Source organism: Candidatus Kapaibacterium sp. (assembly GCA_023957315.1).
GTDB lineage: Bacteria > Bacteroidota > Ignavibacteria > Kapaibacteriales > UBA2268 > PGYU01.
On the sequence record JAMLHE010000006.1, the window covers coordinates 57,672 to 173,014 of the forward strand.

Below are 115,343 nucleotides of genomic sequence, written 5' to 3' on the forward strand. Positions count from 1 at the left end.
TCGGGGAAGTTCCATTTTTCAGCTATCCATGCACCGATTTCCGCATGAGTCGAACCAAGGATTAAGTCTTCTGCTTCAAGGTGAGAAATTTGGGCATGAAGATGTATTTGACCCATTTTCAAAAAATCTGCTTTGAAATACTCGATAATAACTAAGAATCCAATGTCGTGCATCAAACCTGCGATGAATGCTTCACCGGTGATTTTATAGCCAAGCTTTCTGGATAATAATTTCGAGGCTGCACCACAATAAACCGAATAATTCCAAAATTGCTTAGCATCAAACATGTTTGCAGTGATTTTGGAGAAGAATCTCTTAATAATCAAACTGAGTACGATTTCTTTTAGTGTGTTTAGTCCCATTATAACAATTGCCAAATCAATGGTTGAAATTGCTCTTGAATATCCGTAAAAAGGGGAGTTTGCTATTCTCAAAACCCTTGCCGTCAATGCTTGGTCTTTTTCGATTAACTCTGCCAAATGTGCCGCACTTGTGTTCGGATTATCTATTGCAGCGAGTACTTCAGAAATCACAATCGGAATAGTTGGCAAATCTCTGATTGATTCGAGCTTTTTCTTAACTCTATTAAGCATAATCGAACTCAATCAATTTTTCTTTCAATTCTTTGATTATTTGGCTGTGAATCTGACAAACCCGGCTTTCAGAAATATTCAGCACCTTTCCGATTTCTTTAAAAGTTAAATTTTCAAAATAATACAATGTTAGTACAATCCTTTTGTTTTCTTTAAGTGATTTGATATATAATTGAATGTAATTCGAGCGCTCTTCTTCTTCAATCAATTCATAAAAAGCCGTATCAGTATCTGCAACCTCCTCAATGTCGTTTCTGTCATCGTCGTCATCATTGAATTGCAAATTCCCGTTCTCGATAGCATTCAATGTTGCTTTCGAATCAGCTGCCGCCTGTAAATAGGACTTATACTTTTCGGGCGTTATATTCAACATGCTGATTATTTCATTGGTTGTAGCTTCTCTGCCTTCGCGACTTTTAATCTTATCATTCGCTTTTACCAAATCTTGTGCCTTTTTCCGAGTGGTTCTTGTGAGCCAATCCAACTTACGGAGTTCATCTTGAATAATACCCTTGATTCTTTTTATAGCATATGATTCAAACTTCACACCACGATTGGGGTCGAATCTTTCGATTGCGTTATTTAAACCTAATATCCCAAAATTCATGAAATCTTGGTCTTCCAAAATTGTATTTGAAGGCAGTGGCATGTTGGCGATTGCGTATTTAATCAGCCAAATATAATGCGAAATCAACCTACTCTTTTCATGATGGTTCCTTTCACTAAAATAAGCCAACCAAATCTCGTTGGGATTCGTTCTTATTTCAGCCATTGCAAATCCCAAATTGGTTATCACAACTTGAAATTGGAGCTATCAATATTACATGAAATTTCAGCATTATTTTTCAAACTCAGAGTTAAGCAATTCTTCCAAATAATCGTTAGTCTCTTTGTCTATATTGCCTTTTTCGGCATCATCAATGCTTGCGTTTTCATTATTGCCGTTGCTTTTGCCGCCGACAATTTGCTCGAGCGATTCATTATTGTCAGGGATTTGCGTTTGTTTCTTGTCCTTATCGTTGAAATTTTGCTGTTCTAACTTATGAGCAATCCGTTTAGTTAATAATTCCTTTTCGATTGCTTCCAATTCTTCAAGTTCTTTGGCTTGTCGTTCTTGTTCTTCTTTTTCAATTTTCAATTTTTCAATTTGAATTTTTTCTTCCAATTCTCGCCGTTTAACATCGGATTTCATGAAATAGTATCCCATCATAAGCAGTCCACCGCCTAGATAGATTGTTGCAAACACAAAAAACATATTAAGCAAGGAACTCAGCAGGGTTGCCGAGACCCACAGATAAAAATAAACAAAAGCAATAATGCTTATTACAAATGCAATTTGCAATAAAACACTATAAGGATATGAAACCAAAGCATTAATCCTGCTTTGATGTAACTTCGTCCTTTTTTTCTTTTTAGCATCGGCTTCTTTGGCTTTTTGTAGGCGGATTTTCTCTTCCTTTGCCAAAGCATTTCTTCTTTTCTTTTCTTCTGCCGTCAATTTCTCTTTAGCCATTTTTCTCCCTTTAAGTGATATTAACGGTTAAATCGTTCTTTATTGCTGAAATTATCCTTTTGAGTGCGTTCGTAACATCATGATTTGGGTTAATCTGACACAGTAGTTCTTGCTTTTGGATTGACAATCTTACCATTCGGTCATAGGGTACAAATCCAAGTGCATCAATTTCCAATCCCAAAAATTTCAAAGTGGCTGCATTTAGTTTGGTCGTCATTTCGTCGGCGTCTTCAAAGTCAATCACGTTATTAACCAATAGTCTCATCTTTGAAACCGGGATATAATTAAGCAAAATCTTGATTAACCCGTATGCATCCAATAATGATGTCGGTTCGTCGGTAATCACAAATATGGTTAAATTTGCAATTTCGCAGCTTTCAATGACTCTTTGGGAAGCGCCGGCTGGAGAATCCAATATTATGAAATCGAAATCATGTTCTAACAGAATATATTTATACACATCAAGCAGTGGGAATTCATCAGTTGAATTGTTCAATCCACCGGCTGGCATATCAGCAAGAAGGAAAAGATTTGGACTGACTTGGAAAATCGCATCCGAAACCTTGACTTTTTTCCGATACACTTGGGTTAATCTTACAGGTGGCTCAACTCCCATTATCAAATGTTGATTGGGGAATTGTGAATCGGCATCGAAAATCAATACTTTTGCACCGGATTCGGCTAATAAATATGCTAAATTGGAAGAGATGAAGCTCTTGCCCACGCCACCTTTGCCGGAGCATATTGATATGGCTAAGGGTGTTTTTTCTCGTGAATGCAAAAAGCTATCGGTATAAATGTTGTTCATAGATTAATCCGGTAAAATTAGTTTTGTCAGTAATAATTTATCTGCCGGTTCTATGTCGTCAGGGATTTGTTGCCCTGTAGTAATATATGATATTGGGAGCATGTTTTCGCTAAGTACCGAATACAATGTCCCTAAATTATCGCTTTCGTCAATTTTTGTTATTATCAAACTATTTGGCGATAGTTTCCCAAATGCTTCTAAAGCAGATTCGTAAAATTTTGAAGAATGATTGCCTGCTAAAACTAAGTAAATTTGGGTGAACTTTCCGGCATCAATCAAGTCTTTCAGACTTTCAATGTGTGATTTTTCCTTGAAATTTTTACCTGCTGTATCAACTAATATTATATCTCGCTTGCTCTCTTGTATTATTAATTCTCGTAAATCGGATGCTGTATAAACAGTTTTGTAATGAATCGAAGCAATGGAAGCTAATGTCTCTAATTGTTCCGCTCCGCCAACTTTATAAGTGTCGGTAGAAATAATCATCACATCTGCCTTATGAATCAATTTAGCAATGAGTGCCAATTTTATCAAAGTTGAGGTTTTTCCTGAGCCTGTTGGACCTAAGAAAATACACGATTGGCTAATATTGGACTTATTCAATGCAGGTTGAACAATAATGCCCGACGATATAATTTTTCGTGCTTCAATCAATGCTTCATTTACGTCATTGTAACTTTTGTATTCATTTAATGCTGCCAAAATTGCTTTACTCGTAGTCTCGCTAAAATCACTTTTGAGCAATTTATGATAAAATTCATTTATCACGTTATCATTTGATACAAGCTTTTCGACTTTGATGTTGTCGTTTAATTTAGCCAACATTTCTTTGATTTCATCGAACTGGCGGTTGTACGAATCTTTTGATTTGTCATTTAGTGCGCTCGAACGGAACAAATTTGCACTTGGACTCGAATCTGTTGCTTTGGCGATTCCTTTGATGCTCGTTGCATTGGGTTTATTAGGCTCGGTTTTAATCGAACTTTGGTCTAATGCAGCAACAATTTCAACGAATTCTTTACCCGAAACAGGGTCCTGAATCACTCTACTGGAAAGAATAATAGCATCGTCGCCCAAATCGGCTACAATCTTATTCTTTCCTTCTTTCAAATTCTCTGCAACAAATTTTTTAATTTTCATATATCGTGCTCTATAATCAATAAAAGTACTATAAAAAAACTATGCCAAATAATGCTTTTCTCTATTTTCAAATACTTAAATCGAAGACTTAAGAAATACCAAATTATTAACAAATTATTCAATCTCAATTAATTTTCGTAATTTTGGACTTAGTAAATTTTCGCTTTACAAAATAATAAAAATGGATTTACAAATCAAATTTGAAGAAAAGATTTTCGAGAACAAAAGACGGGCACCCGACGAGTTCAAGATAATCGCAAATACACTCAGACAGGATATTATAAAAAGTTTGCTTTTAGCGGGCTCCGGACATAGCGGCGGACCTCTCGGGATAGCAGATTTGATGTCAGTTTTGTATTTTGGTGGATATATAAACTATAATCCAACCGAACCCGAATGGAAAGATAGAGATAGATTTGTCTTGAGTGCGGGGCATATGGCTCCCATACTCTACGCAGTATTAGCACGTGCAGGGTATTTTCCTGCAGCAGAACTCGCAACTTTGCGTAAATTCGGTAGCCGATTGCAGGGGCATCCCGGATTGGATGTCAAACTTCCTGGAGTTGAAACTTCGTCGGGTTCCTTGGGGCAAGGTGTTTCGATTGCCGTAGGAATGGCGATGAGCCATAAACTTGTTGACAAAGACTCCAAGGAAGTGTATTCAATCACCGGTGATGGTGAACTCCAAGAAGGCATTTGCTGGGAAGCCGCAATGACAGCCGGAACATATGGATTGGACAATTTCTGCTGGATTGTTGACAATAATGATTGCCAAATTGACGGAAGAGTCAAAAATGTTATGAGTATTTATCCGATTAAGGAGAAATTCGAAGCATTTGGTTTCACCGTTTTTGAAATTGATGGTCATAATATCGTCGAGATTATCCAAACCTTAGATAAATTCACTCGCTATCATGCTTTGCGCAAAGGAAAACCTGTTTGTATCATCGCTAAAACTTATATGGGTAATGGCGTTTCGTTCATGCACGATAATTATAAATGGCACGGCAATCCGCCTAACAAGGAACAGGCTGCTAAAGCATTGGAGGAACTTTCTAAATGATGACTCGGATTATTCATGTTTTCGTTTTGCTTGGTTTTCTGCTCCTCGCTTCTTGCGAAAAGGCGGAACTTGAACGCGAAACACCTGAAAACATTGATACTCTCAGCGTTATTGAGAACAAAATTGATTCAAATTACGGGACTGAATTTATAGTCTCAGCAATTGATACCAATGCTCTATCGCCGAAAGAGAAAGAATACCTGAGAAAGCAAGATGAAAAGAAAAATAGAGTAATCTCATACGAAAACAATATTCATCAAGATAAACTATCTGAATTCATACCAAAATCAATATCGGGATACGAAAAACTACCCGGCAGTTCCGGTAGAATGGTTGATAATGATGGTTATGTGGTAACTACTACAAAAGGTGAATACGTTTCGGGGAAAAAAACTATTAACATTGATATTTTCGATTACGGACGTAAGCCAAGGATTCTGAATGTGGAAATATATGACAATCCTCCTACCGATTTGGAAGTGCCCGCGAACAAGGTAGAACATCGTGGAGCCAAAGGTTTTAGGTATTACGACCCAAATATGAAATTTATGCGAATAGAAGTGCTGCTAAAAAAATCGTTATTTGATAATAATGAGATTTAATAATCCTGACGTAGAGCGAGAGCAAGCATTGAGCTATTTGGACTTGATTAATTTTGAAAATTTGATTAAACTTGGAAATTAGAATATAAATATGAAAACTTACGAAAAGAAAGGCGACAAGGCTACCAGAAACGGTTTCGGCGAAGCATTGGCAGAACTTGCGATACAATGCCGGAACTTGTTGTGATTGGCGCCGATGTGACCGGCTCCGTTTTGACTTCCTTTTTCAAGAAACATCCCGATAGATTTTTTTCAGTTGGAGTAGCAGAGCAAAACGCTACTACAGTTGCTGTCGGAATGGCATTGAGCGGTAAAGTTGCAGTGTTTTCGAGCTATAGTGCATTTGCAGCCTTCCGAAATGCAGACCAACTTAGAGTTTCAGTTTGCTACAACGAAGCCAATGTGAAAATCGGCGGCGCTCATTCCGGGATAACAGTTGGTCCCGATGGTGCAACTCACCAATCTCTCGAAGAAATTGCGTTTCTGAGAGCATTGCCAAATTTAACTTTAGTTTCGCCTTGCGATTACCTCGAAGCCAAAAAAGCCACAAAAGCTATTTGCGAAATGGTCGGACCTGCTTTTTTAAGATTCGGAAGACCTGCTGTGCCAATGTTTACTAACGATGACACTCCATTTATACTCGGCAAAGCTAATATTTTGCATGAAGGAAATGATGTTGCTATTATAGCATGTGGTCTGCTTGTTTGGGAATCGCTTTTAGCAGCAGAAAAATTGCAAGAAATTCATGGAATCAATGCGCGCGTCATTAATATGCACACTATCAAACCAATTGATGTTCAAGCTATTGTTGATGCAGCACGTGAATGTGCTTGTATCGTCACTGCCGAAGAACACCAAGTTCATGGCGGATTAGGTGGAGCAGTCGCCGAAGTTACGGCTAAGAATTTACCGGTTCCAATAGAATTAGTTGGCATGAAAGATTCATTCGGTGGAAGCGGAGAGCCATTTGAATTAGCCGAAAAGTACGGAATGACATGGAAAGAAATCTATGCTTCGGCATTAGTTGCCATCGAACGAAAGAACGGAACATACAACAAAATTCGACAAGTGAAAGATGTAGCTACATATCACGAAGGTCTTTGATTGAGCTTTAAAATATGAAAGACATTGATAAAGATAGCGAAAAGCCCAAAAAATTTCGCAAACGAAAAGTAATTCAAGAAATTGAACAAAATCCTCCAATTCAGAGCGAATTAATCAAAATTGATGAGCCAATTATAATCCAAATTGCTGAATTAGCTGACCAACACGGCTATGAAATTTACATCGTCGGTGGTTATGTCAGAGATTTGCTTTTGGGCAGAGAAAGGAAAGATTTTGACTTTTCAATTGTTGGCGATTCGATTGAATTTGCAAATCTCGTGGCTAATACTTTCAATACAAAAGCTGTTATTTACGAAAGATTCAGAACTGCACTTGTCCCCATCAATAGTTTCAATTGCGAATTTGTAGGCACTCGCAAGGAAATTTACGAAGCTTCGTCGCGTAATCCGATAGTTACGATTGGGACTCTGGAAGACGACCTCAAAAGGCGAGATTTCACAGTTAACGCATTAGCAATTTCTTTGAATAAATCGGATTTCGGCAATCTGATTGACTTATTTGGCGGGATTGATGATTTGCGAAATAAAATATTACGAACTCCGCTGGACCCCGAAACTACTTATACTGATGACCCTTTGCGAATGATGCGAGCAGCACGATTTGCGTCACAGCTCGATTTTGAACTTGACCCGAATTCTCTCAATACGATTCAATCTATGTCTGAACGAATTTCAATAATCTCACAGGAACGAATTAGCGACGAATTTCTTAAAATAATAGCTTCTGATGCTCCAAGCAAGGGTCTTGGGATACTGTTCAACACAGGTTTGATGAAAATAATTTTCCCGGAAATGTATGAAACTGCAGGTGTGGACATAGTTGAAAAAACCACGAAATCTTACGCACATAAAGATGTTTTTTGGCATTCATTAAAGGTTTTAGATAATATTTCCAAAAATACAGACAATCTTTGGCTCAGATTTGTGGCTTTAGTTCACGATATTGCAAAACCGCGTACTAAGAAATTTATCGAAGGAACAGGTTGGTCATTTCATGGGCACGAGGAAATCGGGGCGCGTATGATGCCCAAAATATTTCGCAAAATGAAGTTGCCATTGGAACCACTCGATTACGTCCAGAAGCTGATACGTTTGCATCAGCGACCAATGGTGTTGGTTGATTCACAAGTTACTGATTCTGCGGTTCGCCGACTCGCAGCACACGCAGGAGCTGATTTGGAAGACTTGTTCACTCTTGTGAGAGCAGATATTACGACCAAAAACCCGAATCTATCTGAAAAATACAAACGCAATTATGAAAATGTCTTCAACAAGGTCATTGAAGTTCAAGAAAAAGACCGCCTGAGGGAATTCCAATCACCCGTTCGCGGCGAAATGATTATGGAATTATGCGAATTGCAACCTTCAAAACCAGTCGGCATAATCAAATCGAAAATTGAAGATGCTATTCTTGATGGTTTGATTCCCAACGAATACGAAGCTGCATTGCAATTTTTAATCGAAAATAAAGATTCATGGTTAGATGAAATTCGTGCTTCTAATCCTCATCTGTTTCGCCTTCCCTGATAATACGGGATTTAACCCTGCATAAAGTCTGGAATTTGCAGTAATTACAAACCATTGCACTTGTCGGCTCTACCGGAAATTTGAATTCAGCAATATTGTGAGTTATTTCGATAGCTTTTTCGGTTGACGCATCCAACAATTCCTTGAAATTTTTATCAGTCAAATAGCTCAAAAACTTGTCTTTTCCTGAATCCGGCAAATTCAGCCTGTAATAAAGCGCCCCGTCTGTTTGTGCTTTAATGCCGTAGAATTCGTTTAATAATTGCTCTGCAGCCTTGGTATAAAGCGGAGTTTGGAAATTATTGAAATTTTTGACGCCACCAATTTTATGGTCAGATTTGATTGTAGTTTTATAGTCCGCAATCCGAAAATCGAAGGAATTTGTTTCTTCATCCATATGCAGTTCGATTCGGTCTATCTTTCCGCGAATTTTCATAGAGCCGTTCTCAGCTTTTAGCTCAATTGGCGGAGTTCCATCGTTCATGCCAAATCCCATTTCGAATAAAATAGGTTTGAACTTACCATATTCCTCGCCCTTGCCTAATTCATTGTCTAACCAAGTTTCTAATATTCCCTTTTTGCTAATTCCATTTTTATTCATTCCCAAAAGTTGGTCGCGTTCAAATTTGAACATATCGGGGCTAATCGCAAATTTTTGCAATGACATTTCAGCTATTTCAAACAAGATTTTCAAATAATTTTCACGATGTTCTACTTCTAAATGAACCGGCTTCAATTCCGGCAAATTTTCAAATTTCGGATTTGGAATTACCCAACTTCCGGTGGAATTTTTGTCTTGTTGGATGGTGACATAGAAATAGTAAAGAACACTGTGCATCAGCGAGCCGAGCTCTAATGGTGTCAGCGCAGGTTCTTTTTGTTCAATCTTATCAACTCGGAGCATCTTTGCTACATAATATTGATACGGGCATTTGACGTATTGCTCGATTTCACTTGCCGAAAATACGTTCTTTTGCAAAGCTTTGTCATCTTGCAAAGTTGATAAATCATTTGTATCCGCAAGCCAATCTTTTATTTCCGACATTGTGAAATTTTGCAGATACTCAAGGTTTGATTTAGTCTTGTTGCTGATTGTAATGTCATTGTTCAATTCAAAAGAATCGTCCAGATTTTTACTATTTTCATACAAATCGTTATCATTGACAATGTATTCGATGGGTTTTCGGACGATTGATAAAATATCGCTGTTATTGTCAGTTTCGTTGATATTTTCCGGTCGAATGGGATGCAAACCTGTGATTTTGCTCAAATATGTCAAGAACGGCGATTTGACCACATCGCCGCCTTCATCCTTGCAAATGTAGGATATGAAAATCTTTTTTTGAGCAGAATCCAAAAGATGATGAGCATTAGTCAAAAATTGGTAAAATTGAATCCGTTCTGAGTTTTCGTGTCTGATTTCGCTATCCGGCAGTTTTTTGCCCAATAATGCTTCCGATTTGTATGGCAGCGGAAATTCGCCATCATTAACTCCGCAAAGTATTGCAATTTTGTAGTCCAAACCTCTGATTTGTTCGATTGAAGTGATGGTAACGCCATAATTCATTTTGTCGAGAATTTGATATTTTTCAGACTTAACGGCAGTTTTTAATCTTTCTATTAGCTCTTTCAAACTATAAACTTGCTTAGGATTTCGCTCATTCATTACGAAAAACATCTCATCGAGAAGTGCCATGAACTTATTCAAGGCTTTACCATTTTTTTCAGCTTGCTCTTTGATGGTGATGTAATCAAAATAGTCCCGCTTGTCCTTATCGGGCAATATAGTGTTGAAAGTAGATGAAATATTTTCCTGAATCGCAAATCTTTTAATAATATCATTTTTGATTAATCTGACAAAATCATTTATAGAAAATTTGTCCTTGCCGATTTTGAATATTTCAGTCAAAATTTTTATATCATCTAAAGCCGCTTTATAATGTTTGAGTTTGGTTTCGATGTCTCGCTTTTCGTGATAATCTTCATATTTATCCTTGACCGATTCGAAGAATTTTATGGCTTTTTCTAACCTGAAGACCCATTGCTTGGCACCGCCGAATTTCAATCCTCCTCTAATTCTTAATTCCGAAGCAGCATAAAACAAACTCGTTGTATCCGGTTTGCGAGTGCTTACGCCATCAAAAAATGAAATGTTTAGCAATCTATTATTCAGCATTTTAAATACATCATCCTTTTCAAAGCCGTTTGAAATAACGGATAAAACGTTGAAAATAGCGTTTACAACTGACGAATTTGACAGTTCAAATCTATCGGTGACGTGCGCCGGAATGCCTTGGAGGAAAAATCCTTCGCGGAAATTATGTGCATATTTTGATGGATTGCGACTGACGATACAAATATCGGTCGGCTTTGCTCTGTGGATTAGAATCAAATATTTCACGAGTTTCAAAATGTATTCGACTTCGTCTTCGATTGTTTCAAATTCGAGTATTGCCAGATTATTATTCAATTTCGTGTATGGACTTGTGTTGTCAATCTCGAACAAGTATTTTCTCAAAAAATCGCTCGGTTTCAAGTCCTGATAAGATTGCTTCAATTCTTTGTCGAAACTTAAAATTGAATAACCTGCTTGAGATAATCTTTCGGTCACTTCGCTCAAATTTCCAAATAAAGGTCCGTTTTTCTCCGAAAAATCTAAATGAATAGCTGTAGCAATTTTGCTTTTGCCAAAATGTGAAATAAATTCTACCTCGGGAGTCTTGAAATCGCTGAATCCCCAAATCAATAGATTAGATGCTTCGCGATGCGAATTTTCAGGGAAAATGTTATCCATCAGTACGTCTGAGAAATTGTCATTTCTGACGTATTCTTCGGTAAAGTCTTTGTTCAATTTGTTCAGAACTTCAGCCATATCAAACAAATTCGGCGAAATCAATTCCTGATATTTTTTATAAATTTCGTAAATATCATTGAGCCGGACGTGGTCAGTGATTTCCTTTGCTTTTTTCGAATCATTTTCTACTTCAAGCAAATCAATTTCAATGTCTTCGACTTTGATGCCATCTTCCTTGATTCCATAAATTATTCCTCCCAGCCTCTCAACAAGAGCATGTTTGATTCTTGCATTTGGTTTGTAGAAGCTCAAATTTGATTTGGCAATTGCATCTTCAAATAGAGTATTTCGGTATGCTTCGGAAACTATGAAATATGGCTTGTCCTTGTAGTAATTTTTAAAACAGTGCGAAGCAAAAGATTGCAAATTATAGACCATCGGCATTTCGCAGGGTTTGCCATGGACGGAGTAATACTTTTTGACGATTTCGCGTTTGAATTTGAAAACGAGCTTTCCTGTAGGGACAATTATTATCATCGAATTCAAACTATCTTCGGCAATATGTTTGTCAATCAAAGTATTTATGTCGTAAAGTTTCGACTGAATATCGAATCCCGAATTATATAATATATATGCCATAGAAAAATCTCATTTTGTCAAAGTTTAAAAATAAATAAAAAAGCCGCACAATATGTCGTTTGTACGGCTTGGAATAAAATATTTTTAGAGATTATAAAGATGGACCGGCTGAAATTAAGCTTTGACCGTGTTCATTGTCGGTGAAATTCTCAAAATTCTTGATGAATTTTTCGGCTAATGAGATAGCAGCAGCGTCCCAATCTTCTGCAACACTCCAGAAGTTACGTGGATTGAAAATCTCGGGATTAACATCGTGCAAAGATTTCGGGATTTGAAGATTGAAAATCGGCAGAGTTTCAAATTCGGAATCTTCGATTGAACCGTCAAGAATTGCATTAATAATAGCACGCGTCGATGGCAAATCAATTCTACGTCCGATTCCGTATGGTCCACCGACCCAGCCTGTGTTCACCAAATATGCTTTCGAACCGTGAATTTCCATTTTGCGAGTCAATTCATTGGCATATAAAGTGGGGTGGAGCATCAGGAAAGCATTACCGAAACATGATGAGAATGATGGCGTTGGTACAGTCACGCCGCGCTCTGTTCCGGCTAATTTAGCTGTATATCCGCTCAAAAAGTGATATTCAGTTTGTTCTTTTGTTAATTTCGATACCGGAGGCAATATCCCGAAAGCGTCTGCTGTCAAAAATATTACAACATTCGGGTGAGTGCCCCGCGAAACTGGTTTCACTATGTTTTCGATATGATGCAAAGGATATGATACGCGAGTGTTCTCGGTTTTGGAAGTATCGCTGAAATCTATCACACCTGTTTCGGCATCAAATACTACGTTTTCGAGAAGTGCATCGCGTTTGATAGCATGATAAATATCGGGTTCTTTTGTTGGGTCAAGGTCTATACATTTTGCATAGCATCCACCTTCGAAATTGAACACTCCGTCATCATCCCATCCATGTTCGTCGTCACCGATTAGTAATCTGTGTGGGTCGGTTGAAAGTGTAGTCTTTCCGGTGCCCGATAATCCAAAAAAGATTGCTGTATCATTTGCTTTGCCCATATTTGCCGAACAATGCATTGAAGCAATGCCCTTTAGCGGTAAATAATAGTTCATAATCGAAAAAATGCCTTTTTTCATTTCGCCACCATACCATGTGCCGCCAATTACTGCCATTTTCTCAGCTAAGTTAAAAGCTGCAAAAACTTCACTGTTCAAGCCCTGTTCTTGCCACAAAGGATTTGATGTTTTCGATGCATTCAAGACCACGAAATCAGGCACGAAATCAACAAGTTCAGCTTCAGTTGGACGAATAAACATATTCGTGACGAAATGCGCCTGCCATGCTACTTCCATAATGAAACGAACGCATAGTCTTGTGTCGGCATTTGCACCGGCGAAACAATCCACTACATATAGATTTTTATTTGATAATTGAGTAGTAGAAAGCTCTTTCAAGTGGTTCCAAATTTCCGGAGTAATGGGTTTGTTGTCAGAACTCTTCCTTCCGGGATTTGCCCACCAAACATTCTTTTCGGAGCTTGGCTCTTTGACTATATATTTGTCTTTAGGAGACCGTCCGGTAAATATCCCTGTATCAACAGCAACCGCACCAAGGTTGGTGACATATCCTCTCTCGAATCCTTCAAGTTGCGGATTCGATTCATGATGATAGAGTTCATCATAACTTAAGTTATAAAATATCTGATTTATATCAGTAATTCCATAATTTTCCAATTTAAGGTTCTTTGTTTGAAACTTTTCTACCTGCATTACGAATTATCTTATAGTAGTGAAACATTTTATTTTAATTTATTTCTATCAGAAGAATAATTCGTATGTGCCGCTTAAATATTGTTTGCATAAATTAAAATTAAAATTTAGTGAAATCATGCACTTAAACCGGCATTTGGAATTGACTTTATCAAGAAATAAAGTATATTTGTAACGAAAAAATGAAAAAATATTTAAGACATATTGAGCTTCTCTTTTGGGTGTCAGCAATCATTTGGCTTTCGTTTGTCGAAATCAAGACTGTGCATTTTACTTTTTGTCCTCTGAGCAATGCCGGGTTGGATTTTTGCCCGGGTTGCGGTTTGGGGCAATCGGTATCGCTGGTTTTGTCGGGCAATGTTGTACAATCTTTCGAAGCACACCCACTTGGAATGTTCGCACTAATAATAATTTTACACAGAATTTACGTACTGATTTCTAATTATATCAAATTTAAGGAGTTACACCATGAATCATCAATTAATCCAAATGTTTCCGGACGTTGAGTTCGAGGAATTACGAATTTTGGAAAGATATACGGCAGATTTGAGTGAGCAGCAATTGATGCTATTCGCACAAATTTACCGAAATAAACGCCAATCATCACAAAATATACTAATTTTTTGTATCGTAGGGTTCTTGGGTTTTGCCGGATTGCAAAGATTTTTTATCAAACAAATCGGTATGGGAATTTTGTATTTCTTAACTTTTGGACTGTGCTTGATTGGTACTCTTGTAGATACCATCAATTACAAGCAATTGACTCTTGAACACAACTCGAAAATGATGCAAGAAACGATGGCTTTAATTCGATTATAATATACTAGAATTTTCGATTTTCGATAGCGTTTATTAGCCAATTAAGCATTTTTGTGTAATCATTTTCTTCGAGTTTTTTCAGTTCGGAGTAAGCGTTTTCGAAATATTCACGAATCTGCTCTGTGGCTATCTCATATGTTCCGGTGCGTCTGAACATTTCATCCATTTGTGGTATGAATTGCTCAGGCAATCCGTTATTTTGGTAAAAATCATCAATTAATTTAACATCCGATTCCTCGACAGCATTTTCCTTTGCCGCTAAAATCAAGTAAGTCTTTTTACCTTCGTTTATATCTTTGCCTATTTTTTTGCCTAATTTTTTCTCTTCTGCTACCATATCCAATAAATCATCTTGAATCTGGAAAGCCAAACCTGCACTATGAGCAATATTGTTCAGTATCGCTATTTGCTCGTCATTTGCATAGCCAATATGTGCTCCAATCAAGCAAGCGGTTTCAATCAAACGCGAGGTTTTTTTGTCAATCATATTTAAATATTCAGGCATAGTGACATCTTTTCTGTCGTTGAATTCCATGTCTAAGACTTGACCTTCACAAACTTCGATTAGTTCGTTTGTGAATAAATCCAAGATTTGCTCACTTCGGCTATGCTCTGAAGCTTTAGGAAGCAATTTATAAGCATAACCCACCATTACATCTCCGGTCAGTATCGCCACGTCACTATTCCATTTCATATGCACAGTTTGGCGACCCCTTCTGAGTGGAGAACCATCCATAATATCGTCGTGAACGAGTGTGAAATTGTGCAAAATTTCGATTGCGGCTCCGCATTTAGTTGCTTCATATGGATTGGCGCCGACGACTCCGGCACAAATCATTGCAAGTACAGGTCGAATCCTTTTGCCGCCTTCTTGCATAATATATCGAAATGGTTCGTATAAATTATTGGGTTGCCCAAACGGTAATGATTCTTGAATATTTTTTTCAACTTCATTTAAAAATTTGTCAAATTCTATCTTGAAATCCATCTTTTCACCATTCTTAATTATTTAGTATATAATACTTTCCGGGTAATTGTCTGATATGCCCGTTAAATTCTAACTCGAGTAGCAAAACGAGCAACATTGAGATGTCGAGTTCGCTTTTTTGGAGCAATGCATCTATATGAAGCGGCTCATATGAGAGCAAACTATAAAGCAATTCAGCACTCTTGTTTGAAAATACAGGTGCTTTTTTGACTGCTTCAAATTCCACTTTGTCGAAACCTAAGTCCTGCAAGATTTGCTGTGGCGATAAAGCTATTTTGGCGGCTTCTGCTCTGATTAAATCATTTGTTCCGTCGCTTGTTTTGTTGTTGATATTTCCTGGTATCGCAAATACGTCACGACCTTCGTTGAAAGCGATTCTTGCTGTAATCAAAGAGCCACCTTTTGCAGCACTTTCAACTATCAAAACTGCTTTCGATACTCCGGCAATTATCCTATTTCGCTGAGGGAAAGAGCTTAAATTGGCACTAATTCCAAATTTATACTCGGAAATTATTGCTCCGCCTGTTTCAATGATTTTGTCAGAATTTGTAACGGATGTTGAAGGGGAGAGCTTGTCTATTCCTGAAGCGATAACTGCATATGTAATCCCATTGCCTTTGACTGTTGTCATATGCGCTATTGTATCTATTCCATAGGCTAATCCGCTCACCACGACTACATTATTTAATGCAAAATAATCTGCAAATCTTTCTGCACAAAGTTTTCCGTATGTCGAAGGGCGTCTTGTTCCAACGATTGCAATTGCAATAGAATCAGATGCTTGCAACGTTCCCTTGACAAAAAGTATAGGTGGTGGATAGGCAATAGATTTCAATAATGTGGGGTATTCAGAATCCCAAAGAGTGACAAATTTGCTTTTGTTTTTTTCCGCGTGTTCAATTTGCTTCATGCTTTCATCGTAATAATGATTACCGGAAGCGAACAAATCATCCGCAAAAACTTTGTTCCTAATCGGATGCGATGATTCCGTCATTTCGTTCAGTGATTTGAAATCGCTGACTATTCTAACCAATTCGTATGATGAAAGCTTTTTGTAAAACTTAGTCTGAGTATGTCAAGTATATTCCAATCAGATGGTATCGCCATAAGTATTTTCGTAAATTTTGTTGAGTAAAATTGCAGATGCAGATGCTACATTTAATGATTCAATATCCCTGTTCATTTTAATTTCAAAAATTTTGTCACAATGTTCTAAAATCTCGCTATCTATTCCTTTGTTTCGTTGCCAAAAATAATGATTTTTTTGCCAATAAAATCAAAATTTTCAAAAGATTCAGATTCTAAATTATTTTCAATTGCAAAGATGCTATATTTATTATGTTTCAATGAGTTAAACGAATCATTTAAAGCATTTACATATGCAATTTTGACTTTGAAAAGTGAACCCATAGAAACTCTTGCAACTCTCCGCGAATAAGGATAATAAGTGCCCGCATCTATCAAAATGGAATCAATTCCAAAAGCTATGCAATTTCGGATAATCGAACCCAAATTTTCTGCATCGTTTATATTATTGAGTGCGACTATTGTATCAGAAAGTTCGCTTACATCGAAAAATTTTGGTGTACGAGCAACAGCTAAAATCCCCGTGTGCAATTTAAAACCTGCAATATGATTCATCAAAGCTTTTGAAGCGACAAATTGAAAATTATCGGGAACATTGCTATTAATCAAATCTGCATTTTCATTGAAAAAATCTTCAGTTACAAATACGGAAACAGTTTTGAGTTCGCTTTGAAGTAATTTTCTAACTACTTTTCTACCTTCGACTACAAATTTATCTCTTCTCGTGCCATCAATAGATTGCTGTTTCAAATTTTGATAATCAGCAACTATACTGTCTTCAACATTGTCAATATATATCATCAGCTGAGAACTTGCTTTTTGATATTGTAGTAAATTTTGCGTTGAAGTTGGTAATTCATCACATATTCGTAAATATCGTCATTCAAAGGCAACATTTCCGGTGCGATGATTCCCTTTTCATCAAACATGCCTTCTAAGAACATTGATGCAACTGCAGTAGCTGTATAACCGGTTGTACGAGCCATTGATGAAGTTCCGGTTGCAATGTCGGTTTCGTCATAGACATCATAAGTATATTTAACATTTTGTCCATCTTCGTTCCCTGCGATTTCAACTCTCATCACGGTAAATTCCAAATCACCGGGATTCAATCTCCAATTATCGAATAAAATATGTGAAGTGAATTCCATTGGCGAGATTTTGACATTTCCGATTTGAATTTTGTTTGTATCCAGGAATCCTGCTTTAATTATTGCACGCATCAAATCAATATGCCCGGGCCATCTTAGCGTCTTTTCAATCATATTCGGAGCTTTGATATTCCGCATAATGGTTCGCAACCCGTCCGTATTAAATGCTTCCAAAGTGCCAATTCCATCAAATTCTAAATATTCAGGGTCTGTCAAAGCCGGTTTGACAACGAGATGAGAATTCTCAACAAATCGTGCGGGTCTGGTGTACTCTTCTAATACATCAACAGGCGAAAACGGCGCTTTATATTGGAATGGGTGGCTACGGAGCTTTGGCAAACCGCCAACGTAACATTTGAAATCCGTGACTTCCATTTTTCTGACGTGATGTCCTAAGAGGAAGTTATCCATTCCCGGAGCAACGCCCATATCAACTATTGCTGTCAATTTTTTCGCTTTAGCTTTTGAGTCCAATGTGTAAGCATCTTCAGGGAAAAATGAAATATCAACCACGTTTTTCCCGGCTTCAATGACGTATTCAAGTGTTTGATAGCCCATAAAACCCGGTACAGCACCAATAACTAAGTCCGCATCGGAAACGACTTTGGCTATATTTTCATATTTGGATAAATCGGTAACAGTTGTGGGAATTCCGAGTTTAATTAATTTAGCTAAATGGTCTTGGGATTTGTCTGCGACTGTAACTTTGAACCGATTGCTCAAGTCAATCGCTATTGCACTACCTACCATTCCCGAACCTAATACAGTAACTTTTTTCATTGCTTTTCAATCTAATATTTTAACATCTTACAAACTTACAATTTTTATATAATTTACAAAGCAAAAACTATCAGTAATTGAACAATGTGTAAATAAAAAAAGAGACTGCCCATTAAAAGCAGTCTCTTGAATAATTAAATAAGTAAAAATTATTTTATCGGATAAAGAATATTCGTTATCAATTCATTTGGAGGTGTATCCTGTGGACTATTGACATATTCTTCCATAGATTTTCCGGCAATTTCCAATCCACGTTTTTTGATGTAAGCCTCGATTGCCATATATGTTTTTTCAGTACCATCATATGGACCTACATAAACAGATTTAGCAACTTTCATCGGAGCTAATTCTATAGCTTTGATTCTACCTGTTGGTGCGACTGTATTATCTTCGACCGGAATACAAACAGTGAAATCCCAAATCATTAGCTCGGTGCTCCATTCGTTATTTATTGCCAGCGGCAAACCGGACATTTTCAAACCGCTCCTACCAATAAATTCATATAGTTCAGGGAATATCTTATTCATTTTACCTTCAATTTCGCTTACATGTCCCTTGTCAGAAATTGCATAATACTTGCCACCCGGGAAATTTGTAACTTCGATTTTAACAAAATCTTTAATTGCCTCACTTCGAGCTTTCAATTTTGCCAAACCTTCATCAAAAGATTTAGAAAGTTCTGATTCAATCATAGGTTTGAAAAATTTCTGAATCGGATAAGCTAAGTTACCAACAGTTGACCAAGTCACTTTAATAGACCCATCATCATTCTTCACAAATGTAAATGTAACTTCGGCTTCACCTTCATAAGGTTCTTCAAATTTCAAGGATTGAGTGAGCGATTCATATTCAGTAATACCGGTTACTGTCAAAGAACCCTTGCCAACTATATCGCCATCCCACCTTGAAACTTGCCCTACACCATGACCTTCTACACCCAAGTATGCCGATGGCTCGGAATCATTCCATGGACTCCATTGTTCAAAGTTGTTTAAATCCGCTACTTGCTCAAATACAAGCTCGACAGGCTGATTGATATCAATGCTTCTTTCAACGTGATAAGAAGACGGCATAAATGCTGCAACAACAAGGAAAAGAATGACAATCGCAACAATTATCAAAAGAACAACTTTCAAAATTTTCATAAGAAACTCCAAATATTGTGAATAGAATTTACTAAATTAATACTTGTTCATGAAACGATAAATTAATTTATTGTCATAATATTAAAAAAGTATTCTATGAAAAATATTTTACTTTTAACTGTAACTTATTTTTTTAAGTTCAATATTAATCTAAAAAATGCACAAACATTCCGTCACGTAATTTGGGCTCGAACCATGTTGATTTTGGTGGCATTATTTTTCCTGCATCGGCTATAGCCATCAATTCTTCAACCGAAGTCGGATACATTGCAAACGCTACTTTCATTTCGTCATTATCAACTCGTCTTTCTAATTCACTCAATCCGCGAATTCCACCTACGAAATCAATTCGATTATCTGTGCGTGGGTCTTCGATTCCAAGAATTATATCCAAAACATATTTTTGTAGCAATGCTACATCTAAACTCTCAACAGGGTCGTGGATATTTTCAAAATTGGATTTGAATTTCAATTCATACCAATTTTTGTCAATGTACATGCTTACTTCGCCTTTGGCTTTGGGTTTGAATTGTTTTGCGGATTTGCTGATTTCAAAAACATCACTAAGTTTAGTCAAAAACTCGTCGGGTGTCAAGCCGTTCAAATCTTTTACCAATCTGTTGTAATCCATTATGTAAAGTTGAGAAGCAGGGAAGAGCACGGCAAGAAAGAAATTGTATTCTTCTGTGCCTTGATGTTTGGGATTTGCTTCTTGACGCTCACGCCCTACTATGCCGGCGGCGGCTGACCTATGATGTCCGTCAGCAACGTAAAATTCGGGCACATTATGCAATAGATTCTCGATTTTTGATATTAATTCTTCATCACTAATTACCCAAGATTGATGTCGAATGCCATCTTCGGCAACAAAATCAGTAGTAGCGGGATTGCTCACAATATTAGCGACTATTCTATCAATTTCATCCGTATCGCGATAAGTCAAAAATATCGGACCTGTATGAGCATTTGTTATCCGAACGTGATTGCATCTATCTTCTTCTTTTACTTTACGTGTTTTTTCGTGTTTTTTGATTATATCATTCCAATAATCTTCGACAGAAGCACAACCAACAAGCCCATATTGAGTTTTGCCGTTCATAGTTTGAGCATAAACGTATAAATGTGGAACCTTATCTTCGAATAGCAAGCCTTGTTCTATCAAGCTATGTAGATTTTCTTTACCCTTTTCGTAAACGCTTTTATCATATGTACTAATCTTAGGGTCTAAATCCACTTCCGGTTTACCGACATGCAAAAATGAAATCGGTTTATCTTTTACGTATTCTCTGGCTTCGTCCGAATTAATGACATCATACGGTGGAGCTGCAATTTCGTGAGCCTTCTCGGGTATTGGCATAAATGCTTTGAATCTTCTGAAGATTGCCATTTTCTATCCTTAATTATTTGTTCAATATTAATTTTTTAACGCATTTACTACTTTTTCGGCAATTTCGATTCCGACTCTGTCTTGAGCTTCTACTGTTTGTGCTCCGATATGTGGAGTCACGCTGACTTTTGGGTGATTGATTAATTCTAATTGTGCTTCTGTGCAAGGTTCGTTTTCAAAAACATCAATTCCGGCTGCTTTTACTTTTCCTGAGTTAAGTGCGTCAAGCAAATCTTTTTCAGCAATTACACCACCGCGTGCACAGTTAATTATCACGACGCCGTTTTTCATTTTGTCAAATTCTTTAGCTGTTATAGCAGGACCTTCAGATTTGATTAAAGGCATGTGCATAGAAATAAAGTCTGAATTTGCCAAAACTTCGTCTTTTGTCACTAACTTAACATTCAAATCTGTTTCCTTAACAAATGGGTCGAAAGCAATAACATTCATACCCAAACCCAAAGCGCGCTTTGCAGTTTCTTTGCCAATGTTGCCAAAACCAAAGAAACCAATAGTTTTGCCGGTAAGTTCAAACCCTTTGGCGTAATCTTTCTTTGGCCATTGACCTTGTCTCATTGCAGTGTTGCTGAGATTGATGAATCTGGCAACCGAGAACATATGTGCAATCGCTAATTCCGCTACCGAAATTGAAGATGCACCCGGAGTATTGAGCACGGGAATTCCTTTTTCTTTAGCATAAACTACGTCAATGTTGTCCAAACCAACACCACCACGAGCTATGCACTTTAAATTTACACCTCTGTCAATTACATCTTTAGTTACCTTCGTTGCACTTCTAACAATAATAGCATCATAATCTTTAATGTTTTCTAATAATTCTTCCGGAGTGTACTTTTGGTCAACAACTTCATGCCCGGCATTTGATAAAATGTCAAATCCTTGTTTGGATAATCCGTCTGCAATTAAAATTCTCATGATTTTACCTTAATAAAATTTCATAAATAGTTTTTGCTTTTCGCAAAACAACCTAATTCAAACTTAATTAAAAAAAAATTCATAAAAAAGCAGAGTTGAAATGTTCACTTCATATTCTTGTGGAATTTTAGTAAATTTGAATTTACACGTGTGATAAAATTAAATTATTTAAAACTAAATTATGAACAAGATGAAGAAGAATCCTAAATCAAAGACTAAGAAAAAGGCTGAAATTCGCAATCAATACGACTTCTCGACACTAATCGGGTTTATCGTACTTATTGTATTGCCATTAGCAATATTTTGGTACTCTACAGATTTAGGTCTATCAGGCTTTGATGATGATGTTATACTTGAGAATGCCAAGCAAATCAATGGCATTGGCAATTATGAGGAGGCATTCAAACGAGACGCCTTTTTGAAATATGGTTCCGGCGACTTCTACCGACCGCTCCAATCACTCAGTTATCTGTTGGATTCAACAATAGGCAATAATAGTAACTTTGTGTATCACCTCAGTAATCTCATTTATCATATCATATTTTGCCTTGTACTATTTGTATTATTGCTCAAACTCAAAATTGACCGTTACATTGCATTTGGCTTCAGTCTCCTTTATTCGATTCACCCATTCTTTGTCCATACAGTTGTGTGGATTCCGTCAAGAGGTGATATTTTGTTAGCAATTTTTGCGGTTGTTTCGCTGATATTCTATATCAACTTTCTCGAAAAGCGGAATTATGTGTATTTGGTGCTGAATGTAATAGCATTTTTGTTTGCAATTTTTTCCAAAGAGACTGCATTGCTTTCAATTGGAGTATTTACTGCATATTATTTTATTGAATCAAAATATGACTTCAAATCTTTTCTAAAGCCACGTTACTTGCTGGGATTGGCGTTTTGGATAGCAGTAGTTGTTTTCTACATCTGGTTTAGGACTTTGATGATAGGATTCAATCCGGGAGATTCAAATTTTAAAATATCAAACTTCTTTCTGAATATTTCGACTATTCCCGAGTTTTTCGGTAAGTTTTTAGTGCCTATTAATCTGACCCCAATGGCTGATATGACATTGCCAGTGACTGCAATCGGAGTCATCGGATTTGTAGCGTCATTTATAATGTTGATACTAAATAAGGAATCCGATAAAAAGTTATATTTGATGGGATTAGTGTGGTTTTTAGCATTCACATTGCCGCCTATGCTCTACCGCCAATCAACCGACTCATTCACATTTTCTTACCTCGAGCACCGTGCTTATTTGCCCGTTGTCGGACTTGTAATGATTTTAGCTTCTATCATTCCGATGAAAGAATTTTACAAAAATTTGAAAACGATAATACCAATTTTTTTGCTCGTAGTAGCCGGATTTGCATATTACTCAAATAATCATGGAAAACTCTACGATAATCCAATTTCATTTTATTCTTACATAATCGAAAAATCAGACAATATACTTTCAGCATTCAATAATCGTGGCAACTATTTGATGAGACAAGGAAAGCATAAAGAAGCATTGTTGGATTACAATATGGCTATTAGACAAAATCCTGATGCTTTTAACACATTGAATAATCGCGCAAACTGCTATTCAATTCTTGGAATGTTAGATTCATCATATAAAGATTATAAAAGAGCTTTGGAATTGAAACCCGAAGCCTACCAAATCAGGACAAATTTCGCCATGCTATTGCAAAAAAACAAAAGGTTTGAAGAATCGCTCGAACATCTCAATAAGGTTATCGAAGCGAATCCCAACTACACCCAAGCATACGGAGCAAGAGGATTGACTTACGGGAAACTAAAAAAATCTGAACTTGCTGTAAAAGATTTTGATAAAGCATTGGAATTTTACAAACACTCTGCTTTTACATTTTTCAATCGCGGTGTTGTAAAGTATGATTTGAATGATTTCGGAGGTGCATTGGCTGATTTTAACGAAGCTTTGAAATTAAAAGAAAAATATCCCGAAGCACTATATTTCCGCGGCGTGACGCTTATCAAATCTGCTCAAAATGACAAAGCAATGGAAGATTTGAATGCCGCTTTGGAACTACGTGAGTATTATCCTGAGGCATATTTCAATCGTGGAGTGCTTTTCGGCATGTATAAGGATTATAGCAAGGCTATCGATGATTTCAATTTGGCGCTCCAACAACATCATGACACCACTCTCACTCTTCGCCAAAGAGGAAAAGCACTATATGCCTACGGGAACAAAAATGCAGCTTGCCAGGATTGGGTAATTTCAATGCAAAGAGGCGATAGTATAAGTACAGATTTTTATACTCGAGCTTGTCAACCCAAGCAAATATCTAAAAAGTGACAGATTTCAAGTTTTTTGTGATTAAAAGTTAATAAAAACGCATTTTTATTGCTTATTATGCAATTAAATGATATTTTTGCGTAATGAAATTTGTAAAAATGCAATTAAAAATTGCTCAGTTGTAAAATAATTGGAGTTTAAAATGTCGAGTCATAATTTTTTTGCGGGTCCGGCAGTACTTCCGGAAGTAGTAGTAAAAGAAACAGCCGCTGCTTGTCTTGATTTCACAGGCAAGGGCATTGGCATAATGGAAATCAGCCACCGCTCAAAAGAGTTTGATGCTGTGATTAAGTCAGCTCAAACTGATTGTTTGAAAATATTAGGTTTAGATGCTGCTGATTACGCTGTACTCTTCCTTGGTGGCGGAGCAAGCACACAATTCATGATGATACCACAGAATTTTTTGAAAACTAAAGCTGATTATGTACTTACAGGAGTTTGGGCTGAAAAAGCTGCCAAAGAAGCAAAGCTTTTCGGTGAAGTCAATATAGCAGCGACTTCTAAAGAAGCTAATCACAATTATATCCCAAAGTCTTGGAATTTTCTACCTGATTCGGATTATGTGCATATCACAACAAACAATACAATTTTTGGTACAGAATGGAAAATTGACCCTGACACTGCAAATGTGCCACTCGTAGCCGATATGTCCTCTGATTTTTTGGCAATGCGTCGCGATTTCTCCAAGTATAGCTTGATTTATGCAGGTGCTCAAAAGAATATTGGTCCATCAGGCGTTACATTAGTTGTAATAAAGAAAGAATGGCTCGAAAAAGCCGGAAAATCGGGCATGCCAACTATGTTGAATTACAACACTCACGTAAAAGAAGAATCATTGTTCAACACTCCACCAACGCTACCGATTTTTGCAGTTGGACGCACATTCAAATGGATTGAAAGCATGGGTGGATTGGAAGCAATCGAAGCTCATAATATCAAAAAAGCAAATACAATTTACAATGTGATTGATGCTCATACTGATTTTTACAAGGGCGCAGTTGCTGATGCTTATGACAGGTCTTTGATGAACATTACTTGGAATTTGCCCACTCCGGAATTGGAAGACAAATTCATCAACGAAGCTAAACAACAGAATATGCTTGGTTTGAAGGGACATCGCTCAGTAGGAGGCATTCGTGCTTCTGTATATAATGCTTGTCCTATGGCATCTGTAGAAACTCTTGCTAAATTCATGGAAGATTTCTACAAGAACAACAAATAGTTTTAGATTAAATTACAAAAAATCCTTCCTTGGGCTTAATACCTAAGGAAGGATTTTTTTGTTCTCTTCTCAACAATCTTATATCATCTTCAATTCTTTGCCAACTTTGATGAAGGCTGCAATTGCTTTATCTAAATGTTGCTCGTCATGTGCGGCTGAAAGTTGAACACGGATTCTGTCTTTGCCGCGAGGAACCACTGGGAAGGAGAATGCGATTACGTAAATTCCTTCTTCGAGCATGCGATTCGCAAATTCAACTGCCAATGCTGAACAATTTTCGTATTTGCCGAACATTATCGGTGTAATAGGATGGACGCCGGGAATAATATCAAATCCTGCTTCGGTCATTTCCTTGCGGAATCTCGTAGTGTTTCTTTCCAATTTGTCGCGTAATTCTGTGCTTGCAGTCAATATTTCCAGACATTTCAATGTTGCTCCTACAATTGCCGGAGCTAATGTATTGCTGAACAAATAGGGGCGAGCCTTGTTTCTCATCCATTCGATAATTTCCTTTTTGCCGGAAATACAACCGCCGGAGGCGCCACCGAGTGCTTTGCCAAATGTGGTTGTGATGATGTCTATTCTACCCATTACATTCTTATGCTCGTGAGTTCCGCGTCCTGTTTTGCCCATAAAACCAGAAGCATGACATTCATCTACCATAACAAGTGCATCATATTTTTCAGCTAAATCGCAAATTTCATCCAAACGAGCTATATCGCCATCCATCGAAAATACGCCGTCTGTTGCGATAACTTTGAATCTGCAACCTTGTTCGTTAGCTTCAATCAAACATCTTTCCAAACCTTTCAAATCTTTTCCTGTTGCCGGGTCGAGTTCCTCAATATTTCTCATGTCGCTATGCTTATAAACCCATCTTTTAGCCTTGGAAAGTCTGATTCCGTCAATAATTGAAGCATGATTGAGTGCATCGGTAATGATTGCGTCATCAGGTCCGAATAGCGGCTCGAACACAGCACCATTTGCATCGAAAGCAGCACAAAATAAGATTGTGTCTTCTGTACCGAGAAACTCGGAAACTTTCTGCTCTAATTCTTTGTGAATATCTTGGGTACCGCAGATAAATCTAACTGATGATAATCCGTAACCGCGATAGTCTATCATTTCGTGAGCCGCTTTTATCAATTCGGGATGAGATGACAATCCAAGGTAATTGTTCGCACAAAAATTAAGTACTTTCTTGCCACCGACAACGATTTCGGCTGCTTGAGGACTCTCGATAATTCTTTCGCTTTTGTAAAGTTTTTGTTCTCTAAGTGATTGCAATTCTTGATTTAAAAATTCTTTCATTTGACCATACATAAAATTCACCTAATTAAATATTGTTAATAATTTGATTTCAAAATTTTCTAAAAATACGAAATTCACACGAGAAATTAACACCAAATTGCATAAAAAATATAATTAATGTGCATGGCTATTCGTTATTGCTACTTTACTATTATTCAAACGGACATTTACATGATGAAGTATATTCTTTTGGTGCTGATTGCAATTTTGTTTAGTGCTTGTGGCGAAGAAAACGTTACAAATAATTATATCGGATACGACCGCACTTTTGTTTTGATTACCGATTACGACAGAAGTAGCGAATTAGTCATGAGCTTGTCCGGAATCGTAAATAAAGAATTTCCCAATGTCAAGTTCGAATATATTCAAACCAGAAATTTTGACGTAGCCCAAGCTGCATACGTTTTGGAACAAGCAAAAAAGAATTATCCTATCAATACAGTATTTTTGTCAACTGTTGACGATGGTGATTCTGACAGAAATATCATTTTCAAAGTCGGCGAACAAGCCTTTATTTTGCCGGATAATGGATTAGCATCGAGGATTTTGGCAAAATATACTCATGGCGAAATCAGATATATTGACAATATGCTTCTATTCGATGGCAAACACAAGAGCATTGATGATGTCACCTTCTTTGAAATTTACAATTCATCGCTGAGAACTATACTTTCCAACGCTCCTCTTGACAAATTCGGCTCAGTTTGTACCGAACCAAGTCTTAGACCGGTTTATGAGGCTTACCTCAATGGAGGCAATGTAATAGGGCAGAGTCTGTATATTGACAATATCGGCAACGTGGAAACTAATATTTCAAGTGAGTTATTGGCGGGTATTGAACTTGGTTCGATTTTGAAAGTTCAAGCAGGTGGCAGTACATTTTTCGCACGATGGTCAACTACTTTTTCGAGTGTTCCTGTTGGGGCGAATGTTGCATTGCTTGATGCCGACAATAAATTAATCCTTGCTGTGAATTTTGGAAATATGTCTGAGAAATATAATTTGAATGCCGGAGATACAATACAAATCTCAGCTGCGAATATTAAAGTTGGATTTTTGAGATACAATATGTCCGAAATTTCAGGTAATATAGTTCAAGGAACTAAAAATAGTATGCAAGAGTTCGGATTGATTAGCGGCAAAAATGTCGAATATATTGAGAAAAATGCAAATGGAGATGCTTCGAGATTGCCAATGTTATGTAAAGAATTGGTTGATTTGAATTGCGATATTATCATTCCTGTTTCCACATCTGCCTCAAAAGCGGCTGTTGATTACACTCCTGCAAATATTCCTGTTGTCTATACTTATGTAACGTCGCCCGAGTTTGCCGGAATACTTAATGCGCGTGAGAATGTAACCGGATTGTCGGATGCAACCAATTTTGATGATTACTTGAAATTTGTAAAAGAATTATTCCCCAATTTGACCAAAGCTGGCAGAATGTATAATCCGAACGAAGCAAATTCGCAATATGCACAACAAAAACTTACTTCATTATCTGTACTATACGGATTGGAATTTACAAGTGAAATTATAGAAGATATTAGTCAAATCACTCCGGCTTTGTCAGTTTTAGAAAAGCTACAAATCAATACAATCTTAATCGCCGCCGACAATACAATAAATTTGGGGATGAAGGATTTATCCCAGAATGCAATTGTGAAAAATATGTATGTAGTTGGCGATTCACGAGAAAACGTTGAAGATGGAGCTCTCGGTGGCGTTTCGGTCGATTACGCTCAATTGGCAATGGAAACCGGTATTTCGGCAATTTCGGTTCTATTGGGCATAAAAGCCGATGACATTGCTGTCAAATATTTGCCGACAACTCAAATTTATTTGAATAAAAAGACTGCGCAAGCATTGAATTTCACATTTTCTGATGATTTATTGAATAAAGCATCTTATATTGTAGAATAATTTTTTGCCAAAAACGCAGACATTGTAATGAACTTCAATTTTGTGGTCTATGCTGTAGTTACTATCTTACTTTTTGATATTAAATTTCTAAATTCGCAAGATTTGTTCGATACTGAGTACCTCTTTGATGATTTTCATTATGCAAATTTCATCAATCCGGCACCATTTGATTCATCAGGTTCGATATTTGGCAATAATCCTTGGATTACGCGTGACGGGATAATAAACTCCCGTGCATGGCAAGGATATGTTTATCACGATTCTACTAAGCAACATCCGAGCACAACAATCAAATTTGATTCAACAGGAGTACAACTAATCTTCAATAAGGGGAAATGGGAAGTGCATCCGCATCCATTGATTGCATCAAGCTTTTTGTTCAGGGAAGGCACTTATGCCACCAGAATCAAACTCGAAGCATTAAAAGGTCCCGACAAAATTATCCAAGCTTATTGGCTTTGGAGCAACACTATGTTTAGTTTCAAAGATGGTGATGATTCCATCAGGTATTGGGCTGAAATGGATTTTGAGTGGAATAATGGTTGGTATCACGATACTCACCCAAGGATGAAAGCGGGATGTAATAATTACACTGGCATTAATATATTAAACACGGACTTAGATTGCATCTGCTACGATAATGGCAAACTTATAGGGTTTAAACAATGCGTTGGTGAGTACAAAGGGAGACCTTTGATTGGCGATAGATGGATGATTTATGTGATGCGAGTTGATAAATTAGGCAACAAAATTGCATTCGAGATTTTGAGTGACGAACCTGATGTTGATTATATCATTTATTCAGGACAATCTTACGAATCTGATTCATGGCTCAAACCTTATACTATAAACAATTACTACCCTCAGTATGATTTTATGACTTGGTATTCGATGGGCTCAATAGGGGAAAGCCTCCATAATGGAATCAAAGAAGAACATAAAATTGAGATTGACTGGTTTCTCTACACCGCAAACCCAAGAACCAGCTTCAGCGAGATAAAATCAAAAGTTAATGAATTGAAAGGATTGAATATTACCCGAATCAATACAACGTTCAGACCTTTATCATACAATACCACATCTTTTGTAAATAATAATATAGCTATTTCGGGTCCCGATGAAGTTTTTACTTGTGAAGTTGGTGTGTGGCATGTCCAACCGCTCTACAAAGGTCGGAATACTTATAGTCTCGATTATTCATATAGGGCTTTTATCAACGAAACCACTACCGAATGGTTCAACGTTTACAATACCGAAATGAAGATTAACATCAGCCCTCTCTACGACAGTCTTGAAATCAAACTGATTGCAACTGATTTCTGGGAGAAACCTGCGGATACTATAATAAAAAAGGTGCATGTAATAAAATTAGATGATTGCTTTGATGAATCAAATTTAAGACTGACCAAAGTTTTCCCAAATCCCGTCAAAGATAACCTGAATATTCAGTACTATAACGGGAATTCACTTATTACAATTTTTGAAATTTATGATTTTATGGGTAGGAAAATTTACACTGAACAAATTGAAAATTTAATAAATATCGAGTATCTCAGAAAAATCTCTACCAATTCGTTCGCTCAAGGAATATATTACCTGAAGATAATAGGTGGAAATCAGAGCTTAGTCCAGCCGATAATAATATTGCGTTAGGTTACTATCAATTGGAAGTATCTTTGATTGAAATTAAACGGATATTTTCATTGTCATCATCTAATTCAAATCTAACTGTATAATCAACTTTAGACAATCGGTTTCCGGCTTTATCAGCCCATTCAATAAGTATAATATCATTTTTGGAATGGATACATTCGTCGAAGCCAATTTCGTCCAATTCAGACGCATTTTTAATTCTGTACAAATCAACATGATAAATACTAAGTTCCCTACGATTTAACCTGCCGGTGTAGCTATTCATAATAGTAAAAAGTAGGGCTTGTAACCATTTGCTCTACGTTTAGAGCATGGCACAAACCCTTGATAAATTCTGTTTTCCCGGCTCCGAGCTCACCATAAAGTGCCACTACGTCACCTAATTTTAATTCTTTTGCAAAGTCGTTACCAAGTTTAATTGTATCTTTTTCACTTTTCGACTTTAAATTCAGTTCTTGCATTTCTTACCTTGGTGTCAGTTGCACAACCGGGCAAATCATTTCTTCCATCGAAATTCCGCCATGTTGGAAACTGTCACGATATTTATTCAAATAATGATGATAATCAGTCGGATAAACGAAATAATAATCTTCTTTAGCTATGATATTGTTCACAGTGATTCCGTGAGCCGGAAGTTTGTAATCTTCGGGTCTTGCAATTTGCATAGCATATCTTGATTCAGCTTTTACGTTTTTTCCGAATTTATATCGTAAATTTGTTGATGTATCGCGGTCTCCCAGCACCTTAACGCCACGCATACAACGTACCGAACCATGGTCTGTGGTTATGAGTATGCTGATGTCTTTTTGTTTTGACAATGCTTTGAGCATACCGAAAAAGCTGGAGTGCCTGAACCATGAACGCGTCAACGAGCGATAAGCGGATTCGTCGGGTGCAATTTCCTTCAAAATAGCATAATCAGAACGCGAATGGGCAATCATATCAACAGCATTCAAAACAAAAGCGTTCAAATGATTTTGAGTATATTGCATTATGTCACGTTCGATTTTTTGACCGAATTCGGTATCGAATATTTTGACATAACCGGGTCTGTTTCTGAGCTTTATTCTGCGTCTTTCAATCCAAGCTTCGAGTAATTCCTTTTCAAAAGCATTTAACTTATGGTCTTCGCTATTTGTATCGGAATTCCACCATTGGGGATAGTGCTTCTTGATTTCAATCGGATATAGTCCCGAGAAAATTGAATTTCGTGCATATTGTGTTGCCGTCGGAAGTATAGTGCAATAATAATTTGTCTTGAATGAATAATATGAAGCTAAAAGCTCTTGCATTACGAGCCATTGGTCAAGCCTCATACAATCAACAACGAATATGAAAACTGTCTTAGATTGGCTCAGAAGAGGCTTTAAATAGGTATCCAAAAGATGTGGTGAAAGCACAGGATTTGCATCTTCCCACTTTGAATCCAACCAATTGATATAGTTGCGCTCGATAAATTTCGAGAATTCTGCATTCGCATTACGGAATTGGTCTTGCAATGTCTGTGTAAGTGTCGTATTTGGCATTCTATCCAATTCCATAGACCATTGAACCAATCGAGTATAAATCTCAACCCAATCATTCCAATCAACTTGACCAAGCATTTGACGAGAAATTTCGTTGAATCCCATCAAATAATTTTGCGTGAATTTTTCCTCTTCAATTCTTGAAGATTCGAGGAATTTTTTTGCTGCCATTAAAATTTGTGTCGGGTTGACGGGTTTAGTCAAGTAATCATCAATTTTGCTTCCGATAGCCTCTTCCATAACGCTTTCGGCTTCATTCTTAGTTACCATCACAATCGGAGTAGTCGGGTCAATTTCTTTCAAAATCGGTAAAGTTTCCAATCCCGAAATACCGACCATTGATTCGTCCAAAAATATTAAATCGAAATGCTGTTGCTTCAGCATTTCAATTGCATCTTCGCCATTGGTAGCAGTATCGACATCAAATCCGCGTTGGTTTAGCAATATGATATGAGGACGCAATAGGTCTATTTCGTCATCAATCCAAAGAATCTTTCCTTTGATTTTATCCATGGTTTTTGCACCTTTTCCAAAATTTCAACAATAAACTTATAAAAATAGTAGCAAAAGCCATCATCGAATCGTCCTAAATTTTTAATTCAAATTATTCAAAAGTTTAAGACGGAATTATATTGAAATAATTACGCCGAATGCGATTGAGTAATAAAATATCTTATCTAAGTAATTCGTAAATCAATTTGTATGTTGATTAATATATGACCTGAGAAGATTGTGAATTACCAAAAATTGACTTTAAAAGCACAAGAAGCCTTGCAAACAGCTCAAGAGATTGCATCGAGCTATAATAATCAAGCGATTGAGCCAACTCACTTGCTTGCGGCTTTGGTGCAAGATTCGAGCGGAATTATTCCCGATTTGATTTTGAAAGCCGGAGCAAACCTGAATTCAATCAAAATAATGGTGAACAAAAAATTGCAAGAATTGCCAAAAATTTCTGATGCTGCTCTCGTCCAACCATATTTATCCAATTCCACAAACGATTTGTTCAACGTCGCACTTAAAAATGCGAATAATCTAAAAGATGAATACATAAGTACCGAGCATCTTTTGATAGCAATGATGGAAACGAAAAGCGATGCCTTCGAGATACTCAATGAAAATGGGCTAACCAAGGATATTGTTCTGCAAGTATTGCATTCAATCAGGGGAGACAGCCGTGTGACCGACCAAAATCCCGAAGACAAATATCAAGCTCTTAAACGATACGGCAGGATGTTGAACGAAGAGGCAATTCAAGGCAAATTGGACCCAGTAATCGGCAGAGAAAATGAAATTAGACGAGTGTTGCAAGTATTATCGAGGAAAACAAAAAATAATCCTGTGCTTATCGGCGAGCCTGGCGTTGGCAAAACTGCTGTAGTTGAGGGAATCGCTCAAAGAATTGTAAATCGCGACGTACCGGAAAATCTCAAAACGAAGTCAATTGTTGCTTTGGATATGGGAAGTCTGATTGCCGGAACAAGTTTCCGAGGTCAATTTGAAGAGCGACTCAAAGCACTAATTAAAGAAGTCTCCGATTCAAACGGTGAAATAATCCTCTTCATTGATGAATTGCACACTTTAGTCGGTGCAGGAGCGACTTCCGGTAGCATGGATGCAGCTAACATACTCAAACCGGCACTTGCACGCGGAGAATTGCATTGCATCGGTGCAACAACATTCAACGAATATCAAAAATACGTCGAAAAAGATGCCGCTTTGGAGCGACGTTTCCAGAAAGTGATTATTGATGAGCCGACTGTCGAAGACACAATCTCTATTTTACGTGGATTAAAAGAGCGGTATGAAGTTCATCATGGTGTCAAAATCACTGACGCTGCAATCATAGCTGCTTCAGAATTATCTTACCGCTACATTTCTGACAGATTTCTTCCCGATAAGGCAATTGATTTGGTTGACGAAGCTGCAAGCAAACTCAGACTCGAGATGGATTCCTTACCTGAAGAAATAGATTCGATTGACCGAAGAATTAGACAGCTTGAAATTGAGAGACAGGCTTTACTTCACGAACTTGAGAATAACGATGATTGAATTGACAAAAATTGACGGCGAAAAAATCCTTGTGAACGCCGATGAAATCGAAACCGTAGAATCGGCTTTCGATACTACTATCACTTTGAAATCCGGAAGGAAAATCATTGTCAAGGAGAATAAGACTTTAATTGCAGAACTCGTAATTTTGTACAAACGAGAGTGCAACAAAGGGCTTTTTCGAGATGAACAATAGAGTTTTGCGACTCATATTTCTATTTTTTGTCATACTGATTTTGAAATCAAATTCGGTATTTTCAACTATGGTAAATGATTCGATCAATACTCTTCCAATTGAGAATTTGCTTCGCTACGGATTTAATAAAGTGATGAATGTCTATAATTTTAACCTATTATTGGACTATCACACCGAAACTAAATTCGGTATCTTCGATTTAGAGCAAAATTACTACGGTAACGCCTCGCTCGAAGGCAGAACGATATTTCAAGATGACCAAGCGTTCAAATTCAATTATTTAACACCGGCGACCGGCAATTTCCGATTTCTCCTTAATAACTCATATTTAGTCACTTCCAATCCGGGCAGTGTTGAATTGAATGAACTAAGTCGATTGAATGGACTTTTGGGGATTCAATATGATATTTCGGAATATAATTTCATCAATTTTGCATATGGACGAGAACAAAATTCGCAAGTAGGAGTTGTCTCCGGTGGCGATATTATGAAATTCGAAGCCAAGTATTTGAACAATGAGAGCGATTTGAATTTTGCCGGCAGATTAAAAGGGGAGATGTTGAAACTCAATTACAACCGCTCGCTAAATACTATAAATTTTAATTCAAATGTATCGCGAATTTTTTCGATTTACGATTACATAAGTGCCGATTTTGGTGTATCATATTTAGACAGGTCGAATCTGCTCAGGCGAGATTCGGTGTATATGTCTGCAAATAGTCTTGATTTCCCGTTTTCAGTCGAGGAACGTGGCAGTTTAACATATTTTGCCGAACTGAATTTGAATTATCAACTGAGCAAAGCAATGTATAGCGGAATCAAATTAGCAGTAAACCGTAATTCGGTAGAAAAATGGTACAATACATATGTTCCGAATGATTTGAATACAGGAGTCTCGAAATCTCGCGACATTACATCGTTCAGATTGAGCGGAAATATGAATTATGTCAATCCTGCTTTCACAAATAGGTTACTAATGGACTATTCAACTGAGGAAGACCAAAATATCGTAACTAAACTTCAGGATATTGACGAAAATCGCTTCAATCAAATGAAGAACGAAGCTTTTATGTTGGATAATATAACTTCTATTACAAATATTACCAATCAAACACAGTTTCTTTTGTCGAAATCCGATACTTTGGAATCAAAAATTTTGCTGATGTTAACACGCTTTGATACTCCATCGGAATCGAATTACTCCGACAGAGACGAGTTCATGACAATAATTTCCACCAAGTATTCACGCAAAGTCAACGAATTGTTCGCGATGGGGGTTAATGCCGAATTGCAAATGAATCATTTGGTCTATCTTAAATCGCAGCGAAGTGCATCGAATTATTGGATGCGGATTATCAAATTGAGCCCATTTTTCAGCTACAATAGCAAATTTATTTCATTGAAACCTACTTTCAACATCTTGGCAAATTATACAGTTTACGATTTTGAATCAATATCACCGGGTGTCTCGAGTTATAGCTTTCGTCAAATAGGATATAATGATTCGATTACAATTAGGTTGACTGAAAAGACAAGCCTGTTATTGAACTACGATTTGATATATCGTGAAACAGGAGTCTTGTATTGGTCAAGTTTTGAGGAATCACCCGTCAGTGGAAATATGAAATTTTTCGGGAAATTTTTCGTGAAATATAGGGAGAACGAAGTCTATGACGTAGCTTGCGGGTTCAGATACTACAACTTGTCAAATAGGAATATCGCAATTCGCAGAAGCAATCCAAATGATTATGTAAGTGTTAGTTTAGGTCCTGAAATAAACATTAAAGTTAATTTTTCGCATTATTCGTTAATATCTTTAGTAGGTTGGTATGAATTTAGATATATAAATGATAGGTTTTCGGGAGAAATACCAAATATTTATTTAGTTTCACAAATTTCATTGTAATTTCATGAGCGAAAAAATTTTCCATTCTCATAACACTCTCAAGAGCGAAAGACATTCAATCACAGAAATTGAACCGATTTTAGCAGATTTGAGGTCAAAATTTTCTATTGATGATACGATATTTTACAATATCATGATTGCAGTCACAGAAGCAGTCAACAATGCTATCAATCATGGCAACAAATTAGACCCAAGCAAGCAAGTTCAGTTTAATGTGGAAGCAGATAAAGAGATGATTTACATTTACGTTAAAGACGAAGGGACTGGTTTTAATCCTCAGGAAATTGACGATTGCCTCGAACCCGAAAATTTGCTCAAAGCAAGCGGCAGAGGTGTTTTTATCATTCGTGAATTAATGCATGAAGTCAAGATACGTTCGAATTCGGAAGGAACAGTTGTGGAAATGAAATATTTTTTCAAATAGGGTCAAGGTGATAATCGCAATATTTCCCACTTTTCAGTTTCGCTTAATTTGAATCTGAACCTATCGTGCAATCTATTTTCTCGTCCCTGCCAAAATTCAAACTCATCAGGCACTAAACGGTAGCCTCCCCAAAAGTCCGGCAACGGCACATTAATCGGGTGCTTCATCATTAGTTTAAGCACTTTCCTAATCAAAGTGAATCTACTCTTTAGTGGTTGACTTTGCTCCGATGCCCAAGCTCCGATTCTGCTCGTATATGGTCTTGTATCGTAATATTTTTTAGATTCCTCAGGAGAGATTTTTTGGATTTTACCTTCAATTCGGATTTGACGCTCAAATTTATCCCAGAAAAATAGCAATGAGCCATAAGGATTGGACGTAATGTCAGTTCCTTTGCGACTCAAATAGTTCGTGAAGAATACAAAGCCCTGTTCGTCATAGCTTTTCAAAAGCACAACTCTCGATGATGGGCGACCGTCGGAATTGACAGTTGAAATCACCATCGCTGTCGGTTCGTAGAAATTACCGTTCAACCCTTCATCCATCCAAATTTTGAATTGTGCAAAAGGGTCTTTATTAATCGAAGTTTCGTCAAGTTTGAACTTGTTGTAATCTCGTCTGATATCGCCTAAATTTTCCATTGAATTCCCACAAATTAAAAACGGCACGATTGAACTATTGTGTTAATCGTGCCGTTAGATTTTATATTTTATCTTACAATTGTAAAGCTCTTTACAAAGCTATTCAATCCACTGTTAATCGATATCATATAAGTCGAAATAGGTAAATGACTGATATTGATTATGTATTCATTTACACCTTCGGACGTAATATTTGTTGATTCATGCACAACATTGCCGGAAATATCAAAAATGAGTATTTTAATTGGCGCTATTGCGAACGAATTCAATTGTAGTTTGATTTGTTCATTTGCCGGATTTGGGTACATTAAGAAGTTTTTGTCAACAAAACTTTGTACTGATGATGAGGGGTCTGTTGTGAACGAATTTACTTGAGACCAATCGCCGTTTCCGCCTGATGATTCACCGCGAACACGCCATTTATACAGAGTGCCTCCTTCGCTAGTGTTAAAGAGGTATTCTTCGTCTGTCAATCCGCCTTGATTTACAACCAAACTTTCTTCAAAATTTTCTTTGGTTGTGATTTGAATTCTATAAGAATCAGCACCTTCAATTTGTCCCCATTTGATGAGCGGTGATTTTTCAACTTTTGTAGCATTATTTTCAGGATATATTAGCGCCGGACCATACATACTCGAACCGATATTGAATGACCAAATTTCTGAAAATTCGCCATATCCGGTGCCATTCGATGCACGTACACGCCAATAGTAAGTTGTGTTGTTTACTAAACGATTAGGAGTTACTTCGGCACTTAAATCTTCGATTCCTGATTTAGTAAATTTAATGGCAAAGCCTTCAAAAGTATTATCGTTTGCTATTTGAACTGCATAAGTATCAGCACGGTCTGCTGCCTCCCAAGTCAAAGTTGGGGTAGTAGTTTTGATGTCAGCATTGATTGCCGGTGTTTTCAATACAACTTTCGCCGGCAAAGGAAAAGCAGTTGTAAATGTAAATACCTCAGACCATGGGCTTGTTCCGGCATCGTTATTCGCTGCTACTCGCCACCAATATTGGGTCGAATGAGTTAGTTCATTTGGCAGATATGCGTTTGTTGGTAAAGCATTTTTGTCGATTACTAAACTTGTAAAATTTGCATTTGAGCTTACTTGCAAAATGTATTTATTCGTGTTATCAGTTAGCGACCAAGTGAGCGCATTTGAAACTTTGACATTTTTTGCTAAGTTTTCCGGCAATTGTGGCTGTGGAGTTTGTGGTGGACTTGTTTGATTTTTATCAGTCAAATTGAACCAATAAGAATAATTCTTCGTTTGTCCGTTTACCACAACTCCTTTGATTTCAACGTTGTATCGCACTTCATTTACCAATCCGTCTGCTTTCCAACTGATGTTGTTCGGGAAACTTCCCCAACCTTCGTTGTCGTATTTTACAGAATTCACATTGATATTTGAGCCACTTTCAGTTTTCATTGTAACAACTGCTGATGTGTAATCCACATTTTGGTTTGCCCACAAATTTGACTTACTTGCAATTGCATTGAATGACAAATAAAAGGACTTGCTAAAATAAGAAGGAGGATAATACTCGTATGGATAAGCAATGTATTCTAAGTCTGTATCCGATATATTTCCATTTGTATAATCTTGATACAAAAAATTTGCGCCGGTATAATAATAATTTGAACCTTGTGGTTTGCCATCAGCTCTACCAAAAGCAAATCGAGTCAAAAAAGGATTGATTATTGCTCTACGGTGCCCGACTTTATAATTTTGTTCTTTGTCTGCATTATGCTCATCAATCAGCCATCCGATAATTATATCTTCACTTATGACTGTAGTAGGATTCGTTCCTATTCCTAGATGCAAATTAGACTTTAGCCTTGCTTGACCGGCACCCGGAGTGTAGCATTTTGACGAAGGGTCATCAACGTGTCCGATAGTACCGCCTGCAATCATATTCAAGCTACCTTCCATAGACATTTGTTGACCATTGTACTCGTAAGTTACTGGTTTGAGCTTATGAAGGCTGCGGATATAATTGACACGCTCTAAAACTCGGTCAATCTCTGATTGTTTCAACACACCTGCTGTGCATGACCCTATGTCAGGCAATACATCATATATAGCATTCAAATTTTGTGATTCGGGATTCCCTGCAAAGCTAAAACTTGGTACAGCAATTATGATAGCGATAAGTAATAATATTTTTTTCATTTTAATTTTTTTATAATTTAACAAATATCCATTCATATATTACACACGAATGAAGAGAAAGTTACATTTATTTAATAAAACAAGTTGAATACTTAACATAACAAAAAGCCCTCATTTTTGTTCTGAGGGCTAAATGTTCTTCAAATTAATTGGATTAATGTCCGATTTTAGCCTTATAAGCTGTTGCATCCATTAGCTTGTCTAATTCTGCAAGATTGCTCAATTCGATTTTTACAATCCATCCTTCGCCATAAGGGTCCGAGTTTACTGTTTCGGGAGCATCATTCAATGCTGAATTGACTTCCACCAATTTTCCTGAAACTGGGGCATACATTTCTGCAACAGTTTTAACAGCTTCAATTGTTCCGAAACTATCTCCAACGTTGACAGTAGCGTCGGGTTCGGGAATATCAATATAAACGATATCACCAAGTTCGCCTTGAGCATGGTCAGTCACTCCGATAGTGCCGATATTACCTTCTAATTTGACCCATTCGTGGTCTTCTGTGTATTTTAAATTTTCCGGGAAATTCATACAATCTCCAACTTTTAATTGAAAAAAAACAATTATCAAAGTGTAAAATTAAGAAAATTACATTGAATTCCAATCAACTCTATCTAAATATTTTGTATCAATATTGCCTGAGATAAAGTCTTTGTTCATCATCATCTTCTTATGGAAAGGAATAGTAGTCTTGATTCCTTCGATTATAAATTCGTCTAAAGCTCTGTACATCTTAGCTATTGCCTCTTTTCGAGTAGGGGCAGTAGCTATTAATTTTGCAACTAATGAATCATAGTTACTCGGAATTGTGTAGCCTTGGTAAGCATGGGAATCGGTTCTGATACCACGACCACCGGGAACATGAAATACATCAATACGCCCGGGGCTTGGGCGGAAATTGTGTTCAGGGTCTTCGGCGTTGATTCTGCATTCGATTGAATGGAATTTTGGCTCAGACTCTTTTAGCCTTAGTTTGCCACCTGAAGCGACTAAAATTTGCTCAGTAATCAAATCTATTCCCAATGACTCTTCCGTGACAGGGTGTTCAACTTGAATTCGGGTATTCATTTCCATGAAGTAGAAGTTCATTTCAGCATCAACTAAGTATTCGATTGTGCCGGGACCGTAATAGTTCACAGATTTTGCCCCAAGTACAGAAACTTCGCCCATTTGTTTACGTAAAGCCCTTGTTACTACGGGCGATGGAGCTTCTTCGATTAGTTTTTGGTGCCGTCTTTGGATAGAACATTCTCTTTCGTTCAGATGCACGACATTGCCGTGTTTGTCGCCAATCACTTGAATTTCTATATGTCGTGAACCGATAACAAGTTTTTCGATATATAAATCCGGATTGCTAAAGAATGCCTCGGCTTCATTGCTTGCTACGCTGAATGCGGCAGCTAATTCATTCGGACTTTCGACAAGTCGCATACCTTTGCCGCCACCACCTGCAACAGCTTTCAGCATTACAGGGTATCCGATTTCATCGCAAACTGTTTTCGCTTCTTCATAATCTTTCACAACGCCTACACTGCCGGGAACAACAGGGACCCCTGCGTTACGCATAGTTTCTTTTGCTATAGATTTATTTCCCATTCTGCGAATTGCATCGGCAGATGGACCAATGAAGATGATTCCGTGGTCGTTGCAAATTTCAACAAATTTATCATTTTCAGCCATGAACCCATATCCAGGATGAATTGCATCCGCATTGGTAATCATAGCAGCCGATATAATAGCCGGTATTCTGAGGTAGCTATCGCGACTTGGAGCTGGACCGATACAAATTGCTTCATCAGCAAATTTCACGTGTAAAGATTCCTTATCTGCTGTAGAATATACAGCAACTGTTGCAATTCCCATCTCTTTACAAGCTCGGATAATCCTAAGCGCTATCTCGCCTCGATTTGCAATCAATACTTTTTTTATCATACTCATCTATCCCTTATTAATCAGGCTGAATAAGGAAAATTGGCTGATTAAATTCAATAGGTTTAGAATTTTCGATTAGAATTTTCACGACAGTGCCACTGACATCACTTTCGATTTCGTTCATTAATTTCATTGCTTCGATAATGCAAAGTGTATCACCCGGGCGAATTTTAGTGCCTACTTCCACGAAAGCCGGTGATTCGGGCGAAGGTGAACGATAAAAAGTACCCACAATTGGAGATTTGATTTCGTGAAGATTACTTTCCGGTGCAACATCTTTTGCTTCAGCTACAGGAGCGGATTGTTGAGGTGCATAATGTTGCGATTCTTGAACAGGTGCCATATTCGGGGTAGATGCAAAAGAACCCATCGGAATAATAATGGGCTGATTGGTATTAGACTCGGATTTAGATTCGCTGATTTTGCTGATTTTGATTTTTGTGCCTTCTTCATCTATTTCGAGCGATGAAGCAGAACTTTCATCAAACAACTGCATAATATCTTTCAAGTAACTGATGTCCATAATATCTCCTGAATTGTTGAAAAAAAATTGATTGGAGAATTAATTATTCTTTAACGCGTTCAATATAGCTTGCTTCACGAGTATCAACTCTGATTAAGTCACCTTCATTGATAAATATCGGAACACCGATTTCGGCTCCGGTTTCGAGAGTTGCGGGTTTGGTAACATTTGTAGCTGTATCACCTTTGAATCCGGGTTCGGTATGAATTACTCTTAAGTTTACGTGTTGTGGTACATCAACTGAAAGCACTGCTTCACCCTCGAATGCAAGTAATGCTATCTCATTCTCTTTCAAAAATCGAATTTCACTACCAAGAGTATCATCGGGAATGCCGATTTGCTCGAATGTGTTTACATCCATGAAAATCAAATCGCTGCCATCTTTGTAAAGATATTGATATGAGCGTCTTTCAACTCTGACAAACTCAACTGTTTCTTCACTTCTAAAGCGATTTTCAACAACTTTTCCGGTACGGATATTACGCATTTTCGTTTGGAAAAATGCGCCACCTTTGCCGGGTTTGATGTGTTGCGTTTCAATCACAACACAGTTTTCACCGTTATATTTAACGACTGCACCTTTTTTGAGGTCTGTAGCACTGCCCATATTTTAAATTGTCATTTATGTATAAAAAAAGAGGTGACGAGAGGAGTCGAACCTCCGTAGGCGGTTTTGCAGACCGCAGCCTAGCCACTCGGCCACGTCACCTTAAGACTACAAATATAGGGTTTTTTGCTCACATACCAAAATATTTGTTGATAAATTACATTTCTAAAAAATATTTTTTGAAATCTACTCGCAATGTGCTACTTTTGTGTTCTGTATCTTTGCGGAAGTGGTGAAATTGGTAGACACGCCATCTTGAGGGGGTGGTGCCTTATGGGTGTAGGGGTTCAAATCCCCTCTTCCGCACAAAAATCTCAGCCTTTGTTTGTACTCTCAAATATTTTATCAGCCGATTTGGCGATAAAACCCTTGAACAATTCTCCCGATGACGTTTCGTATCGTTTTGCGAATTCGTAATAGCAACCTGTGATTTCAAATTCACCTTCGATGAAATCTCCTGAGATTATATCGGCTTTGATACTGGATTGTTCGAGATACTCCGCCGGATTGCCCTTGATTTCTCCACCCGAATCATTAAGTTTGAATCCCTTGTCTTTCAGCAATTGATTGACTTTTTCGAGCGAATCAAACTTTTTGAGATTATTAACTGAGACAGTGAAATGGTTAGCACAAAATCCATTGTAATACAGCCAAGCAGCATATTCGGACTCTTTGAGGAGATTTTGGTAAACTGTATGCGAAGGTTTGCCCCAAATATTGCCGGAGTATAATATTTCACCGCTTTCAATCAAGGCACTTCCAATTTTTTGGACACAATCATCAACGATTGCTTGCAAAAAGTCACTAAACTCGCTCGTTCGGAGTTCACTGATGAAAATCAAAGGCATGTTCTCGTTTCCGGTATATTCATAGTGCTTAGCATTCAACTTTTTTTCCGGGAAATCATATTGTCCCATTTCACGATAGCCTAAATCGGTGAAAATTTTGCCGAGAGTATCCATATTTATTTTAGGATTGTCAAAAGTACGGAACGCAATGTGGTCATTGATAACTGTTTCGCCTTCGGAGGTAAATAGTTCATATACTTTTCGTGCCGATTCATTTTGCGAAGTGTATAATTCCCATAATTTTGATAATACATTGTCGAGTGTCATTTTTTTATTCCTTAAATTTGAACTTCAATTCTTTACAAATGACGCAAAGAACTTATTTAATATTACAGATTACTAATGAATGAATTTTTCACACTTATAAAAGAAGACGGAGAAAGCAAAGCAAGAGCGGGGCTTTTGAAAACTACTTATGCCGAAATCGAAACTCCGGTATTTATGCCCGTCGGAACTAATGCAACTGTCAAGGCGATTCAACAGCGTGAACTCGTGGAGTTAGATACGCGCATCATTTTGGGCAATACCTATCACCTTTACTTGCGTCCCGGCGATGACACAATTCATGAATTCGATGGTTTGCACAAATTTATGAATTGGAATCGCGCAATTCTGACTGATAGCGGTGGTTATCAAGTATTTTCGCTCAAAGACATCAGAAAGATTACCGATGATGGAGTAGAATTCAAATCGCACATTGATGGCTCGAAGCACTTTTTTACACCTGAAATTGTGGTTGACATCCAACGAAATTTAGGCTCCGATATTATGATGGTGCTTGATGAATGTGCTCCTTATCCGGCAGATAGAGCCTATGTACGCAAATCTATGAATCTTTCGCTTGATTGGGCTGAACGTTCAATCGAATATTTCAGACCCAAAACACCCAAATACGGCAACCAACAATTTATGTTCGGGATAGCCCAAGGCGGAATGTATAATGATTTGAGGGTCGAGTATTTGCGGAAAATGATAGACCTTGATTTTGATGGAAATGCTATTGGTGGTCTCTCTGTAGGCGAACCAAATGAAATGATGTATGATATTACTGAACTATCCACTGATATTTTGCCTAAAGATAAACCGCGCTATTTGATGGGAGTCGGCACTCCGATTGATATTTTGGAATGTATCGAACGGGGCATAGATATGTTTGATTGTGTAATGCCAACGCGGAATGCAAGGAACGGGCAATTATTCACTTCGCGTGGGAAAATCAACATCAAAAATGCTAAATATAAGCTTTCAAATGAGCAAATTGACCCGAATGTTGATTCATATGCCAGCCAAAATTTCTCACTCGGATATTTGCGACATCTTTTCATTTCAGATGAAATTCTGGGATTGCAATTGGCATCATTGCATAATATTGCCTTCTATCTTTGGCTTGCTCGAACTGCAAGAGAGAAGATTTTATCGGGAGATTTCAAGAACTGGAAAAAAGACTTTATCCAAATTTATAACGGAAATCAAGGTTAATTGGTTGATTTTTTGTACTTTTGTAAATAGATCATGAGTTTATTTTAAATAAATAGGGACAAGAAATGAATCACATTTTTTCTACAATAATGATGACACCTCCCGGCGGCGGGGATGGTGGTGGTGGCGGTATGATGTCAATGCTTTTGATGTTTGCCGTTGTAATTGCAATCATGTATTTCATGATGATAAGACCACAACAAAAACGTCAGAAAGAACATCAAAATATGCTTTCTAATATTCGCAAGGGCGACAGAGTCATAACAACTGCCGGCATGCACGGCTCAGTTACAGATTCGGACGACAAAACTTTTACACTCCAAATAGCTGATAATGTAAAAGTCAAGTTTGAAAAAGCGTCTATTGCAAGTAAGCTCTAAGATTTCGCTTATTCTATAAAAAAGGATTTTATAATGTTAAATACAATTGAAGAGGCTTTGATTGACCTTGCTTCCGGCAAGGTCATTATCGTTATGGATGATGAGGACCGTGAGAACGAGGGTGATTTAATTGCATCTTCGGAGCTTTGCACTCACGAGACTATCAATTTCATGAGCACGAAAGGTAAAGGTCTCATCTGTATCGCTATTACCGAAGCTCGTGCAAGAGCACTCGAATTGGAACCTATGGTTAGAGTCAATTCTGCATTGCACGAAACTAAGTTTACTGTATCGGTTGATTATGCTCATGGCACATCGACCGGAATTTCAGCTTTCGACAGAGCTATTACAGTAAGGGCTGTTGCCCGACTTGATACTAAACCATCGGATTTGCTTCGTCCCGGTCACGTATTTCCGCTTGTAGCCCAAGAAGGTGGCGTCTTGCGTCGTGCCGGTCATACTGAAGCAACTGTAGATTTAATGAGACTTGCAGGTTTGAAGTCAAGCGGTATTTTATGCGAAATGATTAGCGAAGACGGTTCGATGGCTCGTATGCCAGAATTAGTCGATTTTGCTAAGGCAAATAATATGAAAATCATTACCATAAAGGATTTAATCGCTTATCGTCTCAAGACCGATAATTTAATAAAATGCACCGCTGAAGCAAAATTGCCTACAAAACATGGAGATTTCATAGTTCATGTTTACGAAAGTGAAATTGACCAATTTGAACACTCTGCTTTAGTTTTGGGTGAAATTGACCCCGAAAAGCCAACTTTGGTCAGAGTGCATTCCGAATGTCTAACCGGTGATGTATTTGGGTCAATACGTTGTGATTGTGGCGAACAATTGGAGAAATCACTCGAAATGATTGCCAAAGCCGGTAACGGTGTGTTGCTTTATATGCGTCAAGAGGGAAGAGGTATTGGACTTATCAATAAAGTCAAAGCATATTCACTGCAAGATGCCGGACTTGATACTGTCGAAGCAAATGTTGAACTTGGATTTGCACCCGACCCACGAGATTATGGAATTGGTGCACAAATTTTGCGTTCACTCGGAATTCGTAAGATGTCATTAATAACAAACAATCCACGAAAGAGAGTTGGACTTGAAAGTTACGGGCTCGAGGTAGTTGATTTGGTTCCGCTTCAAATTGAGCCGAATGATTCAAATAGACATTATCTCGAAACTAAAAGAACAAAATTAGGACATATACTAAATTCTTTGTAACTTTGTATTGTGTTCTTAGTGAAATTTAAAAAAAATTAGAACTTTTCACTGTTTTGAATAAAGCCGATATTTAGTGTAGCGGCTTTATTTTTAATTTATATTACTTTTAAAAAGGTGTAGCTATGTCGAATACGATATATATGACCAAAGAAAAAATTCAAGAATTGGAAGAGGAATTGCGAGTACTCAAAAGTATTGGCAGACCGGAAATGGCTCGAAAGATTGCCGAAGCTCGTTCTCATGGTGATCTCTCCGAGAATGCCGATTACGATGCTGCTAAAGACGCGCAAGGTCTGATGGAAATGAAGATAAACAAAATCTCCGAAATACTTTCTCGTAGTCAAATGATTAGACCTGATGAGTTCCCGGATGATAAAGTTTATATTCTTTCAAAAGTTAAGATTAAGAATCTTAATAACAATAAAATAATCGAATACATTATGGTTAGTGCCGAAGAAGCAGATTTTGAACAAAACAAAATATCTGTTTCATCACCTTTGGGCAAATCCCTCATGGGGAAAGCAATCGGTGATATTGCGGAATTGACTGTTGCATCCGGCACTACTAAATTTGAAATCCTCGATATTTCAAAATCAATATAAAGTTTTTATTTTTGCATTGAATATCCCGCTTGTCGGGATATTTTTTTTTAGGGTGATTAAACTTTTTTCAAATTTATTTGTCTATACTATAAAGAATTATTCAAAGGTCAATAAGTGGGTACGGCTCTTTTGGCAAATCATATTGAAAACGATACATTGACGGGCGAAGCTGAAGGCAACGAAGTTCAGAATGCAAATCAATTTGTGAATGCAAATAAGAACTTTGTGTTTTCGACTGCCTTGAGATTCACCAAAGACTATGACGATGCTGACGATATTACTCAGGAAGTTCTGATAAAAGCTTTGTCCAACCTTGGGGGATTCAATCATCAAAGCTCTGTCAAAACTTGGCTATATCGGATTACTGTCAATATGTGTTTGAATTTCAAGAGAAAAAAGTCTGTGATTTCGTTTTTTTCAAACTTCAAGTCAGAATCTGAGTATGACATTGATTCGAAGGAAGCCTCTGCTCACAGCAAAATGGAAAACAATGAATTGTTTGAACGATTCAATCACGAATTAACAAAATTGCCCGAGAAACAACGTGAGACCTTTGCATTACGATACTTTCACGATTTGTCCTATCAGGAAATTTCTGAACTCTTAGGGACAAGTGTCGGTGGATTGAAAGCGAATTATTTTCAAGCTGTTAAAAAGCTTGCTCAAAATATGAAGGATTTGAGGTGAGGTGGAAATTATGAATGAAATGACAAGAAAACAAGTCGAAGAAGCATTGCCGGATTATCTTTTCGGTGCTTTAAATGAGAGCGAAAAAATAGATTTCGAGCAATCAATCGTGCAATATCCTGATTTAGTTCAAGAATTGAACGAAGCGAAAGCATTGTTTGACAGAATTGACAAAACTGATTTTGACAATGCTGTAAGCACACAGACACGCAATATGAGCGTTAAAGTGAACAGGAAGTTGTCTGCGAATCACAAACATCTCAAGAGATTCAACTTGTTGACTCGATTTGTTTTGCCTGCTGCTGCAGTAGTGCTGATTATGTTTTATACTTTATTTATAGCTAATGATACGAGTGATAATACAATCGAACTGAAAAATCAATCGCTCACAAGCAATTTAGATTTAGATGAAATTGCTGTGATACTCGCTGAATCCGAATCTGAAGACGTTGACGAAGTGACGATGAACACATCATTCAATCAAATCAATTTTCCCGATGTTTACAGCGATATAATTGAAGAGATGTATTACGAGGAAATGTATAATTACATAGACCAAATCACAAACTACGTTGGTACAAATTTTAGTTATAATAATAATTTATATAGCAATTTCGAATCTTATGAAGAAGACGAATTTCAAGATATATTAAAGGAATTAGGAAATGTTGGCAAATTCAATTAAAATAATATTTAGCGTTTTTGTTTTGCTCATGATTTCGATTCCATCATATGGGCAACAAGTCGAAAAAGCAAGAGAGCGTATTGAAGCATTCAAAAAAATGAGAATGCTTGAAATATTGGAATTATCAGGCGATAACGCCGATAAATTTATCTTGCGTTACAATGAATATGACAAAGATTTTAAAGAACGAGTTTCAATTTATGAAAAAGCTGTTGATGAGCTTGAAAATTCAATTGTTAATCAATCTGAGGAGAAAATCATAAACGATAAATCTCAAAATGTAATAGCTGCTCAAAGAAACGTACATAAGTTGATTGAAGAACGTTCAACTTATTTTAAAGACTTTCTGACAGCCGAACAAATTGGCAAATATTTGGTTTTTGAAAAGAGATTCGATGACAGACTTCGTGAAATGCTTGTTGATAATCCCAAAAAAGCTCGCCCGGGCGGATTTGGACCTAACAAGAGACGATAATACTGAATTTTATATCAGCAAACTTGCTATTGTGGCTGTCAACAAATTTGCTAAAGCACCAATGAGCATTGCTTTAATCCCTAATTGAGCAATTTCATTACGCCGTTCAGGCACAAGTGAACCGATTCCGCCGATTTGAATGGCAATTGAACTGAAGTTAGCAAAACCACACAGAGCAAAAGTTGAAATAATGGCAGTTCGTTCACTGATTGCACCGCTCCGAATCAGCTCACTCAAATTTGAATAGGCAAGAAATTCATTGACTGAAATTTTTGTCCCGAGCAAACTGCCGAATGTTTGAGCCTCAGCAGCAGGTATTCCCACTAAAAAGGCAAATGGCATAAAAAGATAACCCAAAAGCTCTTTAAAACTTGACGGGACACCGCTAATACCCATATTACTCAACCATGAACTCAACAATCCCAAACTTCCGTCAAGAACTGCGATTATTGATATAAATGCAATTAACATCCCAATTATATTCAGCGAAAGTTTTACTCCATCGGTAGCTCCGTTAGATATGGCAATTAGTACATTTGATGATTCGGGAATTTCAACTTGCTTGATTTCATTCAATGATATGATTTCTTTAGGAGGAGGGATTACAATTTTAGAAAGTATCAAGCCACCGGGGGCAGAAATTATACTTGCTGTGACCAGATAAGTGGCATCTATTCCCATTGCGATATATGCTGCCATCACACCACCGGCAATTGTAGCAAATCCGACTGTCATTATTGCAAATAATTCTGAACGAGACGTTGATTTGAGGTAGTGACGGATAAGCAAAGGTGCTTCAGTTTGCCCGATGAAAATATTTGCTGAAGCGGATAAGGATTCGACACCTGATGTTTTGAGAGTTTTTTGTAGCACCCATGCCATTGAGTAAACGATTTTTTGAATTATTCCATAATGATACAAAATCGAAACAAAGGCTGAGAAAAATATTATCGAGCTCGAAATTATCAATGCAAATTGAAAACCGAATATTGGCATATTCGCAGGGTCTCCCAATCCACCAAACATGAATTTTGCAGCTTCCAAGCTATGATTGATGAAAATGGTAACCGAATCACCCAAACCACGGAACAAATCTACGCCAAAAGGTACTTGCAGTACAAAAATTGCGAGCGCAAATTGGAGTGTAATACCCAAAACCACAATTCGCCATGGGAATTCCCTTTTGCTTTCTGACAAAAGCCAAACCAAAAGAAAAATTATTGGGATGCCAAGCAAATTTATTATCATTGTCATAATATTTTTTATAAAAAAGTCAAAAATAAGAAATTAGAACTTTTTATATTTGAAAATATTGATTAACAGCCATTTGAAAAACAATTGTGGAAAAGTTTTCTCTAACGGAAATACCGGCTTTCAAATTGTTCATCTTGATTTTATCAGGAACTATTGCTCTATTTGTCGCAGACCTTGATAGTTCTACATTGATGTACCTGATAATTGGATGCATTATAGCAGGTTGCATTGCCATCTATTCAAAATTAAAATTTGTTTCGTATATTTTTTTCGTTGTTGCAGCCTCCTCAATTTTAAATTTCAGGATAAGTCAGGATAAAATTCCATTTCAAGACAATTTCTCACCGACTATTTCAGGGGTATTTCAAGGGGAGATAAGCCACGTCGTAGCCAAAGGCGATAACTGGGTCAATTTTATTGCCGATGGTTCATTCGACAACAAATACACAGGCGAAATTCCCGAATGCCGCTTCTACATTCGATATGCTTTTGTGGATAGCAATCTGATTAAGCGAATGTTGCCTTCTGCAAAAATCAGTGTCAATCTGAAAGCTACATTACCTCAAAAAAAGCAATTAGACAATGAATTTGACCAACGTGCTTATGCGTTGGCAAATGATATTGACTGGTTTGGGGAAGTGCGCGGAAATAATTTAGCTCAAATAGGATTTGCGAATAAATTCAAAGTGTATTCCTATCAAATTCGAAAAAATGCACAAGCCAGAATTGACAGATTATTCAATCCTAACACTGCTGCAGTCGTTACAGCTTTACTCACGGGTGAGAAATCCAAATTATCACCCGAATTGAGAGACGTATTCTCCCAATCAGGAACGGCGCATTTATTGGCTGTATCCGGTTTGCACGTTGGTATAATATCAGTTATAGCTTGGTTCTTGCTCGCTTTCGTCAAGAATTTGCCATTCAAAATCGTATTATTTTTGATTTTAATTTGGGCATTCATTTTGTTTACAGGGTTCCCACCGTCAGGAATACGAGCCGGCATTTTTGCAACTCTTTACGTAATCATAAAAAGTTCCCAAAAGCAAGCAAATTCGCTGAATGTTCTTGGTTTGACAGGCTTATTGATTCTACTTTTCGACCCAACATCAATTTTTTCAGCATCATTCCAGATGTCATTTGCAAGTGTTTTCGGGATTCTTGTTTTTTATACTACTTTCCGAAATGCACTGATTAGATTATTCAAAGTTAGCATAAATCCTTTTTCGCAATTCATTGTCAATTCTTTATCCCTAACCTTGTCTGCGAGTTTAGTCGTATCTCCAATTGTGGCGTATTATTTTGGCATATATTCAGTCGTTTCACCTTTGGCAAATTTGATTGCAGTGCCACTCATTACTCTTTCATTGGTCTATTCGCTGATTGGTGTGTGCATTTCATATTTGTACTTTGATTTGGGACAAATTTTTTGCAATGCTGCAGAGTTTCTAATCGGATTGACTGAACAAACCAATAGGGCAGCAGTGTCATTTGATTTTGCTTATTTAATGTCAGATTTTGTCGTGTTGCAATCCGCAATTGTTTCACTGTTAATTGCCTATGTTTTGATTGCACGTGAAAACAAACATCTATTATCGCGATTGATAGTTTCAGTGGTGTTTTTCGTAGCATTTATAAATTTGATTCCCGAAAAGGCGAGCGAAACGGATAAAATTGTTCTTCGGGAAGATTTTGTAGCCTATATCAATGATACCGATGACGGTCGCTATGTTTTTGTTTGCGACAGGCGCCCGAGAATTTATCCCCGCAATGATTATTACCTGAATAATTACCTGAATGATTACGAAGGCATGATTTATGTTGGCTATACAGGCAACTGTGGAATCAATATTGCTGATTTTCTTAAAGAACAAAGAATCATCAAAGATTTTGAAATTGACCGAGAAACGTTAAATTTGTTAAATGAAGTTTGTGACCTTGATAAAAATTTTATAAAAAGAGTAAGATACGATGATAGAAATTGAAATTTTAAACACTGCAATTTTTCCTTCTGATATTATTTCCGGTGTTACAATGCGGAATCAAGCGGCATTTCAGCCCTATGGTTTCACGATTTCGGGTAATTATTCCGATGAAAATATTGTCAATCAACATCGAAAATTAATGGCTGATTATTTGAATCTCGAGCTTAATGCCGTAAAATATCAAAAGCAAGTGCACGGTGATGAAATTCAAATTGTCGATTTCGATACCAAAATTAACGAATCCGACGCTATGATTACTAACCTAAAGGGTTTAGCCCTTGTTGCATCTGTTGCTGATTGTGCCGCTATTTTGCTCTATGATGCTAAAGCTAAGGCTATAGCTGCAATTCATTCGGGATGGCGAAGCACAACGCTTAATATCGTTTCTAAAACTATTGAAAAGATGAGTTCTGAATACAATTCCAAGCCGGAAGATTTAATTGCTTATATCTCGCCATGTGCCGGTGGCGACAGTTATGAAGTGGGAATTGATGTTGCTCAATATTTTCCCAATAGTATCAAAAGGCTCTCTGAGGAAAAATTTCTATTCAACATCAAAAATGAAGTGCATAATCAGCTAATCGTGAGTGGGATGCCGCCTCAGAACATTGAGATGTCAGAAGTTTGTACAATCAGCAATGAAAGTTACCATTCTTTCCGTCGCGATGCTGACAATTCCGGTAGAATGGGAGCATTTATTATGATGATAGGCACACCAAATGACTAAAAAAATACTTTGTGCAATTACTGCTTTTATTTTTACAAACATGCTTCTGTTTGCTTACTCAACTAATGATAACGGCAATTCATATGGCAATACTATAATTACAAATGATTCGGTGAGCTTGTTCTACGATTCATTTTTTCTGGATGAAGTGCTTTCAAATTACGCCTTGAGCTACGATATTCCCGAAGAATTTGACAAAAATGTCGTTTCCTTGTTGTGGGGTTCCGGACGTTCAAGTACAGTTTTTTTTGATGGAATTCCATTGAATAGCACCTTGTATGGCGATTTTGATTTTCTCCGAATGCCTTATAATGTATCTCAAGTGATTCGAGTAAACACATCATTCCCAAATAGTAAGCAATCGCCATATAACAAATCCGGGTATGTTTTATTGCAATCAAATAGGGAATATAAAGCAATGAATAAAATCAATGTTCAGGGTGGCAACGCAAATGGGAGCTCATATTTTTCATTATTAGGGGGTAAATCAAACTTATTCTGGAATGTTTCCGGTAACTTTTACACTTCAAATGGTCATACAATTTCATCGGACAAACCGGATTCCATCAGCATTTTGCGGGAGAATAGCAAAGCTCGCCATTACTCAATGTTTGCTAAAGCCGGAATTAAAGATGATAACTCATTGCTTATGCTATCCGTCTTTTTTTCGGATATTAGTCGCGATATACCGCTGAATATTTATTATGACTCGCTGCGTGCTCAAGAAATTGGTGGTGGTTTGAGCCTTGTCAACCTTGAATTTGTTACCATTTTGAATAGCTTTGTTTCCATCGATGGCAATATTTATTTCAAAGGGTCAACCCGCGATATAAATGGTAGCTTTTCAAATGTTTCATTAGCTGATACTCATTTCAGTACAAAAGAAGATGAGCAATCGCTCGGAGCCAATGTTCACACAAAAATGAGAATCATTGATGGCATCCGAACAAATTTGAATGTTGGCTATAGACGTGAAGTTTCTGCGATGACTACACTTCGGAATTCACTTGAAGAGTACGGTCGAATAACGGCAGAGACATTAAATGCGAAATTTGACATTGGGAGCAAACTTTCAGAACTTTTTGATATTAATGCTGCTATTGAGTATATGATTTTTCATCCTGTCAGCACAAATGAAATAGAGTTGTTGAGCGATTTGAGCAGTGTTGATGCTTATTTGCAACTCGTAACTCATTTGTCGAAAAATATTACTTTGTCAAACTTTGCAAAAATTGGAGGACAACTGCCTCCTTTAGTATTGATGAGTGAAAAATTTTCATCCGTGCCTATTCAATTAGACCCCAAGATTGAGTCTGTAACTCAATTCAGTTCGACGTTAAATTGGCAATTCTCAGAGTTAGCGAATGTTGTCTTATCATACAATTATGTAGATGCAAGCGATGTGTCTTATGTTGGCTTTTCGGACACTGCTTTAGTAGTGCTTCGAGATGGCGAATATAAGGTTCATGGCATTGGCGTTGATTTGCGGGCTACTTTGTATAATTTTGATTTCATTTTGCGTGGTGATTACAAATTGAACAACAACGGCTCGATTAGCTTATTCAATCGTCCACGCTCACAGCTTTTTTGTCAAATCAGCCATGCCTTTGATTTCGGATTTGAATGGAATGTAGAAGCAAAATATCAAGGTGCAACTCAGGATTATGATTCTATCGAACAGCAGCTAATTGATTTAGATGAATTCACAGTGTTTAATATTCGAATCAGCCAACAGGTATTCAAGCAAAACGAAATATTTTTGAGAATCAACAACATCACGGATGACTTCCGCTTGAAAAGCTGGGGCAATCCCATCAAAGGACGCAATTTCATCGCCGGGATAAATTTGCATTTTTGATGTGAAAGTCTGTAATAGTAAGCATAAAAAAAAAACTGCCTTTGAGGGCAGTTTTTTTGCGGAGCTGACGAGACTCGAACTCGCGGCCTCCTGCGTGACAGGCAGGCGCTCTAACCAAACTGAGCTACAGCTCCGTAATTTTTGTGGACCCAAGGAGGATCGAACTCCTGACCTCATGAATGCCATTCATGCGCTCTCCCAGCTGAGCTATGGGCCCCTTTCTGGTTGTTGTTCATACCGTCCCACTTGGGAGATACAAAAGTAATACTTCTTTTTAACACATGCAAGAAAAATTTTCACTTGTGGAAAAAAATTATCGTACTATCACAAAGGGTACGACTTCTGTTTTGCCGCTATGACTCAACATTATGTAGTAAGCACCTGTAGCCAAACCGGTTAAATCTATCGAAGCCTCATTGATACCGACTAAAACTTTACTTTCCGTATGGCTGTAATAAAGGCTTCCTGTAAGGTCAAAAACTCGCAAATCGTACCTGCCTTCCCTTTCGACGAAGAAATTCAATGTGCTTTGTGCTGTACCGGAGTGTAGAAAATTAGGATATAAGAACGCGGACGCTGTTTGAACAAACCGTGGCGATTCGCGATGCTCGAAATTATGTACAAATGATGTGTCACCAATTTGAATCGTAAAATACTCATCTACCGTGTAGGGGGCACGTCTCCGCTTGGAAGTTGATTCGGTATCCAAATAAAAATCGATATAAGAGTTGACAGCCAAATCCAAAGGAATATCGCATACAAATTGGTCAGCTATACTTGTTTTTTTCATCGGATATGGAAAGTATAAGGATGTTTCGGTAAATTTGACGTAAAGATAGGCTGATTCAATCGGCTTGTCTGACTTGATTTTGAAGAAAATTCTCTGGAAATTCTGTGATGGATACGTCGAAAATGGAGATATTATGATGTCATAATCAATCATTGCTTGGAACAAATCCGGGATACCGTGACCATAGTCATTGTCCGGAGAGTAGTATCTGTCTGATGATTTGAGCAAAATTTGCTTTGCATCATATGGTTTCAATTCAGGGAATGCACTCAGCATCAATCCGATTGCTCCGGCAATTAAGGGCGACGATAATGATGTTCCCTTTGTGGAAATGTAAACATCAGCTTCACTTGGGTTGACACAAAAGACGAAGTCTCCAATTGTCGTCAAATCCGGCTTGATTTTTCCGGTAGAAGTCGGACCTCTCGCACTAAATCTTGATACATCAACACCGTTGGGTTGAACTGAACCAACTGCTAACACACTGTCAGCATCAGCCGGTGAATTGAGAGTTTTAGCTCCGGGTCCGCCATTGCCTACTGAATTGACGAAAATTATTCCTCGTTGGGCAGCCAAATTAACATAAATTGAAGGAATCGTGCTATTGCCGTTCAATTCATCAAAAGTATAAGATGAATCTGAACTATCGAATTTGTTGTATCCCAATGAAGCATTAATTATATCCACGCCCTGAGATTCGAGCCATTCAATACCTGCTGCGAAATTATCGGTTTCGATTTGTTTCTCTGAGCGAATATCCTCAGTTTTAGCCAAATAAAAGGCAGAATTGGGCGACATCCCAATAAATCTGGGGTTATCAAAACCTGCTACAACAGACATCACCAGAGTTCCGTGATGGAATTGGTGAGGGTGCTCGCCATCTTCATTTTTGACAATTTCGTCATTATTAATGAAATCATACTCTGCTGCGACATTAATGTTAGCAAAAGCAATAGCTTTTTCGTAGTCAAAACCACTATCTAAGAATCCAATATTTACATTATCGCCAAAGATTCCCAATTTATGAATTTTGTCAGCATTGATTAACTTGATTTGTGTAAACGAAAATCCGTAATCAATTTTGCTGTAATCATACGTATCCACCTTGATTAAGTCCTGCAAATTCAGACTATCGCCCTTAGTAGAATAATTACTATCCGTCAAGCTAAGTAATGAATATTTATTCGCAGCGGTTTCGATTTTCTTTACAAATGGTAGTTCACGAAGTTCATCAATTAGCGATGAATCTGCTCTTACGATGCAATAGTTTTTCCATTTAAGTGTATGTATAATTTTTGCACCTACATTTTCGATTGCATATATATAATCGGAGTAAATGGGTGCATCTTGAATGGAAACGATTTCGCTCGGATTGAGGATTTTAGCTCTACGGTCAAGTGCTGCTTGAGTCAATGAATTGAGTGTTTCGGTGTATAAGGGGCTTCCTGGCTCAAATACTTCGGGACCTTTATCGCTCAGATAAATTCTAAATACTTCAGAATGCAGTTGCGAAAAAATTCCGAAAAGCAATAGAGTGATTGTGACAAATTTAGTTTTCATTATAAAGAATGTTACTTTTGTAAAATGTAAATTTATGAAATTTTCAAATAAGATGAATGAATAATACTGTAATTATAACGGGTGGTGCAAGAAGAATCGGCAAAGGATTGGCGATTCAATTTGCAAATTCGGGTTGGAATGTCGGTATTATTTATAATAAAAGTGCCGAACAAGCCAAAGAAACCGCTCGATTGATAGAACAAACGGGCGTTAGAGCATATGCAATCCAAGCTGATGTATCACATTACGATGAGATTCAAAATTCTATTGTAGAAATGAAGAATCATTTCGGCGAAGTGCAAGTGTTGGTAAACAATGCGGCTATTTATCCTGAACGGCAGTCTTTGAACGAGCTCACAATTGATTCGTGGGAGCTTGTGATGAATACAAATTTGAGAAGCATTTTGTCTTCATCACAAAAATTTGCCGAAATAGCCCAAAGTGGCGCAAGAATAATCAATATTGCATCGCTCGGCGCATTTAGAATTTGGAAACAAAGAATACCATACAACGTATCGAAAGCAGGAGTAATTCAATTAACAAAAGCATTAGCTTTGGAACTTGCTCCCGATATTTCCGTAAACTCAGTTTCTCCGGGTACAATTGAAATAAAAGACGAAGCTGCAGATGCAGGAACTTTAATATCTGTGGACAAAATACCCATGAAAAGGTACGGAAACGTAAATGATGTTTTTGATGCTGTATATTTTTTCGCTAATTGTTCGTCATTCATTACAGGACAGAATCTATCAATTGATGGTGGATTTTCGCTTTAAACAATATAAGGAGTATAAATGGAATTCAGAGAACCTGAAAAAGTAGCTAAAAGCAGAATTGAAAAGGCAACCAAAGCATATGATAATCAAGATTTTATCCATAGTAAGGAAGGACGAATAATTCGTTTACTTTCCGAATATCAGTACCCTGAGCATTATTTCCGCAAATATGGTGTCAATGGTACGATTGTGTTTTATGGTTCAGCTCGAACCCTGTCACTCGACGAATTTGAAATGAAGTTAAAAGAAATGAATGATAAAATGGCTAAAGCCGGGCTTGAAGAAAAGCTTAATATCCAAACTGAAATTGAAAGATTAATGAACACCTACGAAATGACAAATTGCTACAACGAAGCTGTTATTTTGGCTGAAAAACTATCGCTTTGGTCAGCAGCATTGCCGAATAACAAACGAGTATTAGTTTGTACAGGTGGCGGTCCCGGAATGATGGAAGCCGCCAATAGGGGTGCCCAACGAGCAGGGGAGCCAACAATTGGTCTGAATATTTCATTGCCATTCGAACAATATCCAAATAATTACATTACTCCCGATTTGAATTTCGAGTTCCACTATTTCTTTATGCGTAAATTTTGGTTTGTCTATTATGCTAAAGCTATCGTCGCTATGCCGGGCGGTTTTGGGACCCTCGATGAATTAATGGAATTGCTAACTTTGAAGCAAACTTTGAAAATAACCAAACCACTACCAATATTACTTTTCTACAAAAAGTTTTGGCAAAATCTTATTAATTTTGACTATCTCGTTGAAATGGGAATGATAAGCCAAAAAGACTTGGATTTGTTTGTTTATGCCGATACTGCAGACGAAGCATTCGAATACCTGACAAAAAATATTATTATATAACAAGTAGTAAGAAATGAAAAAATTCTTTATCCTCCTGATTGTTTTAATGTCATTAATTATTAGCTCAATTTTGAAAGCTGAATTGAGATTTGAACCAGCAAGACCTGCTTTTGGAGAGAATGTTACTATTCATTATCAGGACAAAGATTCCATTTTTAGCGGAATTGATACAGTTTATGCAATGATTTATGGCTTTGCATCTCAATCTAATAACCCGCAAGGATTTTCAGTGCCATTAGCATTGCAAGGCGATTCATACATTGGCAATATTACATTGTCCGGAAATTGGGTATATGTAATTGCATTTGTCGAGTTTGATGAGAATTTATATGACAAAAACAGGCAAAATTATTGGGAACTTTATATTACCAATAACGAAGGAAATATCCAACGTGATGCACATTTATTTTCCGCTTTGGCGTTGATGGGTGCGTCTTCGCCCAATTTGAATCCTATCGTCAATCTTGATTCAGCTCACAAAAGAATGGAACGCGAAGTTGAGCTTTACCCTGATAATTTCCCTGCTCAAGTTGGTTTGCTATCATTGCGATATGATATGAAAAAAATTACATTGCAAGGATTTAAAGACAAAGCAACTCAAATGCTTGATGAGAAGAAAATCTTTGTTACCGAAAATGAAGTAAAAGCCGCTCACAGGCTTTTAAATGCAATTAATCGAAATAAAGACGGTGACGCATTAATTAACAATTTTGTTCAGACCAATCCTTTGAGCAAACTTGCTGAAGAAGATGCAATGTCGAAGCTGTCATTAGCTTCCGATATGCAAAATTTTGTTGACATGGCAGCCTTGTTTATAGACAGATTTCCAAATTCAAATGATGTTAATAATGTTTATTCAGCGGTTGTAAGTTCATATACTCAAACAGGTAAGAGCGAAGAATTATTCAAATTTATCGAAGCTCGCAGGTTGCTTATTCCTGAAGTTTTTTCAAAACTTGCTTGGGATATTTTCAGTAATGATGCTATTTTGCCTGCAATCAAAGGTGAACAGCGACTTGATATGATTGATTCCCTTCTTGATTTATCGGTTAAAATTGTTGTCGGTCAAAATGGCTTAAACAAGCCCACATATATGACAGAACGAGAATGGGAGCGGGCAAAAAATCAAAAACTTGCGAGTATTTATGAAATAAAAGCTGATGTTAATTCAAAATTAGACCCCGTTAGCGCTGAAGGATATTATGAACGAGCCTTGGATTTATTTGGTAATGATGCAACAGTAAATTTATACGAAAATGCTATCAATTTAGCTGATAAACAGGCTGATTCTGTTCGAGTACTTTCTCTTGTGTATCGAGCATTTGCCAATTCACTGTCATCTGATTTTTTGGTAACTCAGTTTGGACGCTATTATCGAGCAGATAATAGGGAGATGGTTTTAGATTCTTTGCAAAATGTTGGCAGGTTGAAACGCTATGATAAATATAAAATTGAAATGTTGGCACAAGCTCGCCCAAGTACTTTATTTTTAACTGCTTACGATGGAAGACTAATTAATCTTGATGATTTAAACGGGAAAATATTTATATTATCATTTTGGTCAACTTGGTGCGGACCTTGCCATGCAACAATTCCGGCACTCGAAGAAATCAACGCATTTTATTCTGAGGATGATGGTGTAGAAGTAGCTCTCGTGAGCATTTGGGAGAAGACTAAAGATAAAAAAGAAGCTTTAAATACATATTTTAAAAGAGATTTTCCGAACGTTCCGCTTGTTTGGGACGAACTCGATGTAATCCCAATGAGTTTAGGAATTACCGGGCTTCCGGTTACGTATATTTTCGATTCAAATGGAGTTTGCAGATTCACTATTACAGGATTTTCGAGTGCCAAAGCATTTATTGATGAAGTCGTGGACAAAACTAACTTTTTGATTCATTTAGAAGGACAAAATGGACAAAAATAGATGCGAGTGGTGCGTCAACTCCGAACTCGAAATGCATTATCACGATACTGAATGGGGAGTACCACTACATGACGACAGGAAATTATTTGAATTTATGGTGCTGGATGCATTCCAAGCTGGACTTAGCTGGAAAACTATTTTGAACAAACGCGAAAATTTCCGAGTTGCATTCGATTCATTCGACCCGGTAGTAGTTTCAGCTTATACTCAAGATAAAATCGAATCGCTAATGCAGGATGCCGGAATAATTCGGAATAGGTCTAAAATACAAACCACAGTTACAAATGCAAAATTATTTCTGGAAGTTCAAGCGAAATATGGCACATTCGATGCTTTTATTTGGCAATTTACGGGTGGAAAAACGATTCAAAATTCTGTCGAAAATATGTCCGATGTCAGAGCTACAAGTCCGGAATCCGATGCAATGTCCAAAGAACTTAAACGCTTAGGATTCAAATTCGTCGGTAGTACGATATGTTATGCCTTCATGCAAGCCGCAGGAATGGTCAATGACCACAAGATAACTTGTTTCCGATACAATGAATTGAATCCTTAAACATATCATTTATTTGTAATTCATCACTGTTTAACATTCAAATTGTACATTTGCTAAAATTTCTCAATCAAAGGTCTAAAAATGAAATCGAATAGATTTAAGTTTCTCTGTTTCACGCTTTTTGTGTTTGCGATTTTTCAATTCCAAGCCTCTTCGCAAGGCAATTACAAAACACCTAAAAATGTAATCATAATGATTGCAGACGGCTGGTCTGAATCATGTATAGATGCCACAGAATATTTCAATGATGGCGAAAAGGGCACATCTGTGTATCGAGATTTCGATATTCAGCTGTATATGTCAACATATCCTGCAAATATTTCGGATAAGGACATTCCCCAAAAATGGAGTGTAGGATATAACTCATATCTTGCATGGTCTGATTTTGAATACGCCAAAAATGGTGCTACCGGTTCAGGAGCCGCAGGTACTGCTTTAGCAACGGGCGTAAAGACTTATAACGGTGCCATTGGTATGGATTTGTCAAAGAAACCATTGCCCAATTTAACAGAGAAGTTCAAATCTATCGGGAGGGCTGCCGGAGTGATTACATCAGTTTATTTTTCCCATGCAACTCCTGCTACTTTTGTTGCACATAATGTTCATAGGGATAATTACCCGGAAATCGCGCTTTCCATGCTTCTCGATAGCAAGGTAGATGTGATAATGGGCGCCGGGCATCCCTATTACGACAACTCCGGAAAGAAAGTAAACGAAAGCGATTACAATTATAAGCTCGTTGGTGGGAAAAAAGCTTGGTACGATTTGAAAGCAGGCAAAAAAACATTTTCGACTAAATCACTTTCAGGAAATAGCACAGTCCAAGATATTGACGGCGACGGAAAAGCTGACAAATGGACTTTAATCGAATCTCGTGAAGAGTTCCAAAAATTGATGACGGGGGAGACTCCAAAAAGAGTTGTCGGTGTGCCAAAGGTTTTGGAAACATTGCAAAATAATAGGACGGAGGAGAAATCCGCTAAAGCATTCGAAACCCCATTCAATAATGAAGTGCCAACACTTGCTGAAATGACAAAAGCTGCGATTAACGTGTTGGATAATAACGAAAAGGGCTTTTTCTTAATGATTGAGGGCGGAGCAGTTGATTGGGCGAATCACGGAAATAACGCTCCACATATGATTGAAGAGATGACCGATTTCAATATGTCAGTTAAAGCGGTAGTGGATTGGGTCGAAAGTAACAGCTCATGGGATGAAACTTTGGTAATCGTTACCGGTGACCATGATTGCGGCTATATCACCGGACCCATAGAAAACAACAACAACCCAAACACAAACCCCGTCATCAATAATGGCAAAGGCAATATGCCCGGCTTGAGATATAATCATACAAACCACACAAATATTTTGATTCCATTTTATGCCAAAGGAGCCGGAAGCGACATGTACAATCGTTTAGCAAACAATTCGGACATGATTCGCGGACGATATATAGATTTGACCGATATTCCCAACGCAATCTTCATGCTATTGGAAGTCGGGAAGTAGGAAGACAACCTCACCCCGACCCTCTCCGAAGGAGAGGGAGTAAGACAAACATAGGAGGCTGTCTCACAAGGGCAGCCATTTTTTATATTTTTGTGGAAAAAAAAGAGAAAATACTAGGTACAAATCGGCGTCATAACGGTTGTAATCAACAATAAGTTAGCGATGCAATGAGACCAAAGTTTAAATACTATAATCAATCACAAGCGTTTCTACTACCTCCATCTCTTGATGAAATGATTAAAGAAACTCATCCTGTTAGGACAATAAATAAAATTATTGATGAAATTGATATAAGCGATATCGAAAACAATTACATCGGTGGCGGAGCTACCAGCTACAGCCCGAGAATGCTTCTGAAAATACTCGTATATGCTTATATGAATAATGTCTATTCAAGCCGAAGAATAGAAAATTTAGTGCAAGAAAATATTCATTATATGTGGCTAAGCGGTATGCAAAAGCCGGATCACAATACAATCAATCGCTTCCGCAGTAAACGCTTGGCAAGCGGCTTGAAAGAAGTATTCTCTAAAGTAGTAATGCTATTTCATGAAGCCGGAATTTTGGATATTAAAGATATATATACAGACGGCACGAAAATAGAAGCAAATGCCAATAAATACAGTTTTGTTTGGGGTAAAAATATCCGAACCCGTAAAGAAAAAATATTACAACAAGTCAATGAATTGTGGAAATACGCACTTCAGGTAAGCGCAGAAGAAATGCGAGACGTCCGACCACAGAGCTATGAAGAGATAAATCCCGAGAGTATAACTGAAACAATAGAAGAAATAAATAAAGTATTGGTAAAAAAAAAGATTGATAAAAATGTACGCGCTAAACTGACAAGAGTGAAGAAAACTTGGTCTGAACAATTAAGGAAATATGAAGCATACGAAAAGCAAATGAACGGTCGCAACAGTTGTTCAAAAACCGACCCTGATGCAGTATTTATGCGAATGAAAGAAGACCGCATGCAAAACGGACAACTAAAAGCTGCTTACAACTGGCAAATAAGTACAAACAATCAAATAGTGGTCAATTACAGCATTCATCAAACACCCGGAGACACTTCAACATTTGTTGAACATATAGAATCATATAAACGCCAATATCGTGAATATCCTAATTCAATCACAGCTGATGCAGGTTATGGGAGTCATGAGAATTACAAATATGCAGAAGACAATAATATCGAAGCCTATATCAAATACAATTATTTTCATAAAGAGCAGAAAAGCAAGTGGCAGAAAGACATCAGCAAGTCCGACAATCTATATTACAACGAAGAACAGGACTGTTACTATTGCCCAATGGGTCAAGCGATGGAAAATATCGGAGAGAAAGAAAAAATAACTTTGAACGGATACAAACAAATAGTTAGCCGATATAGAGCCAAAAACTGCGTCGGTTGCTCGCTGCGAGCGGCTTGTCACGAAGGAGCTGACAATCGAACGATAGAAATAAACAAAGAAGCAAAACGACTAAGAGAGCAAGCAAAATCCCGACTGATGAGTCATGAAGGTGTGAAAAAACGAAAACGACGACCAATTGAACCGGAAGCGGTTTTTGGCAATATCAAACACAACAAACAATTTAGAAGATTTTTACTGAGAGGCAAAGAAAAAGTAGAAATCGAAGTTGGACTATTGGCTCTAGCCCACAATCTGAGCAAATTTGTAGCTTAAAATAGCAAAATATCTCACTTTCCCATCCAAAATTGCCTCAAATTAGCATCAAAACATACCAAAAAATGGAATAATACTCATTTCTAGTCAATTATTAAATTTAGAATACTTATTATAACAATTAGTCCCATTTTATCACCTTATTGAAAGCCAAAGAGGCTGCCCTTGTGAGACAGCCTCAGAAAGAAAAAACATAGCCCACGGATAAATGCGTGAGCTATGTTTGTTTTTTGTCAGTTGTAACAAAGACAGAACATTATTCCCTACTCTCTCTCCACAATCTGTGGTATTTGTGATTGCTGTTTAGAGAGAAGTCCGGTGAAATATACAATCAAATAATGAACGCCGAGCACAGCTAATGATAAGCCGAATGAATAGAGCTCCGATAAACCGAGCGCATATATCCCAACATAAATCGCAACTGTCAGCAATATCATTGGCACTACATATAGCACCATCGTTGCTGCAACAAGCGTTTTGCCGCGAATTGAAATCGTAACGCTATCACCGACTTTTGTATCGGCTTTGGTTCTGGCAGTGAGTATGTTGTCGCCTTTTTCGTTGATGCCGCAGAAAATACTGTTGCAATCGCCGCACTTTTCTTTGGTATGCAGCCTTACTTGAGCAACATCGTTTTCAATGGAAATAACCGTACCGGTTTCGAGTAACTCTTCCATTCTAATTTTTCTTCATTTTGATTCCAAGGTCTAACTCAAGGTCAATCTTTTGGATTGCACCGGTTTTACACTTTTCAAATGGAATTTTAGTGTCGTCGAGCAATGAATAATTAATCACCCCAACGTTGTTCACGATTTCGATTCCGCCGTCAGATTTGCGAGCACAAATTCCACATGCTATACAAGCGACGTTGCAAACTTCTTTGGCTGTGCGCGGGTCATCTTGGTTTTTGCAAAATACGAAAACTGTTTGGTCAATTGGGTGCATTTCAATTATGTCTCTTGGGCACGATTTGACGCAAATCCCGCAACTTGTACACAAATCCGGCACGACTTCGGGGATGCCGTTGTCGTTCATTACGAGCGCATCGAATGGGCAAGCATCAACACAATCTCCGGCTCCGAGGCAACCGTAAAGGCATTGCTTTTCGCCGCCTGAAACTATTTCCATAGCCGAGCAACTCAATGGACCGTAGTAATCCACCATTTTGTTGACAGCTTCGCTATTTCCACCTTTGCAAAGGATTCTCGGGATTGTTTTTACTTCCGAATCTGCAGCTTCGACACCCATTATCATTGCAATTTCTTTGGCAGTGTCTGAGCCTCCAACAGGACAACCCGTAACGGAAGCGGTGCCTTCTGCAACATTTACTGCGAAATCATAACACCCTGCTTTGCCGCAAGCTCCGCAATTCACTCCCGGCAACACTTCATTTATTTTAACTACAAAGGGATTGTCTTCAACTCTTAATTTTTTGTCGGCAATAGCCAAGCCAGCCGCAAAGAATAATCCCAAACCACCCATAGTTGCAATTGCTAATATTAAAGTCGGTTCCATTTAATTACTCCTAAAATATTTATCAAATCCTGATGACATGAATGTAGTACCGGCAGAATCAATTATCATTCCCTCGATTTCGGGGATTGATTCAATTATTTCCATGCCTTTTTTCGCACCCATGACAAAAACTCCGGTAGCTAACGCGTCAGCGTCAGTCATATCACTGGCGATAATTGTGACGCTCATACATTCGTCAGCGGGATAGCCGCTTACCGGATTGATTATATGATTATATCGTTTATTATCTTTTTTGAAAAAACGTTCGTAATCGCCCGAAGTTGCTGAACCGATTTGGTTCAGATTTAGCACTCCAAGCAATTCATTTTGGATTCTCGGATGTTGAATCCCTACAGTCCAGTTATCTCCCTTGGCGATGACTTCACCGCCAAAGTTAATCAAAAAGTTGCTTACACCATGTGTTTCCATCATATGGTATAGCCTGTAAACTGCGTATCCTTTGGCAATACCGCCAAAATTCAACTTGATATGCGATTTCTTTTTGATTACATTACTATCCAATAGCTCGACATGCTTCCAACCAACTTCCTTCAAAACACTGTCAATTTGATGTTGAGAGGGTAGGTGAGGGCTGCCATTTTCAAAACCCAGCAATTCTATTAAATTACCAACGGCAGGGTCGAAACCGCCGAGAGTTAATTTGTGGATTTTGTCGCAACGCTCCAGCAAGATGTATGTTTCATCATCAACTTTAATAATTTCATCATTGACTGAATTAAGCCAAGCCATGTAATTATCATCAATATATGTAGAAAATTTCTGATTAATCCTTTCGGCTTCTTCAATCGCTAAATTGGTAATTACAGTTGCCGAATCTTCGTCGAAATCGAGAACTTTGATTTCTAACGAAGTACCCATACTGATTGTTGACCTGACAAATGGGTCTTTTGCAACATCATTTGATTTATCGCATGAAGTCGAAAATAGTACTATCAATAATATGAACACAATTTTCTTCATAATTATACTGAAATCATTCCTGCAAATCCCATAAACGCAAGTGCTAAGATACCGGCAATCACCATAGTAATCGGTGCACCGCGAAATGCTTTCGGCACATCTGCCAACTCGATTTCCTCACGGATGCCTGCCATAATAGCAATTGCCATCGTAAAGCCAACACCTGCTCCAATTCCGTAGAATATACCTTCGATAAAACTATATTCTTTCAATACTATGAACAATGCCAAACCCAATATAGCACAATTTGTTGTTATAAGTGGCAGAAAGATGCCCAATGCACGGTATAGCGGTTGGCTTACCTTTTTGACAAACATTTCCACAAATTGCACAAGCGAAGCAATTACCAGGATAAATGACACATATTGCAGAAATTCCAGATTATATGGAATTAAAATCAAATTGTAAATTAACCAAGTTACAATTGCTGTTATTACCATGACGAATGTAGTTGCCATTCCCATCGAAAAGGCTGACGATAATTTGCTTGATACACCAACAAATGGACAAATACCAAGAAAATATGCTAAAACAAAGTTGTTAACTATTGCTGATGATAAGAATATTAAGATTATTTCCATTTTTGTATCCTGTTATTGTTGGTTATCATTATCTTTAGGCTTGTCGTCGCTTTTCTCTTTAGCTTTCATTTTCGCTTCGAGAGCTGCCTTTTCTTGAGACAAGACTTCGGCTCTATGTGTTGCCAATCTTTGAGATTTGCTTGATAAGTAAGTATCAATAATTTCTTTGTGAGTTTTTTCCTTTCTATTCATTGCATAGACATTGGAAAAACCTAACATTAATCCTAATGTAATAAATGCTCCGGCTGGTAATATCATGACTAACCAAGGTTCGAACATGTCGGGTAAAACTTGAAAGCCGAGTAAAGTACGAGCGCTCAAAATTTCCCTTATTCCACCCAACACAAAAAGTACTATTAAAAAGCCTGTTCCCATTCCGAGCGAATCCATCAAGGATTTCACGGGAGTATTTTTAGATGAAAATGCTTCTTGGCGACCCAAAATCAAGCAATTCACAACGATTAAGGGTATATATGGACCCAAAGATTTACTTAATTCGGGGAATTGTGCCTTCATTACTAAGTCAACAATTGTAACAAATGTTGCGATTATAAGAATAAAAGAGGCAATTCTAACTTGATTTGGGATGAGTTTTCTTACTGATGAAATTATCAAACTTGAGAAAACTAATACAAAGGTTGTTGCCAAAGCCATTGCGATTCCGTTGATTGCCGATACGGTCACAGCAAGAACCGGACATAGACCCAATGCTTGTTTTAGAACCGGGTTTTGGTCCCAAACACCTTTCATGTATTCTTTTGATAATGTTAGTTCTTTTGTCATGATTTTGCTCCGGTTTTATTGTAGTTACGCAATGCTTCAAGTCCTTCATTCATGATTTTGACAACTGCAACCGATGAAATTGTAGCACCTGTAATCGATTGGATTTGGTTATCCTTGCTTGGTGGTACGCCTTTGACTGATTCGATGGCTGGATTACAGTTCAAATCTATAAATTGCTTAGTGAATGATTCTTCAGTAATTATAGTTCCGAGTCCGGGAGTTTCGACTTGCTCCAAAACTTCGATAGCTAAAATTTTTGAAATTTCAAGGTCAATCCCCATCATAATTCTTATTTTGCCTTGGAAACCATTTCCCTCGTAAGGAAGTGCGTAACCAATCATATTGCCCTGCTCATCAGCAACGGTATATAATTCAAAAGGTGCATCTTCAATTTTTTCATAAGATTTAGCATCTTTTTGGACAAAGAAAATCGCTTTTTCAGTGGCACGTTTTCTGTGTTCGGCTATTTTCGGTTGAGCCCAGTTGCTGATTTCCGATAATGAAGCACCGGAAATAATTCCAACTATAGCAAGAGTGAGCAACATTTTTACTACTGTGTTCATTTTTTTGCTCCGAAAATTGTTGGTTGAGTGTATCTATTTATCAATGGCACCCATGCGTTCATGAACAAGATTGCATACATAACGCCTTCCGGAATGCCGCCAAAAACTCTAATTATTACAATTATAAGTGAAATGCCTAATCCGAATATCCACATGCCTTTTGCTGTAATCGGCGAGGAAACCCAATCGGATGCCATGAAGAAAGCCCCGAACAAGAAGCCGCCACCCACGAGGTGATAGAGCGGATTCATATACGCTTCAGGATTAATCATCCATATAAGAGTCCCGAAAACCAATATCCCGATAATCATCGAAACGGGGATTCTCCAATTGACAATTCCTAAGGCAATCAAAAAGATTCCCCCGATAAGAATTGCAAGAGCGGAGGTTTCGCCCAACGAACCACCTGTATTTCCTAAAAACATTGAGCTCAAATCTGCGGCAATGCCATCAAATTTGAATCCGCCTAATGGAGTTGCAGAGGTGACCGCATCAACGTTGAAGCTTGTCTTAGTCCAAGTTGTCATTGGTACCGGAAATGCAGCTTGCAAAAAGGCACGTCCGACAAGTGCAGGATTGAAAATATTATATCCAATACCGCCAAAGATTTCTTTCCCGATTGAGATTGATACAAAGGCACCCAATCCGGTGAATACCAAACTGAAGTTCGGAGGTAGGATTAGTGCCAACAAAAGTCCTGTGAGAAAGGCACTTCCGTCACTTAGGGTATTTGCTTGCTTACGAATTCGTTTGATTGCATATTCTGTACCCATGGATACACCAATACTGACCAAGAAAATCAGCAACTGATATATTCCGAAATAAATTACTGCCGATAAAACGCTAGGCAGCAATGCTAAAATAACCATTTGCATAGCCCGCTCAGTTGATAACTTTGTATGAACATGAGGGGAGCTTGCAAGTTCAAGTTTTGTGTTAATTATTTGTTTCAAATCAGCCATATTGTTTACTTATTGTTGTTATCAAATTGTTTCTCAAAAATTCTAACTGACATTTTGTTTGCTTCTTTGTATATTAATTACTCTTTGTTTACCTAATCTAATCCATTGAACTAATGGTATATTTGCCGGGCAGTTGTAAGAACAAGTTCCACATTCCATACAAACGGTTACTCCTAATGCTTCAGCTTCGTCCCATTTACCTGCTTTGGAGAATTTCGCTAAATCCTTGGGAATCAAATTCAAAGCACAAACATCTACACAAGCGCCGCAACGGAGGCAGTTTGTTTCCTGACTATGCTTCATTTCCGGCTCTGTGAGTACGAGTAATCCGGATGTTGCTTTTTGCACGGGTGCACTCATATCGTATTGGGCAACACCCATCATTGGACCGCCAACAATTACTTTTCGAGCGTCTTCGTTGGTGCCGCCACAATAATCAAGCACTTGTTGAATTGTAGTACCAACGCGAACGATTAAATTTTTGGGAGTTTTAATGCCAAATCCTGACACGGTTAGTGCAGCAGTGATTTGAGGTTCGCCTTTTACAACAGCATCAAACACAGATATAGCAGTACGAATATTTTGAATCACCACGCCAACGTCTAAGGGCAATTTACCCGGAGGGACCTCTTTATTAACTGCTACTTTAATGAGCATTTTTTCGGCACCTTGTGGATATTTGGTTTTGAGGACTTCAACCTTGATTTCCGAATGATGGCTTGTAGCCTCTTTCAGCATTTTGATTGCTTCCGGTTTATTGTCTTCAATGCCGATTATGCCTCTTTTGACACCCAAAGCTCTCATAATCAATTTGATACCAATGATTAAATCTTGGGTTCTTTCTACCATGTATCTGTAATCGCGAGTCAAATAAGGTTCACATTCTGCACCATTGATGATGATACATTCGATGTTCTTATCCTTTGGAGGCATCAATTTGACATAAGTCGGGAAGGCTGCTCCACCTTGACCTACAATACCTGCTTCTTTCACTCTTTCGATAATCAATTCCGCAGTGATTGAATCAGCATCTAATGGCTCCATGAAAACTACTTCATCTTCACCTTCTGCAACTATAGTAACGGCTTCTTGTGGTCTGCCGCCAACACTTGCAGTTTTGCCGATGTCCTTGATTTTGCCTGTAATAGGGCTATGGATAATTGATGAAATAAACCCGTCCGGCTCTGCAATTACTTGCCCGGATTTTACTAAATCTCGTTTTTTGACTAAAACTTTCGAGGGTTTGCCAATATGCTGAGACAAAGGCAATACAACTTCCGTCGGATAGGGCATTAGTTCAAATGCCGAATTTTCAGTGAGGTCTTTATGTTCATCAGGATGAACACCGCCTTTGAACGATTTATTGATTGAAAAAAAACTCATGTTCCCTGCCGATATATTTTATAAAAACTTTTTCTTAATGAACGCTTTATGTACATGCAATTTAAGACCTTTTTGGCATATTTTAATACCATTTTGGTGACTTTGTAGCCATAATGTATTCGATTCAACTAATAAAAAAATTAAGCATCTATAAATGCAAAAAACCAAATTACGATATTTTAGCATAAAATGCAAAAATCAATAAACTTTTTTGTAAAAATGTTAAAATGAAACTTTATAAATACTTTATGCGTATTATTTGTAAATTTATGTATGAATCATAGTAATAAGATAAAAAGGTGTTTAAAATGGGAAAAAAATTATATAAATCAAGACGAAGTAAGATGATTGGAGGAGTTGCGGGTGGACTGGGAGATTATTTTGATATTGACCCCGTGATTATCAGGGTTTTGTTTATAATGACTGCTTTTGCTTGGGGTGTTAGTGTGATTGCATATATTATTTTATGGATAGTGTTGCCCGAGAACCCCGATGAAGTAGAAAATTTTTATGATTTTGTTAATGACCCTAATAAGGATATGAATATGGACAACTATGCTGATATTGATGACAGCAAACAAAAGAAAGACCGAAAAGTTATTGCCGGAGCATTCCTAATAATTCTGGGAGCAGTTATTTTATTGGACAAATTGAATGTTTGGGACAGCTTTAGCTATATATGGCCCCTGATTCTTGTTGCAATCGGTGGATACCTTATTTACAAATCTGTTAATAAGAATAATACGGAGGTATCGTAATGAAAGCCGGTACAATTTTTGGAGGTTCATTTCTCATCTTTTTGGGTGTGTTTATACTCCTGCTAAATTTTGGTGTCGAACTGCCGGCATTTCAGGGCATTATCAAGTTTTGGCCCGTATTGCTGATTATTTGGGGTATCGCTCTGCTGAAAATTCACAATGTCGCTAAAATAATTTTAGCAGCATTGTCGGGGATTTTACTCGCTTTGATACTTACTTCATTGTACATCTCAGTTGTTGATGGCTTTGGTAATATCAATATTGATAAGAAGTTCGAATTCAAGAATAAATCAAAAGTATTCATCAATAGTTATGAAGACCCGATTGATGAAACTATCAAATATGCCGAACTTGATTTTTCGGGTGGCATTGGCAAATTCAGTTTTGATGTTTCTGATGAATATGGGTTCGTAGTTCAATCAAAATCGCCCAGTATCGAAATCACCAAATCAATCACGGACTCAACTGTAAGATATTCTTTTAGTGGAGCTGATGTTGATTTTGGCAAATCATCTCGCTCAATTAATATACTTTTGGGCAAATCCTATCAATGGGATATGGAATTAAGTACGGGAGCTTCGGAATCGGACATTAACGTCAAAGAGCTACTCCTTCGCAATTTGAAAATTGATGCCGGAGCTTCTGACTTTAAAATCAATATTGGGGATTTGACTGACAGCAACATTGAGATTAGCTCGGGTGCTGCAAATTTCAAAATCATTCTGCCTCCCAAAGCAGGGTGTAGGATTAAAACACAAACATCACTATCGTCAACCAATTTCAAGGATTTCATAAGCTCCGAACCCGGAGTTTTTTATTCTAAGGATTATGATGATTGGGAACGAAAAATCAATATTGAATTGGATGGAGCCTTGTCGAATTTTGAAGTTTCTAAAAAAAAATAGAATTCTACAAATATAGTTTCTTCGATTTTAAATATTCAAAAACTGCTGGATGCAACAAATATTGAAACGCCTCACCGGACTTAATAGCTTCCCTTATCCGACTTGATGATATTTCAATATTTGGAGAGTTCAGGTAATTCAAACGCACAGCTGCCCCCAATGAGGGCATTTTTTCGTTTATGGGGGAATCTGATTTTCTATTCGCAACACAAAATGTAACCATTTTTGCCAATTTTTCAAATTCATACCATTTGTGCAAATCGGGCAAATTGTCAAATCCTATTAACAGTGTCAATTCCAAATTTGGGTATCGCGATTGAATGTGTTTGACAGTATTATATGTATATGAAACACTTTTCGATTTAATTTCAAAATCGTCAAATTCAAATCTTTCATCGGTATCAGTTATCAATTTGACCATTGCCAGTCTGTCTTCGTCAGCGATTTGTTTGGTTTGGTCCTGCTTGAAAGGGGAGATGTAAGTGGGAACGAAAATTACTTTGTCCAACTTTTGCTGAACAAAAAAATATTCGGCAATAATCAAATGTCCGATATGAATCGGATTGAAACTACCGCCGAATATTCCAATTTTTTTCAATAAAATACTTAAACTTTAAAGACCAAATCTTTGTGTGTTAGTCGTTTGCCATGCACAACATTCGGTGCCACAAAAATGCGTGTATTATCAACTTTTGCCACGAATTCATCTTTGAATTTTTGGATAAATCCTCTTACGGGCCATGCTGCAGCATCTCCAAGAGCACAAATAGTATTGCCTTCAATATTGTCGCAAATAGAAAGTAACAAATTAACATCCTTTTGTGAACCATCACCTGCAACCAAACGTTTTAGGATTTTTTCCATCCAGCCTGTTCCTTCTCTGCAAGGAGTGCACTGACCGCAAGATTCGTGATGGTAGAAATGTGCAATTCTAAGTGTTACCGCTACAATGTCAGTATCTTCGTCCATCACCATAACGCCTGCGGTGCCGATATGAGTGCCATATTTTTTGAGTGATTCTTCGTCCATCAAAACATCTTCAATTTCATCTCCGCGCAAAGGTGGCATTGATGAGCCTCCGGGAATAATCGCTTTGATTTTCTTGTTGCCGGGAACGCCTCCGCAAATATCATATATAAGGGTTTTAAGTGGAATGCCTGTGGGTAATTCATAAACACCGGGTTTATTAACGTGACCGCTCACTCCAAAGAGGATTGTTCCGGGATGCCCGGGCGCTCCAATTTTGGCATATTCTTCTCCACCCATATTCATAATGGGAGGTATAGTTGCGATAGTTTCTACGTTGTTTACAGTAGTTGGCATTTGCCACAAACCAACTTGAGCAGGGAAAGGTGGCTTGAATCTCGGATAGCCTCTATCGCCTTCGAGCGAATTCATCAGTGAAGTTTCCTCGCCACAAATATAAGCACCGGCACCTTTGTGAACGTAAATATCCATGCTGTAATTTGTGCCGAAAGTAGATTTCATTTTTTCGCCGACATAGCCATTTGCATAAGCCTCATCTACAGCGTCTTGGAATAATTTCACCCATTTATGATATTCGCCGCGAATATAAACATAAGCAGCTTTCAAATTCATAGAATATCCTGCAATAAGGATTCCTTCTATCAATTGATGTGGATTATATTCAAAAATTTGCCTGTCTTTGAACGAGCCCGGTTCGGATTCGTCTCCATTGACAGCTAAAAATTTGGGCTTGTCGGTAGATTTTGGCATGAAGCTCCATTTCAAGCCCGTTGGGAAGCAAGCGCCGCCACGACCTCGTAATTTGGAAGCCTTGACTTCGTTGATTACCTCATCAGGTGTCATTTTCAAGGACTTAGCAGCCGCTTGATAGCCATTATGAGCCTTGTAAACTTCAATTTTGTGCAAATCCGGAATGTCCGGCAAAACTATTCGTGGATATTCAGTCATCATATTTTTAATCTAACTCATTCGTTTTTAAATTCTAAACGTTACAAATATAAATGATTCATCATTAATATAATAATCTTGTTTGAAATTTGTATAAATTTGCTCTGTCATTTTAAATACCGTACTTTTGAACTTTGATATAATCAACATTGGAAATTATGAATTTGACTGATATTTTTGGCACATTTACGACAGTTTGGGTAATCATACCCCTACTAATTTTATTGGCACGAATCCTTGATGTCAGTATCGGTACTGTTAGAATCATACTAATAGGCAAAGGATATACAAAAATTGCTCCGGCGCTTGGATTCATTGAGTCATTCGTTTGGATAATTGCAGTTAGCCAAATCATGCAGAACCTAAATAACATGTATTATTATGTTGCTTATGCAGGAGGGTTTGCTCTCGGTACGTATTTTGGAATGGTAATAGAAGAGAAATTGTCTCTTGGATATGTAATCATTCGCGTTATCACTCATAAGGATGCAACTGAACTTGTAGCAAGTTTCAGAGCTAAAAATTATCCTGTTACAATTCTTGATGCAGAAGGCATTAATGGCAAAGTAAGCGTTTTATTTCTAGTAATTCAACGCAATCTCACAGAAAGCATCATAGATTTCATTAAAGAATACAATCCTAATGCCTTTTATTCAATCGAAGATGTTCGATTCGTGAGTGGTGGTGTTATGCCACAACTTGCAGACCCTTCGATTCGCAAAAACCGATGGCATCTATTTTCAAAGAGAAAATGATTACAATTTGCTTATAATAAGCTATTGTGAATGATATCCATTGCACATTTAATACCGTCAGCACCAGAACTTACTATTCCGCCGGACAATCCTGAACCTTCGCCGGCAACGTATAAGTTATCAAATCCGGCGCATCTCATCTCGTCACGTACAAGTTGAATTGGCGAGGAAGTACGGCTTTCAAGTCCCATCAAAACGCCTTCTTCAAAACCATATATTTTTCGCGTGAAATCTTTGAGTGCATACATCATTGATGTTGTAACTTCCTTAGGGAATAAATCTCGGAATTCTGCTGTAACCAACGGAAATGGATAGCTTGTTGGTCCGAAAGATGTAGTAGTACTGAACCGTAAAAAATCTTGAACTTTTACAGCAGGTGCATTGTAGCTGTTTGAAAAATCGTAGAATTTTCTTTCCAAATTTAGTACCCATTCCAAGGCTTCTTCCGGTACTAATTCTCTGCCCAATAGGGTCTGAAGGTCTATTCCGGCAACAATAGCAGAATTGGCGAAAGGATAATTACGTTTATAGTTACTCATACCGTTAACAATATTCAATCCTCTTTCAGGTGGTGCAGGAACTACCATACCACCCGGACACATACAGAATGAGTAAACTGTCATTGCATCGTTGAAATTGTAGGTCAGTGCATAATCGGCTGCCTTGACACCGGGCAATTCCGAAACTTTCCATTTTGCTTGGTTAATAAGTTCTTGCGGATGCTCTACTCGAGTTCCGATAGCAAAATTCTTCAAATTAAATTTTACGCCCTTGGAAAGCAATAGGCGATAAGTTTCGTAAGATGAATGCCCGACTGCAAAAACAAAATGGTCACCTTTGATTTTGCCCTTTTCAGTTTCAATGCTTTTGACTGTTGTACCTTTGACAGTGAAATTAGTCATTTTGTTATCGAAAATGATTTTTCCACCTCGGTCAATGAAATCTTCCCTCAATGTACGAACAATTTTTGTAAGCAAATTGCTGCCTACGTGTGGCTTTGCCAAGTATTTTATTTCTTCCGGTGCACCGGCTTGGACATAACTATCGAAAATAAATTTCTTTTCGCGCAAAATAGATTTTGTTCGCGAAGTTAGCTTACCATCCGAGAAAGTACCTGCACCGCCTTCACCGAAAGCGTAATTGCTACGTTCGTTCAATTCGCCCGTTTTCTCAAAGTGCTTAACATCCTTTGTCCGAGTATAAACTTCGGGACCCTGTTCTATCATGGTAACCATGTATCCGGCTTGAATCAGCACAAATGCTGCAAAAAATCCTGCAGGACCGTTACCAACAACTACCACATGTTCGTTCCGTTTGCGGAATGGAATAAGCAGATTATCAATTTCAGGTTCCAAATCGTTTTGGATTTCGATTGATTGTACACCGACGCGTACAACCCAATGAATGTCCTTAACGTTTCGCCCGTCAAGACTTTGCTTTTCGATACTATAAGTGAATTCACTTATTCGAAGGATTTTCCTGATTACGTCGTCTAATTCCTCAACGGTGTAATCAGTTCTCATTTTAAGTTCTAGTACTTTGTAACCCATAACTCGAAGATTAATTTTTATTTAATGAATTCTAAAATTTAAATTTACGAATATTTTTTAAGATATACAACCACAAAAGTAAAAGTTATAAATTTCTTATACAAATAAACTTTGTCAGGTTCGTATTTTTTTCTATATTTGCTTTTTTTTTAATGAAAAACTTAGAATGACAATATTACGCTTAGTAATTTTCAGCTTATTGATTTCCACATCACTCTTTGCCCAAAAGATTGAAAAAGGAAGGCTTTCAGGGGCAACAAAAAATTCCATAGATACTTTAGCTGCTCAAAATGTGCTGAACCTTTTGAAAGAGAGCAAGGGATTGCTTGAAAGAGAAGTTGACCCCAATACATATTTAGTCGGTCCCGGAGATGAATTCTCAATATCAATCATTTCAAGCGAAATTTTTGAGGATAGGACCAAAATCACCCCCGAAGGTAAGATAATAATCAAAGGCGCGGGAACTGTCGATGTCAGAAACAAAACCTTATTCGAAGTAAGGGAAATTGTAAAGAAGCAAATTCAAAAATATATTCGCACCGACAATATTGATGTTGCATTGACTGAATTACGCGAATTCAAAGTTATAGTAAGTGGTACTGTACCCAAGCCTGTTTCGGTTCCGGCAACTGCTGCAGACCGAGTATCCGAGATAATTGATAAAGCATCAGGCTTGCAATTTGAGTCGTCAGAACGCTTGATAAAATTGCATCGCTATGATACTGATGAAATCATCAATGTTGACTTGATGAAATTTTTCATGTATGGCGATCAAGCATCAAACCCAACTGTTTTAGGTGGCGATTTGATTCGGGTTCCGCCAATCAATAAAAGTGACATGATTGAAATTCACGGTGAAGTTTCAGCTCCCGGACAGTTCGAATATGTCGAAGGTGATTCACTTTCTACCTTAATCAAATTCGGGCAAGGATTCAATAACTCATCACTCCTTGATTCGGTAGAATTTGTTAGAATAGGGACAGATGATGAATTAATAAAAAAAATCATTGACCTTAGTTCTTGGAATGACATCTTATTTAGCTCAAGCCAACTTGAAGGTGATTTCCCGCTTTTACCCGGTGATAGAGTGTATGTACGAAAAAAACACGGATGGAAAGAACGTGATTATGTTGTTGTGGGTGGTGAAGTCAAATATCCCGGCAAATATGCCATAAATACAGACGTTGACAAAGTTCGCGATGTAATTATTCGTGCAGGTGGATTTACTCGTGACGCTTCTATCGAAAATACTGAGTTCATCCGCCAAAGAGACCTTGAAATAATTGACACTGAATTGGAACGCTTGAGAACCCTTGTACCCTCGGAAATGTCTAAATCAGAGTTGAGATATTTCCAAGCAAAAATCAATGAAAAAAAAGGTGTTATTTCAGTCAATTTTGCAGCAGTTTTAGAGGATGAAAATTCACCTGAAAATGTATTGGTCGTTTCACGTGATTCGATTGTTGTACCCGAAAAAAATGAATTTATAAATGTCCAGGGTAGAGTAAATAACCCGGGTAAAGTTAAGTACAATCCTAGTTATACATACCTTGACTATATAATGTTAGCAGGTGGTTATGGTTATCGTGCAGACATTGATGAGACTTTGGTCAACAAACCCAAGGGCGGGCAATTCTTAGCTGACGAAGTAAAACTATATAGAATTGAACCGGGTGATGTAATCCTCGTTCCGACAGAAATTGAAACAACATTTATGGAAGTTTTCACAACAACTTTAACAATCGTGACTCAACTTGTAACTATTGCCGGTGTCGTCATCGCTATAACCAATATCAATAAATAAATGAAATTATTACCCGAAAAAGAAGAAATGTCATTTTTTGCAATTTTTAAATTGCTAAAGTTCAACTTTATTAAGTTGCTCACTTGGGTTATTGGAATTACTATTATTGTAATCATTTATTCATTTATTATGCCCAATACTTACACTGCACATTCGAGTGTGCTTCCACCTTCCAAGGAAGGTCAATCCGGAGGATTGTCAAGTTTTATTCAGAGCTTCGCAGGTGGTCTCAGCATCCCCGGAGTTTCCCAATCAGACCAATCTAAACTATTTGGCGAAATATTATATAGTCGTACCGTTGTTGATTACATTATCGAAAAGTTGTCACTTAGAGAATTACCAAAATTTAAGGATATGCAACGAGAAGATTTGCAAAATTTTGTTTCTCGTTCCATTGAAGTAGAAGTTGACAAAACCGGACTAATATATGTAGGTGCTAAATATGAAACCGGGTATTTTCCAAGCCAAGAAGACAAGAAAAAAGCAGCGGAAATGTCATCAGGAATGGTGAATTATGCTGTTGAAGGCTTAGACCACGTCATCAAGAATCGTACTATGACGAATGCACGCAAATCCAGAAAATACATTCAATCTGAATTAATTGGTTACAAGTCTAAATTGGATTCGATTGCTACTTTGATTGAAAAGTTTCAGATTGAAAACAAAGTTATTGCGATTGATGAACAAACTCAAGCCATCGTAACCCAAGCTGTCGAAGTCGGCGCCCTGATTGTTCAAGCCGAGCTTGAATTAAACTTAGCAAGATTACAATATAACACGGCTTCTCCACAAGTTTCTTTCCATGAAAATCAATTGAAATTGCTAAAAGAACAATATTCTAAGATACAATATGGGGGATTGACGCCGACTGACGCTTTTTCAATATCGCTTGATAAAGTACCGACTTTGATTAAAGAATATACTGAATTGTTCCGCGAAAGAAAAATCATGGAGCAAGTTATTGTATATTTGGAAACTCAGAAACACCAAGAAGCAATACAAGAAAACAGAGATGTCCCTGTAGTTGAAGTGTTAGATTTTGCTTTACCGGCTGAAAAGAAAACTTCACCTCAACGTTCGTTGATGGTTGTACTGTCACTATTCTTATCCGGCTTGTTTGTTTCAATTTCTTTAGTTATTTCTGCCTACCGCAAAGGTAATCTGTATTTGATTAGTAACCAGGACTAATCAACCTAATATTTTGTTTCGCTCTTTTTTCAATTCTGTAATTAGATATTTGATAGCCTTATTGTCACTATTTTTTGACTGAGCAATTAGTGTTTGAGTTATATTTAGGATGTAGTTTACGGGACTAAAGTTCGGTGTAATTTCCAAACAACGGAAATTATCCAAATGCTCGCTCAACCATAATATAAGATAATCATCAACAGGAATGCGAACAACTTCATTGTCACCAAAAGAGAATGGTTTGCTCTTGATGTATTTCAAATCATGTTGTAGAATTTCCATCAAATAAGCTATGTAAGGACCAAAATTATATATAATGATTTCAGGCGTAATGTCTTCAATTTTTTGATATACATCATGCAACAAAGCCGATATCAGCATCTCGGGGTCATAAATGTTTAGCTCGTTTATCAATATCTTACATACTCTTGTGACATGGAAAAAATACATCGAACCATCTAAAGTTTTTTTGTCTCCATAAGCCCAATCAGCCATATCATAGGCACTGATGATTCTGTTCAATTCCAGAGGGTCAATCTTGTACTGTAAGATATGTTCTAACTCTTCTTTTGTTAAAAATGTATGACTATACATCATCTACACCGATTTATTTATCAAAATTTTTGCACTTTCAATAGCTGCATCTGTTAATTCTTCACCGCTCAACATTTTCGCAATTTCATGAATTTTTTCTTCATACGAAAGCAATTTTGTTTCAACAAAAGTTCGCTTATCATTTTCCTGTTTGCGAACTAAGACCATGTTGTCGCCCATAGCTGCGATTTGTGGCAAATGTGTAATAGCTAAAATTTGGTGATAGGTAGCAAGCTCTTTCATTACAAATCCCACTTTTTGAGCTATTCGTCCACTGATTCCTGTATCAATTTCATCAAAAACCATGATCGGAATCATATCCTTTCCGGCTAAAATACTCTTTAGTGCGAGCATTATTCTCGACACTTCGCCACCTGATGCCACATCTGCCAATGGAGTGGCTTTCTCGCCTTTGTTTGTCGAAATATGAAATTCTAATTCATCGTAGCCATTATCGAAAATTTTGTAGCTTTTTTTATTCAATTCAATTGAGAGCAAGTCTTCGTTTGGTGATTCTCTATGCGTGATAACAACTTGAAATTCTGCATTTGGAATTCCCATTTGATTTAGCTTGTCTTCAAGTTGGGTAGCGAAAGTCTTAGCTTCAGTTTTTCTGAGCATGCTAATTTGTTTGCCAATTTGAGCTAAATCCTCTCTCAATGAATTGATTTGCATCAGCAAATCTTTGCTTAGAAAGTCAAAGTTCTCGGATTCAGTGAGTTCAGCCAAAATCTTATCTCGAAGTTCTAATACTTCTGCCAAAGTGCCATACTTTCGCATTAAGGTTTTTATATTGTATAAACGTGTTCTGATTTGTTCAATTTTATCAGGGTTATAATCTATTTTTTCAATATAATCCATCAAAAAAGCAGAGCTTTCTTTGGAAATGATTTCTGCTGAATTTATCTCATCTGCATATTGTTCAAATGCCGTATCAAACTTTGCCAAGTTTTGCATTGTCTTATTCACACGAGACAAAATTGATTGAACACCGGTTTCTGATTCGAACAAAAGATTATAGCTTTCATTGCATTGAATGATGATGTGTTCGGCATTTTCCAACACGACGAGTTCGGTTTCGAGTTTGCTGTCTTCATCAGCTTGTGGGTCAACTTGCTGAATTTCATCTAATTTATATAAAAGATTATCCCTTTGTGACTTCAAATCATGTTCTTTTTTTGTCAATGATTTGTATTCGTCAATCTTCTTACTCAGTTGATTTTTCAATTCAGCAAACTGAACGATTAAGTCATCTTTCTTGTTGATTGTATCAAAAATATGAATATGATTTTCGGATTTAAGCAATGATTGATGGTCGTGTTGACCGTGAAAGTCAATTAGTAATTCGCCGATAGTTTTGAGTAAGTTGAGTGTAGTTGGAGTGTCGTTTACAAAATTTCTACTCGAACCCTTTGCCGAAATTTCCCGACGAAGTATCAAAGTGTCTTCGATTAGGTAGTCAATGTCGTTGCTTTCCAACAAAGCTGCAATTCCGTCTTTTCCGCCGATTTCAATTTCCGCTTCAATGATTGCTTTATTTTCGCCTGTCCGAACATAATCAGACGAAGCCCTATCTCCGAATAACAAAATGAGCGAATCTACAATCATAGATTTGCCCGAACCCGTTTCGCCAATAATAACATTCAACCCCGAATCGAAATTCACTTCGAGGTCATCTATCAAGGCAAAATTACGGATTCGTAAATGTTTTATCATAGTTAATTAAAATCAATAAGGGTTATAAAATTGCTTCCAAATCACTTTCAGATTCCATCAATACTATTCTTGCCTTGCTTCCGTCAAATGGACCGACCACGCCGGCAGATTCGAGTTCATCTACAATTCTTCCTGCACGTGCATAGCCTACTTTTAAGCGTCGCTGAATCAGTGAAACCGAACCCTGTTGGTGGCGGACGATTAACCGTGCAGCTTCTTCAAATAATGGGTCTCTGTCGCTCGGGTCAATCATTTTTTTGTCGCTTTTTTCGATAATACTTGGCAACATATACGGCGAAGAATAACCTTTTTGATGAGTGATGAATTCACAAATATTTTCTACTTCATCTGTTGTAATGAATGAATTTTGCACTCTTATGGGTTGCGATTTTCCGGGTTGTAAGCATAACATATCACCCATACCGAGCAATTTCTCGGCTCCTTGCATATCAAGAATCGTCCGTGAGTCAATTTTACTTGCAACCAAATAAGCAATCCGAGCAGGGAAGTTCGCCTTGATAAGCCCGGTGATGACATCAACCGAAGGTCTTTGAGTTGCCAGAACGAGGTGAATACCGACTGCACGTGCCATCTGAGCCAATCTGGTTATAGGCTCTTCGATTTCTTTGGATGCAGTTAGCATCAAATCCGCCAATTCATCAATGATTACCACAATGTACGGCATCTTTCGGTGTTTGACTTCTTTTGTGCTTTTGATTTTCTGAGATAGAATTTTTTCGTTGTAGTCAATTATATTCTTTTGCCCTACTGATGCTAAAATATCGTATCTGATTTCCATTTCAAGAACTGTCGATTTTAGTACGCTCACGGCATCATCAGGCTTTGTAATGATAATATCCTGAATGTCGGGTGACATGGCTATGTAATGCTTCTTGAGCATGGAATATTGCTGCAATTCTACCTTCTTAGGGTCTATGATTACAAATTTTAACTCAGATGGATGTCTTTTGTAAAGTAGAGAACTGATAATTGTATTAATCCCAACTGATTTACCTGAACCTGTTGAACCTGCAATAAGAAGGTGAGGCATTTTCGCCAAATCCACAATGAAAACTTCCCCGGAGATATTTTTCCCAAGGCATAATGGCAATGATGCAGTGCTTTGAGCAAATTTTGAACTTCTAATTGTATCGCAAAAAGTCACCATAGAAGGGTTAGAGTTTGGAATTTCGACTCCAACTGTACCCTTGCCCGGAATTGGGGCGATTATTCTTATACCTTTGGCTTTGAGAGCCATTGCAAGGTCATCGGCATAGCTTTCGATTTTGCTGATTTTAATTCCCGGTGCAGGAACAAACTCGTATTGAGTCACTACGGGTCCCGGTGTAACAGTCAAATTTTCAATGTAAATTTTGAATGTTTCCAGCTTTTCTTGTAAAATTTGAGCATTCACTCTAAGCTCGTCTTCGGAAACATTTGAAACAATGACTTCGTTGTTCAGCAAATCTATTCCGGGAGTAATGAAATTAATTTCTTCATCGTGAATTGCAGTGCTAATTAATTCACCTTCGTCCAAATCATCATCGAAATCATTGATTGAAATATTCACTTTGCGTTGAGTTTCAGGCTGAATGTAAGTCGAGGGTGTCGGAACAGGCTTAGGTCTTTCCTCTATCACCTTTTCTTCTTTTACATTCTCATTTTCAACGATGTTATCATTTTCACTTTCATCTTCGTCAAAATATTTTGTTCGGTTAGTGTCTTCGTTTGCTTCTTCAACATCTTCCGCAGTGATTTCATTTTCTGAGTAATCATCATTGCTATCAATTTCATCGTTTTCTTCGATTCCTGTAAAAACCGGCTCTTCAAAATTATCTAAAGAGGGTTTGAATTGTTCCTCTAATACTATTGGTTTTTCATCAGTATTAACTTTCGGTTGATTCTTTTCAACTATAGCTTTTACATTTTCAATTGGCTCCGGTGTTGGAGCAACAGGGCGATTTGACCTTTCAATATCCATCACACGCGGAGGAGGCTGAGTCACTTTATCAGCAAAACCTAATTTTTTGAAAGGATTTGGCGATTCGACGGGATTTGAATCTATTTCCGGTTTCGGAGTGTTTATCTTGAGTATCGGCTCACGTTTTATGACGGTTTGGCTATCGAAATCATCCATTTCGGGGATACCAATTTCTTCAATTTCAGTTTCGCTTTTGTTTGCATTCGGTTCCTCATTTTCATGTTTTTTGCCGAATTCTTGAGTTTTCATGAAATCTTTCACCTTGTCTGTACTTTCGTAAGACTTCTCATTCACAATTTTTAGCAAACGCAAAGTGTAATCCCAAATGCCAATTCCAAAGCGTTTTAAAACTTCGAAGAAATTTGTGAAATATTTATTGAAATCGAATTCTGTCCCATAGTAAAAAGCAATGAGCATTACAAGGGAGAAGAAAACAGTTGAGCCGATTGCACCTGCGAATCCAACCACGACAGAAGCAAGATATTTGCCAATATTGCCGCTCCATTCCTTGGGAATTCCTTCAAATACTGAAAAATTTTGCAAGGAACCGATTACAGATGCAAAACCGATTGAAGCTATAAAAAATAAAATCGTGAATCGAATCAACTTCTTTTGTATTTCGCCGCCCGTAAACAATCTTTCCGACCATACTATAATCAAAATCGGGAGAAAGATGATAATATATCCCAAAGTGCTATTATAAAGGAAGTCGGACAAGAAGGCTCCCGTTAGCCCAAGCCAATTTTGAGTTGTTGAAGCTTTCGCGGCAATAATCTCATCGTTACCAAATAGTTTGAACAAATCTCCAAATTTGATATTGATGTTAGATTCGTCTTCGGCAGTGTAAGATATGAGAGCCAGCATTAGCAACAATGAAAATATTGCTATCAAAACTGCCATCAACTTAAAATGCTTATCATATTTTCGTTTTATCTTTCCCAATTTATCTTTCAATTATAATTCAACAAAATTTTTAAATATCCAATGCTCTTATTGTGTTCGAGCCCACAATCGGAATCACAGGTAGTGTGTCTAACGTCAGGCAAAAATCAATATCTTTCTCAAATCCATTAGCTGCCAAAATTTTTGCATGGTCACTTTTCATCAGAAAATTTTTCATATCACTTGCATTATATGAATATAGATTCCGAGCTGCATCTGCTGTATCGGTTATAGTGCAATCAGTATAATCGCGAGAAATTTCATGAATGATTACTCCTGCACATAATACGTCTTCGTAGCTCAGACGCCCGTTGGTGCCTGCACATAGAAAAATCAACTTCGCATCATTGGAAACATATTCGCTCAACAAATTCCTGATATAGTCAGTAATGACTGCATTATTCGAAAAAGCAGCTACAACTTTATGTTTAGCATTTTTCGCTTTCTGAAAAGTCTTCGTGCCATTCGTGGTAGATAGTATCACACTTCGCCCTTTCACTTTTTCAGGTACATATTCAAACGGCGAGTTGCCTGCATCAAAGCCCTGAGGCATAAGTCCATTCCTTTCGCCACCCAAAAATCGAGCTTCACGGCTCAAACTATTATAAATTCTAACAGCTTTATCTAGCGAGTCACTCGGAATGACTTCCTTGGCGCCTGCGTTCAATGCAGCACAAACCGTAGTACTTGCTCGTAGCACATCAATCATCACAACGACCGAATCCTCAAACTGGTTCTCAGTTTCAGGGAAATATGGGGTCAAAAAAGCATCTATTATCATTATTATACTAATGCTGATTATACAAACTCACAAAGATAAAGGGTTTTTTGCTTATAAATGCAAATTTTGCTGCTTTTAAATTTAAACATTTTTTCGTAAATTGGAAAATCATTTTTGAAAATTTCACAACTAATCAATGTAAGTCTGAAAAAAATCACTATTTTTGGTACTAATAATTCATAAAGGAAGCACAATTGCACAAATTTATTTTAATTGCCGGACCATGTTTAGCCGAATCAAGCGAAATGTTGGAACAGACTGCCGAATCAATTTTGGAATCAACTAAGGATTATGATATAGACCTCATTTTCAAGGCTTCGTACCGTAAAGCAAATCGCACGAGTGGCGATTCATTTGAAGGCGTGGGCGATATTAAGGCTTTGGAGTGGATTTCCCAAATTGGAAAAAAGTATAATCTCAGAACCATAACTGATGTTCATAGCATCCAAGATTGCGAAATGGCAGCTCAATATGTAGATGCTTTGCAAATCCCCGCTTTTTTATGCCGACAGACTGATTTGCTCGTAGCTGCGGGCAAGACCGGCAAAGCGATTAATATCAAAAAGGGGCAATTTCTCGCAGCTAAGGATATGCAAAAAGCAGCACAGAAAGTAGCTTCAACGGGCAATAACAAAATCATGCTTACCGAGCGAGGTACATTTTTCGGTTATCATGATTTAGTCGTGGATTTCCGTAGCTTACCCATTATGTCGGGCTTTTCTTATCCGGTAATATATGATGCTACGCACTCTGTTCAACAGCCATCGCAAGGCGAGCAGTCAGGTGGATTGCGACAATTCATCTTACCTTTGGCAAAAGCGGCAATTGCAGTGGGTGTCAATGGAATCTTTTGCGAAACTCATCCGAGTCCCGACAAAGCAATGAGCGATGCGGCAACCCAAATAAAGTTGGACGAATTTCCGTCATTCATCAAGACGCTTTTAGACTTGAACCAAGCAATAAAATGAAATCGAACCAATACATATTGATATTCGCCTTTTTAAATGTTGCATTGCTATGCTCTTCTTGCGATATTGATTTCGAAGGAAAACAAGAGGAGGTTGACAAAAGCAAAGCTGCGATAATTCATGATAAACCGGACCAAATAGCTTATGACATCGAAGTTTTATTTGTCGATTCGAGTTTTACGAAAGCAATTTTAAAAGCTCGGAAAGCAAGAATTTACAACGAGCGATATGAGACTTTTCTGGATAGCGGGATGCAAGTTACTTTTTTTGAACGTAATTCAGCCGAATTTTCCATTTTGACAGCTGATAGCGCAAGAATTGATGACAGAACCAAAAATATGTTAGCACAAGGCAATGTTATTGTAGTTGCCGAATCAAAAGGGCGTCGGCTCGAAACAGAGCTTTTGGAATGGGATAATTTGAGACAAAAAATTTATTCAACAGAGTTTGTCACAATAACGACACCGACTGAAATTATCAAAGGGTATGGATTCGAATCTGACCCAAATCTGAATGAATACGTAATTAATCGAGTAAGTGGAATTCAAAAAAGAGGTAACTGATGAAAAAGTTTTTAATTGCAGGCAACTGGAAAATGTTTACAAATGTATTTGAATCAAAAATTTTGGTCGAAACACTTCTCGCCGAAATTTGGAAAAAGGAGATGCATACTACTGTTCTGGTATGTCCGCCATTTACAAGCTTGTGCGGAGTAGCAGAGATTATCAAAGACACTGATTTGAAACTTGGAGCTCAAAATTGTCATTTCGAGGAGAAAGGAGCTTTCACAGGCGAAGTCTCACCGCAGATGCTTCAATTCCTTGGTTGCGAGTATATTATCATTGGGCATTCCGAACGTAGGACGCATTTTAAAGAAGATGATGAAATTATTGCGAAAAAACTTTCAGCTATACTCGATTTGAGACTAACTCCGATATTGTGCATAGGTGAGACTTTCGAGCAAAGGATAAACAATATGACCAATCATATATTGGCTATCCAAATTGAAAAAGCCTTTGAAAAGATTGAGAAAGCTCTTATCAAAAATGTGGTAATAGCATATGAGCCTGTTTGGGCTATCGGTACAGGCATATCTGCCACTTCGGAGCAAGCTCAAGAAACTCATAGTTGGATAAAAGACTTCATCAACTCAAAATATTCTGTAAATAGGGAAGACCTGACAGTTTTGTATGGTGGGAGTATGAATGATAAAAATTGCCACGAACTGCTATCCTTAGCTGATGTTGACGGAGGCTTGATAGGCGGTGCTTCTCTGAATGCGGAAGCTTTTGCTACAATAATTGACAATGCGGAAAAAATCAGCAAGATATGAACCATTTGCCCAATATCTTAAGCATTTTTAGACTTATCATAGCTCCCTTCTTTTATGTTTGCATTATTTCCGATAATAGTCAAACAGTAGTTCTTGGGGTTGTTTTGTTCATTATCGGAGCATTGACGGATTACCTCGATGGACTTTTGGCTCGCAAATACCAAGCAATCTCTTCTTTTGGGAAATTTTTAGACCCTTTGGCGGATAAAGTCCTGACGGGTTTTGCTCTTGTCGCCTTTTCATCAATGAAAATAATCCCGCTTTGGATGGTACTCATCGTGCTTTTCCGAGATTTGCTCACTACAGTCATCAGGACTATTGATACATCCGGAAGATTGAATTTTAAGACTTCCGAAATCGCCCGAATCAAAACATTTATTCAAATGGCATTCATAGCAGGAATACTATTCATCGTATTTCTCTATCATACAGGAATGTTGGAAATAACTAAAGCTGATTACGAAAGCTTCCTCAAATCCGATTGGATAGATTATACAATGTTGTTTGTGGTCTTACTCACAATTTATACGCTCGTTGATTATCTTTGGAAAATTTTTGCTTCATTCAAAAAGAAGACATGAACAAAAAAGTTTATATCAACTTTGCAACTTTGTATGGAATAGGATACGCACGATATGCTCCCGGAACCATTGCTAGCATTCCGCCGTTACTGTTTTTATTACTACCTGAAGACTATTTTTATCCGATTACCTTGGTAATTCTTATCATTTCGATACTAATATCATACAAACAAGTAGAAAAAATCGAATCAGATGGACATTCTGACCCGGGTTTTGTAGTTGTAGATGAATTTGTTGGTATGACAATTGTGCTTTTGATGCCATTTTTCCCTAAAAGTATATTTTGGGTAATACTTTCTTTTGCCATTTTCCGCTTATATGATATTTTCAAACCATTTCCAATAGACAAATTAAATTCTCGTGAAGGAGCATTTTTCGTTTTTGCCGATGATGTACTTGCAGCAATTTTCACAAGCCTAACTATCTATATTCTATATGTATGTAGCCAAATATTGGCTATTATTCTACTGTAAATTCAATTATTTGAAAAAATATTGAAAAAAATGTAAAAATATAGGTGGGAACACGTTAAAATGACATTTTTTTTTTGCGTGTGAAATATTTTTTTATTATCTTGGTATTGTTATTTTTGTAACATTGCTCAAAACATTAGTATTCATATACGATTTCAATAAAAAAATGAGTATTTTTTCTCTTTTTTGGGCTTTTTGTAATTAACTGTTTAGTCATAATTGTTTAAGGGAGTGCTAATGGGCATGAACAAAACTGATCTCATCAATGCAGTTGCCTCAAGCTCGGGTTTGAATAAAGTTCAATCCGAAAAGGCAATCAAAAGTACACTAGAAGCTCTATCAACTGAATTATCAGGTGGTGGCAGTGTAACTTTAATCGGATTCGGTACTTTTTCGGTAATGGAAAGACAAGCACGTATGGGTAAAAATCCCCAAACTGGCGCGTCAATAAGTATTCCGGCAAAGAAAGTTGCCAAATTCAAACCAGGCAAAGCTTTATCAGAAATGGTAAATCCTGTTGCTAAAACAGCGAAAAAGAAAAAGAAATAATTCTACTTTTTCGTCGTGTTGAAAACTTAGCCGTTCTTATGAACGGCTTTTTTTGTATTTTTGCATGAATTTTTATAACAAATCATTCGAATTATATGGGCGAACTTAAGCTATCTAAACCCTACTTATTACAGGCTTCAGACCTCACGACAGAGGATGTTAAGCTCATTTTCGACAAATCCGACTATTTTCTTAAGCACTATAAACGAGGCGAGAAATTTGATGATTTGAAGGGTGTAACTGTCGCAATGGTGTTTTTTGAACCATCTACGCGTACTAAACTTTCTTTTGATATTGCCGCAAAGCGACTATCAGCCGACACAATTTCTTTCCAATCTGCTACAAGCAGTCTGACCAAAGGCGAATCCCTAATTGATACTCTTCACACGATTGAAGCAATGGGTGTACAAATGTATGTTGTACGACATGGCAAATCCGGGGTTCCTCAATTTTTGCAAGAAAACACAAGTGGTGTGATTTTGAATGCAGGTGATGGCAAACATGCTCACCCAACTCAAGCACTATTGGATTCATATACTCTTTATCGCCATTTTGGAGATGTCAAAGGGCTCAAAGTATGTATCGTTGGTGATATCATTCATAGCAGGGTGGCGAGGTCGAACATTGCTTTGCTCAAAACTTTGGGTGCTGAAGTCACTTTATGCGCCCCCGGAACTCTTTTGCCACGTAATCGTAACATTTGGGATTGTCCGATAATTGAATCGCTTGATGACGCTGTAGAGTGGGCGGATGTAATGTTGGTGTTGAGATTGCAAAGAGAAAGAATGGAATCGGGCATTTTACCATCAATCACGGAATTTTCGAAATATTATGGTGTGAAATACGAACATTTTACCCGAAAACCTGAATTAGTCTTGATGCATCCCGGACCTGTAAACTTTGGAATTGAATTAGATTACCGTTTGAGCACTTATCCAAATTGCTTGATCCAAACGCAAGTTATCCACGGAGTCTTCATTAGGATGGCATTATTATCACTATTGGGTAGAGACCTTTAGCCATTGGAAAGCATCTGGACTATTGTCAAATTGATTGATTGGGGTACCGGATACCTGAACAATCATAATATTGAATCTGCTAGACTCAATATTGAATTGATGCTTTCTAAAATTCTTAACTACGACCGAGTCAAACTTTATTCAAATTTCGACCAACCGCTTAGTGTGAAGGAACTCGCTATGCTGAAGGTAATGATTAAGCGCCGAATTGCTTCGGAACCACTTCAATACATTCTGGGCGAAACATATTTTTATGGACTGAAATTCTATTGCCGACCTGATGTTCTGATACCGAGACCTGAAACCGAGCTAATAATCGAGCATTTCTCGAAAATTACTAAATCAAAGGATTTTACATTATTGGATATTGGTACAGGAACAGGTTGTATAGCAATTACACTTGCCAAAATGTATCCCAATGCCTCGATTACAGCCATAGATATATCTGAGCAAGCTATTGCAACTGCCGCTCTGAATGCCGAACTACATAATGTACAAGTAGAATTGATTCATGCCGACGTTTTTGAATATGAGTTCCCTCATATGTTCGATTATATCATTTCTAATCCGCCATATATTCCGTTGAGCGAAAGCAAAGAACTGCAAGCAGAGATTCTGCTTCATGAGCCATCAATTGCATATACGGACGGTAATGACGGGCTTACTTATTATAGGCGATTTAATGGCATAATTGAGAGATTCATGAATCCGACGGGGAAATTTCTGTTCGAGATAGGAGCAGGTCAAAGTAAAGATTTGGCGGAAATTTTGTCAGACAAAGTTATCGATGTTGTTTTTGACTTATCCGGTCATGACAGATTGATAATTGGTGCCAATAAAGTGTTAATTTAGTGTTAAGATATGATGTATTTTAAGCTTAAGCAATAAATAATAGCATTTTTAGTTAATATATTATAATTTTGTTCTCTGTCATTCGATAAAAATTTATTAATTTTGAACTTGTATTTTTGTCTAAGAAGCAATAATTTAATTTTAAATGAGAGGTTATTATGTCGCAAGTAAAAGTTGAGCAAGAAATTGGTGGTTCAATCCTTACCTTAAAAGGGCAATTCATAGGTGGAGCCGAAACAGATGAGTTGAGAGACACCCTAATGAGTTTAACCGAAAATCAAGTCAAACATTTGATAATAGACTTGAACAACGTTACGTATCTTAATTCTACGGCTTTGGGAGTATTGATTTCTTCTCATGCAAATTTTGCAAAGCGTGACGGTAAGATAGTGCTTTGCAATGTAAGTAAATCGCTCGAAAATATTTTTGTTATTACTAAACTGACTCTTGTATTTGCAATTGCTTCAAACATAGACGAAGCAAGAATATTGTTAACTAAATAAACAAATTTTTATCAAATCATAATTTTTATGGAGATTTTATGAAGAACTTTTTCAATGTGATAGTAATCGCATTATCGTTGCTTACAGCATATTTGATTTTTTATATTTATATGGGAAATCCCAATAACTTTAACGACCCTGATATCAAACACGAACCTAAACCCGGAAATGTACCAGGCATGATTTACACAGGTGGACCACTTGTCGGTTTGCTAATGTCCTTCGTACTTATTGCTATCACTTTTATCTTCGAACGAGCCTATTCAATTGGTCAAGCCAAAGGTAAAGGCAATCCCGCAGTATTCATCAAATCCGTTATTACAAAACTTACTCAAGGAGACTTAGACGGAGCCGTCGCCGAGTGCGACAAACAGCGGGGCAGTATGGCAAACGTACTTCGTTCCGCTATCGTCAGGTTCCAAGAAATCGAACACGACCCGGAATTCCCGGGCGAAAAGAAGGTTTCTGAAGTTCAAAGAGCGATTGACGAATCAATGAACTTGGAAACACCTTTGTTAGAAAAAAATCTTGTAATTTTGTCAACTATTGCTTCTGTAGCTGTATTGGTAGGTTTGTTGGGAACAACACTCGGTATGATTAGAGCATTCCAAGCATTGGCAATTTCCGGTACAGTATCAGCGATTCAGCTTTCTATCGGTATCTCCGAAGCACTTTATAATACCGCAGGCGGCTTGGTTGGTGCTATTATTGCAATTGTTGCTTATAACTACTTCACAACTAAAGTTGATAATTTCGTTTATATGATTGACGAAGCGATTCTAAATATCACACAGATATTTACCGTAAGAATTAAGAGCTAATTTAAATTTGCACAAAAGGAGTATTCTGTGCCTAAAGTAAAGAAAAAGAGGATGGGGTTCGTTATTGATATGACCCCACTTGTGGACATCACTTTTTTGCTTCTAACATTTTTCATGTTTACTGCAAAATTTAAGTCAGAAGCCGAAAGTGAACAAAAATTTGTTATTGAAAGACCTAAAGTAACTGCCGATACATCGAAAGTTCCTGATAAGGATTTGGCTATTATTAAAATAGCTGTGGATTCGCTTACAACAGACACTACATACTATTACGAATTGCTTAACGAAGCTGACCGTGCAGAGGTATGGAAGTTGACGCAATCTGTTCCCGAAGATATGAAAGAAAAAGCCCAATTAAGCGTTACACTCGAATCCTTGGATGAACTCGTTAGAAATACTCGTATAATTAGAGCCGAAACTGTGTTTGCTATTGATGCAGACAAGCGATTAAGGTTCCAATGGGTATGGGATGCAATGGATATTTTACGAAAAAATCGTGCTACTGTGTTTAATTACGTGACCGAGAAAAAAGGTGCATAGAATTTGTAACTTTTTGAAGATTGGTAACGTCTTTTATTTAGAAAACAAAATTAAAGGATAGAAAAATGGCAGGCGGCGGTGAATTAAAAGCCGAAAGATCGAAAAGAGGTAAAGCCTCTAAACGAAAAAAAATGAAAAGAGTCAGCTATCATCTTGATATGACTCCACTGGTGGACATCACTTTCTTATTGTTGACATTTTTCATGTTCACAACTACTATGGCAACGCCGCAAGTGATGGAAATGTCTATTCCACCCGAAGTTGTTGACCAAGTTGAAGTTAAAGAATCCGAATTATTGCAATTATTTGTTAGAGATGATAATAAGATTTTCTATGCAATTGGAAATGAAGACCCACAAGAAATTGAATTGAATAAAATAAGAGCATTGTCGGAAGTTGAAAATTTACGTGAAGGCAAGCGAAATAGAATGATTACTGCAGTTAAGCCTTCCAATGATGCCGATTACGGAACAATAGTCAACATACTCGACGAACTGAACATGGCTGAAATTTTGATTACAGCCGAAATTACAAAAGAATTTGACGAAGAGGGTAACCCTAAGAAACGTGAAAGACGATTTACAATTGCGCAAATGAGCGAAGAAGAATTGGAAAAAATTAAGGAGTTGTAAGATGTCGGAAATAACTGCCAGATTGACAATCGAAATGCCCGAACCATCAGGTTACGGAGCTTCTGAATTGAAAGACTTCATTAATAAGAATACTTTAAGAGGCTTTCTTATTACATTGGGACTAACAATAATTTTACTACTTATTTATGTCTTTGCTGTCCAATCTTCCAGCGGGGCTAAAGCTGCTCCTAAAATGGCGCCTTTGGCTAAAGTTAGGTTAGACGACCTTGCTCCGCAAACTAATGAAGCCATGGAAGCACCGCCACCTGTTCAACAAATTGTAAACACAGGTCCTGCAGCAAGAGCCGGTAACCCAATTCCGGTACCTGATGCTCAAATTACTGCAGAAATGAAAGACTTTGCTACTATTGATGTCATGAGCCGAGCTTCCTCGGCAGGTGGTGACGGTCTTGATTTAGGTGGATTTGCTGCAAACATTGACTTGGGTGAAAGAGTAGTAGTTCAGACAAGAGTGGAAGAACCTGCACCGGATGCATTTATTCCTGTTGAAAAGGAACCGGGTGTGGACTTAGCAAAGCTCCAAAAAATCATCAAGTACCCCGAATTAGCTCGTAGAGCCGGTGTTGAAGGCAAAGTTATAATTCGTGTACTTGTTGACGAAAAGGGTAAAGCCCGCAGACAATTAATTGAATTTAGTGATAACGAATTACTTAACCAAGCAGCTATGGATGCCGTGAATGACTACGGTACATTTACTCCGGCTATCCAAAATGCACAACCGATTATGTGCTGGGTAAGTATTCCAATCCAGTTCAAACTTAGATGATAATATTGACATATGTTTACCGCTCAGATATTCAGTTAATAGAAGTGCAAAATTGCTATTACAAATTGTAAATTACTCTGTCAGGTCTCTGATAGTTATAATTGGAATACTGATCCTGAGCGGTATTTTATTGCCCGAATTTGATTCTCACTTTAGAATAGTATTTGGTTCGGTGTTCGTATTCTTTGGCATATACAGATTGATAATGTTCTATAGTCAAAATAAACGATACAGAATTGAGGAGGATTCAGATGATGAATAGACTTGTTTTATTGATGATTAGCATATTGCTTGTATTACTGATTTCATGCGACAGTAAGTTTGAGAAGGCGGACACTGTTTCGATTAATGCAGGCGACTTAACGATTTATTGTGAGGAATCCATTGCTAAAGTAATGGATAGCACTTTCAAAATGTATCAAAATGCTTACCCTAATATCAAATTTGTTTCCCAAATTGTAGATTCGCGTGAAGCTATGAATTTGATTCTGTCCGGTCAAGCAGAAGCAGTTATCGTGTCGAGAGCTTACCTTCCCGATGAAGATTCATTGATGGCTGAATTCGATGTCAAACGAACCGAAATGATTGCTGCAGAGGACGCTTTAGTGTTTTATGTAAATCGCGATTTTCCACTCGATACAATCAATCACGAACAGTTAGTTGAAATTTTAACAACGCAAAAATCTTTTAATGAATTTTATCCGCAAGTCGGATTTGAACCTGAATTTGTTTGTAATTCAATTCGCTCTGCAGAATATGCAAACTTTTTGAAATTGGTGTTGGGAAATCAAAAGCATACAAAACAGATGAAATTTTTGAACGGTGTTGACTCTGTCAAAAATTATATCCGCGGTAATAGCAAAGCAATTGGGATTGGATATTTGTCACATGTTACGCGCAAAGCAGATTGGAAAGTACTGAACGTATCGTATATCAATCAGGACGGCAAACGCGAACCACCACAAACGGTGCATCAAGCCTACATTGTGCAAAATCGCTACCCGTACATAGTACAATACCGCGTTTTAATTCAAGAGAGTACAATGAGTAAGGCATTTTGGTTTGCATCTTTTGTCTCGAAAGAATTTATTGTTCAGACATATTTCAAAGAATTGGGAATTGTGCCCGGATTTGGACAATTCAGGTTAATTAAGCAAGATTGATTATTATATAAATAAGGAATCATATTAAAATGAAGTTTTTTAGAATCATAACGATACTCTTGTTCATAGGTATAGGGACTGCACTTGCACAAAGTTCCAAAGAATCATTACGTTTGCATATAAATACAGGTGATATGGAAGCTGCTCTTCAAGAGATTCCAAGTGTGTTGAATCAAAACCCTAATGATTTTGATGTGCTAATGATGGCAGGAGATGTATATTTGGACTACAACCGATATTCTGATGCCATAAAAATGTACGACCGTGCAAGCAGAGAAAATCGTAAGAGTTCGGAAGCAAGACTCAAATTAGCAAAATCACAATCACTCTCCGGCGATGTTAAAAATGCCTTAGAAACAATTAATGACGCCATCAAACGCGATGAAAAGGATTTGTCTTTGACATTGGAACTTGCAAATATTTATCTGCGCGCAGATTCATTATCACAAGCTGAGTTGATTATCACTCGTGCACGTGAAATGGACAAAAAGAGTCCGCTGCCATATATTGGTTTAGGCGATTTATATTTCAAACAAAAAGTGTATGAATTAGCACGTGTAAATTATGAAGAAGCACTTGCAATCGAACCGAATAATATAGCAGCTCGCGAAAAATTGGCAACATCATATTTTTGGCTTGCAAATCGTGAAATGGACGACGAATTATCTTCTGTACTTTTCACCCGTTCTTTAGAGGAATGGAATAAAGTCACTCAACAAGACCCCAATAATGCAAGGGCTTTTTACGAACAAGGTCGCATATTTTACATGGCAAACCAACACAGCAATGCTGCAAATGCACTCAGCAAATATGTTCAGTTGAGACCATCAAGCTCCGAAGCACGTTGGCTGCTTGCACAATCTTTTGAAAAAGTGCAGAGATATGATTCAGCAATGTATCACCTCGAAATAGTTGTCAAAGAAATTGATTCAGTCAAACTTCAAGCGTCAATACTATTAGCAAGAGGTTATTTTGATATGACAGATTATCAAAAAGCAATTACTACTTTTGAAAGCATAGACAAAGATACGACAATGTCGGTATTAGATTTCCAAAGATGGGGACAAGCTTATTTGTTGCTTCAAGATACAGTGAACGCACTTGCGATTTGGGATAGAACAGCAAAAGCTAATCCGACTGAAAATTGTAAGGTCATGGACCAAATGGGCTACATTTACCAACGAATTTTGAAGTATCAAGAGGCAATTGACATTTTGAAATTAAGGCTGACTTATGCCGAATGTAATGATGACAGAGAAAATATCGTGCATTATTTAATCGGTCAAAGCTACCTGCTTTCCGAACGACCTGCAGAAGCAATTGAGCCACTACGAAAGTCAATCGAGCTTGATTCCACCTTCTTATTCGCACGATTGAGCCTTGCTGATGCATTAGCATCAAGTCAAGATTTTGACAATGCGACTATTGAATTTGAAAAATTGATAGAATTGGGACGTCAAGATACAGCTAAAAATAACTTTGCTTTGGTTCAAGGATTCAATAAATTAGCGGGTATGTACATGGAACAAAAGAAATTTAACGATGTTATTAAAGTTGGTGAACGTTGGGCTACCGTTTTTGAAAATGAATCATATCCCTATTTATATATTGCAATTGCACATCATAATTTAGGTAACGGAAAATCCGCTTGTACCAATTACAGGAAAGTTTTGAAAATTGACCCTAAAAATCAATCAGCTTCAAAAAATTTGAAATTGCTCCAAGATTCAGGCGGTTGCGACAATTAAGAGATTTTATCTTACAAAAAGAGACTGTTTTTTATGAACAGTCTCTTTTTCATTTTGGAAAAAGGCAGAATAGTTCTTAAATTTGTAAGATTGTTTTGATACGAAATTAAAAAAATGTTAAAATTAGATATATCGGGAATGGCTGATGGCGAATATGAGTTCACACTTGTCGAGCCGGTATCTAAATTGAACAGCCCTATTGAGGAATTTGTGGGTGATGTACATTTTGAAGGGATTGTTCGCAAATTGGGTCATCGTTACAATTTGAAAGCAGAGCTGAAAGGCACTGCGAGACTCATTTGTGACCGTTCTTTAATCGAATTTGACGAGCCGATTAAGTCTGAGCTTTTTATGTCTTTCATCGCAGATACGAAAGCATTTTTGGAATTGACGGATCAAGAACATAAGCATAACGAGGTAATCATTCGCGAAGATTACAAGTACATTGATGTTTCGCCTTACGTGATGGAAAGCCTTGCATTGGAGTTGCCTCTGAAAAGAATAGCTCCTGAATTTAGAGACAAGGAACTGAAAGAAATTTTTCCCGAAGTTGCAGATAAACTTCGCGAGGAAAATGAAAAAGATATTGATGATAGATGGTCGAAGTTAAAAAACATAAAAATAAACTAATTTTTTTTTGGAGTAAAAAATGCCAAATCCTAAACGGAAACACTCGAAATCGAGAAGAGACAAAAGACGTACTCATTACAAGGCAACGTCAATGCAAACTGCAGTTTGCCCCCAATGTGCTGCTGTAAAATTATCCCATGCCGCTTGCCCGGAATGTGGATATTACAATGGTAGAAAGGCTTTAGCTTCTCTTTAATGATTTTATTTTTAATGATTTCAAATGCCTGTTAACCAGATAAAAATTGTATTGGACGCTATGGGTGGCGATTTCGCCCCCGATAATGAACTTCAAGGTGCTGTAGAGTTTATGAACAACCCTCAAAACCATGATGTCCAAATAATACTTACAGGTGATGAATCATTATTGAAGGAAAGAATCAAATCTTTGAATATATCGCGTGATTTCGAAATCATAAATTGTAAAGATAAAGTTGCAATGGATGATGAACCTACTGATATAATCAAACGCAAAAGAGATTCGTCGCTTTACAGAGGGATTGAACTTGTCAAAGATGCAAAAGCTGATGCTTTTGTTTCTTCCGGTAATACGGGTGCAGTTCATTCTACTTCTACTTTAGTATTGGGGCGTATTGCAGGGGTAAGCAGACCGACTATCGGTACTTTTTTCCCGTCTGTTACAGACAATCCCGTACTATTGTTGGATGTCGGAGCCAATGTTGATGCCAAGCCATCGTATATTTTTCAATTTGCGGTGATGGGAAGCATCTATTCTTCACAAATCCTCGGGATTAAAAATCCCAAGATTGGTTTGTTGAATATTGGCGAAGAAGAGACCAAAGGCACTAACGACGTGCGTGAAACTTACAAACTACTAAAAGACAGTCCTCTGAATTTCATCGGAAATATCGAAGGGCGTGATATTTTTTCGGCTCACGCTGATGTTGTAGTTTGTGATGGTTTTATCGGAAACATCGTTCTAAAATTTGCTGAAAGTTTCTTGGGAATTTTAAAATCGAAAATTAAAAGTTACTCTGAAGAGAGTATCATCAAAAAAATAAAAGTGGGTCTGATGGTTCCGGTCTTAAAAGATATTTTGCAACAGTTTGATTACCAAAAGTATGGCGGCGTGCCTTTGCTTGGCGTCAACGGTGCTGTAATTATCGGTCATGGCAAATCATCGCCCGAAGCAGTAAAAAACATGCTGGTCCGAGCCAAAGAAATGGTTCAGAAAGAAGTTAACAAATCAATAGAATCTACACTAAAAGAATTAATAAACTAATTAAAGTCACTCAAAATGTCAGCAACAATTACATCAATTGCACATTATTTACCACCTGAAATTTACACAAACGAATATTTTGAAAAGTATCTCGAAACTACTCACGATTGGATTATGGCACGTACCGGAATTGCAGAAAGAAGATTTGCAAAATCCGGCGGAACATCAGATTTGATAGTTCCCGCAGCTTTGGAATGTATTGAAAAACGCGGTATAGACAAAAATGAAATAGATTGTATCTTGGTGGCAACGGTTACTCCCGACCACTTTTTCCCGTCAACAGCAGCATTAGTCCAACACAAACTCGATATTAAAAATTGCTGGGGTTTTGATATTTCAGCAGCTTGTTCGGGATTTGTATTTGCTATTGCTACTGCAAAAAGTTTGGTTGAATCAGGCATGGCGAAAAAAGTATTACTATGTGGCGCTGATAAAATGAGCTCGATTGTCAATTTTAAAGACCGTGCTCAAGCAGTCCTGTTTGGAGATGGCGCCGGAGTTTGTATAATAGAAAAATCTAATGACGATAATCTGGGAATAATTGACCAAATCTTACATGTTGACGGAGCTGGCGGTCAGTATCTGCACCAAAAAGCAGGCGGAAGTCTAAAACCATCGTCTGCCGAAACAATTGCAGCGGAAGAACATTATATTTATCAAGATGGTCAAGCAGTTTTCAAACATGCTGTTAAAGGTATGGCAGACGTGTCTGTTGATATTATGAAAAAGAACAATCTCACAAGTGACGATATTTCATGGTTAGTGCCACATCAAGCAAATTTGCGGATTATTGCTGCTACTGCCAATAGAATGGAACTCGACCCCGAAAAAGTTATGATAAATATCGAAAAATATGGCAACACTACTGCTGCCACAATTCCTATTTGCCTTTCGGAGTGGTACCAAAACGGAAAAATCAACAAAGGCGACAATTTGATATTGTCAAGCTTTGGTGCAGGTTTTACTTGGGGTGCCGTTTATTTGAAATGGAATATGAACGACTAAGCAGGATTGGGAAAATGAAAACAGCACTATTATTCTCAGGACAAGGCTCGCAATATGTCGGCATGTTGAAAGATGTTTACGAAAATTCTTCTTTTGCTAAGGATTTAATCAACCACGCAAATGAAGTTTTAGGATTCAATCTTTCGGAGATTTGTTTCGACGGACCGGTTGAAAAATTGAAAGAAACTCGATATACTCAGCCGGCAATATTTTTGCATTCGGCAGTTGTATTCAGTCTAATTGGAGAAAAACTTGACTTTTCGGGAGTTGCCGGGCATTCGGTTGGCGAATATGCTGCCTTGTATGCCGCAGGTGTATTGAGTTTCGATGATGCTATAAGGCTTGTTGCGAAAAGAGGAAAACTGATGTTCGATGCGGGTACGCATTTGCCTGGTACAATGTTTGCCGTTATCAATCTTGATGACGAAAAACTTATTGATGTATGCCGTGAATTAACCGAAAAAGGCGAGGGCAATGTCGTAGTTCCTGCAAACTTTAATTCTCCGGGACAGATTGTCGTTTCGGGTTCGGCGGAATACTTACGTCAAAATGTCGAAGCATTCAAAGTAGCAGGTGCGAGAATGGTGAAAGAGCTCGTTGTTAGCGGTGCTTTCCATTCGCCTCTTATGGAACCTGCTAAATTGGAGCTTGAAGCAGAGATTAACTCGATTGAGTTCTACGATGCTAAAGTCCCTGTTTATGCAAATGTCACAGCAGAACCTGTTACTGATGCAACGCAAATTAAACAATTGCTCATCAACCAGTTGATTTCACCTGTTCTGTGGACGAAAACGATGGAAAACATGAATCAGCACGGTTTTGAAGCAGTAATTGAAATTGGTCCGGGCAATGTTTTGCAAGGTTTAGCCAAAAGAACAGTATCAGAATTTTCAATCGAAGGCATAGATAATTATCAAGATTTGCAAAAATATTTATAATTGACAAAGATTTTCATTAATTTTATATTTTATAATTTTACAAATTTCATGAAAGAAAAAATAGTAATAGTTACAGGCGGCAATAAAGGCATCGGTAGGGCAATTTCACACAAATTTGCCGAATTGGGTGCTAAAGTGAAAGTTTTTGCCCGTACAATTCCAGACGATTTGGCAGGATTTGTTGACGGCAATTCCGAATTGTTGAATAATATCGAATTTTTCGCTGTTGATGTCTCAGATTTTGATTCTGTTGCCGAATCGGTTAACAAAATTGTCAAAGCCGAAGGCAAAATTGACGTACTTGTCAATAACGCCGGAGTGACAAAAGACAATTTGTTGATGCGAATGTCACCTGAAGATTGGGATTTTGTAATGGATATCAATCTCAAGGGTGCGTTCAATTGCTCAAAAGCAGTAATCAGGACTATGATGGGGCAGCGTTATGGCAGAATCATCAATATCGGTTCGATTGTCGGCACAATTGGCAATCCCGGGCAAATCAATTATTCGGCGTCAAAAGCCGGATTGGTGGGTTTGACAAAGTCTATGGCAAAGGAATTGGCATCACGGAATATTTTAGTGAATTTGATAGCGCCGGGATATGTTGAAACCAACATGACCGATGCTCTTAACGAGGAACAAAAGGCAAAATTAGTTGAGAATATCCCATTAAGAAGAGTTGCAAACCCTTCAGAAATAGCTGATGTTGTTGCTTTTTTCGCTCAAGACGATTCTAAATACATCACAGGGCAAGTTTTGCATGTTGATGGTGGATTAGCAATTTAAAAAATACATTTTTAGATAATTTTTAATAACATATTTTGAGGTTCAAAATGTCAGAGGATTTAAAATCAAAAGTAATTGATATCATTGTGAAAAAACTTGGAGTGGAACGCTCACAAGTTACAGAAGACGCTTCATTCACAAAAGATCTTGGGGCTGATTCGTTAGATACAGTAGAGTTAATTATGGAATTTGAAAAAGAGTTTGATATAACAATCGAAGATAGTGATGCCGAAAGAATTCAAACTGTAGGCAATGTAATCAACTATCTAAACGAACGCAATTAATTATAAATTAAGCGAGTAGCTTATGTCAAAATATAATTTTCCTAAGGTAGTAGTTACCGGAATGGGCGCGGTTTCACCTATTGGCAATACGCTCCAAGATTACTGGAGTGGTTTATTGTCAGGTAAGAGTGGTGCTGCACCTATTACAAAGTTCGATGCTACAGAATATAAAACGCAGTTTGCTTGTGAAGTCAAAGATTATGAAGCGACTTTACACATTAGTGCCAAAGAAACCCAAAGAATGGACTTATTTACACAATATGCCCTTTCCTCGGCTGCTATGGCAGTAGAAGATGCAAAAATCAACTTCGACAAGCTTGACAGAAACCGAATCGGTGTGATCATCGGCTCGGGAATTGGAGGTATGTGGACATATCATCATCAACAACAAAATCTATATGAACGTGATGGTAAACCCGATAGAATTTCCCCGTTTTTTGTTCCGATGTTAATATCGGATATTGCTGCCGGACACGTAGCAATCAGATGGGGCTTGAAGGGACCAAACTATGCAACCGTTTCAGCTTGTGCTACGTCATCGCATTCTATTGCAGATGCTTTGATGTTGATTCAGAGAGGCGATGCAGACATGATGGTTGTCGGTGGCAGCGAAGCAGTCGTTTGTCCGATGGGCGTTGGTGGTTTTAATGCCATGAAAGCCTTGTCAACTCGTAATGAAGACCCTGCGACTGCAAGCAGACCTTTTGACAAAGACCGTGATGGTTTTGTGATTGGCGAGGGTGCAGGTATTTTAATTCTCGAAACTTTGGAACATGCTCTTAACCGTGGTGCCGATATTTATTGCGAAATAGCAGGAATCGGGCTGACCGATGATGCATTTCATATTACTCAACCGGCTCCGGGTGGCGAAGGTGCTGTTCGTTCTATGTCATTATGTATTAAAGATGCGGGATTAGTGCCGGAAGACATTGATTATATCAACGCTCACGGTACTTCTACTCCATTTAATGACAGAAATGAAACAGCTGCGATTAAAACCGTTTTCGGCGACCATGCATATAATTTAGTTGTTAGCTCCACGAAGTCCATGACAGGACATTTGTTGGGTGCTGCAGGTGCTATCGAAGCTATCGCTACTGTGATGGCAATCAAGAATTCGAAGATTCCACCTACAATCAATTATAATACGCCTGACCCCGATTGCGATTTGAATTACGCTCCAAACAAATTTGTCGAACGCGAAATAAAAGCTGCTATTAGCAATACTTTCGGGTTCGGTGGACACAATGCTTCGCTATGTTTTAAAGCATACGAACAATAAAGTGAATGACATGAACAGTGATTTCCCTAAAATTAATAGTTCGCAAATCTTTAATACGGGAAGTTCAATTGTAATTAAATCCGAACTCAAGGATAAATTCCCTGAGCTCGGGTTTTTAATAGGTGATGTCCGAGAAAGTTTTACTGAGATTCTTGGCGTTGAAATCGGTAGTATAGGTATTTATGAAGAAGCTTTGACGCATCGTTCATACCCTGTGCAAGCCGAGTCGAAGTCACCATCTTCAAATGAAAGATTGGAATTTCTCGGTGATGCTATCTTGGATATGATTGTTGCAGAGTATCTATTTGTTTACTACAATATTGACAGCGAAGGAACTTTAACAAAGCTGCGTTCAAGATTGGTGAACAAGCATTCATTAGCTGTCTGTGGCAAGAAAATGAATATCGAGAGATTTTTGCGTATTAGCCACAGTGCTGCTAAAACAGTCCAAGCAGGAAACGAAACTATTCTTGCAGACGCTATGGAAGCTATAATCGCAGCTATTTATCTGGATTTGGGTCTTGATGAAGCCCGAAAATTCGTAATAAACAAAATGTTTCCTTTGATTATTCAAGAATCATTACTGGACGACACAAATTACAAAAGCAGATTGTTGGAATTGGTCCAAGCGGAAGGAAAGAAATCTCCTGAATATATCGTTATTGAGGAAGATGGACCGCCTCACAATAAAAACTATACGGTCGCTGTCGTAATCGAAGGAATTCAGAGCGGTATTGGTAATGGCAAAAGCAAAAAAGACGCCGAACAAATTGCCGCCAAAAGAGCATTAATAAGTCATTATTTATAGAATTATTTTAACAAAATAAAAATGGAAAAGATAATAATTGAAAAAAGCAGACCCGGAAGACGTGGTTATTCTTTGCCAAAGCTTGATGTCGGAACTTCCGATATGCAAAAGTCCATTCCGGAACAGTTCTTACGTAAAGAAGCCGCAAAGTTGCCTGAGATTGCTGAAATTGAAGTAGCTCGCCATTTTGGTCGTTTGAGCCATTTAAACTACAACATCGAACAAGGTTTATACCCTTTGGGTTCTTGCACGATGAAGTATAACCCTAAAATCAACGAAACTGTTGCATCTATGAGTGGTTTTGCAGATTTGCATCCCAATTCGACCGACGAAATGTCTCAAGGTGCATTGGAAGTTATGTTTAAATTAGGCGAAGTTCTCAAGGAAATCTCAGGTATGCAAGGTGTTTCTTTGCAACCTGCTGCGGGTTCACAAGGCGAATTAACAGGTATATTGATGTTTAGAGCTTACCACAAACATCGTAATGATACTAAAAGAACCAAAATACTCATTCCGAATGCGGCACATGGCACAAACCCTGCTTCTGCTGCAATAGCAGGATTCGAAATCGTAGAAATTGATTCAAATGCCGAAGGGATGGTTGACATTGAGGATTTACGTTCCAAAATTGGCGATGATGTTGCCGGATTTATGCTAACAAACCCGAATACAGTAGGTATATTTGAAAAGGAAATCGAAACAATCGCAGAACTAATAAGAGGTTGCGGTGGTTTGATGTATATGGATGGTGCAAATTTGAATGCCCTTTTGGGTATTGCACGTCCCGGAGATATGGGATTTGATTGTGTTCATATCAATTTGCACAAGACATTCTCGACTCCACATGGTGGTGGTGGTCCGGGTTCAGGTCCGGTATGTGTAAGCGAAAGATTGATTCCTTATTTGCCGATTCCACAAATCGCGAAACATAATGATAAATATAAATTAGATTTCGATAAAGAGCACTCAATTGGTCGAGTCCATACCTTCTTCGGCAACTTCGGAATGTTTATCAGAGCTTATACATATATCAGTATGCATGGCAATGAAGCATTGAGGCAAATATCTGAAAATGCTATAATTAACTCAAATTACTTGAGAGCACTTATCAAAGATAATTACAAAATTCCATATACCGAATTCGGTATGCACGAATTTGTGATTTCTGCCGATTACCAAAAGGAATTGGGTGTTAGTGCCAAAGATATAGCCAAGAGATTGTTGGATTACGGTTTTCATGCCCCGACGATTTATTTCCCGCTAATAGTTCACGAATGTATGTTGATTGAACCTACTGAAACCGAATCAAAGGAAAATATCGAACAGTTTGCTGATGTTATGAATAAAATAGCTCAGGAGGCAAGAGAGAACCCTGAATTAGTAACTTCTGCTCCCTTGAACACTCCAATCAGAAGAGTTGATGATGCACTTGCTGCCAGAAAATTGAATATACGTTGGTAGTAATTTGTTAAAATTTGATTTTATTTACAAAAAGCGTCCGTTGCGACGCTTTTTTTTTAACTTAAAATCGTTTTTTCCCGTCATTACTTGAAACCTTTTGGACATTCATGTGTCTATTAGAATAGATGATTTTTAACCGGAGAGACAATGTCGAATTTCGTTCGTAGCATAAATGTTTTGATTCTAATATTAATATCTTTGAATTTTGTGGATGCAAATTCACAATTAATGACTGCACAACAATTTGGTAAGAATAAGGTTCAGTATAGAAATTTCAATTGGAAATACATCCAATCCGCTAATTTTGATGTTTATTATGATGAAGGGCATAAATATATTGCAGAATATACTGCACTATCTGCCGAAAGAGCTGTTGCATCTATCCAAAGCACAGTAAACTTCAGATTGACAGGTAGAGTTTCCATAATAGTCTATGCGGCTCATAATGAATTTCAACAAACCAATGTGATAAGAAGCTTCATGCCTGAAGGAGTCGGCGGCGTAACAGAGTTATTCAAAAACCGTGTCGTAGTGCCATTCCAAGGAGATTACGCTCAACTTGACCACGTTATTCATCACGAGCTTGTACATGCTGTACTCAATGATATGTTTTATGGTGGTACTTTCCAATCAGCTATTTCTTCAAGTTCGGGTTTTATGATTCCATTGTGGCTCAATGAAGGACTTGCCGAATGGGAAAGTTTGCGTGGAATGAATACCGAAACAGATATGTTTATGCGTGATTTGCTTTTGAGTGAAAAACTTCCACCTCTGAATAGGTTGAATGGATTCTTAGCTTATCGCGGTGGTCAAACTTTTTATTGGTATGTAGCTGATAAATATGGCAAGGAAAAAGTTGGAGATTTTGTCAATAAATTGAAGATTCATAGGAATCTTAACATAGCTTTTGAAAGCGCCTTCCAAATGGATTTAGAAAGCTTTTCCGAAAAATGGGAAAGAGATTTGAAGAGGTACTATTGGCCCGACTTGGAAATATTTACCGATTTAAAAGATTTCTCGACTCCTGTGACAGACCATTATAAGGACAGGACTTACTATAACTCATCTCCGGCGATTTCACCCGATGGCGAAAAGATTGCTTTTATTTCTGCTCCCGGCGGCACTTTTGGCATTTTTGTCCGAGATATAGATGACAAAAATTCGACTCGCCAATTAGTAAGCAGCTTTAGGAAGCAGGATTTTGAAGACCTGAATATGTTAACACCGGGTATTTCTTGGGACCCAACCGGGAAAAAAATCGCCGTTTCAGCTAAATCCGGTGGGGAAGATGCTATTTTCATAATTGATGCCGAAACAGGTGATTATGATAAAATTACTCCGGGAATTATATCTATTTCATCTGTGGATTGGTCTAATAGCGGAAATGAAATTGCCTTCATAGGTTCTGAAACAAACAGAAGTGATATTTACATTTATGATTTGAAAACCAAAAATCTTACCAACATTACTAACGACATCTTTTCCGATAAATTTTTAAGATGGTCAGGCGATGATTCTAAGATATTTTTCGGTTCGGATAGGTCAACTAATCTATCTCCTGTTTTGGAATCTTTCAAAATGTGGAACTATTATGTTTATCAAACAGATTTGTACGAATTGACAATCGCTGATGCTTCAATCAGAAGATTGACCTTTGATTCCGATAATAATAAGTCATCAGTGACTCCATTAACCGGTCAGGACAAAATACTATACAGCTCGGATAAAAATGGTATCAGTAACGTTTATGTGCTTGATTTAAATACTTTAGAATCAAGACCGATTACAAATTCAATTAATGCCATAACTCAAATAGCTTTATCGAAAGATGCCACAAAATTATTATTTACTACTCAAGTCAACGGTGGCTATGATATTTATATGATGAGATATCCTCTCGAGAAAAAATTAGATTTTGACGAATTGCCACTTACGAAGTTCAAGCAAGGCGAAAGCGAAAAACAGAAAATTATTGATAATATTGCAAGCGATAATAAAAAATCCGAAGAAGAAAAACTTGTTGGTTATGGTGATTTTGAAATTGGATTCGAACAGCAAAAATTGGTTTCTCCAAATATTGACGCTTTGGTGAAACGTGACCAAAACATTCAAAATAATGAAGTTGAAATTTCGGATTTTAAAGAAAACGATTACAAGGTTTCTTTTTCTACCGATTTAGTAATGGGAAACCCCGGTTATAGTACTTATTATGGAATGCAAGGTGTTACCCAAATGCTGTTTAGTGATGTATTAGGCGACCATCAAATATTTTTCCAAGCAAATATATTGATGGATTTGAGAAACAGTCAGTTTTACCTTGCATATAACTATTTGCCGAAAGTGATAGATTATCAAATAAGTGCATTCCATACATCAGCATTTGTTTTGAGAACAGATAATTACTACCATAGATTCCGTAATTTTGGCACAGGTTTGAAAGCATCATATCCAATTACAATGTTTCAACGATTTGAACTTGGAACGAATTTTATGTTCTTAACACGAGAGAATGTCGATGTGCCACAATTTCCGTCAGATGAGCGTTTTCTAATTGTACCTAATGTTCGTTACACTCATGATAATACATTATGGGGCTATTACGGACCTCGTGACGGCTCGAGATTTTTTGTAGATGTTACTGCCTCGCCTAAACTGTCTGAGACTTCAGGAGTAGGGTTCTTGACGTTTTCCGCAGATTATAGAATTTATTTCCCATTAGGCGAATGGATTAGCATTGCTGCAAGAACAGCAGGTGCTGCAAGTTTTGGTCCTGACCCGATTAATTTTTATATGGGTGGCACCGATAATTGGATAAACCGTAAGTTCAAGAACGATCGTTTACCTTTTAACGAGCCTCAAGATTTTGCTTTCATGGCTTTTCAAACTCCATTGAGAGGATGGCAAGTTGCTGAGTTAACAGGTAATAAATATTTTTTATCAAATTTTGAACTGAGATTTCCATTATTGACAGCTTTAGTAGCAGGTCCACTACCAATTCTCATATCGGGTATCAACGGTGCGCTATTTTTCGATATTGGCGGAGCATGGAATAATGATTTTGTATATGCCCGTAAAGACGAAAACGGAAATTTACAACCTGTCAATCTATTGATGAGTACCGGCATTGGCATCAGGAGCTATTTCTTGGGAATACCATGGAAAGTTGACATTGCCTGGCGAAATCAATATACAGGATGGTCTGAACCAAATTATTTGATTTCTATGGGCTTAGACTTTTAAAGACTAAGCTTTTCTAACATGAACGTTCCCAAGTATGGGGTCAGTCGCATTATGAGAAATCAGCCGCTCTATTGTCTTAGTTGATAGTGTTGCACCAGAAGGTATTAATTTAAGACCTTTGTTTGTATAAATGTCACGAGTTATTATCATACCGTCTTTGAGTTCTGCAAGTTGAACAGCCATTTCAAAGGGGTCGTATAACTCCTCATCATGTGATTTCAAATATTGTTCGAGAAGTATCACCACTCTGTTATCATAAAGTCTTTGGGATTCCTTTCTAAGGATTTCGATAGCATTTTTTGATGATAAATTCCTCAATGCTCTAAGCTCTTCAAAGTCTAATGATGCTCTTATGATTCTTGATTCTAATGGAATTTGCCATGATTTGAGTCTATCCGGAATTCCACTTCCGTCGAAATTTTCATAAATATGACCGATGATTAATGCAACATGCTTGAATCGGTTTATACTTTCAACAATTGTCTTTCCGGATTGAGGCACTTGGCACATTAGTGGGTCCGTTGGTGCTCCATCTAACAGTACGGGCATTTTTAGCATAGAATCCGGTAGGAAAATACGCCCGGCTTGAGAAAGAAAAGATGCGATTTCAATATCACGGAGAGTTTCTTCATCATATTCGCTAAGATTTTTCAATATCCACACAGAACATTGCGAAACTCTTTTCAACATGTCAATTGATGCAGGGATTCTGGCTTCGAGAAATTTGACTGCCAATTTAATCATGTCTTGCATGTCATTTTCGAGTGCTTCTGCAAGTTCCATCAACAATTTATTTTCCGACCGAACCTGACGCTTTAGATTGATTATGCGTAGCGATGAACGGATTCTTACTAACAAACGATTGCTATCAATAGGTTTGCCCAGAAAATCATCTGCACCGAGTTCTATGGCTCTGGTGTAAATGTCATTATCAACATTTGCGGTCAGAAAAATGAAGATTGCATCTGAAAGTTCGCTTCTGCTTCTGATTTTTGTTAGTAAATCAAAACCATTCATTATTGGCATTTTGATATCGGATATTATAATATCGGGCTTTTCGTTTTGGGCAATATTAAATGCTTCTAATCCATCTTGAGCCAAGTAAACCTTTATGTCAGGGAAATGAATTCTAATTAATGCTTCAATAGCTGTATTATTCGAAGAATCATCATCTACAACTAAGATTTTGATGATACCATTTTCATTCAATTCATCCATTATAACTCCGGTAAAAATTGGTCAACATTCATGTGTTTTATAAGTATGCTGATACGTCTGTTTGTCATATCAAATGGATTATCGGGATTTCGAAGCCGCTTATCTGCAAATCCTTTCACTTCGACAATTTGCCCGTCCCACAATCCTTCTCGTTCGAGCATTCGCCTCGAAGCATTAGCTCTGTCTGTTGATAATTCCCAATTGCTGTAATCAGTTCGCGAACCATAGCCACGGCTATCAGTATGTCCTTCGAGGTCAACATAATTCGGTAATTTCCCGATTTCACGACCTAAAACTTTCAATATATCTATAGCCGCTTTGCTTAGTTTGCTACTGCCAATTTCAAAAAATAGCGACTCGGTAGATTCAATTAATTCAATTCTTAGTCCTTCTTTTGTCATTTCAATTTTTATTGAAGAAAGTATTTTCTCCAATTCGGGCATTTCCGTCATTATTTGTGAAAATCTTTTACGTAAATCATCCCCAATTTGCTCGACCCTTTCTTGAGCTAAAATACTGTCTTGGATAGCTTTATTCATTAGTCTTTGATATAAAGTATCAGTGGTCTCCTTGTCAAATTTCAAAATTGACTCGCCTTCACCCTTGGAATCGGATGCTTCAGCTTTACGTTTGGAGCTTTCTAAGTCAAGTTCAATCGGTACGGGTCCCGATTTCTTTTTACCGGAAAAAAGTTCAAATCTTTCGGGATGTTCGAAATACTCGGCAACTTGAACTTTCACTTCTTCCGACGATGCTAATATCCACATTACAATAAAAAACGCCATCATTGCAGTAACAAAGTCAGCATAAGCAACTTTCCACGCACCACCATGGTGACCGTGTCCGCCGCCTTTTTTAACCTTTTTTATAATAATAGGTTGTTCTTTTTGACTCTTTTGTTCAGACATTGTTGTTTATTAACCTTTTATCGCTTCTTCGGTTTCTTTAAAACTTGGTCTATTGTGTGGGTCAATAGCTCTTCTGCCGTACTCGATTGCAACTGTAGGAGGCATGCTCTTGGCAAAAGCCAATAGTGCTGCTTTGATACATTCCAAATATTTCGCTTCTTGTTCTACTCTCTTTTCCATATTCCGTGCGATTGGACCTACAAATCCATACGCAAGCAAAACGCCCATAAACGTGCCAACCAATGCACCACCGACTTTTTTGCCGACTGTTTCGGCACCGGCAGTTATCGAAAGCATCGTAACGATAATACCCAAAACTGCAGCAACAATACCTAATCCGGGCAAAGCATCGGAAACTATATTAAGCGCTGCTGGAGGGTGATGTTCGTCTTGATGAATGTTCTCCAGGTCTATGTCCATCAATTCTTCCAACTCGTGTGCCGGAACGCCACCTGAGAGTACCACTTTCAGCGTATCGCAAAGAAAATCAACGGCATGATGGTTTGCCAGAAATGAGGGGTATTTGGAAATTATTGAACTTGATTCGGGTGCTTCAATATGTTGTTCTAACGCTATCAAACCTTCGCGTTTTGCAAATTGAAACAATTCGTAGAGCATCCTTAACAATTCAGTGTATGATTTTTTGGTAACTGTGGCACCTTTAAATATGCCCATTGCGCCCTTGATAATGCGACCATTCATTTCTTTAGAATTAGCGATTAACATCGAACCGATTGAAGCGCCACCAATAATAATGTATTCATAAGGATGAAGGAAAAAGGCAACTGCATCCATATTGAATTCTGCAGCCCAAAAGAATCCCCCAAATACACAAACAAAAACCACAAGAAGTCCAACAATTACATACATCGTCTATCCAATATTTTTTAAGGATTTTGTTTCTTTACTTAATTTTCTCTGACAAATCTAACAATTTTTTGTCTTTCGGAAACAATTCTAAACCAATCTGAAGATATTTTTTTGCATTTTCTATATCATTCAACTTCAAATATACCTCCACAAGATGCAAACAAATCTCAGCCGACGCAGATTCAGCTTTTTCGTAAGACTTTAACAAATACTCAAGAGCTATATCATATTTCCCCATTTTGAACATTATCCAACCGTACGTGTCGAGATAAGACGCGTTATCGGGGTCTTCCTTCAAAGACAATTCTGACATTTTCAGAGCATTGTGCAAATCAATGTTCTGCTCCGAAAGTGTATAAGCATAATTATTATTCAACAAAGCATTATCAGGTATAATCATCATTGCCTTTTTGTAATATTGATTCGATTTATCGTAATCGTCCAACTCATGATAAATATAACCAAGATTAGACAATATATCGGCATTATCTCTATCTAACTTTAATGCTTGTAACATTAAGTTTTCAGCACTTTGATAATCATCAGTTTGCATATATGCAATTCCGAGAAAATAATGATAACGCATATCATCTTCGCCACCATCAAAATCCTTCAAAAATTCGATGACTTTGTCCCATCTGCCGGAAAACACATAAATTTGAGCAATTTCAACGGCATTGAATGATTCATTTTCACCGTTTTTGAGCAAGAAATCCAAGAACTTATCAGCTTTGACAGTATCGCCTATTTGCTGATTAACAGCTCCGCCGACAAATTGCATGAATTCTTCAAATTGGAATCTGTTATCAATCCGCTCTACATATCTTTTGGCTTGCGTTGTGTCAGTTTCGAACGAATTCATCAAAAAATATGCACCAACTCGCGAATACATTGATTTCACATCCTCAAAGTTCCACTTTTTTTCAGACGAAAAAACCAAGTCTAATGCACTTTCAACGTTTTTGTTTTCCAAATAAAAATCAAGCAGTACACTATACGGATTGAAATTATCCGGTGCTTTTGCAATCATTTTCATTAGGGTTTTCTTTTGGTTTACAGTGTCTTTCAATGACTTCGAAATTTCCGATATTCGGTACAATGTAAACAAGTCTAATTTATCGTCAGGGACTTTGGAATAGTACTCTAGTGCTTTGTGTTTGTCTGTATATTCATAAACACTTGCGATATAAATCAAAAGTTCATCTTTGCCGAATTTTTCGTAACTATATTCAAGTGTTTGAATGGCTTCATCGTATCTTCGCAGTGGAATAAGAATTTCAACTAATAGCAAGTAAGCGGGTTCAAATTCCGGGTCTAATTTGATAGCATTGCTGATAGCTTCATGAGCTAATTCAAATTTGTACAAATTCCTGTATGAATTGGCTAATGCAAGATAAATTCCCGGGCTTTGGTCGTATCGCAATGCCTCTTGAAATTCGATTGCCGAGAGAGCAAATTCGCCTTGATTTTGGAGAGTTGACCCACGGACTACGTGACTAATCGCTGCTTTTTGCAATTTAGTAGTGTCAACCTTCATAATGAAACCTTTGGCTAAAATATTCGAAATGTCGTATTTCGTGGTTTTGGGTGAGCTTGAACAAGCACCTAATAATACAAGTACAGAAATTGAGAAGATTTTTAGGAATGTCAGTCTTTTTGTATATTTCATTTATGTTTGCGTCTTTTGGATTTTTTAATAAAAGTTTATGTAAAAATAGATTAACGTAGAAAACGAAAATAATTTTGATAAATGGGTCTAATATTTCTTAAATTCAAATCATCAAGAGTATCGAATCTGTATGGTAGTTCAATTTTTCTGTCGTATTTCCATCTTGTGTCTAACTTATCATTGTAGTCTAAACGCAACATTTTGGACATGACATTTGCAATGTTATCTTCCTTCAATCTTAAGAAATCATAAAAAACCTTCGGTACATGATTGATGCCTTCCGGTATATCGAAATTTGGCTTATACAGTTTAAATCCAGGATTGAATATGTTTATATGATGTTTTGAATTCGTCCGGTTTTCCAAGATTTCCTGTTGAAACAGTTCAAAATTTTCTTGAAGACTTTTCAAGGATTCCTGCCACTGGTCTATGGGTTCTGAAGCATCAACCACAAAACGAACATAATCATTTTGGCGCATGATAGAATCCATCATTACGAAATCAATGCAAATAGGAGAGATGTCTGTAATATTTGACGGTAACTCATATTGGCCGGTTGATAAAAGTTTGTCAATCAATTTGAGGATTCGTACGAATTGGTCGTCATCATCGAATTCTAAAAATGTCATCAAACTTAAAATATTCTCGATTCGATTGCTTGAGTAACGAGGAATTTTTTTATAATCATTAATTATTGGCTCCAAATATGCTTGTTGGAATATGGTATCGATAAGTTGCTCCATCCCTGTTGGGAGGATTTCAAATACGGGCTTTGTGTTGTTTGATGCTTTAACAATCAAATCAGTATTAATAACTTTCGGACCTAAGAAATTGAATTTTGTTGAATATTGGTTAAAATCGCTTCGTACTTTATAAGTCTGAAAATGATTGTATTGTAGATTTAGTTCCTCATCAATCATTTCCCCTATTAAGTTGTCTCTCTTGATTTGCTCTACTATTTTACTATGCTTGTCGGTACTTCCGATTACCAAATCTGAATCAACATAATATTTGATTATGTCGCTCAAATCGGGTTTTGATTTCATCTTTCTAAGTGTAGGCAGAAAAGATGAAATCTGTTCTAATCGCTTATTGCGAGTGATATAAATTTTGAAATCTTTATGATAGAAATCGACTCCGTCATAATACAAGTGCGTTTCCGGTATAGAAACTAAGTTCCTGAATTTATATAATTGATTTGGAGAATTTGATTCATCAACCTCGTCAT

Annotated in this window: 107 protein-coding genes, 4 tRNA genes and 2 pseudogenes (2 of these 113 cut by a window edge); 62 read left to right on the top strand and 51 right to left on the bottom strand. The window is 37.5% G+C overall.

Annotated features, from left to right (window positions below):
- The 5 genes from M9949_07820 to flhF form a co-directional block, all read right to left on the bottom strand.
- Nucleotides 1-593: the 5' portion of an HDOD domain-containing protein gene (locus M9949_07820; GenBank protein MCO5251315.1), read on the bottom strand. The gene continues 322 nt to the left of window position 1, outside the view; only the first 593 of its 915 coding nucleotides appear in the window; its start codon is at nt 591-593; its stop codon lies beyond the left edge, outside the window.
- Nucleotides 586-1,365, bottom strand: coding sequence for a FliA/WhiG family RNA polymerase sigma factor (locus M9949_07825; GenBank protein MCO5251316.1), 780 nt, complete (start codon nt 1,363-1,365; stop codon nt 586-588). Before M9949_07825 ends, M9949_07820 begins: the two co-directional genes overlap by 8 nt.
- Nucleotides 1,366-1,431: 66 nt before the next feature.
- Nucleotides 1,432-2,106, bottom strand: coding sequence for a hypothetical protein (locus tag M9949_07830; GenBank protein ID MCO5251317.1), 675 nt, complete (start codon nt 2,104-2,106; stop codon nt 1,432-1,434).
- A 10-nt stretch (nt 2,107-2,116) separates the two neighbouring features.
- Nucleotides 2,117-2,914: a P-loop NTPase gene (locus M9949_07835; protein MCO5251318.1), complete on the bottom strand. Its 798-nt coding sequence runs from the start codon at nt 2,912-2,914 to the stop codon at nt 2,117-2,119.
- 3 nt (nt 2,915-2,917) lie between these two features.
- Entirely contained in the window at nt 2,918-4,054 is a 1,137-nt protein-coding gene (flhF, locus tag M9949_07840) for a flagellar biosynthesis protein FlhF (GenBank protein MCO5251319.1), read from the bottom strand.
- A gap of 181 nt (nt 4,055-4,235) precedes the next feature.
- On the opposite strand from flhF, the gene M9949_07845 reads away from it, so the two are divergent.
- The 4 genes and pseudogenes from M9949_07845 to M9949_07860 all read left to right on the top strand — a co-directional run bounded on the left by M9949_07845 (nt 4,236) and on the right by M9949_07860 (nt 8,370).
- Nucleotides 4,236-5,117: a transketolase gene (locus tag M9949_07845; protein MCO5251320.1), complete on the top strand. Its 882-nt coding sequence runs from the start codon at nt 4,236-4,238 to the stop codon at nt 5,115-5,117.
- On the top strand, nt 5,114-5,719 hold the full coding sequence (locus M9949_07850) for a hypothetical protein (protein ID MCO5251321.1): 606 nt from the start codon (nt 5,114-5,116) through the stop codon (nt 5,717-5,719). Before M9949_07845 ends, M9949_07850 begins: the two co-directional genes overlap by 4 nt.
- Nucleotides 5,720-5,810: 91 nt before the next feature.
- Nucleotides 5,811-6,823: pseudogene (locus M9949_07855) on the top strand (transketolase family protein).
- Between the two features lie 14 nt (nt 6,824-6,837).
- Nucleotides 6,838-8,370, top strand: a complete 1,533-nt coding sequence (locus tag M9949_07860; protein MCO5251322.1) for a CCA tRNA nucleotidyltransferase — start codon at nt 6,838-6,840, stop codon at nt 8,368-8,370.
- Here M9949_07860 and M9949_07865 read toward each other — a convergent pair.
- Both M9949_07865 and pckA read right to left on the bottom strand, forming a co-directional pair.
- Nucleotides 8,342-11,803, bottom strand: a complete 3,462-nt coding sequence (locus M9949_07865) for a PD-(D/E)XK nuclease family protein (GenBank protein MCO5251323.1) — start codon at nt 11,801-11,803, stop codon at nt 8,342-8,344. The genes M9949_07860 and M9949_07865 overlap by 29 nt on opposite strands.
- Before the next feature lie 91 nt (nt 11,804-11,894).
- Complete coding sequence (gene pckA / locus M9949_07870; GenBank protein MCO5251324.1) at nt 11,895-13,535, bottom strand: phosphoenolpyruvate carboxykinase (ATP); 1,641 nt, start codon at nt 13,533-13,535, stop codon at nt 11,895-11,897.
- A 182-nt stretch (nt 13,536-13,717) separates the two neighbouring features.
- Between pckA and M9949_07875 the strand changes: the two genes are divergently transcribed.
- Together M9949_07875 and M9949_07880 are read left to right on the top strand one after the other, a co-directional pair.
- A complete protein-coding gene (locus M9949_07875; protein MCO5251325.1) occupies nt 13,718-14,041 on the top strand; it encodes a DUF2752 domain-containing protein in 324 nt (107 codons plus the stop codon).
- Entirely contained in the window at nt 14,004-14,354 is a 351-nt protein-coding gene (locus M9949_07880) for a TM2 domain-containing protein (protein MCO5251326.1), read from the top strand. The genes M9949_07875 and M9949_07880 overlap by 38 nt, the downstream gene beginning before the upstream one ends.
- A gap of 4 nt (nt 14,355-14,358) precedes the next feature.
- Here the strand turns inward: M9949_07880 and M9949_07885 are convergent, their stop codons facing one another.
- The 8 genes from M9949_07885 to M9949_07920 all read right to left on the bottom strand — a co-directional run bounded on the left by M9949_07885 (nt 14,359) and on the right by M9949_07920 (nt 21,830).
- Entirely contained in the window at nt 14,359-15,342 is a 984-nt protein-coding gene (locus M9949_07885) for a polyprenyl synthetase family protein (protein MCO5251327.1), read from the bottom strand.
- Nucleotides 15,343-15,355: 13 nt separating this feature from the next.
- On the bottom strand, nt 15,356-16,375 hold the full coding sequence (gene dprA / locus M9949_07890) for a DNA-processing protein DprA (protein ID MCO5251328.1): 1,020 nt from the start codon (nt 16,373-16,375) through the stop codon (nt 15,356-15,358).
- Nucleotides 16,376-16,432: 57 nt separating this feature from the next.
- Nucleotides 16,433-16,531, bottom strand: coding sequence for a hypothetical protein (locus M9949_07895; protein ID MCO5251329.1), 99 nt, complete (start codon nt 16,529-16,531; stop codon nt 16,433-16,435).
- A gap of 38 nt (nt 16,532-16,569) precedes the next feature.
- Nucleotides 16,570-17,229: an RNA methyltransferase gene (locus M9949_07900; protein ID MCO5251330.1), complete on the bottom strand. Its 660-nt coding sequence runs from the start codon at nt 17,227-17,229 to the stop codon at nt 16,570-16,572.
- On the bottom strand, nt 17,229-18,359 hold the full coding sequence (locus M9949_07905) for a saccharopine dehydrogenase NADP-binding domain-containing protein (protein MCO5251331.1): 1,131 nt from the start codon (nt 18,357-18,359) through the stop codon (nt 17,229-17,231). Before M9949_07905 ends, M9949_07900 begins: the two co-directional genes overlap by 1 nt.
- A 149-nt stretch (nt 18,360-18,508) precedes the next feature.
- Nucleotides 18,509-19,504, bottom strand: a complete 996-nt coding sequence (locus M9949_07910) for a GyrI-like domain-containing protein (GenBank protein ID MCO5251332.1) — start codon at nt 19,502-19,504, stop codon at nt 18,509-18,511.
- Nucleotides 19,505-19,649: 145 nt separating this feature from the next.
- The gene (locus tag M9949_07915) at nt 19,650-20,891 is read right to left on the bottom strand and encodes a DUF1015 family protein (protein ID MCO5251333.1); all 1,242 of its coding nucleotides are present in this window, start codon (nt 20,889-20,891) and stop codon (nt 19,650-19,652) included.
- 27 nt (nt 20,892-20,918) lie between these two features.
- Complete coding sequence (locus M9949_07920) at nt 20,919-21,830, bottom strand: D-2-hydroxyacid dehydrogenase (GenBank protein MCO5251334.1); 912 nt, start codon at nt 21,828-21,830, stop codon at nt 20,919-20,921.
- Between the two features lie 187 nt (nt 21,831-22,017).
- Here M9949_07920 and M9949_07925 point away from each other — a divergent pair, with 187 nt between their 5' ends.
- Complete coding sequence (locus M9949_07925) at nt 22,018-24,153, top strand: tetratricopeptide repeat protein (GenBank protein MCO5251335.1); 2,136 nt, start codon at nt 22,018-22,020, stop codon at nt 24,151-24,153.
- 142 nt (nt 24,154-24,295) lie between these two features.
- Complete coding sequence (gene serC, locus M9949_07930) at nt 24,296-25,375, top strand: 3-phosphoserine/phosphohydroxythreonine transaminase (protein ID MCO5251336.1); 1,080 nt, start codon at nt 24,296-24,298, stop codon at nt 25,373-25,375.
- A gap of 78 nt (nt 25,376-25,453) precedes the next feature.
- Here serC and M9949_07935 read toward each other — a convergent pair whose 3' ends face one another.
- Nucleotides 25,454-26,698, bottom strand: a complete 1,245-nt coding sequence (locus tag M9949_07935; protein ID MCO5251337.1) for a glycine C-acetyltransferase — start codon at nt 26,696-26,698, stop codon at nt 25,454-25,456.
- Nucleotides 26,699-26,857: 159 nt separating this feature from the next.
- On the opposite strand from M9949_07935, the gene M9949_07940 reads away from it, so the two are divergent.
- Entirely contained in the window at nt 26,858-28,609 is a 1,752-nt protein-coding gene (locus M9949_07940; GenBank protein ID MCO5251338.1) for an SAM-dependent chlorinase/fluorinase, read from the top strand.
- 27 nt (nt 28,610-28,636) lie between these two features.
- A complete protein-coding gene (locus M9949_07945) occupies nt 28,637-30,262 on the top strand; it encodes a T9SS type A sorting domain-containing protein (protein MCO5251339.1) in 1,626 nt (541 codons plus the stop codon).
- A 7-nt stretch (nt 30,263-30,269) separates the two neighbouring features.
- Here the strand turns inward: M9949_07945 and M9949_07950 are convergent, their stop codons facing one another.
- From M9949_07950 to M9949_07960, 3 genes are read right to left on the bottom strand one after another with little or no spacing between them, the layout of a single operon-like run.
- Nucleotides 30,270-30,527, bottom strand: coding sequence for a tRNA (adenosine(37)-N6)-threonylcarbamoyltransferase complex ATPase subunit type 1 TsaE (locus tag M9949_07950; protein MCO5251340.1), 258 nt, complete (start codon nt 30,525-30,527; stop codon nt 30,270-30,272).
- Nucleotides 30,520-30,723 carry a tRNA (adenosine(37)-N6)-threonylcarbamoyltransferase complex ATPase subunit type 1 TsaE gene (locus M9949_07955; GenBank protein MCO5251341.1) on the bottom strand — a complete coding sequence of 68 codons (204 nt, stop codon included), beginning with the start codon at nt 30,721-30,723 and terminating at the stop codon, nt 30,520-30,522. The genes M9949_07950 and M9949_07955 overlap by 8 nt, the downstream gene beginning before the upstream one ends.
- Nucleotides 30,724-30,726: 3 nt before the next feature.
- Complete coding sequence (locus M9949_07960) at nt 30,727-32,301, bottom strand: response regulator (protein ID MCO5251342.1); 1,575 nt, start codon at nt 32,299-32,301, stop codon at nt 30,727-30,729.
- Nucleotides 32,302-32,520: 219 nt separating this feature from the next.
- Between M9949_07960 and M9949_07965 the strand changes: the two genes are divergently transcribed.
- The 4 genes from M9949_07965 to M9949_07980 all read left to right on the top strand — a co-directional run bounded on the left by M9949_07965 (nt 32,521) and on the right by M9949_07980 (nt 36,366).
- A complete protein-coding gene (locus M9949_07965; protein MCO5251343.1) occupies nt 32,521-33,840 on the top strand; it encodes an AAA family ATPase in 1,320 nt (439 codons plus the stop codon).
- Entirely contained in the window at nt 33,833-34,036 is a 204-nt protein-coding gene (locus M9949_07970; GenBank protein ID MCO5251344.1) for a flagellar FlbD family protein, read from the top strand. The genes M9949_07965 and M9949_07970 overlap by 8 nt, the downstream gene beginning before the upstream one ends.
- A gap of 67 nt (nt 34,037-34,103) precedes the next feature.
- Nucleotides 34,104-35,942, top strand: a complete 1,839-nt coding sequence (locus M9949_07975; protein MCO5251345.1) for a hypothetical protein — start codon at nt 34,104-34,106, stop codon at nt 35,940-35,942.
- Between the two features lie 4 nt (nt 35,943-35,946).
- Nucleotides 35,947-36,366, top strand: a complete 420-nt coding sequence (locus M9949_07980; GenBank protein ID MCO5251346.1) for an ATP-binding protein — start codon at nt 35,947-35,949, stop codon at nt 36,364-36,366.
- Nucleotides 36,367-36,368: 2 nt separating this feature from the next.
- On the opposite strand, the gene pdxH is transcribed toward M9949_07980, so the two are convergent.
- From pdxH to M9949_08015, 7 genes are all read right to left on the bottom strand, one after another.
- Entirely contained in the window at nt 36,369-37,007 is a 639-nt protein-coding gene (gene pdxH / locus M9949_07985) for a pyridoxamine 5'-phosphate oxidase (protein MCO5251347.1), read from the bottom strand.
- 68 nt (nt 37,008-37,075) lie between these two features.
- Nucleotides 37,076-39,181 carry a CAP domain-containing protein gene (locus M9949_07990; protein ID MCO5251348.1) on the bottom strand — a complete coding sequence of 702 codons (2,106 nt, stop codon included), beginning with the start codon at nt 39,179-39,181 and terminating at the stop codon, nt 37,076-37,078.
- Nucleotides 39,182-39,335: 154 nt separating this feature from the next.
- The gene (gene gcvH, locus M9949_07995; protein ID MCO5251349.1) at nt 39,336-39,716 is read right to left on the bottom strand and encodes a glycine cleavage system protein GcvH; all 381 of its coding nucleotides are present in this window, start codon (nt 39,714-39,716) and stop codon (nt 39,336-39,338) included.
- 57 nt (nt 39,717-39,773) lie between these two features.
- Complete coding sequence (gene accC / locus M9949_08000) at nt 39,774-41,117, bottom strand: acetyl-CoA carboxylase biotin carboxylase subunit (GenBank protein ID MCO5251350.1); 1,344 nt, start codon at nt 41,115-41,117, stop codon at nt 39,774-39,776.
- Nucleotides 41,118-41,133: 16 nt separating this feature from the next.
- On the bottom strand, nt 41,134-41,640 hold the full coding sequence (accB, locus tag M9949_08005; protein ID MCO5251351.1) for an acetyl-CoA carboxylase biotin carboxyl carrier protein: 507 nt from the start codon (nt 41,638-41,640) through the stop codon (nt 41,134-41,136).
- 43 nt (nt 41,641-41,683) lie between these two features.
- Complete coding sequence (gene efp, locus M9949_08010; GenBank protein MCO5251352.1) at nt 41,684-42,247, bottom strand: elongation factor P; 564 nt, start codon at nt 42,245-42,247, stop codon at nt 41,684-41,686.
- Nucleotides 42,248-42,278: 31 nt separating this feature from the next.
- A tRNA-Cys gene (locus tag M9949_08015) sits at nt 42,279-42,349 on the bottom strand.
- 121 nt (nt 42,350-42,470) lie between these two features.
- Here M9949_08015 and M9949_08020 point away from each other — a divergent pair.
- A tRNA-Leu gene (locus M9949_08020) sits at nt 42,471-42,553 on the top strand.
- Between the two features lie 8 nt (nt 42,554-42,561).
- On the opposite strand, the gene M9949_08025 is transcribed toward M9949_08020, so the two are convergent.
- Nucleotides 42,562-43,362 carry a DUF1338 domain-containing protein gene (locus M9949_08025; GenBank protein ID MCO5251353.1) on the bottom strand — a complete coding sequence of 267 codons (801 nt, stop codon included), beginning with the start codon at nt 43,360-43,362 and terminating at the stop codon, nt 42,562-42,564.
- Nucleotides 43,363-43,437: 75 nt separating this feature from the next.
- Here M9949_08025 and tgt point away from each other — a divergent pair, with 75 nt between their 5' ends.
- The 7 genes from tgt (at nt 43,438) to M9949_08060 (ending at nt 48,636) form a co-directional block, all read left to right on the top strand.
- Nucleotides 43,438-44,574 (top strand): tRNA guanosine(34) transglycosylase Tgt, encoded by a 1,137-nt coding sequence (tgt, locus tag M9949_08030; GenBank protein ID MCO5251354.1) that lies wholly within the window; start codon nt 43,438-43,440, stop codon nt 44,572-44,574.
- A gap of 65 nt (nt 44,575-44,639) precedes the next feature.
- Nucleotides 44,640-44,954: a preprotein translocase subunit YajC gene (gene yajC, locus M9949_08035; GenBank protein MCO5251355.1), complete on the top strand. Its 315-nt coding sequence runs from the start codon at nt 44,640-44,642 to the stop codon at nt 44,952-44,954.
- 33 nt (nt 44,955-44,987) lie between these two features.
- Complete coding sequence (locus M9949_08040; protein ID MCO5251356.1) at nt 44,988-46,187, top strand: bifunctional 3,4-dihydroxy-2-butanone-4-phosphate synthase/GTP cyclohydrolase II; 1,200 nt, start codon at nt 44,988-44,990, stop codon at nt 46,185-46,187.
- Between the two features lie 122 nt (nt 46,188-46,309).
- Nucleotides 46,310-46,789, top strand: coding sequence for a transcription elongation factor GreA (gene greA / locus M9949_08045; GenBank protein MCO5251357.1), 480 nt, complete (start codon nt 46,310-46,312; stop codon nt 46,787-46,789).
- A 129-nt stretch (nt 46,790-46,918) separates the two neighbouring features.
- Nucleotides 46,919-47,476 carry an RNA polymerase sigma factor gene (locus M9949_08050; protein MCO5251358.1) on the top strand — a complete coding sequence of 186 codons (558 nt, stop codon included), beginning with the start codon at nt 46,919-46,921 and terminating at the stop codon, nt 47,474-47,476.
- A gap of 10 nt (nt 47,477-47,486) precedes the next feature.
- On the top strand, nt 47,487-48,161 hold the full coding sequence (locus M9949_08055) for a hypothetical protein (protein ID MCO5251359.1): 675 nt from the start codon (nt 47,487-47,489) through the stop codon (nt 48,159-48,161).
- Nucleotides 48,142-48,636, top strand: a complete 495-nt coding sequence (locus M9949_08060) for a hypothetical protein (GenBank protein ID MCO5251360.1) — start codon at nt 48,142-48,144, stop codon at nt 48,634-48,636. The genes M9949_08055 and M9949_08060 overlap by 20 nt, the downstream gene beginning before the upstream one ends.
- 9 nt (nt 48,637-48,645) lie before the next feature.
- Here the strand turns inward: M9949_08060 and M9949_08065 are convergent, their stop codons facing one another.
- Nucleotides 48,646-49,890: a NupC/NupG family nucleoside CNT transporter gene (locus M9949_08065; GenBank protein MCO5251361.1), complete on the bottom strand. Its 1,245-nt coding sequence runs from the start codon at nt 49,888-49,890 to the stop codon at nt 48,646-48,648.
- An 86-nt stretch (nt 49,891-49,976) separates the two neighbouring features.
- On the opposite strand from M9949_08065, the gene M9949_08070 reads away from it, so the two are divergent.
- From M9949_08070 to M9949_08080, 3 genes are read left to right on the top strand one after another with little or no spacing between them, the layout of a single operon-like run.
- Nucleotides 49,977-51,875, top strand: a complete 1,899-nt coding sequence (locus M9949_08070; GenBank protein ID MCO5251362.1) for a ComEC/Rec2 family competence protein — start codon at nt 49,977-49,979, stop codon at nt 51,873-51,875.
- On the top strand, nt 51,862-52,602 hold the full coding sequence (gene pgeF, locus M9949_08075) for a peptidoglycan editing factor PgeF (protein ID MCO5251363.1): 741 nt from the start codon (nt 51,862-51,864) through the stop codon (nt 52,600-52,602). Before M9949_08070 ends, pgeF begins: the two co-directional genes overlap by 14 nt.
- Nucleotides 52,595-54,460, top strand: coding sequence for a TonB-dependent receptor (locus M9949_08080; GenBank protein MCO5251364.1), 1,866 nt, complete (start codon nt 52,595-52,597; stop codon nt 54,458-54,460). The genes pgeF and M9949_08080 overlap by 8 nt, the downstream gene beginning before the upstream one ends.
- Nucleotides 54,461-54,519: 59 nt before the next feature.
- On the opposite strand, the gene M9949_08085 is transcribed toward M9949_08080, so the two are convergent.
- The 3 genes from M9949_08085 to M9949_08095 all read right to left on the bottom strand — a co-directional run bounded on the left by M9949_08085 (nt 54,520) and on the right by M9949_08095 (nt 56,810).
- Nucleotides 54,520-54,594, bottom strand: a tRNA-Asp gene (locus M9949_08085).
- Nucleotides 54,595-54,604: 10 nt separating this feature from the next.
- A tRNA-Ala gene (locus M9949_08090) sits at nt 54,605-54,677 on the bottom strand.
- Between the two features lie 96 nt (nt 54,678-54,773).
- Entirely contained in the window at nt 54,774-56,810 is a 2,037-nt protein-coding gene (locus M9949_08095; GenBank protein MCO5251365.1) for a S8 family peptidase, read from the bottom strand.
- Between the two features lie 56 nt (nt 56,811-56,866).
- Between M9949_08095 and M9949_08100 the strand changes: the two genes are divergently transcribed.
- The 6 genes from M9949_08100 (at nt 56,867) to M9949_08125 (ending at nt 64,130) form a co-directional block, all read left to right on the top strand.
- The gene (locus M9949_08100; protein MCO5251366.1) at nt 56,867-57,586 is read left to right on the top strand and encodes an SDR family oxidoreductase; all 720 of its coding nucleotides are present in this window, start codon (nt 56,867-56,869) and stop codon (nt 57,584-57,586) included.
- An 18-nt stretch (nt 57,587-57,604) separates the two neighbouring features.
- The gene (locus M9949_08105; protein MCO5251367.1) at nt 57,605-58,450 is read left to right on the top strand and encodes a TIGR00730 family Rossman fold protein; all 846 of its coding nucleotides are present in this window, start codon (nt 57,605-57,607) and stop codon (nt 58,448-58,450) included.
- 46 nt (nt 58,451-58,496) lie between these two features.
- Nucleotides 58,497-60,377 (top strand): TlpA family protein disulfide reductase, encoded by a 1,881-nt coding sequence (locus M9949_08110; protein MCO5251368.1) that lies wholly within the window; start codon nt 58,497-58,499, stop codon nt 60,375-60,377.
- Nucleotides 60,364-60,933 carry a DNA-3-methyladenine glycosylase I gene (locus M9949_08115; protein ID MCO5251369.1) on the top strand — a complete coding sequence of 190 codons (570 nt, stop codon included), beginning with the start codon at nt 60,364-60,366 and terminating at the stop codon, nt 60,931-60,933. Before M9949_08110 ends, M9949_08115 begins: the two co-directional genes overlap by 14 nt.
- A gap of 81 nt (nt 60,934-61,014) precedes the next feature.
- Nucleotides 61,015-62,442 carry an alkaline phosphatase gene (locus tag M9949_08120; GenBank protein MCO5251370.1) on the top strand — a complete coding sequence of 476 codons (1,428 nt, stop codon included), beginning with the start codon at nt 61,015-61,017 and terminating at the stop codon, nt 62,440-62,442.
- A 167-nt stretch (nt 62,443-62,609) separates the two neighbouring features.
- Complete coding sequence (locus tag M9949_08125) at nt 62,610-64,130, top strand: IS1182 family transposase (protein MCO5251371.1); 1,521 nt, start codon at nt 62,610-62,612, stop codon at nt 64,128-64,130.
- A gap of 263 nt (nt 64,131-64,393) precedes the next feature.
- Here M9949_08125 and M9949_08130 read toward each other — a convergent pair whose 3' ends face one another.
- The 8 genes and pseudogenes from M9949_08130 to rsxC form a co-directional block, all read right to left on the bottom strand.
- Nucleotides 64,394-64,807 (bottom strand): SoxR reducing system RseC family protein, encoded by a 414-nt coding sequence (locus M9949_08130; protein MCO5251372.1) that lies wholly within the window; start codon nt 64,805-64,807, stop codon nt 64,394-64,396.
- Between the two features lies 1 nt (nt 64,808).
- Complete coding sequence (locus M9949_08135) at nt 64,809-65,645, bottom strand: RnfABCDGE type electron transport complex subunit B (GenBank protein MCO5251373.1); 837 nt, start codon at nt 65,643-65,645, stop codon at nt 64,809-64,811.
- Nucleotides 65,646-66,626 carry an FAD:protein FMN transferase gene (locus tag M9949_08140; protein ID MCO5251374.1) on the bottom strand — a complete coding sequence of 327 codons (981 nt, stop codon included), beginning with the start codon at nt 66,624-66,626 and terminating at the stop codon, nt 65,646-65,648.
- Nucleotides 66,627-66,628: 2 nt separating this feature from the next.
- Nucleotides 66,629-67,207, bottom strand: coding sequence for an electron transport complex subunit RsxA (gene rsxA, locus M9949_08145; protein ID MCO5251375.1), 579 nt, complete (start codon nt 67,205-67,207; stop codon nt 66,629-66,631).
- Nucleotides 67,208-67,402: 195 nt separating this feature from the next.
- Nucleotides 67,403-67,990 (bottom strand): annotated as a pseudogene (locus M9949_08150) (electron transport complex subunit E).
- Complete coding sequence (locus M9949_08155; protein ID MCO5251376.1) at nt 67,987-68,553, bottom strand: FMN-binding protein; 567 nt, start codon at nt 68,551-68,553, stop codon at nt 67,987-67,989. Before M9949_08155 ends, M9949_08150 begins: the two are co-directional and overlap by 4 nt.
- Nucleotides 68,550-69,515: an RnfABCDGE type electron transport complex subunit D gene (locus M9949_08160; protein ID MCO5251377.1), complete on the bottom strand. Its 966-nt coding sequence runs from the start codon at nt 69,513-69,515 to the stop codon at nt 68,550-68,552. The genes M9949_08155 and M9949_08160 overlap by 4 nt, the downstream gene beginning before the upstream one ends.
- Nucleotides 69,516-69,557: 42 nt before the next feature.
- Entirely contained in the window at nt 69,558-70,898 is a 1,341-nt protein-coding gene (gene rsxC / locus M9949_08165; GenBank protein ID MCO5251378.1) for an electron transport complex subunit RsxC, read from the bottom strand.
- A 308-nt stretch (nt 70,899-71,206) separates the two neighbouring features.
- Between rsxC and M9949_08170 the strand changes: the two genes are divergently transcribed.
- Nucleotides 71,207-71,656: a PspC domain-containing protein gene (locus M9949_08170; protein MCO5251379.1), complete on the top strand. Its 450-nt coding sequence runs from the start codon at nt 71,207-71,209 to the stop codon at nt 71,654-71,656.
- Entirely contained in the window at nt 71,656-72,561 is a 906-nt protein-coding gene (locus tag M9949_08175) for a DUF5668 domain-containing protein (GenBank protein ID MCO5251380.1), read from the top strand. The genes M9949_08170 and M9949_08175 overlap by 1 nt, the downstream gene beginning before the upstream one ends.
- A 4-nt stretch (nt 72,562-72,565) precedes the next feature.
- Here the strand turns inward: M9949_08175 and nadD are convergent, their stop codons facing one another.
- Together nadD and nuoF are read right to left on the bottom strand one after the other, a co-directional pair.
- Nucleotides 72,566-73,159 carry a nicotinate (nicotinamide) nucleotide adenylyltransferase gene (nadD, locus tag M9949_08180; protein ID MCO5251381.1) on the bottom strand — a complete coding sequence of 198 codons (594 nt, stop codon included), beginning with the start codon at nt 73,157-73,159 and terminating at the stop codon, nt 72,566-72,568.
- A gap of 8 nt (nt 73,160-73,167) precedes the next feature.
- Nucleotides 73,168-74,499: an NADH-quinone oxidoreductase subunit NuoF gene (gene nuoF, locus M9949_08185; protein MCO5251382.1), complete on the bottom strand. Its 1,332-nt coding sequence runs from the start codon at nt 74,497-74,499 to the stop codon at nt 73,168-73,170.
- A gap of 155 nt (nt 74,500-74,654) precedes the next feature.
- Here nuoF and M9949_08190 point away from each other — a divergent pair, with 155 nt between their 5' ends.
- Entirely contained in the window at nt 74,655-75,251 is a 597-nt protein-coding gene (locus M9949_08190; GenBank protein MCO5251383.1) for a DUF2179 domain-containing protein, read from the top strand.
- Nucleotides 75,252-75,262: 11 nt separating this feature from the next.
- Here M9949_08190 and M9949_08195 read toward each other — a convergent pair whose 3' ends face one another.
- On the bottom strand, nt 75,263-76,774 hold the full coding sequence (locus M9949_08195; protein ID MCO5251384.1) for an FAD-dependent oxidoreductase: 1,512 nt from the start codon (nt 76,772-76,774) through the stop codon (nt 75,263-75,265).
- 193 nt (nt 76,775-76,967) lie between these two features.
- On the opposite strand from M9949_08195, the gene M9949_08200 reads away from it, so the two are divergent.
- A complete protein-coding gene (locus M9949_08200; protein MCO5251385.1) occupies nt 76,968-78,605 on the top strand; it encodes an SLBB domain-containing protein in 1,638 nt (545 codons plus the stop codon).
- Nucleotides 78,606-79,793, top strand: a complete 1,188-nt coding sequence (locus tag M9949_08205) for a Wzz/FepE/Etk N-terminal domain-containing protein (GenBank protein MCO5251386.1) — start codon at nt 78,606-78,608, stop codon at nt 79,791-79,793.
- Here M9949_08205 and M9949_08210 read toward each other — a convergent pair whose 3' ends face one another.
- From M9949_08210 to M9949_08225, 4 genes are read right to left on the bottom strand one after another with little or no spacing between them, the layout of a single operon-like run.
- Entirely contained in the window at nt 79,794-80,390 is a 597-nt protein-coding gene (locus M9949_08210; GenBank protein ID MCO5251387.1) for a hypothetical protein, read from the bottom strand.
- Nucleotides 80,391-82,103, bottom strand: a complete 1,713-nt coding sequence (recN, locus tag M9949_08215) for a DNA repair protein RecN (protein ID MCO5251388.1) — start codon at nt 82,101-82,103, stop codon at nt 80,391-80,393.
- A gap of 22 nt (nt 82,104-82,125) precedes the next feature.
- Nucleotides 82,126-85,038, bottom strand: coding sequence for a DNA translocase FtsK (locus M9949_08220; protein ID MCO5251389.1), 2,913 nt, complete (start codon nt 85,036-85,038; stop codon nt 82,126-82,128).
- Between the two features lie 19 nt (nt 85,039-85,057).
- Entirely contained in the window at nt 85,058-85,807 is a 750-nt protein-coding gene (locus M9949_08225) for a 2-phosphosulfolactate phosphatase (protein MCO5251390.1), read from the bottom strand.
- Between the two features lie 194 nt (nt 85,808-86,001).
- On the opposite strand from M9949_08225, the gene kdsA reads away from it, so the two are divergent.
- From kdsA to M9949_08355, 26 genes are all read left to right on the top strand, one after another.
- Nucleotides 86,002-86,775, top strand: a complete 774-nt coding sequence (gene kdsA / locus M9949_08230; protein ID MCO5251391.1) for a 3-deoxy-8-phosphooctulonate synthase — start codon at nt 86,002-86,004, stop codon at nt 86,773-86,775.
- A complete protein-coding gene (gene lptC, locus M9949_08235; GenBank protein ID MCO5251392.1) occupies nt 86,772-87,338 on the top strand; it encodes an LPS export ABC transporter periplasmic protein LptC in 567 nt (188 codons plus the stop codon). Before kdsA ends, lptC begins: the two co-directional genes overlap by 4 nt.
- Nucleotides 87,338-88,108, top strand: a complete 771-nt coding sequence (gene tpiA, locus M9949_08240; protein ID MCO5251393.1) for a triose-phosphate isomerase — start codon at nt 87,338-87,340, stop codon at nt 88,106-88,108. Before lptC ends, tpiA begins: the two co-directional genes overlap by 1 nt.
- A complete protein-coding gene (gene pgsA / locus M9949_08245) occupies nt 88,105-88,689 on the top strand; it encodes a CDP-diacylglycerol--glycerol-3-phosphate 3-phosphatidyltransferase (GenBank protein MCO5251394.1) in 585 nt (194 codons plus the stop codon). Before tpiA ends, pgsA begins: the two co-directional genes overlap by 4 nt.
- Nucleotides 88,686-89,162 carry a phosphatidylglycerophosphatase A gene (locus tag M9949_08250; GenBank protein ID MCO5251395.1) on the top strand — a complete coding sequence of 159 codons (477 nt, stop codon included), beginning with the start codon at nt 88,686-88,688 and terminating at the stop codon, nt 89,160-89,162. Before pgsA ends, M9949_08250 begins: the two co-directional genes overlap by 4 nt.
- Nucleotides 89,163-89,405: 243 nt before the next feature.
- Complete coding sequence (locus M9949_08255) at nt 89,406-89,711, top strand: HU family DNA-binding protein (GenBank protein MCO5251396.1); 306 nt, start codon at nt 89,406-89,408, stop codon at nt 89,709-89,711.
- 95 nt (nt 89,712-89,806) lie between these two features.
- Nucleotides 89,807-90,730 carry an aspartate carbamoyltransferase catalytic subunit gene (locus M9949_08260; protein MCO5251397.1) on the top strand — a complete coding sequence of 308 codons (924 nt, stop codon included), beginning with the start codon at nt 89,807-89,809 and terminating at the stop codon, nt 90,728-90,730.
- 3 nt (nt 90,731-90,733) lie between these two features.
- Nucleotides 90,734-91,582, top strand: coding sequence for a peptide chain release factor N(5)-glutamine methyltransferase (gene prmC, locus M9949_08265; protein MCO5251398.1), 849 nt, complete (start codon nt 90,734-90,736; stop codon nt 91,580-91,582).
- 158 nt (nt 91,583-91,740) lie between these two features.
- Nucleotides 91,741-92,085 carry an STAS domain-containing protein gene (locus M9949_08270; GenBank protein ID MCO5251399.1) on the top strand — a complete coding sequence of 115 codons (345 nt, stop codon included), beginning with the start codon at nt 91,741-91,743 and terminating at the stop codon, nt 92,083-92,085.
- A gap of 38 nt (nt 92,086-92,123) precedes the next feature.
- Nucleotides 92,124-92,906, top strand: coding sequence for a MotA/TolQ/ExbB proton channel family protein (locus M9949_08275; protein ID MCO5251400.1), 783 nt, complete (start codon nt 92,124-92,126; stop codon nt 92,904-92,906).
- Between the two features lie 27 nt (nt 92,907-92,933).
- Nucleotides 92,934-93,446, top strand: a complete 513-nt coding sequence (locus M9949_08280; GenBank protein MCO5251401.1) for a biopolymer transporter ExbD — start codon at nt 92,934-92,936, stop codon at nt 93,444-93,446.
- A gap of 65 nt (nt 93,447-93,511) precedes the next feature.
- A complete protein-coding gene (locus tag M9949_08285) occupies nt 93,512-94,078 on the top strand; it encodes a biopolymer transporter ExbD (GenBank protein MCO5251402.1) in 567 nt (188 codons plus the stop codon).
- Between the two features lies 1 nt (nt 94,079).
- Nucleotides 94,080-94,865, top strand: coding sequence for an energy transducer TonB (locus M9949_08290; protein ID MCO5251403.1), 786 nt, complete (start codon nt 94,080-94,082; stop codon nt 94,863-94,865).
- A gap of 251 nt (nt 94,866-95,116) precedes the next feature.
- On the top strand, nt 95,117-96,028 hold the full coding sequence (locus tag M9949_08295) for a substrate-binding domain-containing protein (GenBank protein ID MCO5251404.1): 912 nt from the start codon (nt 95,117-95,119) through the stop codon (nt 96,026-96,028).
- A 29-nt stretch (nt 96,029-96,057) separates the two neighbouring features.
- Entirely contained in the window at nt 96,058-97,776 is a 1,719-nt protein-coding gene (locus M9949_08300) for a tetratricopeptide repeat protein (GenBank protein MCO5251405.1), read from the top strand.
- A gap of 114 nt (nt 97,777-97,890) precedes the next feature.
- Nucleotides 97,891-98,406: a DUF177 domain-containing protein gene (locus M9949_08305; protein MCO5251406.1), complete on the top strand. Its 516-nt coding sequence runs from the start codon at nt 97,891-97,893 to the stop codon at nt 98,404-98,406.
- 19 nt (nt 98,407-98,425) lie between these two features.
- Nucleotides 98,426-98,602, top strand: a complete 177-nt coding sequence (gene rpmF, locus M9949_08310; GenBank protein MCO5251407.1) for a 50S ribosomal protein L32 — start codon at nt 98,426-98,428, stop codon at nt 98,600-98,602.
- Nucleotides 98,603-98,626: 24 nt separating this feature from the next.
- Nucleotides 98,627-99,646: a phosphate acyltransferase PlsX gene (gene plsX / locus M9949_08315; GenBank protein ID MCO5251408.1), complete on the top strand. Its 1,020-nt coding sequence runs from the start codon at nt 98,627-98,629 to the stop codon at nt 99,644-99,646.
- A 15-nt stretch (nt 99,647-99,661) separates the two neighbouring features.
- The gene (locus M9949_08320; protein MCO5251409.1) at nt 99,662-100,651 is read left to right on the top strand and encodes a ketoacyl-ACP synthase III; all 990 of its coding nucleotides are present in this window, start codon (nt 99,662-99,664) and stop codon (nt 100,649-100,651) included.
- 14 nt (nt 100,652-100,665) lie between these two features.
- A complete protein-coding gene (fabD, locus tag M9949_08325; protein ID MCO5251410.1) occupies nt 100,666-101,589 on the top strand; it encodes an ACP S-malonyltransferase in 924 nt (307 codons plus the stop codon).
- Nucleotides 101,590-101,637: 48 nt separating this feature from the next.
- Nucleotides 101,638-102,375, top strand: a complete 738-nt coding sequence (gene fabG, locus M9949_08330) for a 3-oxoacyl-[acyl-carrier-protein] reductase (protein ID MCO5251411.1) — start codon at nt 101,638-101,640, stop codon at nt 102,373-102,375.
- 47 nt (nt 102,376-102,422) lie between these two features.
- The gene (locus tag M9949_08335) at nt 102,423-102,659 is read left to right on the top strand and encodes an acyl carrier protein (protein ID MCO5251412.1); all 237 of its coding nucleotides are present in this window, start codon (nt 102,423-102,425) and stop codon (nt 102,657-102,659) included.
- A gap of 22 nt (nt 102,660-102,681) precedes the next feature.
- Nucleotides 102,682-103,941 (top strand): beta-ketoacyl-ACP synthase II, encoded by a 1,260-nt coding sequence (fabF, locus tag M9949_08340; protein ID MCO5251413.1) that lies wholly within the window; start codon nt 102,682-102,684, stop codon nt 103,939-103,941.
- Nucleotides 103,907-104,749: a ribonuclease III gene (gene rnc, locus M9949_08345; GenBank protein MCO5251414.1), complete on the top strand. Its 843-nt coding sequence runs from the start codon at nt 103,907-103,909 to the stop codon at nt 104,747-104,749. The genes fabF and rnc overlap by 35 nt, the downstream gene beginning before the upstream one ends.
- 21 nt (nt 104,750-104,770) lie before the next feature.
- Nucleotides 104,771-106,210: an aminomethyl-transferring glycine dehydrogenase subunit GcvPB gene (gene gcvPB / locus M9949_08350; protein MCO5251415.1), complete on the top strand. Its 1,440-nt coding sequence runs from the start codon at nt 104,771-104,773 to the stop codon at nt 106,208-106,210.
- A 147-nt stretch (nt 106,211-106,357) separates the two neighbouring features.
- On the top strand, nt 106,358-109,450 hold the full coding sequence (locus M9949_08355) for a hypothetical protein (protein ID MCO5251416.1): 3,093 nt from the start codon (nt 106,358-106,360) through the stop codon (nt 109,448-109,450).
- Nucleotides 109,451-109,453: 3 nt separating this feature from the next.
- Here the strand turns inward: M9949_08355 and M9949_08360 are convergent, their stop codons facing one another.
- The 5 genes in view from M9949_08360 to M9949_08380 are tightly spaced (at most 50 nt apart) and all read right to left on the bottom strand, a layout consistent with a single transcriptional unit that may run on beyond the window.
- Nucleotides 109,454-110,668 (bottom strand): response regulator, encoded by a 1,215-nt coding sequence (locus M9949_08360; protein MCO5251417.1) that lies wholly within the window; start codon nt 110,666-110,668, stop codon nt 109,454-109,456.
- On the bottom strand, nt 110,668-111,576 hold the full coding sequence (locus M9949_08365) for an OmpA family protein (protein ID MCO5251418.1): 909 nt from the start codon (nt 111,574-111,576) through the stop codon (nt 110,668-110,670). Before M9949_08365 ends, M9949_08360 begins: the two co-directional genes overlap by 1 nt.
- A gap of 9 nt (nt 111,577-111,585) precedes the next feature.
- Nucleotides 111,586-112,446, bottom strand: coding sequence for a flagellar motor stator protein MotA (gene motA, locus M9949_08370; GenBank protein MCO5251419.1), 861 nt, complete (start codon nt 112,444-112,446; stop codon nt 111,586-111,588).
- A gap of 34 nt (nt 112,447-112,480) precedes the next feature.
- A complete protein-coding gene (locus M9949_08375; GenBank protein MCO5251420.1) occupies nt 112,481-114,115 on the bottom strand; it encodes a tetratricopeptide repeat protein in 1,635 nt (544 codons plus the stop codon).
- 50 nt (nt 114,116-114,165) lie between these two features.
- On the bottom strand, nt 114,166-115,343 hold the 3' portion of the coding sequence (locus tag M9949_08380; GenBank protein ID MCO5251421.1) for a DUF6531 domain-containing protein. It continues 5,440 nt past the right edge of the window; the window shows 1,178 of its 6,618 coding nt (coding positions 5,441-6,618); its start codon lies off the right edge, out of view; its stop codon occupies nt 114,166-114,168.

What these genes read in the sequence shown, in the direction of transcription:
- M9949_07825 (MCO5251316.1), bottom strand. Translation starts at nt 1,365, where the DNA reads ATGGCTGAAATAAGAACGAATCCCAACGAGATTTGGTTGGCTTATTTT.
- M9949_07830 (MCO5251317.1), bottom strand. Translation starts at nt 2,106, where the DNA reads ATGGCTAAAGAGAAATTGACGGCAGAAGAAAAGAAAAGAAGAAATGCT.
- M9949_07835 (MCO5251318.1), bottom strand. Translation starts at nt 2,914, where the DNA reads ATGAACAACATTTATACCGATAGCTTTTTGCATTCACGAGAAAAAACA.
- flhF (MCO5251319.1), bottom strand. Translation starts at nt 4,054, where the DNA reads ATGAAAATTAAAAAATTTGTTGCAGAGAATTTGAAAGAAGGAAAGAAT.
- M9949_07845 (MCO5251320.1), top strand. Translation starts at nt 4,236, where the DNA reads ATGGATTTACAAATCAAATTTGAAGAAAAGATTTTCGAGAACAAAAGA.
- M9949_07850 (MCO5251321.1), top strand. Translation starts at nt 5,114, where the DNA reads ATGATGACTCGGATTATTCATGTTTTCGTTTTGCTTGGTTTTCTGCTC.
- M9949_07860 (MCO5251322.1), top strand. Translation starts at nt 6,838, where the DNA reads ATGAAAGACATTGATAAAGATAGCGAAAAGCCCAAAAAATTTCGCAAA.
- M9949_07865 (MCO5251323.1), bottom strand. Translation starts at nt 11,803, where the DNA reads ATGGCATATATATTATATAATTCGGGATTCGATATTCAGTCGAAACTT.
- pckA (MCO5251324.1), bottom strand. Translation starts at nt 13,535, where the DNA reads ATGCAGGTAGAAAAGTTTCAAACAAAGAACCTTAAATTGGAAAATTAT.
- M9949_07875 (MCO5251325.1), top strand. Translation starts at nt 13,718, where the DNA reads ATGAAAAAATATTTAAGACATATTGAGCTTCTCTTTTGGGTGTCAGCA.
- M9949_07880 (MCO5251326.1), top strand. Translation starts at nt 14,004, where the DNA reads ATGAATCATCAATTAATCCAAATGTTTCCGGACGTTGAGTTCGAGGAA.
- M9949_07885 (MCO5251327.1), bottom strand. Translation starts at nt 15,342, where the DNA reads ATGGATTTCAAGATAGAATTTGACAAATTTTTAAATGAAGTTGAAAAA.
- M9949_07900 (MCO5251330.1), bottom strand. Translation starts at nt 17,229, where the DNA reads ATGATATATATTGACAATGTTGAAGACAGTATAGTTGCTGATTATCAA.
- M9949_07905 (MCO5251331.1), bottom strand. Translation starts at nt 18,359, where the DNA reads ATGAAAAAAGTTACTGTATTAGGTTCGGGAATGGTAGGTAGTGCAATA.
- M9949_07910 (MCO5251332.1), bottom strand. Translation starts at nt 19,504, where the DNA reads ATGAAAATTTTGAAAGTTGTTCTTTTGATAATTGTTGCGATTGTCATT.
- M9949_07915 (MCO5251333.1), bottom strand. Translation starts at nt 20,891, where the DNA reads ATGGCAATCTTCAGAAGATTCAAAGCATTTATGCCAATACCCGAGAAG.
- M9949_07925 (MCO5251335.1), top strand. Translation starts at nt 22,018, where the DNA reads ATGAAGAAGAATCCTAAATCAAAGACTAAGAAAAAGGCTGAAATTCGC.
- serC (MCO5251336.1), top strand. Translation starts at nt 24,296, where the DNA reads ATGTCGAGTCATAATTTTTTTGCGGGTCCGGCAGTACTTCCGGAAGTA.
- M9949_07935 (MCO5251337.1), bottom strand. Translation starts at nt 26,698, where the DNA reads ATGTATGGTCAAATGAAAGAATTTTTAAATCAAGAATTGCAATCACTT.
- M9949_07940 (MCO5251338.1), top strand. Translation starts at nt 26,858, where the DNA reads ATGATGAAGTATATTCTTTTGGTGCTGATTGCAATTTTGTTTAGTGCT.
- M9949_07945 (MCO5251339.1), top strand. Translation starts at nt 28,637, where the DNA reads ATGAACTTCAATTTTGTGGTCTATGCTGTAGTTACTATCTTACTTTTT.
- M9949_07950 (MCO5251340.1), bottom strand. Translation starts at nt 30,527, where the DNA reads ATGAATAGCTACACCGGCAGGTTAAATCGTAGGGAACTTAGTATTTAT.
- M9949_07955 (MCO5251341.1), bottom strand. Translation starts at nt 30,723, where the DNA reads ATGCAAGAACTGAATTTAAAGTCGAAAAGTGAAAAAGATACAATTAAA.
- M9949_07960 (MCO5251342.1), bottom strand. Translation starts at nt 32,301, where the DNA reads ATGGATAAAATCAAAGGAAAGATTCTTTGGATTGATGACGAAATAGAC.
- M9949_07970 (MCO5251344.1), top strand. Translation starts at nt 33,833, where the DNA reads ATGATTGAATTGACAAAAATTGACGGCGAAAAAATCCTTGTGAACGCC.
- M9949_07975 (MCO5251345.1), top strand. Translation starts at nt 34,104, where the DNA reads ATGGTAAATGATTCGATCAATACTCTTCCAATTGAGAATTTGCTTCGC.
- M9949_07980 (MCO5251346.1), top strand. Translation starts at nt 35,947, where the DNA reads ATGAGCGAAAAAATTTTCCATTCTCATAACACTCTCAAGAGCGAAAGA.
- pdxH (MCO5251347.1), bottom strand. Translation starts at nt 37,007, where the DNA reads ATGGAAAATTTAGGCGATATCAGACGAGATTACAACAAGTTCAAACTT.
- M9949_07990 (MCO5251348.1), bottom strand. Translation starts at nt 39,181, where the DNA reads ATGAAAAAAATATTATTACTTATCGCTATCATAATTGCTGTACCAAGT.
- gcvH (MCO5251349.1), bottom strand. Translation starts at nt 39,716, where the DNA reads ATGAATTTCCCGGAAAATTTAAAATACACAGAAGACCACGAATGGGTC.
- accC (MCO5251350.1), bottom strand. Translation starts at nt 41,117, where the DNA reads ATGATAAAAAAAGTATTGATTGCAAATCGAGGCGAGATAGCGCTTAGG.
- accB (MCO5251351.1), bottom strand. Translation starts at nt 41,640, where the DNA reads ATGGACATCAGTTACTTGAAAGATATTATGCAGTTGTTTGATGAAAGT.
- efp (MCO5251352.1), bottom strand. Translation starts at nt 42,247, where the DNA reads ATGGGCAGTGCTACAGACCTCAAAAAAGGTGCAGTCGTTAAATATAAC.
- M9949_08025 (MCO5251353.1), bottom strand. Translation starts at nt 43,362, where the DNA reads ATGACACTCGACAATGTATTATCAAAATTATGGGAATTATACACTTCG.
- tgt (MCO5251354.1), top strand. Translation starts at nt 43,438, where the DNA reads ATGAATGAATTTTTCACACTTATAAAAGAAGACGGAGAAAGCAAAGCA.
- yajC (MCO5251355.1), top strand. Translation starts at nt 44,640, where the DNA reads ATGAATCACATTTTTTCTACAATAATGATGACACCTCCCGGCGGCGGG.
- M9949_08040 (MCO5251356.1), top strand. Translation starts at nt 44,988, where the DNA reads ATGTTAAATACAATTGAAGAGGCTTTGATTGACCTTGCTTCCGGCAAG.
- greA (MCO5251357.1), top strand. Translation starts at nt 46,310, where the DNA reads ATGTCGAATACGATATATATGACCAAAGAAAAAATTCAAGAATTGGAA.
- M9949_08055 (MCO5251359.1), top strand. Translation starts at nt 47,487, where the DNA reads ATGAATGAAATGACAAGAAAACAAGTCGAAGAAGCATTGCCGGATTAT.
- M9949_08060 (MCO5251360.1), top strand. Translation starts at nt 48,142, where the DNA reads ATGTTGGCAAATTCAATTAAAATAATATTTAGCGTTTTTGTTTTGCTC.
- M9949_08065 (MCO5251361.1), bottom strand. Translation starts at nt 49,890, where the DNA reads ATGACAATGATAATAAATTTGCTTGGCATCCCAATAATTTTTCTTTTG.
- pgeF (MCO5251363.1), top strand. Translation starts at nt 51,862, where the DNA reads ATGATAGAAATTGAAATTTTAAACACTGCAATTTTTCCTTCTGATATT.
- M9949_08080 (MCO5251364.1), top strand. Translation starts at nt 52,595, where the DNA reads ATGACTAAAAAAATACTTTGTGCAATTACTGCTTTTATTTTTACAAAC.
- M9949_08095 (MCO5251365.1), bottom strand. Translation starts at nt 56,810, where the DNA reads ATGAAAACTAAATTTGTCACAATCACTCTATTGCTTTTCGGAATTTTT.
- M9949_08100 (MCO5251366.1), top strand. Translation starts at nt 56,867, where the DNA reads ATGAATAATACTGTAATTATAACGGGTGGTGCAAGAAGAATCGGCAAA.
- M9949_08105 (MCO5251367.1), top strand. Translation starts at nt 57,605, where the DNA reads ATGGAATTCAGAGAACCTGAAAAAGTAGCTAAAAGCAGAATTGAAAAG.
- M9949_08110 (MCO5251368.1), top strand. Translation starts at nt 58,497, where the DNA reads ATGTCATTAATTATTAGCTCAATTTTGAAAGCTGAATTGAGATTTGAA.
- M9949_08115 (MCO5251369.1), top strand. Translation starts at nt 60,364, where the DNA reads ATGGACAAAAATAGATGCGAGTGGTGCGTCAACTCCGAACTCGAAATG.
- M9949_08120 (MCO5251370.1), top strand. Translation starts at nt 61,015, where the DNA reads ATGAAATCGAATAGATTTAAGTTTCTCTGTTTCACGCTTTTTGTGTTT.
- M9949_08125 (MCO5251371.1), top strand. Translation starts at nt 62,610, where the DNA reads ATGAGACCAAAGTTTAAATACTATAATCAATCACAAGCGTTTCTACTA.
- M9949_08130 (MCO5251372.1), bottom strand. Translation starts at nt 64,807, where the DNA reads ATGGAAGAGTTACTCGAAACCGGTACGGTTATTTCCATTGAAAACGAT.
- M9949_08135 (MCO5251373.1), bottom strand. Translation starts at nt 65,645, where the DNA reads ATGGAACCGACTTTAATATTAGCAATTGCAACTATGGGTGGTTTGGGA.
- M9949_08140 (MCO5251374.1), bottom strand. Translation starts at nt 66,626, where the DNA reads ATGAAGAAAATTGTGTTCATATTATTGATAGTACTATTTTCGACTTCA.
- rsxA (MCO5251375.1), bottom strand. Translation starts at nt 67,207, where the DNA reads ATGGAAATAATCTTAATATTCTTATCATCAGCAATAGTTAACAACTTT.
- M9949_08155 (MCO5251376.1), bottom strand. Translation starts at nt 68,553, where the DNA reads ATGAACACAGTAGTAAAAATGTTGCTCACTCTTGCTATAGTTGGAATT.
- M9949_08160 (MCO5251377.1), bottom strand. Translation starts at nt 69,515, where the DNA reads ATGGCTGATTTGAAACAAATAATTAACACAAAACTTGAACTTGCAAGC.
- rsxC (MCO5251378.1), bottom strand. Translation starts at nt 70,898, where the DNA reads ATGAGTTTTTTTTCAATCAATAAATCGTTCAAAGGCGGTGTTCATCCT.
- M9949_08170 (MCO5251379.1), top strand. Translation starts at nt 71,207, where the DNA reads ATGGGAAAAAAATTATATAAATCAAGACGAAGTAAGATGATTGGAGGA.
- M9949_08175 (MCO5251380.1), top strand. Translation starts at nt 71,656, where the DNA reads ATGAAAGCCGGTACAATTTTTGGAGGTTCATTTCTCATCTTTTTGGGT.
- nuoF (MCO5251382.1), bottom strand. Translation starts at nt 74,499, where the DNA reads ATGATGACTGAATATCCACGAATAGTTTTGCCGGACATTCCGGATTTG.
- M9949_08190 (MCO5251383.1), top strand. Translation starts at nt 74,655, where the DNA reads ATGAATTTGACTGATATTTTTGGCACATTTACGACAGTTTGGGTAATC.
- M9949_08195 (MCO5251384.1), bottom strand. Translation starts at nt 76,774, where the DNA reads ATGAGAACTGATTACACCGTTGAGGAATTAGACGACGTAATCAGGAAA.
- M9949_08200 (MCO5251385.1), top strand. Translation starts at nt 76,968, where the DNA reads ATGACAATATTACGCTTAGTAATTTTCAGCTTATTGATTTCCACATCA.
- M9949_08205 (MCO5251386.1), top strand. Translation starts at nt 78,606, where the DNA reads ATGAAATTATTACCCGAAAAAGAAGAAATGTCATTTTTTGCAATTTTT.
- M9949_08210 (MCO5251387.1), bottom strand. Translation starts at nt 80,390, where the DNA reads ATGATGTATAGTCATACATTTTTAACAAAAGAAGAGTTAGAACATATC.
- recN (MCO5251388.1), bottom strand. Translation starts at nt 82,103, where the DNA reads ATGATAAAACATTTACGAATCCGTAATTTTGCCTTGATAGATGACCTC.
- M9949_08225 (MCO5251390.1), bottom strand. Translation starts at nt 85,807, where the DNA reads ATGATAATAGATGCTTTTTTGACCCCATATTTCCCTGAAACTGAGAAC.
- lptC (MCO5251392.1), top strand. Translation starts at nt 86,772, where the DNA reads ATGAAATCGAACCAATACATATTGATATTCGCCTTTTTAAATGTTGCA.
- tpiA (MCO5251393.1), top strand. Translation starts at nt 87,338, where the DNA reads ATGAAAAAGTTTTTAATTGCAGGCAACTGGAAAATGTTTACAAATGTA.
- pgsA (MCO5251394.1), top strand. Translation starts at nt 88,105, where the DNA reads ATGAACCATTTGCCCAATATCTTAAGCATTTTTAGACTTATCATAGCT.
- M9949_08250 (MCO5251395.1), top strand. Translation starts at nt 88,686, where the DNA reads ATGAACAAAAAAGTTTATATCAACTTTGCAACTTTGTATGGAATAGGA.
- M9949_08255 (MCO5251396.1), top strand. Translation starts at nt 89,406, where the DNA reads ATGAACAAAACTGATCTCATCAATGCAGTTGCCTCAAGCTCGGGTTTG.
- M9949_08260 (MCO5251397.1), top strand. Translation starts at nt 89,807, where the DNA reads ATGGGCGAACTTAAGCTATCTAAACCCTACTTATTACAGGCTTCAGAC.
- M9949_08270 (MCO5251399.1), top strand. Translation starts at nt 91,741, where the DNA reads ATGTCGCAAGTAAAAGTTGAGCAAGAAATTGGTGGTTCAATCCTTACC.
- M9949_08275 (MCO5251400.1), top strand. Translation starts at nt 92,124, where the DNA reads ATGAAGAACTTTTTCAATGTGATAGTAATCGCATTATCGTTGCTTACA.
- M9949_08285 (MCO5251402.1), top strand. Translation starts at nt 93,512, where the DNA reads ATGGCAGGCGGCGGTGAATTAAAAGCCGAAAGATCGAAAAGAGGTAAA.
- M9949_08290 (MCO5251403.1), top strand. Translation starts at nt 94,080, where the DNA reads ATGTCGGAAATAACTGCCAGATTGACAATCGAAATGCCCGAACCATCA.
- M9949_08295 (MCO5251404.1), top strand. Translation starts at nt 95,117, where the DNA reads ATGATGAATAGACTTGTTTTATTGATGATTAGCATATTGCTTGTATTA.
- M9949_08300 (MCO5251405.1), top strand. Translation starts at nt 96,058, where the DNA reads ATGAAGTTTTTTAGAATCATAACGATACTCTTGTTCATAGGTATAGGG.
- M9949_08305 (MCO5251406.1), top strand. Translation starts at nt 97,891, where the DNA reads ATGTTAAAATTAGATATATCGGGAATGGCTGATGGCGAATATGAGTTC.
- rpmF (MCO5251407.1), top strand. Translation starts at nt 98,426, where the DNA reads ATGCCAAATCCTAAACGGAAACACTCGAAATCGAGAAGAGACAAAAGA.
- plsX (MCO5251408.1), top strand. Translation starts at nt 98,627, where the DNA reads ATGCCTGTTAACCAGATAAAAATTGTATTGGACGCTATGGGTGGCGAT.
- M9949_08320 (MCO5251409.1), top strand. Translation starts at nt 99,662, where the DNA reads ATGTCAGCAACAATTACATCAATTGCACATTATTTACCACCTGAAATT.
- fabD (MCO5251410.1), top strand. Translation starts at nt 100,666, where the DNA reads ATGAAAACAGCACTATTATTCTCAGGACAAGGCTCGCAATATGTCGGC.
- fabG (MCO5251411.1), top strand. Translation starts at nt 101,638, where the DNA reads ATGAAAGAAAAAATAGTAATAGTTACAGGCGGCAATAAAGGCATCGGT.
- M9949_08335 (MCO5251412.1), top strand. Translation starts at nt 102,423, where the DNA reads ATGTCAGAGGATTTAAAATCAAAAGTAATTGATATCATTGTGAAAAAA.
- fabF (MCO5251413.1), top strand. Translation starts at nt 102,682, where the DNA reads ATGTCAAAATATAATTTTCCTAAGGTAGTAGTTACCGGAATGGGCGCG.
- rnc (MCO5251414.1), top strand. Translation starts at nt 103,907, where the DNA reads ATGCTTCGCTATGTTTTAAAGCATACGAACAATAAAGTGAATGACATG.
- gcvPB (MCO5251415.1), top strand. Translation starts at nt 104,771, where the DNA reads ATGGAAAAGATAATAATTGAAAAAAGCAGACCCGGAAGACGTGGTTAT.
- M9949_08355 (MCO5251416.1), top strand. Translation starts at nt 106,358, where the DNA reads ATGTCGAATTTCGTTCGTAGCATAAATGTTTTGATTCTAATATTAATA.
- M9949_08360 (MCO5251417.1), bottom strand. Translation starts at nt 110,668, where the DNA reads ATGGATGAATTGAATGAAAATGGTATCATCAAAATCTTAGTTGTAGAT.
- M9949_08365 (MCO5251418.1), bottom strand. Translation starts at nt 111,576, where the DNA reads ATGTCTGAACAAAAGAGTCAAAAAGAACAACCTATTATTATAAAAAAG.
- motA (MCO5251419.1), bottom strand. Translation starts at nt 112,446, where the DNA reads ATGTATGTAATTGTTGGACTTCTTGTGGTTTTTGTTTGTGTATTTGGG.
- M9949_08375 (MCO5251420.1), bottom strand. Translation starts at nt 114,115, where the DNA reads ATGAAATATACAAAAAGACTGACATTCCTAAAAATCTTCTCAATTTCT.